110 protein-coding genes (2 of these 110 running past the window's edge) are annotated in these 114354 nt (G+C 57.6%); 62 read left to right on the top strand and 48 right to left on the bottom strand.

All coding sequences use genetic code 11. The features are described 5' to 3' along the window. Together FHW16_RS10980 and FHW16_RS10975 are read right to left on the bottom strand one after the other, a co-directional pair. Positions 1-981: the 5' portion of an ABC transporter substrate-binding protein gene (locus FHW16_RS10980; protein ID WP_182549234.1), read on the bottom strand. It extends 504 nt beyond the left edge of the window; only the first 981 of its 1485 coding nucleotides appear in the window; its start codon is at positions 979-981; its stop codon lies off the left edge, out of view. 58 nt (positions 982-1039) lie between these two features. Then, a complete protein-coding gene (locus FHW16_RS10975; protein ID WP_182549233.1) occupies positions 1040-2311 on the bottom strand; it encodes an acetylornithine deacetylase/succinyl-diaminopimelate desuccinylase family protein in 1272 nt (423 codons plus the stop codon). A 162-nt stretch (positions 2312-2473) separates the two neighbouring features. Here FHW16_RS10975 and FHW16_RS10970 point away from each other — a divergent pair, with 162 nt between their 5' ends. The 3 genes from FHW16_RS10970 to FHW16_RS10960 are packed head-to-tail and all read left to right on the top strand — an operon-like array spanning position 2474 to position 7031. After that, on the top strand, positions 2474-5323 hold the full coding sequence (locus FHW16_RS10970; protein ID WP_182549232.1) for a molybdopterin oxidoreductase family protein: 2850 nt from the start codon (positions 2474-2476) through the stop codon (positions 5321-5323). Then, the gene (locus tag FHW16_RS10965; RefSeq protein WP_182549231.1) at positions 5320-6087 is read left to right on the top strand and encodes a 4Fe-4S dicluster domain-containing protein; all 768 of its coding nucleotides are present in this window, start codon (positions 5320-5322) and stop codon (positions 6085-6087) included. The genes FHW16_RS10970 and FHW16_RS10965 overlap by 4 nt, the downstream gene beginning before the upstream one ends. Positions 6088-6125: 38 nt before the next feature. Beyond that, positions 6126-7031, top strand: a complete 906-nt coding sequence (locus FHW16_RS10960) for a dimethyl sulfoxide reductase anchor subunit family protein (RefSeq protein WP_182549230.1) — start codon at positions 6126-6128, stop codon at positions 7029-7031. Positions 7032-7058: 27 nt separating this feature from the next. On the opposite strand, the gene FHW16_RS10955 is transcribed toward FHW16_RS10960, so the two are convergent. The 6 genes from FHW16_RS10955 to FHW16_RS10930 all read right to left on the bottom strand — a co-directional run bounded on the left by FHW16_RS10955 (position 7059) and on the right by FHW16_RS10930 (position 12596). After that, entirely contained in the window at positions 7059-7991 is a 933-nt protein-coding gene (locus tag FHW16_RS10955) for a lipid A biosynthesis lauroyl acyltransferase (RefSeq protein ID WP_182549229.1), read from the bottom strand. Positions 7992-7994: 3 nt separating this feature from the next. Next, complete coding sequence (locus FHW16_RS10950; RefSeq protein WP_182549228.1) at positions 7995-9023, bottom strand: zinc-binding dehydrogenase; 1029 nt, start codon at positions 9021-9023, stop codon at positions 7995-7997. A gap of 28 nt (positions 9024-9051) precedes the next feature. After that, entirely contained in the window at positions 9052-10329 is a 1278-nt protein-coding gene (locus FHW16_RS10945) for a beta-ketoacyl-ACP synthase (protein ID WP_182549227.1), read from the bottom strand. A gap of 11 nt (positions 10330-10340) precedes the next feature. Then, positions 10341-11525 carry a beta-ketoacyl-ACP synthase gene (locus tag FHW16_RS10940; RefSeq protein WP_182549226.1) on the bottom strand — a complete coding sequence of 395 codons (1185 nt, stop codon included), beginning with the start codon at positions 11523-11525 and terminating at the stop codon, positions 10341-10343. 72 nt (positions 11526-11597) lie between these two features. After that, positions 11598-11879, bottom strand: a complete 282-nt coding sequence (locus tag FHW16_RS10935; RefSeq protein WP_182549225.1) for an acyl carrier protein — start codon at positions 11877-11879, stop codon at positions 11598-11600. A gap of 129 nt (positions 11880-12008) precedes the next feature. Beyond that, the gene (locus FHW16_RS10930) at positions 12009-12596 is read right to left on the bottom strand and encodes a histidine phosphatase family protein (protein WP_182549224.1); all 588 of its coding nucleotides are present in this window, start codon (positions 12594-12596) and stop codon (positions 12009-12011) included. Between the two features lie 103 nt (positions 12597-12699). Here FHW16_RS10930 and FHW16_RS10925 point away from each other — a divergent pair, with 103 nt between their 5' ends. The 3 genes from FHW16_RS10925 to FHW16_RS10915 all read left to right on the top strand — a co-directional run bounded on the left by FHW16_RS10925 (position 12700) and on the right by FHW16_RS10915 (position 16275). Continuing rightward, the gene (locus FHW16_RS10925; protein WP_182549223.1) at positions 12700-13656 is read left to right on the top strand and encodes an AEC family transporter; all 957 of its coding nucleotides are present in this window, start codon (positions 12700-12702) and stop codon (positions 13654-13656) included. Between the two features lie 130 nt (positions 13657-13786). Beyond that, positions 13787-15244: an NAD-dependent succinate-semialdehyde dehydrogenase gene (locus FHW16_RS10920; RefSeq protein ID WP_182549222.1), complete on the top strand. Its 1458-nt coding sequence runs from the start codon at positions 13787-13789 to the stop codon at positions 15242-15244. A gap of 5 nt (positions 15245-15249) precedes the next feature. Continuing rightward, positions 15250-16275 carry an aldose epimerase family protein gene (locus FHW16_RS10915; RefSeq protein WP_182549221.1) on the top strand — a complete coding sequence of 342 codons (1026 nt, stop codon included), beginning with the start codon at positions 15250-15252 and terminating at the stop codon, positions 16273-16275. Between the two features lie 180 nt (positions 16276-16455). On the opposite strand, the gene FHW16_RS10910 is transcribed toward FHW16_RS10915, so the two are convergent. After that, positions 16456-17373: a sugar kinase gene (locus FHW16_RS10910; RefSeq protein WP_182549220.1), complete on the bottom strand. Its 918-nt coding sequence runs from the start codon at positions 17371-17373 to the stop codon at positions 16456-16458. 145 nt (positions 17374-17518) lie between these two features. Between FHW16_RS10910 and FHW16_RS10905 the strand changes: the two genes are divergently transcribed. The 3 genes from FHW16_RS10905 to FHW16_RS10895 are packed head-to-tail and all read left to right on the top strand — an operon-like array spanning position 17519 to position 20508. Beyond that, complete coding sequence (locus tag FHW16_RS10905; protein WP_182549219.1) at positions 17519-18136, top strand: pyridoxamine 5'-phosphate oxidase family protein; 618 nt, start codon at positions 17519-17521, stop codon at positions 18134-18136. 27 nt (positions 18137-18163) lie between these two features. Continuing rightward, positions 18164-19876: a SulP family inorganic anion transporter gene (locus FHW16_RS10900; RefSeq protein ID WP_182549218.1), complete on the top strand. Its 1713-nt coding sequence runs from the start codon at positions 18164-18166 to the stop codon at positions 19874-19876. A gap of 5 nt (positions 19877-19881) precedes the next feature. Continuing rightward, positions 19882-20508 (top strand): ParB-like protein, encoded by a 627-nt coding sequence (locus FHW16_RS10895; protein ID WP_182549496.1) that lies wholly within the window; start codon positions 19882-19884, stop codon positions 20506-20508. Positions 20509-20694: 186 nt separating this feature from the next. On the opposite strand, the gene phnF is transcribed toward FHW16_RS10895, so the two are convergent. Next, positions 20695-21441 (bottom strand): phosphonate metabolism transcriptional regulator PhnF, encoded by a 747-nt coding sequence (gene phnF / locus FHW16_RS10890; protein ID WP_182549217.1) that lies wholly within the window; start codon positions 21439-21441, stop codon positions 20695-20697. Between the two features lie 84 nt (positions 21442-21525). Here phnF and phnG point away from each other — a divergent pair, with 84 nt between their 5' ends. From phnG to phnN, 14 genes are all read left to right on the top strand, one after another. Beyond that, entirely contained in the window at positions 21526-22014 is a 489-nt protein-coding gene (gene phnG / locus FHW16_RS10885) for a phosphonate C-P lyase system protein PhnG (RefSeq protein WP_182549216.1), read from the top strand. Further along, a complete protein-coding gene (gene phnH, locus FHW16_RS10880) occupies positions 22014-22625 on the top strand; it encodes a phosphonate C-P lyase system protein PhnH (RefSeq protein ID WP_182549215.1) in 612 nt (203 codons plus the stop codon). The genes phnG and phnH overlap by 1 nt, the downstream gene beginning before the upstream one ends. A gap of 3 nt (positions 22626-22628) precedes the next feature. After that, complete coding sequence (locus FHW16_RS10875) at positions 22629-23735, top strand: carbon-phosphorus lyase complex subunit PhnI (RefSeq protein ID WP_182549214.1); 1107 nt, start codon at positions 22629-22631, stop codon at positions 23733-23735. Next, positions 23732-24613, top strand: coding sequence for an alpha-D-ribose 1-methylphosphonate 5-phosphate C-P-lyase PhnJ (locus tag FHW16_RS10870; RefSeq protein ID WP_182549213.1), 882 nt, complete (start codon positions 23732-23734; stop codon positions 24611-24613). Before FHW16_RS10875 ends, FHW16_RS10870 begins: the two co-directional genes overlap by 4 nt. Before the next feature lie 2 nt (positions 24614-24615). After that, positions 24616-25392, top strand: a complete 777-nt coding sequence (gene phnK / locus FHW16_RS10865; RefSeq protein WP_091877674.1) for a phosphonate C-P lyase system protein PhnK — start codon at positions 24616-24618, stop codon at positions 25390-25392. Positions 25393-25396: 4 nt separating this feature from the next. Continuing rightward, the gene (gene phnL / locus FHW16_RS10860) at positions 25397-26104 is read left to right on the top strand and encodes a phosphonate C-P lyase system protein PhnL (protein WP_182549212.1); all 708 of its coding nucleotides are present in this window, start codon (positions 25397-25399) and stop codon (positions 26102-26104) included. Then, on the top strand, positions 26101-26715 hold the full coding sequence (locus tag FHW16_RS10855; protein WP_182549211.1) for a DapH/DapD/GlmU-related protein: 615 nt from the start codon (positions 26101-26103) through the stop codon (positions 26713-26715). The genes phnL and FHW16_RS10855 overlap by 4 nt, the downstream gene beginning before the upstream one ends. A gap of 98 nt (positions 26716-26813) precedes the next feature. After that, entirely contained in the window at positions 26814-27647 is an 834-nt protein-coding gene (gene phnC, locus FHW16_RS10850; protein ID WP_182549210.1) for a phosphonate ABC transporter ATP-binding protein, read from the top strand. A gap of 84 nt (positions 27648-27731) precedes the next feature. Continuing rightward, on the top strand, positions 27732-28643 hold the full coding sequence (phnD, locus tag FHW16_RS10845) for a phosphonate ABC transporter substrate-binding protein (protein WP_182549495.1): 912 nt from the start codon (positions 27732-27734) through the stop codon (positions 28641-28643). A gap of 76 nt (positions 28644-28719) precedes the next feature. Next, complete coding sequence (gene phnE, locus FHW16_RS10840) at positions 28720-29679, top strand: phosphonate ABC transporter, permease protein PhnE (protein WP_182549209.1); 960 nt, start codon at positions 28720-28722, stop codon at positions 29677-29679. Positions 29680-29688: 9 nt separating this feature from the next. Beyond that, entirely contained in the window at positions 29689-31023 is a 1335-nt protein-coding gene (gene phnE, locus FHW16_RS10835; RefSeq protein ID WP_182549208.1) for a phosphonate ABC transporter, permease protein PhnE, read from the top strand. 119 nt (positions 31024-31142) lie between these two features. Next, positions 31143-31850 carry a DUF1045 domain-containing protein gene (locus FHW16_RS10830; protein ID WP_182549207.1) on the top strand — a complete coding sequence of 236 codons (708 nt, stop codon included), beginning with the start codon at positions 31143-31145 and terminating at the stop codon, positions 31848-31850. A 2-nt stretch (positions 31851-31852) separates the two neighbouring features. Continuing rightward, on the top strand, positions 31853-32992 hold the full coding sequence (locus FHW16_RS10825; protein WP_182549206.1) for an alpha-D-ribose 1-methylphosphonate 5-triphosphate diphosphatase: 1140 nt from the start codon (positions 31853-31855) through the stop codon (positions 32990-32992). After that, positions 32992-33618 carry a phosphonate metabolism protein/1,5-bisphosphokinase (PRPP-forming) PhnN gene (gene phnN / locus FHW16_RS10820; protein WP_348643875.1) on the top strand — a complete coding sequence of 209 codons (627 nt, stop codon included), beginning with the start codon at positions 32992-32994 and terminating at the stop codon, positions 33616-33618. The genes FHW16_RS10825 and phnN overlap by 1 nt, the downstream gene beginning before the upstream one ends. Before the next feature lie 76 nt (positions 33619-33694). On the opposite strand, the gene FHW16_RS10815 is transcribed toward phnN, so the two are convergent. Further along, positions 33695-34762, bottom strand: a complete 1068-nt coding sequence (locus FHW16_RS10815; RefSeq protein WP_182549205.1) for a porin — start codon at positions 34760-34762, stop codon at positions 33695-33697. 317 nt (positions 34763-35079) lie between these two features. Between FHW16_RS10815 and dusA the strand changes: the two genes are divergently transcribed. Next, positions 35080-36090, top strand: a complete 1011-nt coding sequence (gene dusA / locus FHW16_RS10810; RefSeq protein WP_182549204.1) for a tRNA dihydrouridine(20/20a) synthase DusA — start codon at positions 35080-35082, stop codon at positions 36088-36090. A 7-nt stretch (positions 36091-36097) separates the two neighbouring features. Here the strand turns inward: dusA and FHW16_RS10805 are convergent, their stop codons facing one another. Genes FHW16_RS10805 through FHW16_RS10795 form a run of 3 tightly spaced genes read right to left on the bottom strand, consistent with a single transcriptional unit; the run spans position 36098 to position 37827 of the window. Further along, positions 36098-36802: a retropepsin-like aspartic protease family protein gene (locus FHW16_RS10805; protein ID WP_182549203.1), complete on the bottom strand. Its 705-nt coding sequence runs from the start codon at positions 36800-36802 to the stop codon at positions 36098-36100. Then, the gene (locus FHW16_RS10800; protein WP_182549202.1) at positions 36802-37035 is read right to left on the bottom strand and encodes a DUF1289 domain-containing protein; all 234 of its coding nucleotides are present in this window, start codon (positions 37033-37035) and stop codon (positions 36802-36804) included. The genes FHW16_RS10805 and FHW16_RS10800 overlap by 1 nt, the downstream gene beginning before the upstream one ends. Before the next feature lie 18 nt (positions 37036-37053). Then, positions 37054-37827, bottom strand: a complete 774-nt coding sequence (locus tag FHW16_RS10795; protein WP_182549201.1) for an adenosylcobinamide-GDP ribazoletransferase — start codon at positions 37825-37827, stop codon at positions 37054-37056. A gap of 153 nt (positions 37828-37980) precedes the next feature. Here FHW16_RS10795 and cobT point away from each other — a divergent pair, with 153 nt between their 5' ends. Further along, complete coding sequence (gene cobT / locus FHW16_RS10790; RefSeq protein WP_182549493.1) at positions 37981-39000, top strand: nicotinate-nucleotide--dimethylbenzimidazole phosphoribosyltransferase; 1020 nt, start codon at positions 37981-37983, stop codon at positions 38998-39000. Positions 39001-39056: 56 nt separating this feature from the next. Here cobT and FHW16_RS10785 read toward each other — a convergent pair whose 3' ends face one another. Continuing rightward, the gene (locus FHW16_RS10785; RefSeq protein WP_182549200.1) at positions 39057-39506 is read right to left on the bottom strand and encodes a MarR family winged helix-turn-helix transcriptional regulator; all 450 of its coding nucleotides are present in this window, start codon (positions 39504-39506) and stop codon (positions 39057-39059) included. A gap of 99 nt (positions 39507-39605) precedes the next feature. On the opposite strand from FHW16_RS10785, the gene FHW16_RS10780 reads away from it, so the two are divergent. Then, a complete protein-coding gene (locus FHW16_RS10780) occupies positions 39606-39959 on the top strand; it encodes a hypothetical protein (RefSeq protein WP_182549199.1) in 354 nt (117 codons plus the stop codon). Positions 39960-40012: 53 nt separating this feature from the next. Here the strand turns inward: FHW16_RS10780 and FHW16_RS10775 are convergent, their stop codons facing one another. Next, positions 40013-40459, bottom strand: a complete 447-nt coding sequence (locus FHW16_RS10775; RefSeq protein ID WP_182549198.1) for a DoxX family protein — start codon at positions 40457-40459, stop codon at positions 40013-40015. Positions 40460-40548: 89 nt separating this feature from the next. Further along, a complete protein-coding gene (locus FHW16_RS10770) occupies positions 40549-42072 on the bottom strand; it encodes a sensor histidine kinase (protein WP_182549197.1) in 1524 nt (507 codons plus the stop codon). Positions 42073-42197: 125 nt separating this feature from the next. Here FHW16_RS10770 and FHW16_RS10765 point away from each other — a divergent pair, with 125 nt between their 5' ends. From FHW16_RS10765 to FHW16_RS10750, 4 genes are all read left to right on the top strand, one after another. Beyond that, complete coding sequence (locus FHW16_RS10765; protein ID WP_182549196.1) at positions 42198-42839, top strand: thermonuclease family protein; 642 nt, start codon at positions 42198-42200, stop codon at positions 42837-42839. Next, entirely contained in the window at positions 42836-43447 is a 612-nt protein-coding gene (locus FHW16_RS10760; RefSeq protein ID WP_182549195.1) for a glutathione S-transferase N-terminal domain-containing protein, read from the top strand. Before FHW16_RS10765 ends, FHW16_RS10760 begins: the two co-directional genes overlap by 4 nt. Positions 43448-43460: 13 nt before the next feature. Beyond that, positions 43461-44078 (top strand): uracil-DNA glycosylase family protein, encoded by a 618-nt coding sequence (locus FHW16_RS10755; RefSeq protein ID WP_182549492.1) that lies wholly within the window; start codon positions 43461-43463, stop codon positions 44076-44078. Between the two features lie 110 nt (positions 44079-44188). After that, positions 44189-44668: an Lrp/AsnC family transcriptional regulator gene (locus FHW16_RS10750; protein ID WP_091877656.1), complete on the top strand. Its 480-nt coding sequence runs from the start codon at positions 44189-44191 to the stop codon at positions 44666-44668. 43 nt (positions 44669-44711) lie between these two features. Here the strand turns inward: FHW16_RS10750 and FHW16_RS10745 are convergent, their stop codons facing one another. After that, a complete protein-coding gene (locus FHW16_RS10745; protein ID WP_182549194.1) occupies positions 44712-45581 on the bottom strand; it encodes an NAD(P)-dependent oxidoreductase in 870 nt (289 codons plus the stop codon). A gap of 61 nt (positions 45582-45642) precedes the next feature. Between FHW16_RS10745 and FHW16_RS10740 the strand changes: the two genes are divergently transcribed. Further along, positions 45643-48099, top strand: a complete 2457-nt coding sequence (locus FHW16_RS10740) for a penicillin acylase family protein (RefSeq protein ID WP_182549193.1) — start codon at positions 45643-45645, stop codon at positions 48097-48099. Positions 48100-48103: 4 nt separating this feature from the next. Here the strand turns inward: FHW16_RS10740 and FHW16_RS10735 are convergent, their stop codons facing one another. The 7 genes from FHW16_RS10735 to moaA form a co-directional block, all read right to left on the bottom strand. After that, positions 48104-48724 carry a glutathione S-transferase family protein gene (locus FHW16_RS10735; protein WP_182549192.1) on the bottom strand — a complete coding sequence of 207 codons (621 nt, stop codon included), beginning with the start codon at positions 48722-48724 and terminating at the stop codon, positions 48104-48106. 25 nt (positions 48725-48749) lie between these two features. Beyond that, a complete protein-coding gene (locus tag FHW16_RS10730; RefSeq protein WP_182549191.1) occupies positions 48750-49586 on the bottom strand; it encodes an ABC transporter permease in 837 nt (278 codons plus the stop codon). Then, on the bottom strand, positions 49583-50293 hold the full coding sequence (locus tag FHW16_RS10725; protein ID WP_182549190.1) for an ABC transporter permease: 711 nt from the start codon (positions 50291-50293) through the stop codon (positions 49583-49585). Before FHW16_RS10725 ends, FHW16_RS10730 begins: the two co-directional genes overlap by 4 nt. Before the next feature lie 143 nt (positions 50294-50436). Continuing rightward, positions 50437-51225 carry an ABC transporter substrate-binding protein gene (locus FHW16_RS10720; RefSeq protein ID WP_182549189.1) on the bottom strand — a complete coding sequence of 263 codons (789 nt, stop codon included), beginning with the start codon at positions 51223-51225 and terminating at the stop codon, positions 50437-50439. A 233-nt stretch (positions 51226-51458) separates the two neighbouring features. Then, positions 51459-51968 carry a molybdopterin-guanine dinucleotide biosynthesis protein B gene (gene mobB / locus FHW16_RS10715; RefSeq protein WP_182549188.1) on the bottom strand — a complete coding sequence of 170 codons (510 nt, stop codon included), beginning with the start codon at positions 51966-51968 and terminating at the stop codon, positions 51459-51461. After that, entirely contained in the window at positions 51965-52612 is a 648-nt protein-coding gene (gene mobA / locus FHW16_RS10710) for a molybdenum cofactor guanylyltransferase MobA (RefSeq protein ID WP_348643874.1), read from the bottom strand. The genes mobB and mobA overlap by 4 nt, the downstream gene beginning before the upstream one ends. A 2-nt stretch (positions 52613-52614) precedes the next feature. Further along, entirely contained in the window at positions 52615-53604 is a 990-nt protein-coding gene (gene moaA, locus FHW16_RS10705; protein ID WP_246711731.1) for a GTP 3',8-cyclase MoaA, read from the bottom strand. Between the two features lie 182 nt (positions 53605-53786). Here moaA and FHW16_RS10700 point away from each other — a divergent pair, with 182 nt between their 5' ends. Then, positions 53787-54167: a gamma-butyrobetaine hydroxylase-like domain-containing protein gene (locus tag FHW16_RS10700; RefSeq protein ID WP_182549186.1), complete on the top strand. Its 381-nt coding sequence runs from the start codon at positions 53787-53789 to the stop codon at positions 54165-54167. Between the two features lie 3 nt (positions 54168-54170). Here the strand turns inward: FHW16_RS10700 and FHW16_RS10695 are convergent, their stop codons facing one another. After that, entirely contained in the window at positions 54171-54779 is a 609-nt protein-coding gene (locus FHW16_RS10695; protein WP_182549185.1) for a L,D-transpeptidase, read from the bottom strand. 294 nt (positions 54780-55073) lie between these two features. Here FHW16_RS10695 and FHW16_RS10690 point away from each other — a divergent pair, with 294 nt between their 5' ends. Continuing rightward, positions 55074-56990, top strand: a complete 1917-nt coding sequence (locus tag FHW16_RS10690; protein ID WP_182549184.1) for a L,D-transpeptidase family protein — start codon at positions 55074-55076, stop codon at positions 56988-56990. 115 nt (positions 56991-57105) lie between these two features. On the opposite strand, the gene FHW16_RS10685 is transcribed toward FHW16_RS10690, so the two are convergent. The 7 genes from FHW16_RS10685 to FHW16_RS10655 all read right to left on the bottom strand — a co-directional run bounded on the left by FHW16_RS10685 (position 57106) and on the right by FHW16_RS10655 (position 63536). Further along, complete coding sequence (locus FHW16_RS10685) at positions 57106-57432, bottom strand: hypothetical protein (protein ID WP_182549183.1); 327 nt, start codon at positions 57430-57432, stop codon at positions 57106-57108. Between the two features lie 483 nt (positions 57433-57915). After that, on the bottom strand, positions 57916-58647 hold the full coding sequence (locus FHW16_RS10680; protein ID WP_182549182.1) for a proteasome-type protease: 732 nt from the start codon (positions 58645-58647) through the stop codon (positions 57916-57918). A 32-nt stretch (positions 58648-58679) separates the two neighbouring features. Next, the gene (locus FHW16_RS10675; protein ID WP_182549181.1) at positions 58680-59477 is read right to left on the bottom strand and encodes a transglutaminase family protein; all 798 of its coding nucleotides are present in this window, start codon (positions 59475-59477) and stop codon (positions 58680-58682) included. 5 nt (positions 59478-59482) lie between these two features. Beyond that, positions 59483-60424, bottom strand: a complete 942-nt coding sequence (locus FHW16_RS10670; RefSeq protein WP_182549180.1) for an alpha-E domain-containing protein — start codon at positions 60422-60424, stop codon at positions 59483-59485. Positions 60425-60496: 72 nt separating this feature from the next. Beyond that, positions 60497-61909, bottom strand: coding sequence for a circularly permuted type 2 ATP-grasp protein (locus tag FHW16_RS10665; RefSeq protein WP_182549179.1), 1413 nt, complete (start codon positions 61907-61909; stop codon positions 60497-60499). Positions 61910-62149: 240 nt separating this feature from the next. After that, positions 62150-62668, bottom strand: coding sequence for a BA14K family protein (locus FHW16_RS10660; RefSeq protein WP_246711712.1), 519 nt, complete (start codon positions 62666-62668; stop codon positions 62150-62152). Positions 62669-62852: 184 nt separating this feature from the next. Further along, the gene (locus FHW16_RS10655; RefSeq protein WP_182549178.1) at positions 62853-63536 is read right to left on the bottom strand and encodes an HAD family hydrolase; all 684 of its coding nucleotides are present in this window, start codon (positions 63534-63536) and stop codon (positions 62853-62855) included. A 189-nt stretch (positions 63537-63725) separates the two neighbouring features. On the opposite strand from FHW16_RS10655, the gene rpiA reads away from it, so the two are divergent. The 4 genes from rpiA to FHW16_RS10635 all read left to right on the top strand — a co-directional run bounded on the left by rpiA (position 63726) and on the right by FHW16_RS10635 (position 67209). Then, positions 63726-64421, top strand: a complete 696-nt coding sequence (gene rpiA / locus FHW16_RS10650; protein ID WP_182549177.1) for a ribose-5-phosphate isomerase RpiA — start codon at positions 63726-63728, stop codon at positions 64419-64421. A 36-nt stretch (positions 64422-64457) separates the two neighbouring features. Further along, positions 64458-65060, top strand: coding sequence for a DUF2059 domain-containing protein (locus tag FHW16_RS10645; RefSeq protein WP_182549176.1), 603 nt, complete (start codon positions 64458-64460; stop codon positions 65058-65060). Positions 65061-65180: 120 nt separating this feature from the next. Continuing rightward, positions 65181-66572, top strand: a complete 1392-nt coding sequence (gene gor / locus FHW16_RS10640; RefSeq protein WP_182549175.1) for a glutathione-disulfide reductase — start codon at positions 65181-65183, stop codon at positions 66570-66572. Next, positions 66553-67209, top strand: a complete 657-nt coding sequence (locus tag FHW16_RS10635; protein ID WP_182549174.1) for a gamma-glutamylcyclotransferase family protein — start codon at positions 66553-66555, stop codon at positions 67207-67209. Before gor ends, FHW16_RS10635 begins: the two co-directional genes overlap by 20 nt. Here FHW16_RS10635 and FHW16_RS10630 read toward each other — a convergent pair. Further along, entirely contained in the window at positions 67206-68153 is a 948-nt protein-coding gene (locus tag FHW16_RS10630) for an alpha/beta hydrolase family protein (protein WP_246711711.1), read from the bottom strand. The two genes, FHW16_RS10635 and FHW16_RS10630, sit on opposite strands and share 4 nt — an antisense overlap. Before the next feature lie 132 nt (positions 68154-68285). On the opposite strand from FHW16_RS10630, the gene FHW16_RS10625 reads away from it, so the two are divergent. From FHW16_RS10625 to gltX, 7 genes are all read left to right on the top strand, one after another. Then, positions 68286-69665, top strand: a complete 1380-nt coding sequence (locus FHW16_RS10625; protein ID WP_182549173.1) for a class II 3-deoxy-7-phosphoheptulonate synthase — start codon at positions 68286-68288, stop codon at positions 69663-69665. 159 nt (positions 69666-69824) lie between these two features. Next, positions 69825-71012, top strand: a complete 1188-nt coding sequence (nhaA, locus tag FHW16_RS10620) for a Na+/H+ antiporter NhaA (RefSeq protein WP_182549172.1) — start codon at positions 69825-69827, stop codon at positions 71010-71012. 64 nt (positions 71013-71076) lie between these two features. After that, on the top strand, positions 71077-71496 hold the full coding sequence (locus tag FHW16_RS10615) for a GFA family protein (protein ID WP_182549171.1): 420 nt from the start codon (positions 71077-71079) through the stop codon (positions 71494-71496). 88 nt (positions 71497-71584) lie between these two features. Beyond that, positions 71585-71947, top strand: a complete 363-nt coding sequence (locus FHW16_RS10610) for a diacylglycerol kinase (protein WP_182549170.1) — start codon at positions 71585-71587, stop codon at positions 71945-71947. A gap of 41 nt (positions 71948-71988) precedes the next feature. Next, complete coding sequence (locus FHW16_RS10605) at positions 71989-73662, top strand: NAD+ synthase (RefSeq protein WP_182549169.1); 1674 nt, start codon at positions 71989-71991, stop codon at positions 73660-73662. A 562-nt stretch (positions 73663-74224) separates the two neighbouring features. Further along, positions 74225-76039, top strand: a complete 1815-nt coding sequence (locus FHW16_RS10600; RefSeq protein WP_182549168.1) for an ABC transporter ATP-binding protein — start codon at positions 74225-74227, stop codon at positions 76037-76039. A gap of 66 nt (positions 76040-76105) precedes the next feature. Then, the gene (gltX, locus tag FHW16_RS10595; protein ID WP_182549167.1) at positions 76106-77479 is read left to right on the top strand and encodes a glutamate--tRNA ligase; all 1374 of its coding nucleotides are present in this window, start codon (positions 76106-76108) and stop codon (positions 77477-77479) included. Here the strand turns inward: gltX and FHW16_RS29075 are convergent. Both FHW16_RS29075 and FHW16_RS10585 read right to left on the bottom strand, forming a co-directional pair. After that, positions 77397-78506, bottom strand: coding sequence for a DUF2865 domain-containing protein (locus FHW16_RS29075; protein ID WP_182549166.1), 1110 nt, complete (start codon positions 78504-78506; stop codon positions 77397-77399). The two genes, gltX and FHW16_RS29075, sit on opposite strands and share 83 nt — an antisense overlap. A gap of 89 nt (positions 78507-78595) precedes the next feature. Then, a complete protein-coding gene (locus FHW16_RS10585; protein ID WP_182549165.1) occupies positions 78596-80893 on the bottom strand; it encodes an NADP-dependent malic enzyme in 2298 nt (765 codons plus the stop codon). Between the two features lie 227 nt (positions 80894-81120). Here FHW16_RS10585 and FHW16_RS10580 point away from each other — a divergent pair, with 227 nt between their 5' ends. The 3 genes from FHW16_RS10580 (at position 81121) to FHW16_RS10570 (ending at position 84369) form a co-directional block, all read left to right on the top strand. Further along, positions 81121-81942 carry a UDP-2,3-diacylglucosamine diphosphatase gene (locus FHW16_RS10580; protein WP_182549164.1) on the top strand — a complete coding sequence of 274 codons (822 nt, stop codon included), beginning with the start codon at positions 81121-81123 and terminating at the stop codon, positions 81940-81942. A 27-nt stretch (positions 81943-81969) separates the two neighbouring features. Next, positions 81970-83028, top strand: coding sequence for a glycosyltransferase family 4 protein (locus tag FHW16_RS10575; RefSeq protein ID WP_182549163.1), 1059 nt, complete (start codon positions 81970-81972; stop codon positions 83026-83028). 138 nt (positions 83029-83166) lie between these two features. Beyond that, positions 83167-84369 carry an MFS transporter gene (locus FHW16_RS10570; protein ID WP_182549162.1) on the top strand — a complete coding sequence of 401 codons (1203 nt, stop codon included), beginning with the start codon at positions 83167-83169 and terminating at the stop codon, positions 84367-84369. Positions 84370-84375: 6 nt separating this feature from the next. Here FHW16_RS10570 and dgcA read toward each other — a convergent pair whose 3' ends face one another. Further along, positions 84376-85359 (bottom strand): N-acetyl-D-Glu racemase DgcA, encoded by a 984-nt coding sequence (dgcA, locus tag FHW16_RS10565; protein WP_182549161.1) that lies wholly within the window; start codon positions 85357-85359, stop codon positions 84376-84378. 188 nt (positions 85360-85547) lie between these two features. Here dgcA and FHW16_RS10560 point away from each other — a divergent pair, with 188 nt between their 5' ends. The 3 genes from FHW16_RS10560 to FHW16_RS10550 are packed head-to-tail and all read left to right on the top strand — an operon-like array spanning position 85548 to position 88074. Continuing rightward, a complete protein-coding gene (locus tag FHW16_RS10560; protein ID WP_182549160.1) occupies positions 85548-86420 on the top strand; it encodes an ABC transporter ATP-binding protein in 873 nt (290 codons plus the stop codon). Positions 86421-86423: 3 nt separating this feature from the next. Next, a complete protein-coding gene (locus FHW16_RS10555) occupies positions 86424-87416 on the top strand; it encodes an MlaD family protein (protein ID WP_182549159.1) in 993 nt (330 codons plus the stop codon). A gap of 58 nt (positions 87417-87474) precedes the next feature. Beyond that, entirely contained in the window at positions 87475-88074 is a 600-nt protein-coding gene (locus FHW16_RS10550; RefSeq protein WP_182549488.1) for an ABC-type transport auxiliary lipoprotein family protein, read from the top strand. A 9-nt stretch (positions 88075-88083) separates the two neighbouring features. On the opposite strand, the gene FHW16_RS10545 is transcribed toward FHW16_RS10550, so the two are convergent. Then, positions 88084-88509: a rhodanese-like domain-containing protein gene (locus FHW16_RS10545; protein WP_182549158.1), complete on the bottom strand. Its 426-nt coding sequence runs from the start codon at positions 88507-88509 to the stop codon at positions 88084-88086. Between the two features lie 86 nt (positions 88510-88595). Between FHW16_RS10545 and ftrA the strand changes: the two genes are divergently transcribed. Continuing rightward, positions 88596-89597 carry a transcriptional regulator FtrA gene (gene ftrA, locus FHW16_RS10540; protein WP_182549487.1) on the top strand — a complete coding sequence of 334 codons (1002 nt, stop codon included), beginning with the start codon at positions 88596-88598 and terminating at the stop codon, positions 89595-89597. 286 nt (positions 89598-89883) lie between these two features. Here ftrA and FHW16_RS10535 read toward each other — a convergent pair whose 3' ends face one another. After that, a complete protein-coding gene (locus tag FHW16_RS10535) occupies positions 89884-95121 on the bottom strand; it encodes a kinesin (protein WP_182549157.1) in 5238 nt (1745 codons plus the stop codon). Positions 95122-95423: 302 nt separating this feature from the next. On the opposite strand from FHW16_RS10535, the gene FHW16_RS10530 reads away from it, so the two are divergent. From FHW16_RS10530 to FHW16_RS10520, 3 genes are all read left to right on the top strand, one after another. Further along, entirely contained in the window at positions 95424-95798 is a 375-nt protein-coding gene (locus FHW16_RS10530; protein ID WP_246711710.1) for an Hpt domain-containing protein, read from the top strand. An 89-nt stretch (positions 95799-95887) separates the two neighbouring features. Beyond that, the gene (locus FHW16_RS10525) at positions 95888-96208 is read left to right on the top strand and encodes a 2Fe-2S iron-sulfur cluster-binding protein (protein ID WP_182549156.1); all 321 of its coding nucleotides are present in this window, start codon (positions 95888-95890) and stop codon (positions 96206-96208) included. A 109-nt stretch (positions 96209-96317) separates the two neighbouring features. Then, positions 96318-97343 (top strand): NAD(P)/FAD-dependent oxidoreductase, encoded by a 1026-nt coding sequence (locus tag FHW16_RS10520; RefSeq protein ID WP_182549155.1) that lies wholly within the window; start codon positions 96318-96320, stop codon positions 97341-97343. Between the two features lie 40 nt (positions 97344-97383). Here the strand turns inward: FHW16_RS10520 and FHW16_RS10515 are convergent, their stop codons facing one another. Further along, positions 97384-98004, bottom strand: a complete 621-nt coding sequence (locus FHW16_RS10515) for a DUF922 domain-containing Zn-dependent protease (RefSeq protein ID WP_182549154.1) — start codon at positions 98002-98004, stop codon at positions 97384-97386. Positions 98005-98160: 156 nt separating this feature from the next. On the opposite strand from FHW16_RS10515, the gene folP reads away from it, so the two are divergent. Both folP and folK read left to right on the top strand, forming a co-directional pair. Beyond that, the gene (folP, locus tag FHW16_RS10510) at positions 98161-99000 is read left to right on the top strand and encodes a dihydropteroate synthase (protein ID WP_182549153.1); all 840 of its coding nucleotides are present in this window, start codon (positions 98161-98163) and stop codon (positions 98998-99000) included. Continuing rightward, positions 98997-99527 (top strand): 2-amino-4-hydroxy-6-hydroxymethyldihydropteridine diphosphokinase, encoded by a 531-nt coding sequence (folK, locus tag FHW16_RS10505; RefSeq protein WP_182549152.1) that lies wholly within the window; start codon positions 98997-98999, stop codon positions 99525-99527. The genes folP and folK overlap by 4 nt, the downstream gene beginning before the upstream one ends. On the opposite strand, the gene FHW16_RS10500 is transcribed toward folK, so the two are convergent. The 4 genes from FHW16_RS10500 to FHW16_RS10485 all read right to left on the bottom strand — a co-directional run bounded on the left by FHW16_RS10500 (position 99524) and on the right by FHW16_RS10485 (position 103327). Next, positions 99524-100060 carry a hypothetical protein gene (locus tag FHW16_RS10500; protein WP_182549151.1) on the bottom strand — a complete coding sequence of 179 codons (537 nt, stop codon included), beginning with the start codon at positions 100058-100060 and terminating at the stop codon, positions 99524-99526. The genes folK and FHW16_RS10500 overlap by 4 nt on opposite strands. A gap of 106 nt (positions 100061-100166) precedes the next feature. Further along, the gene (locus FHW16_RS10495; protein WP_182549150.1) at positions 100167-101264 is read right to left on the bottom strand and encodes a YcjF family protein; all 1098 of its coding nucleotides are present in this window, start codon (positions 101262-101264) and stop codon (positions 100167-100169) included. After that, positions 101261-102724 carry a YcjX family protein gene (locus FHW16_RS10490; protein WP_182549149.1) on the bottom strand — a complete coding sequence of 488 codons (1464 nt, stop codon included), beginning with the start codon at positions 102722-102724 and terminating at the stop codon, positions 101261-101263. Before FHW16_RS10490 ends, FHW16_RS10495 begins: the two co-directional genes overlap by 4 nt. A gap of 87 nt (positions 102725-102811) precedes the next feature. Continuing rightward, positions 102812-103327: a SixA phosphatase family protein gene (locus FHW16_RS10485; RefSeq protein ID WP_182549148.1), complete on the bottom strand. Its 516-nt coding sequence runs from the start codon at positions 103325-103327 to the stop codon at positions 102812-102814. A 395-nt stretch (positions 103328-103722) separates the two neighbouring features. Between FHW16_RS10485 and dksA the strand changes: the two genes are divergently transcribed. Then, positions 103723-104139, top strand: coding sequence for an RNA polymerase-binding protein DksA (dksA, locus tag FHW16_RS10480; RefSeq protein WP_091877580.1), 417 nt, complete (start codon positions 103723-103725; stop codon positions 104137-104139). A gap of 73 nt (positions 104140-104212) precedes the next feature. On the opposite strand, the gene FHW16_RS10475 is transcribed toward dksA, so the two are convergent. Then, positions 104213-105304, bottom strand: a complete 1092-nt coding sequence (locus FHW16_RS10475) for a flagellar biosynthetic protein FliO (protein WP_182549147.1) — start codon at positions 105302-105304, stop codon at positions 104213-104215. 337 nt (positions 105305-105641) lie between these two features. On the opposite strand from FHW16_RS10475, the gene cckA reads away from it, so the two are divergent. Then, positions 105642-108230 carry a cell cycle histidine kinase CckA gene (cckA, locus tag FHW16_RS10470; RefSeq protein ID WP_182549146.1) on the top strand — a complete coding sequence of 863 codons (2589 nt, stop codon included), beginning with the start codon at positions 105642-105644 and terminating at the stop codon, positions 108228-108230. A gap of 87 nt (positions 108231-108317) precedes the next feature. Beyond that, positions 108318-109013, top strand: coding sequence for an ArsR/SmtB family transcription factor (locus FHW16_RS10465; RefSeq protein WP_182549145.1), 696 nt, complete (start codon positions 108318-108320; stop codon positions 109011-109013). A 674-nt stretch (positions 109014-109687) separates the two neighbouring features. On the opposite strand, the gene FHW16_RS10460 is transcribed toward FHW16_RS10465, so the two are convergent. Beyond that, positions 109688-110401, bottom strand: a complete 714-nt coding sequence (locus FHW16_RS10460) for an SDR family oxidoreductase (RefSeq protein ID WP_182549144.1) — start codon at positions 110399-110401, stop codon at positions 109688-109690. A 323-nt stretch (positions 110402-110724) separates the two neighbouring features. Between FHW16_RS10460 and FHW16_RS10455 the strand changes: the two genes are divergently transcribed. Then, a complete protein-coding gene (locus FHW16_RS10455) occupies positions 110725-111249 on the top strand; it encodes a GNAT family N-acetyltransferase (RefSeq protein ID WP_182549143.1) in 525 nt (174 codons plus the stop codon). Positions 111250-111319: 70 nt separating this feature from the next. Next, a complete protein-coding gene (locus FHW16_RS10450; protein ID WP_182549142.1) occupies positions 111320-111979 on the top strand; it encodes an OmpA family protein in 660 nt (219 codons plus the stop codon). Here the strand turns inward: FHW16_RS10450 and FHW16_RS10445 are convergent. Both FHW16_RS10445 and FHW16_RS10440 read right to left on the bottom strand, forming a co-directional pair. Beyond that, positions 111972-112898 (bottom strand): pseudouridine-5'-phosphate glycosidase, encoded by a 927-nt coding sequence (locus FHW16_RS10445; protein ID WP_182549141.1) that lies wholly within the window; start codon positions 112896-112898, stop codon positions 111972-111974. The two genes, FHW16_RS10450 and FHW16_RS10445, sit on opposite strands and share 8 nt — an antisense overlap. A gap of 32 nt (positions 112899-112930) precedes the next feature. Beyond that, positions 112931-113881 carry a carbohydrate kinase family protein gene (locus tag FHW16_RS10440; protein ID WP_182549140.1) on the bottom strand — a complete coding sequence of 317 codons (951 nt, stop codon included), beginning with the start codon at positions 113879-113881 and terminating at the stop codon, positions 112931-112933. Between the two features lie 318 nt (positions 113882-114199). Between FHW16_RS10440 and recA the strand changes: the two genes are divergently transcribed. After that, positions 114200-114354 carry the 5' portion of a recombinase RecA gene (recA, locus tag FHW16_RS10435; protein WP_182549139.1) on the top strand. The gene runs 940 nt beyond the window's last position, so 155 of the gene's 1095 nt are visible here — the first part of the coding sequence; the start codon lies at positions 114200-114202; its stop codon lies off the right edge, out of view.

Genomic DNA, 114354 nt, shown 5'->3' with positions numbered 1-114354 from the left:
GTCGTAGGCGGACTCGCCTGTCAGGTCGATATAGGCCGGGTGGTGCGGCGGGAAAAATGAGCCAATGGGTGTTCCGAGGCCGAACAGGGCGCCGTCAATCAGGGTTTTGCGGTCGATGGCGTGGGCAATCGCCTGTCTGACCTTGAGATTGTCGAAGGGCGGCTTCTTGTTGTTCATGCCAAGGACGGTTTCACCTTCCGTCGTGCCGATGACCACCTTGAAGCGCGGATCAGCCTGAAACTGCGGCACGGCCTCATAGCTCGGAAACACCGGAAATGCCTGCACATCGCCCGCTAACAGTGCCGCTGTCGCAGCGGCCGGATCGGGGATGATGCGGAATGTCGCCTTATCAAGGGCAACAGGTGTGCCCCAGTAGGCGGGGTTTTTGGAAATGACGATCTGCGAGCCCTTGGCCCAGTTGTCGACCTTGAAAGGGCCAGTACCGACGGGCTTTTCCTTGTTGGTGTCAGCGCTCTCCGGCGCGACGATGACAGCGGCCGCCCAACCCATATTGTAGAGGAAATCGCCATTGGGCTGTTTGAGCGTGACCTTGACGGTCAGGGGATCAACGATCTCTACGGTATCGATGGACGCGAACAGCGGTTTTTGCGGATTGGTGGATTTCTCATCGCGGGCCCGGTCGAGCGAGAATTTGACATCCTGCGCATCAAAGGCCGTGCCATCGTGGAATTTCACGTCCTTGTGCAGCTTGAAGGTGTAGAGCTTGCCATCCTCGGAGATCGTCCAGCTCTCGGCAAGCGCGGGCAGAACTTCCCCCTTGGCGTTGATCCGCGTCAATCCTTCGAAAACATTGGCATAAACGATTTCACCGATTGCGGTGGCCGCACCGGCGGTTGGATCGAGGTGCGGCGGTTCCAGTACGACGCCCAGCACGAGATCGGTTTTGGCGGCAAAGGATGCGGTGGCGGAAAGAAGCACAAGCGCGCTGGCCGCAAGGGCCGACTTCCAGACTCTGTTCATTCAACGTCTCCCCAAGACTTTGCATAACCCCTGTGCAGATCAGCACATTTTTGTTGGTCTAGATAGAACCGGATAGAAGAACTTTCAGGCCGAGTGCCATGACCTTCGCCGACTCGACCATATCCTCGATGCCCACATACTCGTCCGGCCGGTGGGCGAGGTCGAGAATTCCAGGCCCATAGGCGATGCAGTCATGCAGCAAACCGATGCGGGCAATGTGTTTCTGATCGTAGGTGCCAGGCGAAATCACATATTCCGGCTCCTTGCCGAAAACTTCGCGGATGCCTTGCGCAACGGCGGTGACCACAGGTGCATCACGCTCGGTCATCAGCGGCTGCACCTCCATGATGTCGCGGATATTGTAGTGGAATTTCGGCCGTTCCCATTGCAGCCGGTCGAGGATCGACGTCACCTCGCGCTTGACCTCGGTGATGTCTTCTTCGAGCAGAAAACGCCGGTCGATGACGAGGCGGCAGGAATCCGGCACATTGGGCGAGGGCAGGCCGGAATAGTCATCGGTCTGGCCGCCATGGATCGAATTGATGTTCATGGTGGAGCGTTTTGCGCCTTCCGGTACCACGGGCATGCGGGTCTGCTTCTGGTCGAGTGCCGGAAACAGCTCCTTTTCGAAGGCATCCAGCACCGCGCCCATGTGGCGAACGGCGCAATCGCCCAAAAACGGCATGGAGCCATGAGCAATCTCGCCCTTGGTCTCGATCTCGGCCCACCAGACGCCGCGATGGCCGAGGCAGATGCGATCCTTGTTCAGTGGTTCGGGAATGATAACATGATCGACGCGCGGTTTTGAGAAAAAGCCCTTGCTGGCGAGATAGGCGACACCGCCGAAACCACCGGATTCCTCGTCCACCGTGCCCGAAATCTCGATGGAACCGGCAAAATCCGGATAGACTTCAAGAAAGGCTTCGGCGGCGATGATCGACGCGGCGAGCCCGCCTTTCATGTCGCAGGCACCGCGCCCGTAGACTTTCCCGTCTTTCACAACGCCCTCGAACGGGTCGACCGTCCAGCCATCGCCCGCATCGACCACATCGATATGCGAATTGAAATGCACGGTCTGGCCATGCGTCCGGCCATCGAAGCGCGCGATAATGTTGGTGCGCGGATAGCGGTCGGTGTCGCCGGGTGTACCTTCACCGCGAATCAGCTGGGTCTCGAAACCACTCTTCTTCAACCGTTGCGCGATAAATTCGGCACAGGGTGCGTAAGCTTCACCGGGCGGATTGACCGTGGGAAAGCGTATGAGATCACGGGTCAGCGCAACAAGGTCGTCACGCCGCTTTTCGATTGCACGGGAGAGCTTTTCATCCATTGGTATATCAAATCAGCCTTGGCGACGATTTGGCAAGAGGCAACTTCTTGGCAAATTATATGATGCCGTTTTCCTGGTGAGATGTCGTTAGAGTGTTTGGTAGATTGGAATTGTTCTTATAAAACAGGGATTCTGCGACGTGACCAGCGAGGCAATCACCCCATGACCGAACCGTACATCGCCCTGTCGGAGCCGGTTGGTGACACAATCGCCAAGACCACCTGCTACATGTGTGCCTGCCGCTGCGGTATCAACGTGCATCTGAAGGACGGCAAGGTCCGCTACATCGAAGGCAATCGCGATCACCCGATCAACAAGGGTGTGCTGTGCGCCAAAGGTTCGGCCGGAATCATGCAGCATTATTCGCCGGCGCGGTTGCGTGCGCCGTTGTTGCGGACCGGGCCGCGCGGATCGGGCGAGTTCAAGGAAATCAGCTGGAAAGAGGCGCTGTCGCTTGCCGTCGACTGGCTGCAGCCGGTGCGCGAGACCGCGCCGCAGAAACTGGCGTTCTTCACCGGCCGCGACCAGTCGCAGGCCCTGACCAGTTTCTGGGCGCAGAATTTCGGCACGCCCAATTACGCCGCTCATGGCGGTTTCTGTTCGGTCAACATGGCGGCGGCGGGTATCTATACGATCGGTGGTGCCTTCTGGGAATTCGGCGCGCCGGACTGGGACAAGACCAAACTGTTCGTGCTGTTCGGTGTGGCCGAGGATCATGATTCCAACCCGATCAAGATGGGCATTTCCAAGCTGAAGCAGAACGGCGCGCGGTTCGTCTCGGTCAATCCTGTGCGCACGGGCTATTCAGCGGTGGCAGACAACTGGATCGGAATCAGGCCCGGTACCGATGGGCTGCTGATCCTTGCGATCATCCATGAACTGTTCCGCAACGGCCAGATCGATCTCGATTATCTCCAGCGCTACACCAATGCGCCGTGGCTGGTGATCGACGACGAGGGCAAGGAGGATCACGGCCTGTTCCTGCGGGACGATCTCGGCAAGGCGCTGGTGCGCGATCGCAAAACCGGTGCGCTGGTGCGTTTTGACGAGCCGGGTCACGTCGCCGATCTGAACGCCGATTTCACCACGGATGCCGGCCGCAAGGTGCGAAGTGTCCTGCGGCTGATGGCGGAAAAATATCTCGACCCGCAATATGCGCCCGATGCCGTCTCTGCTGAAACCGGTGTATCGGCAGCGACCATCAAAGGTCTGGCTGCGGAAATCGCACGGGTGGCGTTTGAAGAGGAGATTATCCTCAAACAGCCATGGACCGACATGAAGGGCGAGCAGCACGACGTGATGATCGGCCGCCCTGTCACCTTCCATGCCATGCGCGGCATCTCGGCCCACTCCAACGGCTTTCAGTCGGCGCGGGCACTGCACGTGCTGCAGACCATAATCGGCTCCATCGATTGCCCCGGCGGCTATCGCTACAAGCCACCCTATCCGAAACCGGCCACGGCTCATCCGCGTCCGCATGGCCGGGCCGAGCATGTGACGCCGGGCAAGCCGCTCGCCGGGCCGCATCTCGGCTATCCCCTCGGGCCGGAAGATCTGCTTGTCGATGCGGATGGCAAGCCGCAGCGCATCGACAAGGCCTTTTCGTGGGAAGCGCCGCTGTCCGCTCATGGCATGATGCATATGGTGATCGCCAATGCCCATGCGGGCGACCCCTATCCGGTGGATGTGCTGTTCCTCTACATGGCGAACATGGCGTGGAATTCGTCGATGAATACGCGCGGCACCATCAAAATGCTGGAAGCGCGCGACGAGGCGACCGGCGAGTACAAAATTCCAAAGATCATCTATTCCGACGCCTATTCCTCGGAGATGGTCGCCTATGCCGATCTTGTGCTGCCCGATACGACCTATCTTGAGCGGCATGATTGCATCTCGCTGCTCGACCGGCCCATTTCCGAGCCGGAAGCCGCCTGCGATGCCATTCGCTGGCCGGTGCTGGAGCCTGACCGCAATGTGCGCGGTTTCCAGTCGGTTCTGATCGATCTTGGTGCGCGGCTCAAGCTGCCGGGTTTCGTCAATGAACAGGGCGGGGCGCTCTACAAGGATTATGCGGACTACATCGTCAATCACCAGCGCAAGCCGGGCATCGGTCCGCTGTCGGGCTGGCGCGATGCTGATGGTGCGGGCGAGGGGCGCGGAACACCGAACCCGGATCAGCTGAAAAACTATATCGATAACGGCGCGTTCTGGATGAAGCATATCCCGGAAGAGGCGCTCTATTTCAAGCATCACAATGCCGCCTACCAGCAGTTCGCCATCGATACCGGCTTCTTCGATACGCCGCAGCCGGTGACGATCCAGCTCTATGTGGAGACTTTGCAAAAATTCCGCCTTTCGGCGCTGGGCACCCGCAAGCCGGTCGCGCCGGAACAATACCGGCAGAGGCTGCTGGAATGCTTCGATCCGCTGCCGCTGTGGTACCGGCCCTTCGAGGAACAGGGCGTCGATACAAAGGCTTTTCCCTACCATGCGATCACGCAACGCCCCATGGCGATGTATCACTCCTGGGGATCGCAGAATGCGTGGCTGCGGCAGATCCACACCAAGAACCCGCTCTATGTGCCGGGCGGTATTTGTGATGAGCTTGACCTGAAGGATGGTGACTGGGTGTGGGTGACGTCGCATCACGGCCGTATCAAATGCGAGATCGCGCGCACCGATGCGGTGAACGGCAGGACCATGTGGACCTGGAATGCCATCGGCAAGCGCAGCGGCGCCTGGGCGCTCGACAAGAACGCGCCGGAGGCCACCAAGGGTTTCCTGCTCAATCATCTCATCCATGAATTGCTGCCGCCGAAAGCCGACGGCATGCGCTGGTCGAATTCTGATCCGATTACCGGGCAAGCGGCCTGGTACGATTTGCGCGTGCAGATCGAGAAGGCGGAGGCCGGCGAAGCGCTGAGCGAGCCGCATTTCAGCACGCTGCACCGACCTGGCAGCCAGCCAGAGCCGGCGGATCAATTGCGCTACGGACAGGAGTGGGCCAAATGACCAGCCTGCCGCAAACCCGCAGTGCCAAGAAGCTCGGCCTTGTCATAGACCTCGACGTCTGTGTCGGCTGCCACGCCTGCGTCATCAGTTGCAAGGAGTGGAATACGGGTGCCTATGGCAATGCGCTGTCGGACCAGCACCCCTATGGCGATGATGTCTCAGGCACCTTTCTCAACCGCATTCATAGTTTTGAGGTGGTGCCGGACGGCGGACAGGTGATCGGCGAAGCGGGCGATGCGCGGGTGGTGCATTTTCCGAAATCCTGCCTGCATTGCGAGGACGCGCCTTGTGTCACGGTCTGTCCGACGGGTGCCTCCTACAAGCGTGCTGAAGATGGCATCGTGCTTGTCGACGAGGATAAGTGCATCGGCTGCGGCCTCTGTGCATGGTCCTGCGCCTATGGCGCACGGGAAATGGATCTGGCTGCGGGCGTGATGAAGAAGTGCACGCTGTGCGTCGATCGCATCTACAACGAGACCCTGCAGCAGGAAGACCGGGTGCCGTCCTGCGTGCGCACCTGCCCGGCCAACGCCCGCCATTACGGCGATCTTGGCGATCCTGCGTCTGAGGTGTCGGTCATGGTGGCGGAACGGGGTGGTTTCGACTTGATGCCGGAGCAGGAGACACGGCCGACGAACAAATATCTTCCGCCGCGTGCCCGCACATCATTGGCCAGCGCCGCGCCGATGATTCCGCTCGCTGAAAACACCGAAGGCGCACGCGGGTTCTTTGCGTGGCTCGACAAAACACTGGACCGGATTTGAGCATGAGTTTGCGTTTGTACACCCCAAGGATGCACTGAATGCATCCGGCCTATTCGATCATCATTTTCACCACACTGTCGGGTCTCGGTTATGGCCTCGCCGTCATGCTGGGGCTCGGGTTTCTCGATCCATCAGCATTGCCGACCAAAATCGCTTATGTGACAGCGCTGGCGTTGATCAGCATTGGCCTCCTGTCATCGCTCCTGCATCTTGGCAACCCGCAGCGGGCATGGCGGGCACTGAGTCAATGGCGGTCAAGCTGGCTGTCGCGTGAAGGCGTCATGGCGATTGCCACTTTCGTTCCGCTGACGTCGAATGCCGCACTGTGTCTCTTCATAAACCGGCAGGACGGCATGCTTGGCCTGATCACCGTGCTTGGAGCGCTGATCACCGTCTATTGCACCTCGATGATCTATGCCTCGCTGAAAACCGTGGACTCCTGGCATACACGGCTGACACCGCTCTGCTTCATCCTGTTTTCCCTTTCGGGGGGGACGTTGCTGGCGGCTTGTTTTGCCGGGCAGAACGGATTGCCGCTGCAGGTTCTCGCCATGCTGCTTCTGTTGCTGGCACTTGTGGCAAAAATGGTCTGGCGCAAGCGGGCACGAACGCTGGTTCCATTGTCGACCCCGGAAAGCGCCACCGGGTTGGGCGGTATCGGCACAGTGCGGCTGCTGGAGCGGCCGCATGCGCTGGACAACTATCTCACGCGGGAAATGGGATTTCGCGTTGCCCGAAAACACGCTGAAAAGCTTTGGGTCATCGCCTTTGTCAGCGGCATTTTGCTGCCGGTTCTGGCGCTGCTGACGGCAATGGCCGTTGGCAGCGGTGCGTTCAGCGTCTGTCTCATGGTCTTCGCAATTCTCACGCACCTCGTCGGGCTGTTCGTCGAGCGCTGGCTGTTCTTCGCGGAAGCCAAGCATGCGGTGATGAACTATTATTGAGCGAAGCGAGCGGCATCAGCCGCTCGTTCAGGCGTTCCAGCGTTTGTGGAACCACATCCATTGGCCGGGATATTCGCGAACCCAGGCCTCGACCTTGTCATTGACCAGCTGAACCGTGCGGGCAATGTCGACGGCGCCGGTGTCATCCCGGGGCAGTTCCATCTTTTCTTCGAGTTCCAGCCGGAACCGGCCGCCGGGCAGGCGGACGCATCTTGCCGGATAGACGTCACAATCATACTGCCGCGCCAGCTTGGCCAGAAGCGGATTGGTCTTGCACGGACGATCAAAGAACTGGGATGGCAGACCGCGATGGAATTTCTGGTCGACCAGCATGCCCACATTGCCGTTGGTGTTGAGGACGCTGGCCAGCGACCATGCGGCCCCGGCCTTGGATGGCACGAGGTGACCCATATTGGTGCGGCGGGCGCTGAGGATTTTCTTGGCAACGTACGGGTTGTTCGGCGGGCGAAACAGCGCCGTAACATTGAGATCAAAGGTCGCCGCGCAGATCGGCAGCAGTTCGAAATTGCCGGTGTGGGCGGTGAAGAAGATATGCGGGCGGTCACTCTCGTCGCGGATGCGCTCAAAGATTTCACGACCCTGAACTTCAATCAGCCCAGGCGTGTCGCTGTTCGGGTCATAGTCGAAGATTGCGTCGAGAAAGACATATTCCGCGGTGAGGCGGGCCATGCTGCCCCACATGTCGCGGGCGATCAGCTGCAGTTCTTCCTCGGATTTTTCCGGATAGGCCTTGCGCAGATTGGTCATGGCCACGCGGTGACGGCCCATCAAAGGCCCGATCCTGCGGGCGGACCAGTCAATAAAATTTGTGGCCGCTTCCGCTGGCAGCAATCGCAGGATGCGCAAAATGCCGAAAATCACATGTGCCGACAGCCAGTAGTTGAATGCCTTCAACTTCTGGCTCCAGCGGAACAGGGCAAGTTTGAATTTGAGGTTCATGCCTTAATTGACGCGCAGGATAATCTTGCCGAAAACGTCCCGGCCTTCCATCCGCTTCAATGCCGTATCGATATCGTCGAAACCGACTTCCGTGTCGATAACAGGACGAACCAGACCGCGCGCCATCTTCTGCATGGCATCAGCCATGTTTTCCATACGGCAGCCAAAGGAGCCGAGCAGTTTCAACTGCTGCTGGAACAGCATCATCAGGTTGAGGTTGGTCGAGACACCCGAGGTCGAGCCACAGGTCACGAGCCTTCCACCGCGACGCAGCGACAGCATGGAGCCGGCCCATGTATCAGCGCCGACATGCTCGAAGACGACATCAACGCCCTTTTTCTTGGTCAGCTTGCGCACAACGCCTTCAAAACGGTCGACGCGGTAATTGATGACATGATCCGCACCAAGCGCCTTGGCCTTTTCGATCTTTTCGTCGGAGCCGACAGTGGTGATGACTGTGCAACCCATCTTCTTGGCAAGCTGGATTGCCGCCGAACCGATGCCCGAACCGCCCGCATGCACGAGGATGGTCTCGCCCGCTTCCAGCTTGGCATTGTCGAACAGCATGTGCTCTACCGTGCCGAACGTGACAGGGGCAACAGCCGCCCCGATCTCATCCACACCGGGAGGCGCGGGTACGAGCAGGCGGGCCTTGAGATTCACCTTCTCCTGCGCAAAGCCATCGAGATGGAAGCCGTGTACACCGGAGACATGCTCGCAGAGATTGTCGCGGCCTTCGCGGCAGGGGCGGCAAAGGCCGCACGTCTGTGCGCCATAGATCGATACAAGCTGGCCGGGCAGGAGGTTGCCAACGCCCGGACCGATGGCATCGACCACGCCGGATGCTTCGGCCCCGATGGTCAGCGGCATCTTGCGCTTGGCGAAAGCCATGCCGCGCCATCCCCAGACGTCGATATGGTTCAGAGCGACAGCCTTGATGTTGACCGTTACTTCAGCGGGGCCGGGAGGAGGCGGGGGAGCAATATCGACAATCTCGAGCTTGCGGTCTTCAATCAGCTGTAATGCGCGCATATTATCCGTTTTCCTTTTCGGAGAGGGATTAGTGCGGTTCTGCCGTCATGACAAGACACGTATTTTGTCCACCGAAGCCAAAAGAGCTGGAAAGCACGGCGGAGACGCTGGCTTCGCGCTTCACATTGGGCACGACATCGAGAATGATTGCCGGATCGGGATTGTCATAGTTGATCGTTGGCGGGATCGTTCCCGTCTCGATGGTGAGCATCGAGAACACGGCTTCAATGGCACCGGCGGCGGTCAAGGTGTGACCGATCATGGACTTGTTCGACGAGGTTGGCAGCGAGGAAATGCGCTCGCCAAAGACGGTCGAGAGTGCAAGATATTCCATCTTGTCGTTCTCGGGTGTCGAGGTGCCATGCGCGTTGATATAATCAATCGCGTCTTCCTTGATGCCTGCATCGTCAAGTGCGGCACGAACCGCGCCGATGGCGGGCGAGCCGTCGGGCTTCGACCGGGTGCGGTGGAAATCATCGGCCTTTTCGCCGCAACCGCGCATGATCCCAAGAATCTTGGCGCCGCGTGCGACGGCCGATTCCAGTGATTCCATGACAAGCGCGCCGGAACCTTCGGCCATGACGAAGCCGTCTCGATCCTTGGAGAAGGGCTTTGCCGCCTTGTGGGCAGGATTGTTCTGGGTGGAAAGGGCCGACAGCAGAGAGAAGCGCACCAGAGCTTCGGCCGAAACGGAGCCGTCTGTACCGATGGACAGGACGCGGTCGCTTTCGCCGCGCCGGATGGCTTCGACGCCCAGCTGAATGGCCGTCGCGCCCGATGCACAGGCAGTCGACAGGGTTATCGGCAAACCGCGCGTGCCGAATGTATCGGCGAGGCGCTCGGCGATGTAGCCGAATTCGGTGGTGTGGAACATGGCTTCCTGCGATCCGCGGCGGCAAGCAGCGAGAAGCAGGTCATAGCCTGGTTCGCCCTCGCTCTTCACCAGAGCATCAAGGGCAAAGCGGTTACGCCATTCAAGTTCAACCGGCGGTGCGGCAAGGAACAGCGGCCCGCCGAAATTTTCCGTGTCGAAACCGGCCTGCGCAATGGCTTCCTCGGCGGCAAGCGATGCCAGTTTTTCCGACAGGGCTGACGCGCCTTCATGGCTCTCTTTGAGAAAATCAACCGTACCGGCAATCTGCGTGCGCAGATTGTCGAGGGCAAAGCGGGTGATCGTGTGGATGCCCGAGGTACCTGATGTCAGTGCGGCCCAGTTGTCCTTTTTGCCCTGTCCGAGCGAGGAAACAACGCCAAGGCCGGTGACGGCAACGAGCGGGCGGCCAAGATGGTCAGTGTATTTCGACATGTGCCAGTCCCTTAAACTTTGACGAGGCGAGCGACGCCTTCGCCCCGGGTTGCGCCGATCGAGGTCGCCAGTGCCGTATCGAGACCGCCGGAAGCGACCTTTTCATTTGTTGCATCGATGGGCGGGAACGCCGCTCCATGAAACAGGCTGAGTGCAGCCAGCCCTACAGCCAGCGGGAACTGTGCTTCGCGCAGATGGCCGACCCTGCCTGCAACACCGCGAACAGCGGCAGAGGCAAACACATCAAGCGCTGCTTTTTCCGTTGCCGTGATGCCGTGCGCACCGGTTGCGCCGGATACAATGAGACCAGCAGCCCTGTCGGCGGTTGCCGCACCTACCAGCTTGGCAATGGTTTCCTTCAGGTCCTCGCGCTTGCGGCGGATCTGGGCGCTGTAGATGCCGTCGATTGCCGCATAGACGCGGGCGCCGCGCTTGGCCGCATGGTCAGCGCTTTCCAGAACGAGGAATGCGCCGCCGGAACCCGTGATAACGCCGCCGCCAGCCGTGCCTTCGCGCTGCCAGAGTGGCGCCCAGCCATCGGATTTCAGCATGCCGTTGAGCTCGTAGCCGAGCAGCATGTCGGGGTGTTCGGAATTGTACGAGCCGCCGACGAGCGCATGCGTGCTCTGACCGGAGCGAATACGGGCGGTTGCTGTATCAAGAGCGGAAATGCCAGCGCCTTCTTCGCCCATGAATGTACGCGACGAGCCGGTCACTTTGTGGACGATTGAAATATTGCCGGCGAGCAGGTTGGACAGCTGCGCCAGAAACAGCGTCGGACGCAGTTCGGTCGTCAGCTTTTCGTTGAGCATGGTGCCGAGATCATTGCGCACGCGCGCTTCAGCGAGAATCTGCGTGTCGACGGTCACATCGCGTTCACCGCCACCGGCGGCAACGACCATGTCCATGGTCGAACAGAGCGCTTCATCGTCCTTGATACCGGCATCCTGCAGCGCGAGACCGGCAGCGTAGGTTCCCAGGCGCTGCCAGGTTTCCATCTGCCGCTGATCGCCGCGTTTCGGGATCTGGTTGTTCCAGTCGACTTCACCGAGCGGGTGAACCGTGTAGGGTTTGAACGTCTCGCTATCGATGCGGGGATCGGCTTGACTGTTCAGGGCTTGCCAATGGGCGTCGGCGCCTTCACCCAGGGATGAGATCAGTCCGATACCAGTGATAACGACGGTGTTGTTCTGCATTGTCTCGCAGCACCGCTGATACGGTGCACCCGGTTAGGTGAATATGGCCAGTCTGGAATGGATATCCAGAAATCAGGCGTTCTTGGCAGCGACCAGTTCGTCGATCTTGGCGCACAGGTTCTTCAGAACGAAGTATTCTTCGGTCGGAACCTTGCCGTCATTGACTTCCTGCGTCCACTGCTCGAGCGGGATCTTGATACCGAAGGCCTTGTCGATCGCAAAAACGATGTCGAGGAAGTCAAGGCTATCGATGCCGAGATCGTCAATCGTGTGGCTTTCCGGCGTGATGGAATCGCGGTCGATTTCGCTGGTTTCAGCGATAATATCGGCGACCTTGTCAAATGTTGAGGTCAATTCAGTTTCCTTTTGCTTCCGGTGCCCGGTTAAAGGCACTGATGTCTGATGAGGCGGTATCTAGCGTTTTTCATGGCCAAGGGAAAGACCGAATTACCCTGTCCATTGTTACTCCAGCATATTCCGCTGTCAGTCGAAAATAATCCTGCCTGCAATATGAACCGTTTCCCCCGCTTCGGGAGGCGAGACCACTACCGCTTCCGTCGGACGCGGGACGATGCCGGTCAGTGCTGTTATATTGGCACGGTCAGTCATCATTACCAGATTGCCGGAGCTTTTGAATTCAGCAATCACCGTGCGAATCTGATCAATCTGCGATTGTTTCTGCGTTTCGTCCTCGGGTAGCGGACCGAGAGCGGCAAGAATCTCCATAGGAACGCCGCTGAACGCCAGCCGCGCGGTTTCCTGGGCATTGCAGGTCGGGCTCGTCAGTATCTTGTCGATTCGCACTGCTTTTGCAGCAAAGCGCGCGCCGAGCTTTTGTGCCAGCTGATGGCCCCGGTCCGAAAGGGTGCGGATTTGCGTGCAGTCGACGGAATTGTCCGTGGAGGGGCTTAATGTCCCTGATACATCGGCGCCTTGTAACAGGACCGTATAGCCGCCACGCCCCAATCTAGCCCAGGCTGCATCGGTTGCTAATGCTGGCGGAATGCACAGGAGGACGCCCGATATCAGCGTCAGCATCGAAAAGGCAGAAAATCGCAATGGCTTCAACATGCATACTCCTTAGCAGTGGAGATGGGGTTTTGGCGAAGAAAAATAAAGTGAAAAGCCGTGATTGCCTTGCACCGCCGATGCAGCGGGCTTATTGCGGAAGACAATGGGTCTCGTTCAAACAATCATTGTAGTTTTTGGAGTGATTGCCGTCGCTTACGCAGCGGCGCACTTCAGGCTGCTCGACGAACGGGTGGGCGACGGGCTTTCCGAATTCGTTTTCATGATAGCCGCGCCGTTGCTGCTGTTCAGGACGATGGTCACGGCGGATTTTCATGGCTCGGCCCCGTGGGGGCTGTGGACAGCCTATTTTACCGGGCTTGCTGTTGCCTGGGCGCTGTCTGATCTGGCAATCAAGGTGATTTTTCGCAGGGATAACCGGGCAGGCGTGGTCGCCGGGGTTTCCGGTGCTTTTTCCAATCTTGTGTTTCTGGGCATGCCGTTGATGCTCGGAGTGTATGGTCAGGACGGTTTTGCGATCCTGTCGCTGATTGTTGCCGTTCATATGCCAAGCGTGATGGCTGCCTCGATCACCCTGCATGAGATCGCCTTGCGCCGTGACGGCGTGTTTCAGGGGGAAGGCAGTCTTCGCACCGTGGTTGTCTCGTTTTTCAAGAGCCTCCTGCGCAATCCCTTTGTTCTGGGAATTCTCGCCGGATGGCTTTGGCGTTTGACGGGACTGCAATTGCCTTCCATGGTCGATTCTCTGGTCCAGCTGCTGGGGAGCGTTGCCGGACCGGTGGCGCTGTTCGCTATGGGAATGGGTCTGAAGAAATTCGGCATATCGGGACACTTGGCCGCTTCGCTGGTCATAGCGATGATCAAACTCTTTGTCATGCCTGCGATCGTGCTGGCAATGGCACTGGCCATTGGTCTCACACCGTTCACCGCCAAGATCGCGGTGGTGGCTGCGGCCCTGCCGGCGGGCGTGAACTCCTATCTCATTGCGACCAAATTCAGGACCGCCGAGGCTCTGGCCTCCAATTCAATGGTCATCGCGACGGCGCTTTCTGCTGTGACAATGGTATTCTGGGTGACGATCGCGACGCACTTTTTCGGATAGGGAAGGCTGTTGCAGCTTTTGCCAAAAAGGAGCAGGGTGGCGGTCAAAGGCGCCATACAAGGCGGCCTCTCACGGAACTCACAAAATCAGTGGACCAAACGCTCCGCCTTCAATTTCAGGGAGAATTATGATGTTGCAGAAATCCAGCCAGTTCATGAAACAGGCCAATCTGATCAATGGCGAATGGGTGGCCGCAGATTCCGGCAAGACGATTGACGTCATCAATCCGGCAACCGGCCTGAAGATCGGCACTGTCCCCAATTCCGGCAAGGCTGAAACACAGCGCGCGATCGATGCGGCGGCTGAGGCGTTCAAAACCTGGCGCAAGACATCCGTGCTTGAGCGCTCCAAACTGATGCGCAAGCTGCATGACGCCATCCTCGATAATCAGGACGCACTGGCCGAACTTCTGACACTGGAACAGGGCAAGTCACTGACCGAAGCCAAGGGCGAGATCGGCATGTCGGCCGCCTACATTCTCTGGTACGCGGAAGAGGCACGCCGCACCTATGGCGACGTGGTTCCATCCCCATGGGCTGACCGCCGTATTCTCGTGACAAAGGAACCTCTCGGGGTAATCGGCGCGATCACTCCGTGGAATTTCCCGTCCTCGATGCTTGCGCGCAAGATCGGCCCGGCGCTGGCTTCCGGTTGCACAGCTGTGGTCAAGCCTGCAACGCAGACACCCTATTCCGGTCTGGTCTGGGGTGCGCTCTGTGAAGAAGTCGGTATTCCGAAGGGTGTTGTGAACATTCTCACCGGTTCGGCTTCGGAAATCGGCGGCGAGATCACCAGCAACCCGCTGGTTCGCAAGATCACATTCACCGGTTCGACTGAGATCGGCAAGATTCTGATCAAGCAGGCCGCGGATACGGTGAAGAAGGTTTCGATGGAACTGGGCGGTAACGCACCGTTCATCGTGTTCAACGATGCGGATCTGGACCGTGCCGTCGACGGCGCCATTGCAGCGAAATTCCGCAATTCCGGCCAGACATGCGTTTGTACCAACCGTTTCCTCGTGCAGTCCGGCATCTATGATGCGTTTGTCGAGAAATTTGCTGCTGCAACGGACAAATTGAAGATTGGCAATGGTCTTGATGCCGGAACACAGCAGGGGCCGCTGATCGATGACAAGGCCGTCGCGAAGGTGGAGGAATTTATTGCCGACGCCAAGCAGAAGGGCGGCAAGATTATCACCGGCGGCAAGCGCCATGCACTTGGCGGCAGCTTCTTCGAGCCGACGGTCATCGGTGATGCGACGCCTGATATGCTGTTCACCACGGAAGAAATTTTCGGACCTGTTGCACCCATCTACAAATTCGAAACCGAGCAGGAAGCCATTGATCTGGCCAACAATACGCAGTTTGGCCTCGCCTCATACTTCTACACGCAGGACCTTGGACGGGTGTTCCGTGTCTCCGAAGGTCTGAAATACGGCATGGTCGGTGTCAATGAAGGGATGATCACAACGGTGGAAGCCCCGTTCGGCGGCCTGAAGGAATCCGGTCTTGGCAAGGAAGGTGGACATCAGGGCATCGAAGACTATCTCGACACCAAATATGTCTGCATTGGCGGTCTGGGGCTGTAATACTGATGAACACGGAAATTTTTGGCCATACGGCCGATGGCGAGGCAGTTCACCGCATTACGATATCAGGCGGTGGACTGACCGCCAAAGTGCTTACCTGGGGCGCAGTCATTCAGGATTTGCGCCTCAAGGGGCACGAAGCTCCTTTGGTGCTCGGCTATCAGGATTTTGCCGATTACCCCCTGCATTCACCTTATTTGGGCGCGACCGTGGGCCGGTCAATCAATCGCATCCGTGATGGCGAGCTTGTCATTGATGGCAAGACTTTCGAGCTTGAGCGCAATTTCCATGGCCGCCACAATATCCATGGCGGCAGCAAAGGTGCGGGCAAACGCAACTGGAATGTTGTGGCTGTTGGACCTGATTACGTTACGCTGACAATTCTGCTCGCGGACGGCGAGAGCGGCTTTCCCGGCAATCTGACGATCACCTGCACCTATATGCTGGAGTCGAAGGGAACGCTGGTGGTCCGCCTCGATGCTGTGACGGATAAGCCGACCATGTGCAATCTGGCGCATCACAGCTATTTCAATCTCGATGATGGCGGCAAGACGGACGCGCTTGATCATCAGGTCAAGATTGGTGCCGATGCCTATCTTTCGGTGAACGATGATCTGTTGCCGGACGGGCGGGTTCTGCCGGTTGCGGGAACGACGCATGATTTCCGCGAGTTCCGAACCATTCGCCGCGAGGAGAACGGCAAACAGGTTGTCTATGATAATAATTTCTGTGTTTCCAGCCAGCGTCGCCCGTTGCATTGGGTGGCATCGGCCAAGGGTGCGGATAGCGGAATACAACTGGACGTTCTGACGACAGAACCCGGCGTGCAGCTCTATGCCGCCAATACGCTGGGTGGCCGTCCGCCTATCGGGCTTACCGGACAGACCTACGAGAATTTTGCAGGTTTCTGCTTTGAAACACAGAACTGGCCGGATTCCACGCATTTTCCGTATTTTCCGCAGGCGATCCTGCGTCCGGGCCAGTCTTACAGCCAGTTGACGCAATATGCTTTCAAGAAGGCCAAGGTTTAGGATCTGCAAATCCCGTGGCGCGTGGTTCGTGGTTTGACAAGCTCGGCATGAGGGAGATGGTAGCTGCAGTGCCAATCGCAAAGATTGCAGAATACGGCTCCCTGCAATCCTCACTCTCCCTCATGGTGAGCTTGTCGAACCACGCACTCCGGCACTGCTTCAGGCGGATAATGACCCCGCTTAGGTGTTGAATGCCTTGCGGGCTTCGTCCATCGGGGCGAGAGCGCCGTGAAATTCGACCACCCGCGCGGCAACTTTGTGCGCACGGCGTGCGGCTGCCACCGGTTCGAGACCGGCCAGGCGCGAGGCGATGTAACCGCCATTGAAACTGTCACCGGCACCGGTGGTGTCGACCGCATTGGCGCGAATGGCCGGGACCTGTTCATGCCTGCCATCAGCAATGACGAGTGCCGGCTCCGTCCCGTCCTTCACCACGATTTCCCGTACGCCATAGCTGGTGATGCGCACGGCAGTGTCCTCGGGCGTGGCGTCGCCAAAAAGCGCGTTCTCATCCGGGAATGTCGGCAGAGCGATGTCAGCGACGTGGTAGGCGTCAATGAGCGCCTGCTTTGCAGTGTCGGCATTTTCCCAAAGGCGCGGGCGATAATTCGCGTCAAAAGCGACAAGCGTGCCCTGCCTGCGGGCATTGCTGACGGCGTTCAGCACATTCTGGCGGCCTTTGGGACTGAGAATTCCCATGGTGATGCCGGAAAAATAGATGATCTTCCGCCCCTCGAGACTGAGAGCGAGAGCGTGCGGATCATCGCCGAGATGACGCGCAGCCGAATCGTTGCGCCAATAGGTGAATGACCGCTCGACACCGGTCAGTGTGATCGCATAAAGGCCCGGGCGCGCACCCACGATAACAGGGCTGTGCGCCGTGTTGATGCCATTGTCCTTCAGAAAGGCGCGTTGCTTGACGGAGAACGGATCATCACCGAAAGCGGTTACATAATCGACAGCGAAATCGGCATCGGTGAGGGCACGCACATACCAGCTGGTGTTGAGCGTATCGCCAGCAAAGCCCATGCGCCACTGGTCACCATTGGCTCCGGACAATTCAATCATACACTCGCCGATGGCTGCAAACCCGACCATGAAATCCTCCACAACATGCGTTCGGTGCGAACTGATATACGAGTGCGGTGGCTCTGTCATTTGCTAAAAATGCGGGCTGTCATCGAAGCTTAATCGTGCGATGTTAGACGGCAAACGCATTTGAAGGATCCAGAAGGAGGTTTCGTTGTCCCGCGTTACGACAATTGAAGAACTTGAGGCGATTTACGGCAATGGTGCGATTGCAGAAGCATCCACCGCCAAGGTCACGGATCGCATCATTCCCGAGTACCGGAAACTCATCGAAGGCTCGCCGTTTGTAGCGCTGGCAACGAGCGGCCCGGAAGGGCTGGATTGTTCGCCGCGCGGCGATCTTGCCGGATTCATCCGCATTCATGACGAGCGGACGCTGATGATGCCCGACAGGCGCGGCAACAATCGCGTTGATTCCCTGCGTAATATCATCCGCGATCCGCGCATCGCGCTGCTCTTTCTGATACCGGGTCTGAACACGACGTTCCGCGTCAACGGAAGGGCGTTCATCGATACGGATCAGGCATTGCTCGACAGTTTCATCATGGATGGCAAGGCGCCGCGCTCGGTCATCGTGATGGAGGTTGAAGAAGCCTATTTTCAGTGCGCCCGGGCGCTTATTCGCTCCGAACTCTGGAATCCCGCAAAACACCGCTCGCCCAAGGAATTTCCGACACCGGGACAGATGCTGGCGGCGCTCAGCGAAAACCGTGTGGGCGGCGACACCTATGACAGTGAATGGGCTGCACGCGCTGCCAAGACCATGTGGTAGGCCGCGTTCAACGCATGGAGGCATTCAATGAAACCGGCGGGTGCTTCCAGAACAGTTACCAGCGGTAGAAACTGGCTGCCGTTCCGCTCGCTTGCCGGATGGAGACTGTCAGACCTCAATGGCGATGTCATTGCAGGCCTGACGCTGGCAGCCATCGCCATCCCCGAGCAAATGGCAACGGCGCGTCTCGGCGGTTTCGCACCGGAGATCGGCTTTTTCGCCTTCATCGCCGGTTCGCTGGCTTTTGCCATCTTCGGCACCAGCCGTCATCTCTCCGCCGGTGCGGATTCAACCATCACGCCGATTTTTGCGGGCAGCCTCGCGTTGCTTGCCACAACAGGGTCGCCGGAGTTCGGCCTTCTGGCTGCTGCTCTCGGTTTGATCGTTGGGCTGATCGTCGTGGCGAGCGGCCTTTTGCGGCTCGGCTGGATTGCCGATCTCCTGTCTGTTCCCGTCACAACGGGCTTTCTCGCGGGTATTTCAATCCACATCATCATCTCGCAACTGCCGGGTTTGTTGGGCATAGCCGCACAATCGGGTGATGTTTTTCAGCGCGTGTCGGCAACCATCGCCAGTTTCGCGCAGATCAATCCGTACAGCCTTGCCATCGGTGCCGGTGTCTTTCTCATCGTGTTTCTGTCCGAGCGGATCAATGCGCGGATACCGGGGGCGCTGCTGGGGCTTGTCGCCTCCACCCTCGTGGTGGTGTTTCTGGGTCTTCAAAGCCGCGGCGTTTCGGTTCTTGGGCCGCTTCCCAACAGTCTTCCGCATGTTTCTGTGCCGAAAATCGGCTTTGAGGAACTGCGCAGCATGCTTCCCCTTGCACTGCTCGTCGCCGTGGTGGTGATGGTACAAACGGCGGCGACGACACGGTCCTTCGTTGCAAAAAACGGGGATGCGCCTGACGTCAACCATGACTTCATCGGTGTTGGCGCGGGCAGCATTCTTTCTGGCTTGTTCGGTGCGTTTCCGGTCAATGCCAGCCCGCCGCGCACTGCTATTGTTGCAGAGACTGGCGGCCGGTCGCAGGTTAGCGGCCTGATCGCTGCCGCAATCGTCCTTGCCCTTGTGATGTATGGTGGTCAGATGCTGGCAGAGGTTCCGCATGCGGCGCTGGCGGGTATCCTGTTGTTCGTGGCCCAAAGGATTATCCGCTGGCAGACAATTGCCGCCGTCTATCGGGAAGCGCGGGGCGAATTCGGTCTCATCCTGATCACCATGGCGGCGATTGTCACGCTGCCCATCGAAGCGGGTGTTACCATCGGTATCGGCCTGTCGCTGCTGCATGGTCTTTGGGCTGTGATGCGTGCCCGCCCGATCGAGTTTGAAAAGGTGCCGGGCAGTTCGATCTGGTGGCCTCCCAGCGCGGCAAAGGGCGGCGAGAAGATACCCGGTGTTCTGGTGGTGGCTTTTCAGGCGCCACTGTCTTTCGTCAATGCCGATGATTTCAAGCGTGGTCTGTGCAGCACCATTGGTGCGGGCGGCTCATCACTCAATCTTGTTGTCCTTGAAGCGAGCAGTATCATCGAAATTGATTATACCGCATCGCAGGCTCTGGCCGACGTGATAAATTTCTGCCGGACCTCGGGTGTGAAATTTGCCATCGCGCGACTGGAATCCGTGCGCGCGCAGGACGCCTTGTCCCGTTTCGGGCTTATTGCTTTGCTCGGACCGGAAAACATCTTTCACAGTGTCGATGATGCCATCAGAAAACTGGCGCCCAGCGTGGAGAAGCAATGATGCAGATATCCGGAGCACGGGAACCCATTGTAACACCGGTTGCGATCAAGGACCTGCGACCGACGCAGATCACGGTCGGGATGCGGGAAGTCGACGAAAAGCGCAAGAAATGGCGCCAGCAGAAGGGTGAAAAAGGCGGCAAGTTTCTGGGCGAGCACATGATCCCTGTTGTGCTTGGACCCAACCGGCGCCATTATGTCATTGACCATCATCATCTTGCCCGGGCGCTGCACGAGGAGGGGGTGAAACATATCCTCGTGACCGTTGTGAGCGACCTGTCCGGACTTGAAAAGGACGCGTTCATGGTCGTTCTCGACAATCGCGGCTGGATGCATCCTTTCGACGATGAGGGCAAACGGCGCGACTACGGGGCTATTCCAAAATCGATCAAGGATCTGGCGGATGATCCGTTCCGCAGCCTTGCGGGGGAATTGCGCCGCGCTGGTGGTTTTGCCAAGGATACGACACCTTTCAGCGAGTTTCTGTGGGCGGATTTCCTGCGGCGCAGAATAGGCCGCAAGACGGTTGAAACAGACTTCGATACGGCTCTCAATCGCGCCCTCAAGGAAGCCAAGGGCGATGCAGCCGGATATCTGCCGGGCTGGTGCGGGTCTGTAATGGATTACGAGTGAATTGACGCTTGGCATTCCCATTGTGCGTGGTTCGACAAGCTCACCATGAGGGAGAGTGGTGCTGTAAGGCTAACCGGAAATATTGCAGCATCAGCAATGTTGCAGAATATACCCCCTGCAATCCTCGTTCTTCCTCATGGTGAGCTTGTCGAACCACGAACCACGGGAATGCAACTTCCATAATTATTAGATCATGGACCTTCCATCGATCGCAATCTCCATCCGGTCGGCGGCAAAGCGGCTTTTGGCGTACTCAATCGGTTTGCCTTCCATGTCGACATTGATAGCCGTGGATACCAGAACGATGGCGCCGGGGGAGAGGCGCAGATGCCGCAAATCCTCCGCGTCTGCATGGCGGGCCGCGATAATGGTCGATTTGCGCAGATAGTCGTCGATGCCCGCAGCCCGCAGGGCAGCAGTGATCGAGCCTGACTCCCGGTAATCCTCGACGATATTGGGAACGCGCGCGATATCGAACCATACGGTTGCGCAGGAGATCGGATTGCCGTCCGCCGTGTGCATGGAATCGATCCGTATCACTTGGCCACCTGTCATGCCGAGGGCCGAAGCCACTTCTTCGCTCGGATCTTCGATGCTGTGCCCCAGCACTATACCTTTTGTCTCGCGCACCTGTGTCGACATGATTTCGGAAAACCGCGTCCGTTCACCGATGCGATAAGTGAGCTTCTTGCTGTTGGCAACGAACGTGCCACGGCCCTGCTCGGCGCGCAGAACGCCTTCCTTGGTCAGGGCGGCAATGGCGCTGCGAATGGTGTGGCGGTTGACCGCGAACCGTTCGGCCAGCGTGACCTCCGGCGGCAGCCTGGCACCGCTCGGCATTTTCCCCACCGTGATATCGCCACGAATCTGGTCGGCAATCTGCCGCCAGACGGCAACACCACTGTTGCGGGTGATGAATCGCGCGGATTTCACGTTTTGTCATGCTCCTGTCATTGACGGGATTTATAGGTAAGTTTATTGTCTAGTTGTATAGATGAATAGACAAATCTGAGCGAGATGTCAATGATCAAAGAAGATACGCAGTCCACGAAAACCGGTAGCGGGCCGGATCTGCAGCGGAAGGCCGCGATGGCCTTGCTGGCGCAGGCGACCGCGCCTGAAATAGCGGCCTTCTGGGCCGGATGGGGCGACAAGCCCGAGGTCGAAACCCTGCGCGGTCCGGAAACCGGCCTCGTCATGCTGCGCGGCCGTATCGGTGGCGCGGGTGCTCCCTTCAACCTGGGGGAGGCGACCGTGACCCGTGCGACGGTACGGCTCGGCAATGGTGCGGTCGGGCATGCCTATGCACTCGGTCGTCACCGGGAAAAGGTGCGGCTCGCCGCCGTCTTCGACGCGCTCTGGCAGCAGCCGGAATGCCGCGAAGCGGTGGAAGAGGTGGTGCTTGCGCCGATCGCCGATCGTCTTGAACGCAATCGCACGTTGAAGCACGCCGAGACGGCAGCCACCAAGGTCGACTTTTTCACAATGGTACGGGGTGACGACTGATGCGTTCCGATACACAAATTTTCGAGGGTGGTTTCAGCGACAGCGTGCTGAACGCACAAACCGTTTTCCGGGCACTGATGGATGCCATGGCCAACCCCGGCAGGATCGTCGAGGTGAGTGATCTTGCCACGCCGCCTGCGCCGCTGACCCCCTTGGCCGCGTCGATAGCTGCGACCCTGTTCGATCACGATGCAACGGTGTGGTGTGACCGGGCGATTTCCGGCTCGACCGCGTCCACCGGATGGTTGAAGTTCCATACCGGCCTCGAATTGACTGGCGAAACGGCCGATGCCGATTTTGCCCTGATCAGCGATGTGGCAACGATGCCCTCGCTTGAATCCTTCTGCCGCGGCACGTCGGAATATCCTGACCGGTCGACGACACTGATCCTGCAGATCGACGGTTTCGATGGTGCGGAAACGCTTGTTCTCGAAGGGCCGGGGATCAAGGATTCCATGGCGTTTTCCCCCAGCCAGCTGCCGAGAATGTTCATTGATCAATGGGCCGGCAATCGCGCTGCTTTTCCGCGCGGTGTCGACCTGATCTTTGCCGGCAAGGGTGTGCTTGCCGCACTGCCCCGCACCACGCGCATCAAGAAGACGGAGGCCTGAACCATGTATGTTGCAGTCAAGGGCGGTGAAGCCGCAATCCGCAATGCACACAAGCTTCTGGCCGACCGGCGCCGCGGCGACCGGGATGTTGCGCCGATCCAGCTTGATCAGATTGTCGAGCAGATGTCGCTCGCCGTTGACCGGGTCATGGCCGAGGGTTCGCTCTACGATCCTGAACTTGCGGCTCTTGCCATCAAGCAGGCGCGCGGTGATCTGATCGAGGCGATTTTTCTCGTGCGTGCCTACCGGACGACATTGCCCCGTTTCGGCTACACCAAGGCGCTGGAAACGGCACAGATGCAGATCGAACGGCGGATTTCGGCCACGTTCAAGGATCTCCCCGGCGGGCAGCTGCTGGGTCCGACATTTGATTATACGCACCGTCTGCTCGATCCTGAATTGGCGGAAGACGCACCGATTGAAGCGCCTGATCAGCGCGAAGAGCCGGAGGTTTTCACACCCCGGGTGACCGACATCCTCGGTCATGACGGCATGATAGAAGAGGACGGCGAACTGCCGGAAGGCGCAGTCGCCGGCGACCTGACCCGCGAACCGCTGACCTTCCCGCTGGAGCGCGATCTGCGCCTGCAGGCACTGGCGCGCGGTGATGAAGGCTTTCTGCTTGGGCTCGCCTATTCGACCCAGCGCGGTTATGCCCGCAGCCATCCCTTTGTCGGTGAAATCCGCATCGGCGAAGTCGAGATCGAGCTTGATGTTGCCGAGTTGGACTTCCCGCTGACACTCGGGACGATCCGCGTCACGGAATGCCAGATGGTCAACCAGTTCAAGGGGTCGGCAAAGCAACCGCCGCAGTTCACCCGCGGCTATGGTCTGGTTTTTGGCCAGAGCGAACGCAAGGCCATGTCGATGTCGCTGTGCGACCGTGCCTTGCGGGCAAGGGAGCTCGGGGAAGATATCACCGCTACCGCGCAGGACGAGGAATTCGTCATTTCCCACAGCGACAATGTGCAGTCGACGGGTTTCGTCGAGCATCTGAAATTGCCGCATTACGTGGATTTCCAGGCTGAACTCGATCTCATCCGGCGCATGCGCGCCGAACATGAGCACAACCGGTTGGCAGGCGTTGAAACCAAAGAGGCAGCAGAATGACCGATCTAGCGACCTATAATTTCGCCTATCTGGATGAACAGACCAAGCGGATGATCCGCCGCGCCATCCTGAAGGCCATTGCCATTCCGGGTTATCAGGTGCCGTTCGCCTCGCGCGAAATGCCGATGCCCTACGGCTGGGGCACCGGCGGCGTTCAGGTGACTGCTGCCGTTCTCGGTCCAGACGATACCTTGAAAGTGATCGACCAGGGTGCCGATGACACGACGAATGCCGTGTCGATCCGGGCTTTTTTCCAGAAAGTAGCCAATGTCCGGGTGACCACGAAAACAGCGGATGCCACGATCATCCAGACGCGCCATAGGATTCCCGAGGCGCAGCTGCAGGCCGGACAAATCCTCGTCTATCAGGTGCCGATCCCGGAGCCGTTGCGGTTTCTCGAGCCACGCGAGACCGAAACGCGCAAGATGCATGCGCTCGAAGAATACGGACTGATGCACGTGAAGCTCTACGAAGACATTGCCCGCCACGGCCATATCGCCACGACCTATGCCTATCCGGTGAAAGTCGAGGGGCGTTATGTGATGGATCCATCGCCGACACCGAAGTTCGACAATCCGAAGATGCATATGTCACCGGCATTGCAGCTTTTCGGGGCAGGGCGTGAAAAGCGCATCTATGCGGTTCCGCCCTATACGGAAGTGGTCAGTCTCGATTTCGAAGACCATCCCTTTGAAATCCAGACATTTTCCCAGCCATGCGCCCTGTGCGGAGCAAAGGGCAGCTATCTGGACGAGGTCATTCTCGATGACAAGGGCGGCAGCATGTTTGTCTGTTCGGATACGGATTTTTGTGAAGACCGGCAGGCCAAGGGGCATCGCGGTGCGCTGGCGGCAGATACTGCGGAGGCAGCGGAATAAACATGAGCGATACACCTCTTTTGAAGGTCAAAGACCTTTCCAAGTTCTACGGCAGCCGCATTGGCTGCCAGAATGTCTCATTCGAGCTGTGGCCGGGCGAAGTGCTGGCGATTGTCGGTGAATCCGGGTCGGGCAAGACCACATTGCTCAACTGTCTGGCAACGCGTCTTGCCCCGTCGGCTGGCTCGGTGGAATACCGCATGCGCGATGGCCAGTTCCGCGATCTCTACCGCTTGAGCGAGGCGGAACGCCGGTTCCTCATGCGCACGGACTGGGGTTTCGTCCACCAGAATCCGGCCGATGGCTTGCGGATGACCGTATCCGCCGGTGCCAATGTCGGCGAGCGGCTGATGGCCATCGGCGACAGGCATTATGGCAATATCCGTGCGACGGCCACCGACTGGCTAGGCCGGGTGGAAATTGCCTCCGATCGTATCGACGACCAGCCGCGCGCCTTCTCGGGCGGCATGCGCCAACGTCTGCAGATTGCACGTAATCTCGTCACAAATCCCCGGCTTGTCTTCATGGATGAGCCGACCGGCGGTCTCGATGTGTCGGTACAGGCCCGTCTGCTCGATCTTTTGCGCGGGCTGGTGAGTGATCTCGGACTGGCCGCTATTGTCGTCACCCATGATCTGGCGGTCGCCCGGCTGCTCTCACACCGGATGATGGTGATGAAGGATGGCCATATCGTTGAAACCGGTTTGACCGACCGCGTGCTTGACGATCCGCAGGCGCCTTACACCCAGCTTCTCGTTTCCTCCATCCTGCAGGTTTAGCATCATGCCAACACCTCTCGTTGTTTCCGATGTCGCCAAGAGTTTCACCATGCATCTGCGCGACGGTATCCGCCTGCCCGTGGTGGCGAATGTTTCGTTTTCCATCAAAGCGGGCGAATGTGCCGTTCTCGGCGGTCCGTCCGGTGCGGGCAAAAGCTCGATCCTCAAAATGGTCTATGGCAATTATGCCGTCGATCAGGGCCAGATCATTGTGGCCTATGGCGACCGGCTGGTGAACCTGGCGACCGCCGATCCGCGCACCATTCTTGGTGTGCGCCGTGACATGATCGGTTATGTCAGCCAGTTTCTCCGCACCGTACCGCGTGTGTCGGCGCTGGATGTGGTCGCCGAACCGCTGGTGGCGCGCGGTATCGACCGCACCGAAGCGCGTGACAAGGCTGCGGCCCTGCTAGCCGGGCTCAACCTGCCCGAACGGCTCTGGTCCTTGCCGCCAGCCACGTTCTCCGGCGGCGAGCAGCAGCGCGTCAATATTGCGCGCGGTTTCATCACCGATCATCCGATCCTGCTTCTGGACGAGCCGACGGCTTCGCTCGACGCCAAAAATCGTGTGGTGGTTGTTTCCATGATCCGCAGCAAGAAGGCGGCGGGGATCGCCATGCTCGGCATTTTCCACGATGAAGATGTGCGCGAGGCCGTGGCCGACCGTATCATCGACGTCACCGCATTTGCGGTACAAAGCGAGGCAGCATGACCCGGCTTTCCCCAACACCGCTCATTCACGCAACCGCCAGCGTCGAGGACTGCGAACTCGGCCGCTATACGGAGATTTCCGAGCGCTGCCGCATCAGCGAGACAAAGCTCGATGATTATTCCTACATCATGCAGGACGGTTCGGTCTGGTGCGCCACAATCGGCAAGTTCGCCAATATCGCTGCCAGCGTGCGCATTAACGCGACCAATCATCCGACGTGGCGTGCGACATTGCATCACTTCACCTATCGTGCCGGCGATTACTGGGACGATGCGGGTCCGGAAGAGGCCTTTTTCGAATGGCGCCGGACCAATCAGGTCCGCATCGGCCATGATGTCTGGATCGGTCATGGAGCGACCGTTTTGCCGGGTGTTACCGTCGGCGATGGTGCTGTGATCGGAGCGGGCGCGGTGGTCTCACGCGATGTTGATCCCTATACGATTGTCGGCGGTGTTCCTGCCCGCAAAATCCGTGACCGTTTCGACCGAAAGACCGCAGAACGCCTGCAAACGCTGGCGTGGTGGAACTGGGATCATACACGTCTGCGTGGTGCTCTGGACGATTTTCGCGCGCTGGATATAGACGCATTTCTTGAAAAACATTCGGCCTGAGTACGGCTGTCCCCAGTTGTCACGTAAGTGCAATAAAAGTGCCATCGCACCTTCACACTAGGGCTTTAGGACAGGGCAATACCAACAAGGATTGGCCTATGCTGAAGATTGAAAACGTGACGCGTCGCTTTGGCAGCAATATTGCCATCGACAATGTCAATGTTGAAATTCCGCAGGGGCAGATGGTCGGAGTCATCGGTCGCTCGGGTGCAGGCAAGTCGACATTGCTGCGCATGATCAACCGCCTGATCGATCCTTCCGAAGGGTCGATCATCTTCGAAGGCAAGGATGTGGCGAAGCTGAACGGCTCCGCGCTGCGAAACTGGCAACGCGATTGCGCGATGATCTTTCAGCAGTTCAACCTTGTTCCCCGCCTCGATGTCCTGACCAATGTCCTCCTCGGACGCCTGAACCACCGATCCACTATCAAAAGTCTTCTGGGCATTTTCTCACGGGAAGAACGTGCCATGGCAATCGCCGCACTCGAGCGGCTCGATATTGCCAAAACCGCCCTGCAGCGGGCCGGAACACTCTCCGGCGGACAACAGCAGCGCGTCGCCATCGCCCGGGCGCTCATGCAGAACCCCAAAGTCATTCTTGCCGACGAACCCATCGCCTCCCTCGATCCGCGCAACGCGCAGGTGGTGATGGAGTCCCTGCGGGATATCAATGAGAAAGAGGGGCTCACCGTCATCACCAATCTGCATACACTGGATACAGCGCGGCATTTTTGCGAGCGCATTATCGGCATGCAGGGCGGCAAGGTGGTTTTCGACGGAACGCCGGATGATCTGACCGAGGCCGCCGCCCGCCGCATCTATGGCGCTGATGGCTTGAAGGATGCCTTTTCGGAAGCCATCACGTCGACAAGCATTGCGCGCCATGCGCCGACACCAATCCCCGAATTAGAGGCCATTCTGGCCGCGCGTTGAGCGCAAAACGGATCGGCTTGCCCACGTAACGGGCTCAAGTCCACATAAAAAACCTTGGAAGCTTTGACAGGAGAGATAGTCATGTTGCTTAAGAAAGCCCTTATGGGTGCGATCGCAATCAGCGCCGTGTTTGCCGGCTCGATGGCTCGTGCAGAAAACCTTGAAACGTTTCGCGTCGGTATCATTGGCGGCGAAAACGAAGCAGACCGTCTGCGTAACTATCAGTGCATCGTCGACAAGCTGCCGAAAGTTCTCGGCGTCAAGGACGTCAAGCTGTTCCCGGCGACGGATTATGATGGCGTCATCCAGGGCCTGCTCGGCGGCACCCTCGACTATGCGGAATTGGGCGCTTCTGGCTTTGCCAAGATTTACCTGACCAATCCAAAGGCTGTTGAGCCAATCCTGACGACCGTCCAGACCGACGGTGCGACCGGTTACTACTCGATCATGGTTGCCCGCAAGGACAGCGGTATCAAGACGCTGGCCGACATGAAGGGCAAGAAGCTCGGCTTTGCCGATCCTGATTCCACGTCCGGTTACCTGATCCCGGTTACGTCCCTGCCGAAAGACATCAAGACTTCAGTCAAGGAATACTTCTCCGAAACCGGCTTTGGCGGTGGTCATGAAAACCTCGTTCTGGCTGTCAAGGACGGCAAGTTCGATGCTGGCACGACATTCGGCTCCGGCGTTGGTTCGTTCGATGAAGGCTATACTTCGGGCAACCTGCGCAAGATGGTCGACAAGGGCCTGATCGACATGAAGGATTTCGTCGAACTCTGGAAGTCACCTCTGATCCCGAACGGCCCGATCGTCATCCGCACCTCGCTGGATGCCGACCTGAAGAACAAGTTCAAGGCCTTCATGCTCGATCTGCCGAAGAGCGATCCTGCTTGCTTCGCAGCCACAATGGGCGGCGATTTCAAGAGCTATACTGAGGTCAACACCCAGTTCTATCAGCCCATCATCGACGCCCGCAAAGCGCAGATCGGCGGATAAGCCAGACCACATCATCACGGCCAGTTCTGCGGAACTGGCCGTGATTTTGTATGCGGCACCTTGAAGGATGTTTGCAATGAGCAGAACCGCTTCCACTGAGTTGTCGTCCGACGGCATCCAGATCGAACGGCACTGGCAGGAACTTGCCGGACGCCGCCGGGCCTATAGCTGGATCATCGCCATAGGGCTGCTGGTGACGATTGCCGGGTCGCTGTGGTTTGCCAATGAATCCAATGCGGGCAAGTTCTTCGACCGTTTGCCGCATCTCTTCGATTTTGCCGGGGACCTGATCCCGCGCGACGGATGGGAAGTCTGGCGCGCCATGTTCGATTTGCCGTCGCCCTATTTCGACGGAAGTCTGAAATATGACTATCCGGAAGGGCGGGTCTACCTTTTCGGCGGGTTTTACATGCCCGAATATTTCTACAAGATGCTGGAGACGCTCAATATTGCGATTCTGGCGACGCTTGCCGGTTTCATCTTCGGTTTCATGGTCTGCTTTCTCGCGGCCAAGAACCTCGTAAAAAACCGGTTCATCCGGTTTGCAGCACGGCGTTACATGGAAATCCTGCGCGCCTTTCCGGAAATCGTCATTGCCGGGTTCTTTGCGGCCATCCTGTCGCTCGGGCCTATCCCGGCCATGTTCGCCGTCGGTATTCACACGATTGGTGCCCTCGGCAAGCTGTTCTTCGAAGTGGTCGAGAATGCCGACATGAAGGCGGACGAGGGGCTGCGTGCCGTCGGTGCCAACTGGTTCGAGCGGGTGGGCTTCGGCATCGTGCCGCAGGTCATGCCGAATTTCATGTCCTATGCGCTCCTGCGGCTTGAGATCAATGTGCGTGCATCGACCATTATCGGCGCCGTTGGCGGCGGCGGGATCGGTGAGGAACTGCGTTTATCGATCGGGCGCGGGCATCAGGCCAAGACGCTGGCAATCATCCTGCTCCTGTTCGTGACCATCATTGCCGTGGATCAGTTTTCCGCATGGCTGCGCCGGCGCCTCGTTGGCGAGCAGGCTTTCACTGTCGGTGGTTAGGATAATATCATGAGCGCTATCACAGTTGACGCCATTGCCGATTTCGAGGCCCGGTATCCTGCCGTTTTCAATCCACCATTCTGGCGCCGCTTCATGCCCGTGCTGATTGCAGCGGGCATCGTGGCCTATGTGTTTTATTGCTGGTGGTTCTTTTCCATCGGCACCGTGCTTGCCAGTGGGCAGTGGCAGCGCGCCGAACTTTACGCCCGTGACTGGGTGTCCTATGCCATCAAGACAACCGTGCGGCCGGGGCCGACGGGCGCGACTGTCAGCTATCCCCGGTTTTCCGAGCTGGGTGACAATCCGAACCCGAGCTGGGTCGTCAAGGACGGCAACAATGTCACCATCCTGTTCGGTCCGGACAAGAAGCTGGATATCAACGACCAACGCGTGATCGTCACGCGGGGCGGGGAGAACCTGACGGTTCTGCTCGCGACGGACGGTGCCAAGCCGCAGGGGTCGCTGCCAAGCTGGGCAACCCTCAAAGAGGATCAGGTGTCGGTGAGTTTCGGGTTCGCCGGGCAGGCGGATATCATTCCGCAGCGGGTCGTCGTGAGCCGCCGTTTTCTGGGCTGGGCAAATTTTGTCTTCGATACGAACTCGCCGTTCTGGGGCAAATCCTTTGGCGAGGTGGCATCGCTGATCATCAGCGGTGAACGCATCAAGCCTGAGATGTCGAATGCATCGCTTGCTTTCGACAATATCTGGTTCAACTCATCATGGCAGCACGGCGATGTCTGGACAAAACTGCTGCAGACCATCGTCATGGCCTTCATGGGCACGCTCATGGCATCGTTGCTGTCGTTTCCGCTGGCCTTCATTGCAGCGCGCAACATCACGCCGAACTTTTTTGCCAACCAGATCACCAAGCGCTTTTTCGACTTCCTGCGCTCGGTGGATATGCTGATCTGGGCGCTGTTCTTCACCCGTGCGTTTGGCCCCGGACCGCTCGCCGGTATTTCGGCGATTTTCTTCACCGATACCGGCACGCTCGGCAAGGTCTATTCGGAAACGCTCGAGAATATTGATGACAAGCAGCGAGAGGGTGTCAAATCCGTCGGTGCATCTCCGGCCAATGTGCAGCGTTATGGTGTTTTGCCGCAGGTCCTGCCCGTTTTCGCCAGCCAGGCGCTGTATTTCTGGGAATCCAATACGCGCTCGGCCACCATAATCGGTGCCATGGGTGCGGGTGGTATCGGCCTCAAATTGTGGGAAGCCATGCGGACCAATACCAATTGGCACAATGTCGCCTATATGGTCGTCCTCATCCTTGTTGTGATATTCATTTTTGACGGCATTTCGAATGCACTGCGATCCCGTTTGACCGGAAAGAGCCAACATTAGAGCAAGTTTTATTCACCCGGCAGAATGACTCCGAATAAATAAAACTTGCTCTAAATCTCGACGTTCAAAGGCTTGTCATAATCGGAGCGTAACGCGAGACTATTCCAGAGGAATCATCCATGCGCTATGCAATCTACTTCACGCCGCCATCGGCCGACCCGCTATTGAAAGTGGCAGCGAACTGGCTTGGCCGCAACGCGTTCACCGGCCAGCCGGTCCGGCCGCCGCAAATTCGTGATCTGGCGCATGAGGATTTCGCCCAACTGACCGAATCGGCGCGCCGCTATGGGTTTCACGCGACGCTGAAGGCGCCGTTCCATCTGGCTGAAGGCATTGAAGAGCGGGAATTGCTGTCTGCCCTCATGCATTTTGCATCTTCGATCGATCCGGTTGAAATTCCCAAGCTGACGATCGCCAATCTTGAGGGGTTTTTTGCCCTCGTGCCGGAAGAGCCGGTGGACCGGCTGAACCAGCTGGCCAATGACGTGACCGTTGCCTTCGACCGGTTCCGCGCGCCGCCGAGCGAAGCGGAGATCAAACGCCGCAATCCGGAAAAACTCTCGCTGGCCCAGCGCCGCAATCTGGAACAATGGGGCTACCCCTATGTTTTCGAGGAATTCCGTTTCCATATGACGCTGACGGGACCGGTTCCCGAGCGGGACCGGCCAAAAATCGAACGCATTTTGAGTGAATTCTTGGAGCCTGTCCTCGAAGAGCCGGTCGAAATCAACAATCTCGCTTTGTTTACGGAAGCCGAGCCTGGCTTTCCCTTTGAAATTCACTCGCTGCATCCGCTGGCCGGAACCAACCGTAGAAAGACTGCCTGATCATGTCCGCCGAATTGATCCTGAACAACGCGCAAATCGTTCTCGAAGATGACGTCATCAAGGGATCCGTCCTGATCCGTGACGGCAAGATCGCCGATATTTCGACCGGAACGGCAACGGGCGGGGAAGACTTTGCCGGTGACTACCTCATTCCGGGGCTTATAGAGTTGCACACGGATCATCTGGAGGGACACTACTCGCCGCGTCCGCGCGTGCGCTGGAACCCGATTGCCGCGGTGCTCGCGCACGACGCGCAAATCGCCAGCTCCGGTATCACCACGGTCCTCGATGCGCTGCGTATCGGCCTTGACCGGGATGCAGACATGTCCGCCGGGGAAATCCGCAAGCTGGCCGATGCGATTGAAGACAGCGTGCAGCAGGATCGCCTGCGTGCGGATCACTATTTCCATCTGCGCTGCGAAGTGTCGGTGGCCGACTGCCTCGACGGCTTCCACTACTTCGACAATGACAGCCGCGTCCGGTTGGCATCCCTCATGGATCACGCCCCGGGCCAGCGCCAGTTTGTCGATCTGGAAACCTACTCTTATTACTATCAGCGCAAACTGAAGCTTTCTGATCTCGAGTTCAATGTGTTCTGCGAAGAGCGCATGGAGGAATCCGCCCGCCACTCCGCACCGCACCGGAAAGCCATTTCGGAGCTATGCCGCGAGCGTGGTATCGTGCTCGCCAGCCATGACGACGCAACGACCGCGCATGTTGACGAAGCGGTGGAGCAGGGTATTCGCGTGGCTGAGTTCCCGACAACGCTGGAGGCCGCCGCTGCCTCGAAAAACGCGGGCCTTGCCGTCTTGATGGGCGCTCCCAACGTTGTGCGTGGCGGTTCGCATTCCGGCAACGTTTCGGCACGCGAACTGGTTGAACACGGCCATCTCGACATTCTGTCTTCCGACTACATTCCATTCAGTCTGATCCAGTCGACGTTCTTCCTGAGTGATGTGGTCGAGGGTATCAGCCTGCCGGACGCCGTTCGGCTGGTAACCAAGAACCCGGCCGAGGCGGTTGGTTTCGATGACCGCGGCGTGATCGAGGTCGGCAAGCGTGCCGATCTGGTGCGCGTTCGTGTCGACGAGCATATTCCGGTTGTTCGTACTGTCTGGCGTGAAGGTCGCCGGGTGGTCTGATGGCGGCAGCAATGATCGAACGAGCACTCAATCCCGCATCTGCACCGCTGCGCAACGGCGTATTCATCGCCGTTGTTGGCCCGAGCGGTGCGGGCAAGGACACTATTCTGGATTTCGCCCGCGAGGCCCTGCAAGGGCAGCCGGATTTCCATTTTGTGCGCCGTGTGGTGACACGGCCGTCAACGGTTGACGCGGAAGACCATGACAGTCTGAGTGAAGAAGAATTTCTGACTGCGCAGCGGGCAGGAGCATTCTGTCATTGCTGGGAGGCACACGGCCTGCGTTATGGCTTGCCTGTCTCGGTGGACCAGTACGTGGAGCAGGGTGTTGTAGCCGTTGCCAATGTTTCCCGTGGCATTCTGCCGGCGTTGCGGGATTCCTATGCCAACTTCATCGTGGTGCATATCACCGCATCGCATGACGTTCTGGCGCAACGTCTGGCTTCGCGCGGTCGGGAAGATGCAGAGGAAATCAAACGCCGTCTGATGCGGGCAGTGCCAAATCCCTGCGATCCAGCCGATGCCGTCATGATCGACAATTCAGGTGCTGTGTCCGATGCGGGCAATGCGTTTGTTGCCGTTTTGAAGAAGTCTGCAGCGTTTGCCGCTGTCTCAGAGCAAATCTGAAACAAAACTCCAAAACCGGGCCCGACATACAAAAACCGGGGGCAAGCCCCCGGTTTTATCTGGCTTTTCAGCCTTCTTAGAAGTTGCGCTGGAAACGCACTGTGCCGCCGAATGCATCGTCACTACCACCATTGGCAAGGGAGTCAGCCTTACGGTCGCCGTCAAACTTGGTGTAGTTGAGTTCCGGCGTGATCACGAAGCCCGGAACGATTTCATAGGCAACGTTGAGTGCAGCGGCAACAGTGCCTTCTGACTCATAACCGACGAGACCATTGACTGTCGCCTTGTCGGAAACCTTGGCCGCAAGACCACCCCAGGCAGCCCAGTCACCATGCCATGGCGCAAGGAAATTGCGGTTGACGCGGGTATCATCATAGCCGGACTGATAGCCGCCCATGACAAAGGCGGAGAATGTATCGGTGAACTTGACGTCGAAGCGCAGTTTACCGGCGAACTCTTCGACGTTGGAGTCATAACCGCCGATCGCGCTAACACCGCCCCAACCCTGTTCGAACTTCACACCGGCCATCAGATGCGGCAGATAATCGTCAATCACATAGTCGGAATAGCCTTCATTGACCGACCCCTGTTCAGCGGCGATGATTGCCGACAAACCATTGCCTGCGGCATAGGTATAGCTGACCTGGTTGGTTGCCCAGCTGTTGTAGTTGATCACGTCATCATTGATGATATCGCCGGCATAGTTGGTCCATGAGCCGAAGATTTCGTCGGCGACACCGATGCGGAAACCACCGAGCTCAATGAACGCCTGGGGTATGGTGCCTCCACTGTTCTCGCCATTCGTATATTCGAAACGGGTCTGGATGTAGGAACGCAAGGTGCCGAGTTCGGTTTCCGACCGGGCATCAAAGCGAATTTCCGTCCGCAGATGCTTGTTCCAGGTGCCATACTCGCCACCGTTGTAAACATCGTCACCAACACCAACATCATAGCGCAGATAGCCGCCGATTTTCAGGCAGGTTTCGGTACCGGGAATGTAAAAGAAACCTTTACCGTAAGCATCGCAGACGCGAACGTATTCGACGGGTTCGGGCTCTGCAACGACGACAGCATCAGCTGCGCGCGCACCAGTTACTGCAACCAACGCTGCAGCCGAGCCGAAGAGAAAAGCTTTGATGTTCATGGGAGAGCCTCCATCCAAATCAGTGAATCACTTTTAGGCCGAATATTATGATGGTGTAAGACTGAAATAATGTCGAACTTCCAGTTCGGTAAAGCTTGTTGCGGTTTTATCACGCTACTTCGTATGTGCGCCGGTCCTCGCGCAGCAATGCCGCCATGATCTCAGTTCGGTGGACAAAATCGGCTTTGCGCTTTATGACGGGCGGCGTGACGCATGGAATGTAGGCCGTTTTGGTTTGACCATTATGCCCGTTCTGCGAAACTGGGAATTGCGCCATGGGGCGCCCGGTAATCAATCGAAAGCATCTGGACGTGGCAATGATGGCTGAACCTTGCAATGGCTATAAGCACAATCGCTTTGCGGTTGCGCCGATGATCGATTGGACCGATCGCCATTGCCGGACGTTGCACCGGCAGTTTTCACGCCATGCATTGCTCTACACGGAAATGATCGTTGCCGATGCGGCCATCCACGGCAATCGCGATCGTCTTTTGGGATTTTCCAGCGATGAGCATCCCGTTGCCCTGCAGCTGGGCGGCTCCGACCCGACCAAGCTTGCCGAGGCTGCGCGGGTAGGGGAAGCGTTCGGTTATCGCGAGATCAACCTGAATGTCGGCTGCCCGTCCGACCGTGTACAATCGGGCACGTTCGGTGCCTGCCTGATGAAAACACCTGATCTGGTGGCTGCATGTGTCCGCGCCATGAAACAGTCGGTGTCCATTCCCGTAACAGTGAAATGCCGTATCGGTGTTGATGACCAGGATGTGGAGCAGGCGCTCGATGATCTTGCCGGTGGCGTGTTTGCGGCCGGTGCCGATGCCCTGTGGGTGCATGCCCGCAAGGCCTGGCTCAAAGGGCTTTCACCGAAGGAAAATCGGGATATTCCCCCGCTGGATTATGATCGTGTTTACAGGCTCAAACGGCAAAACCCGAGTCAATTCATTGGGATCAATGGTGGTATTCAGACGCTTGATGAAGCATTTCATCATTTGAATCATGTGGACGGGGTGATGGTCGGCCGCGCGGCTTACAATAACCCGACGATGCTCCTCGACGTGGACGCGGCGATATACGGCGACGCGCATCCCGCAGCATCGGTTGATGCGATCATCGACCATATGTGTGCCTACGCGGATGAGCATATCCGTCAGGGAGGGCGCGTGTCGCATGTGGCACGCCATATGGTCGGTATGTTCCATGGCGCCGCCGGTGCCCGTCGCTGGCGTCAGATACTCTCGACCGAGGCCAATAAACCCGATGCGGACAGCGGCGTTATCCGCCGCGCTTATGAAGCCGTGCAGACTGCTTTGGCCGATCAGGCCGCCTGAACTTTTTCTAATCCGACAGAATCAGGCGGTCGCCGCGCACAGAAAATCCGCTCAGGGTATTGAGAAAATTCATGCCGAGCAGGCTGCCGTCCATGCGTCCGTCCTGCGCCACCATGGCACGGATGTTGCGGCGCTCTATGGCGCCGATCCTGATATCATCCAACGTCACGATGGCGGCGGTGGCGGCGCCGTTTGCCGTCATGATCGGCGTCCTGTAGGAAAGCTTGTCCGGATCAAGCCCGGCGCGCCGCGCATCGTCATGAGAGAGCACAATGGACGATGCGCCCGTATCGACCATGAAGCTGACCGACGCGTTGTTGACCGATCCATTGACCTCGAAATGGCCGCTTTCGGCCTTGGCCAGCGTCACGGTCACAGCGCCATCACCATCCCTGCTTGAAATCGGGCTGCCTGGGATCAGGCCTGCAGTGATGCGGTGGCCGATGTCCTGCAATTCGTAGCGATATTGATAGCCCGCGACCAGCGCGAGCAAAATGATCAGCCACATTGCCATGTTGCGCAGGAAATGGCCGAGAGGGATGCCGGAGCCGAGCAGGCCCGCCGCAAGGGCAATACCCCAGATGCTCATATAGGCGAGGCGGGCAAACTGATCATTGGCCAGACCCAGTGTCGTGCCGCTGTCGTTGTTGGCCATCAGGAGCAACAAAGCCGCGGCCATAAGGGCAATGATAATCCAGAACAGGCGGGGCATCAGATACCCTGTTCCTTTTCGCGCGCCATACGGCCGCGGCGCGTTTCGCGGCGGGGGCGGCGTTCGATGGTTTCCATGCGGGCGGGGAGATCTGCCATGATGGTTCGCCGATTATCCGGTGACATCACTGACCACGCGCCGATTTCCTCGCGCGTGCGCCCGCAGCCGAAGCAATAACCGGTCTTCATATCGATGGCGCAAACGAGGATGCAGGGTGACTCGATAATGCTCATATCCCAGATTTGGTACGGTTAGAGTACAATGACAAGCCCGAGCAAAAGGGAAATCGTTGCCAATTGCTGCATGGCGCCCAACGTATCGCCGGTCTGCCCGCCGATTTTATCGCGGCAGAGGGCTGAAAAGCCATAAAAGACTAATGCGGTCAGGCATGCGGGAACAATCACGGCAAATGGTCCTCCGGCTGCGCCATAACCGATGACAAAGACAATGCCGCCAATAACAAGGGCAAAATTGGCAGCGTCTGCCGTCGGTATTCCGGCGCGGTCGGCAACGCCGCCGGACCGCGCGGAAGGTAGTGTCTGCCAGAATTTGCTGAGAACCGCGCGGCTTGCTGCTTCGGTTGCCACCAGAACGGCAATGGACGCAGCCGGGCTGAGTTCGCTGAGGATATCCATGTAGAATGCGATACGCAGGAGAACGGAGATAATGAGCGCGAGCGTTCCATAGGAACCTATTGCCGAATCCTTCATGATTTCAAGGCGCCGCTCGCTGGTCTTGCCGCCGTAGAAACCATCGGCGACGTCGGCAAGCCCATCTTCGTGCAGCGCACCGGTGACAATGATCGATGCCGTGACCAGCAGCAATGCAGTGACGAATTCGGGCAGATCAAGCGCCGCGCCTGCGGCGATCACCACAGCCGGCGGCAGGGCGATCAGGATGCCGGCCAGCGGAAAGCCGCGGACAGTATCGTGCAGCGAGCCCTCGTAACCCTCGAACCACTGTGGCGAGACCGGCCAGCGCGACAGAAAGGCCAGTGCGCGCATCGTTTCCTTCACCAGATCCATGACATGTTCCTGTTGACCAAGGGGTCTGTTGACAAAGGAGCAATGGACCGCGGGCGCGACATTCAATGCCGTGCGATGGCCTTTGCGTTTTCTGTTCCAAAGCTTATAGGACGTGCATTGATAATTTGCCATGAAGACTTGGTTGCAAGGAATATCATGACCACTGGCCTGCCATTTGACGATTTTCGCACTCTCATCGAAACCCTGCCTGGACCTGACGAGGCTGCCGTTGCTGCTGTTCGCAAGCGTGATTCGACCTTGACCAAGCCGCCGGGCGCGCTGGGCCGCATGGAAGAGATCGTGGAGTGGCTTGCCGCATGGACAGGCCGCCCGCGCCCGCAGGTAACCCGCCCGCTGGTTGCGGTTTTTGCCGGCAACCATGGCGTTACGGCCAAGGGCGTTTCGCCCTATCCATCGTCAGTCACCGCGCAGATGGTGGAAAATTTCGCGGCTGGCGGTGCGGCGATCAACCAGATCTGCATCGCTAACGATCTCGGCCTGAAAATCTTCGATCTCGCGCTGGAATATCCGACCGCCGATATCACTGAAGAAGCGGCGATGGACGAAAAGACCTGTGCGGCCACGATGGCGTTCGGCATGGAATCCATTGCAGGCGGCACGGATCTTCTGTGCATCGGCGAGATGGGCATCGGCAATACGACCATTGCGGCGGCGATTTTCCACGCCCTCTATGGCGGCACGGCGGAAGAGTGGGTCGGACCCGGCACGGGCGCGACCAGCGACGGGATGAAGCGTAAGGCGGATGCCGTGCGCACGGCTGTGGCGCTGCATGGCTCGCATTTGAAGGACCCGCTCGAAGTGTTGCGCCGTCTCGGCGGGCGCGAGATCGCGGCGATGGTCGGTGCCATTCTGGCGACGCGCGTCGAAAAAATTCCCGTCATTATCGATGGCTATGTCGCGACATCGGCCGCTGCAATTCTGCATGCCGCCAACCCCGAGGCCATCGATCATTGCCTGTTCGGGCACGTATCGGCAGAACCGGGCCATCGCAAGGTTCTGGAAAAGCTCGGCAAGAAGCCGTTGCTGGATCTTGGCATGCGGTTGGGCGAGGGCACCGGCGCAGCGCTGGCGGCCGGTATCGTCAAGGCTGCCGCACTCTGCCACAGCGGTATGGCGACATTCGATCAGGCGGGTGTCAGCAACCGGGATTGACGATTGTCGAATGGCCGACCCCGGATAATTTGCCGGGGTCGGCCGGCTGACCCGATCTAATCTGCTTTTTTCTGCACGTCCTGTCGAACAGCATTGACTGCCAACCGTTCCAATAGACTGCGCAGCACGTTCATTTCATCTTCGGTAACATCTGCACGCAATCGTGCGTCGTAGGCTAAGGCGACGTTCCGCAGGCGATGAAACATCGTGCGCCCGGTCTCGGTCAATTCGACGAGATGAATACGTCGATTGTCCGGTGCCCGTTTTCGCACCAGCAGCCCTGCGTCCTCCATGCCATTCAAATGATGCGTCAGGGTGGGCCCCTGAATGCCAACCTCGTCGGCCAATTCCGACTGCATTCGGTGGCCACCGCGTACAAGCGCCAGCAGGACAAGCCAGACGGATATCGAACCGCCCTCCGCAGCCAGAGCGTCGTCGAAGGTACGGGCGACGGTTTTGGCGGTGCGCGTCACCAGCAATCCGATTGGCGTATGTGCAATTCCCATTTTAATCCTTTGACATCGAATTGTTAGATATCTATGTATTATTCGTTCGTATCAATCAAGGTGCCAACGCGCGTAGATGCGCGGACAGGGAGGTTCGTAATGCCAGTCTTTCTGATGATATTGCTCGCCATTCACATATTGTCATCGATTTTTTGGGCGGGGTCGACGTTTACGCTCGCCCGCATGGGTGGAGCGGGAAGCCAGCAATTCTTTCGGCCGCAAATGGGGGCCGCCGCGGTAGCATTTCTGAGTGGCGCTGCGTTGATGGGGCTTTATCACGGCAGTTGGCTATCAGGCTCCGAGACGGTTCTCGGGATCGGCGTATTCGCCGCCATTGCTGCTGCTGGCGTACAGGGTGCCCTGCGTAGAAAACCTGATGTGTCGCATCGTATTGCAGCCGGTCTGCTGGCGATCACTGCTGTCTGCATGGTGATCGCGCGATTCTTTGCCTGAACGCTGAAGGCAATGCTGGCACGTCGAGTGCGTGCCAGCATAACGGCGTTGCTTCAGAATTCCTTGCCGATTTTGGCGTCAACCGAATAATTGCTGGCGCCGCGGACGACAAAGAAAAACAGGATCGCGGTCCAGAGAATGGATTTCTCCGAGCCTGACCATCCCTGTCCCTGCACGATCCAGTGGAAGTAGACCGTCACCAACAGCACGATTGTCGTGGCAAGGGCGGCGGGCCGGGTCAGCAAGCCGAGTGTCAGCAGGATTCCGCCAAAAAACTCCGTTGCCGCCAGCAGCGGTGACCAGAACACCCCCGGATAAAAACCGAGCCCCTCGACCATTTCGACGGCACCGAACGGATTTGCGATCTTGCCGGACCCGTGTACGACAAGCGCCCCACCGGCGATGACCCGCAGAAGTGTTTCAGAGAGTTGCGCCAGACCATTGTAGACGCCGCCTAGGGCGGGAATGATCAGCGGGCGGTTATTTCCATTTGCGTTCATGAAGCTTCCCCATGTGAACCTGTTGCACGGACAAGCAATGGAGAGGCGCTAAGTAACGAGCAAATAACAATAAATTGAAGTTGAGTTTTCTAGGCAACTTTTCGCGGTTTTGTGGCTTTCCCGCTCAAACCGGTATTGTGCAGGACCCGCGCACGGGGAAAGGTGGCGAGGGCTTCTGTTCCTTCGCGCAGCTTGGAGAACAGGTGGAATTCGCCGTCATGCATGTGGACGAGGGCCTGAACGATAGGCAGGCCGAGGCCTGTTCCCTGTTCGGCATTCTTGATGGCGATGGAACCCTGGCCAAAGGTCGACAGGACAACGGGGATTTCCTCCGGCGGAATGCCGGGGCCGTTGTCACGCACCGAGACGTACTGGCCACCACCTGCCGTCCAGCCAACCTTGATGTCAATGCGGCCATTCTGCGGGGTGAATTTTACCGCATTCGCGAGGAGGTTCAGGATGATCTGGCGAATCGACCGCTCGTCCGCCCGCAAGTTCCACAGACCTGTCTCGAACTGGGGAACCAGCCGGATGGCCTTGTTGCGCGCTTTCAGATCCATCATGTGGATGCATTCGTCGGCAATATCGCTCAGAAGCAGCGGTTCCTCGTTGATGGAGTAACGGCCGGCTTCGATCCGGCTCAGGTCGAGAATTTCATTGATCAGATTGAGCAGATGTTCACCCGAGGTATGGATATCGCTGGCGTAATCACGATAGGTCGGGTTCTGCATGGGGCCGAGAACTTCCTTGGCCATCACCTCGGAAAAGCCAAGGATAGCGTTGAGCGGCGTGCGCAGTTCGTGGCTCATGGACGCGAGAAAACGCGACTTGGCAAGATTGGCTTCCTCGGCGCGGCGGCGGCCTTCGTCGGACATGGCATTGGCTGTTTCCAGCTCGGCAATCAGCGCGTCTTTCTCCGCCTGCAGGGCGAGCGACACGGAAACGGAACGGTTGAGGCGTGTGGCGACGAGATAGAAGAACGCAAGCCCGGCAAAGAGCATGATGACCATTGTCGCCTGTATCGGGCTCTGAAGATGGCTCGTGGCGAGGATCGTATAGGTGATGACAGGCACCGTGAAGGCCGCGAGAATGGCTGCCCGCAAGGCCGAACAGATGATGGCGGTGATGGCCATGGCCAGGATCAGGACAACGGCCTGTATGACCGGAAACAGGCTGATGCCGCAGGTGGTGCAGCTCAGAAAGGAAAAATAGGCCCAGCCCATGCTGGTGAGGAAATGGCCGCCGAGATAGATGACCTGCCAGTTCTTGACCTGCTCGTCCGTGATGCCGATCTTTTCCAGACGGCGCGCCAGAAGGCCGAGGATCACATAAAGGCCGATGGTGATGCCGGCCCAGACGACCATGTCCCGGCCAAAACCGGCGAGCACACCAGCGACAGCGATCATGGTGATGAAAAGCGGAAGCGTGGCAGCGTTGACGATCAGTGCGCGGGTATGCATGAACAGCAATTCGCGCTCGAAATGCTTGACGCCGGCATGTTCCATCAAGCGGTCACGGGCGCGCCGGACGACGACAGACAAATCCTTGTTGCGCGGCAGTTTACGCCGGTCAACAATGTTTTTGTCTGCACTTGCCGCGTCGAGTAATGCCATGCGCCTCGTTCCAGATCGCCGTTTGTCTGCTCATTCGGCAGCATTGCATCGCAAGCGTATTCATAAATGATTAAAAGACTTCAAATTTGCGCAGGAGAATCAACCGATATGGAAGTCAATGTGCGATGAATGGCCGATATCGCCCGCGCTGGCAGCGCCCGGCTCAGCCGCCGCGATCATTCGGCCGGAAGCTGATCGATTACACCCTGATGCTGGTTTTCTTTGCTCTCGTCGCCCTTCTGGCAGCGCGGCTGTCGATCCCCCGCGATGAGCCGGAGATATCAGGCAAAGCCTATGTCATCGATGGCGACACCATTGTCCTGACGGGCAAGCATGTGCGCCTGAAGGGCATAGATGCGCCGGAGCTTGCCCAGCGCTGCGGCGAAGGACAGGATGATTACCCTTGCGGCCAGGTTGCGCGGCGCGCGTTGGACAAGTTGATCGGCGGCAGAGCGGTACGGTGCACGATAAGCGGTAAAGACAAGTACAAGCGCGACCTCGGGACCTGCTTTGCCAGTGAAACCAACCTGAACCGGGCGATGGTTGAAGCCGGTCAGGCAACGGGCTATGGAGATTATCAAACGGAAGAAATGCGGGCTCGTGGGGAACGAAAAGGCCTTTGGGCGGGTTCCTTTGACAGGCCGCAGGACTGGCGGAAAGTGCATGAGGGAAACATGGAAACGCCACCTTCATTCATCGACTGGCTGGTCGACGGGATCAATGGCGTCTATGACTGGATTGATCAGAAATTGGGAGAGCTCTGGTGAAACTGTATGATGGAGGACGCGCGCCAAACCCGCGGCGCGCCCGGATATTTCTGGCGGAAAAGGGTATCGATGTGCCGCTTGTGCCCATCGATATGGGCGCAATGGGACATCGGTCGGCTGAAGTCACGGAACGCAACCCAATACAACGTCTGCCTGTTCTCGAACTGGATGACGGAACTGTCATCACCGAGTCCGTGGCGATCTGCCGGTATTTCGAGGAACTGTATCCCGAACCTGCCCTGTTCGGGCGGGGTGCGCTCGGCAAGGCGCTGGTGGAGATGTGGCAGCGGCGGGTCGAACTGCATCTGCTTGCGTGTGTTGCCGCAGCGTTCAGGCACATTCATCCCGCCATGATCGAATGGGAAGTGCCGCAAATCCCCGAATGGGGCGAGGCAAACAAACCGAAGGCTCTGGCATTTCTGGATATTCTCGACAAACACCTTGAAAACAACGCATTCATCGCGGGCGGTGACTACTCCATTGCCGATATTACTGGCCTTGTCGCCATCGATTTCTTCAAACCCGCCCGCATCCAGATGCCCGATCACGTCACCCATGTAAAACGCTGGCACGAAGCTGTTTCAAGCCGTCCCAGCGCCAAGGCGTGACAGATTGAACGCGTTGAGCCCGGTTCTGGATAGGCTGTCATCGCAGATCAAGGCATGCCGCCTCTGCCGGGACGCGCCGCGCTATCTGCCGCCGTTGCCGAATGAGCCCAATCCGGTCTGCGTGCTGTCGCAGACCGCACGCATCGTCATTTGCGGGCAGGCACCGGGCATCCGGGTTCACAACAGCGGCGTGCCGTTCAATGACCCCTCCGGTGACCGTTTGCGTGAGTGGCTCGGGGTGGATCGCGATGCATTCTACGACAGGGACAAGTTCGCCATTGTACCGATGGGCTTCTGCTTCCCCGGTTATGATGCGCATGGCGGGGATTTGCCGCCGCGCAGGGAGTGCCGCGAGACCTGGCATGACAGTGTGTTTGCGTCCATGCCGCAGATCGAGCTCATCCTCACGATCGGCCAGTATGCGCAAGCCTATCATCTGGGAAGCCGCCGCCGTGCCAGCATGACGGATACGGTGTTTCACTGGCAGGATTATTTCAATGTAGTGTCCGGACCTTCCATTTTACCCCTGCCGCATCCGTCGTGGCGCAACAGCGGGTGGCTGCGCAGGAATCCCTGGTTCGGAGAGAACGTTCTTCCTGTGCTGCGAGAGAAGGTCAAGATTCTAATTTGACTGCTTTCCGGATGAAATTTTTTTGAAGTTTACAAAGTTTAGAATAATTTTCTTGTACGGTAGTGGAATTACGGACCATAAAGTATCCCATTCCAACGGGACAAGAGATCATGGACAGACTCGACCGAAAAATTCTTCGCCTGCTGCAGGAGGATGCAACACTTGCGGTGGCTGACGTCGCCAAGAAGGTAGGGTTGTCGACGACGCCGTGCTGGCGCCGTATCCAGAAACTGGAAGAAGATGGCGTGATCCAACGCCGTGTTGCGATCCTCGATCCGGTTCGTGTCAATACGCGTGTCACGGTGTTCGTGTCGATCCGCACCGGCGCTCACAACAACGAGTGGCTGAAGCGTTTTTCCGAGGTGGTTCAGGAATTCCCTGAAGTGGTCGAGTTCTACCGCATGAGCGGTGACGTCGACTATCTCCTGCGGGTGGTTGTGCCCGATATTGCCGCCTATGATGCCGTCTACAAGCGCCTGATCGCCAAGATCGACATTCGCGATGTGTCCTCGGCATTTGCCATGGAGCAGATCAAATACACGACAGAACTGCCGCTCGATTACATGAGCATCGAAAAGGAATCGGGCTGATTTCTCAGCCCGATACTTTGGCGATCCAATTCTGACAGCCGGATTATTTCTCCAGCCGTGCCAACAGGGATGATGTATCCCAGCGCTTGCCGCCCATATTCTGCACCTGTTTGTAAAACTGATCGACCAGCGCGGTGACAGGCAATTGTGCACCGTTGCGATCGGCCTCGTCGAGACAGATGCCCAGATCCTTGCGCATCCAGTCGACGGCAAAGCCGAAATCGTATTTCCCTGCATTCATGGTCTTGTGGCGGTTTTCCATCTGCCACGAGCCTGCCGCTCCCTTGGAAATGACTTCGATCACCTTCTCGATATCGAGTCCGGCCTTCTTGCCGAAGTGAATGCCCTCGGCCAGACCTTGGACCAGACCGGCAATGCAGATCTGGTTGATCATCTTGGTCAACTGGCCTGCGCCGACAGAACCCATCAGACCAACCATCTTGGCAAAGGATTCGATGACCGGCTTTGCCTTGTCGAAAGCATCTGATTCGCCACCGACCATGACTGTCAGGACGCCATTTTCCGCGCCGGCCTGGCCGCCGGAGACCGGGGCATCAAGAAAATGGAAGCCGCGTTTGCGTGCTTCTTCATCCAGTTCGCGCGCCACTTCAGCCGATGCGGTGGTGTGATCGACGAAGATCGCGCCCTTTTTCATTGTATGGAAAGCGCCGTTCTCACCAATGGTCACGGCCCGCAGATCGTCATCATTTCCCACGCAACAGAAGACAAAATCCTTGTCCGCAGCTGCTTCTCCCGGAGTTGGTGCATGGTGGCCATTGAACTCGGCTGCCCACTTCTTTGCCTTCTCGCCATTGCGATTGAAGACGGTGACGTCATGGCCCCCACGAGTCTTCAGGTGACCCGCCATCGGGTAACCCATAACACCAAGACCAATAAATGTGACTGTTGCCATTCCGTAATTTCCTCTGTCAGATAGGCTATGCGTTCGAAGAATTGCGGGAGAGGTTAGGACAATGCGGCGGATCATCAAAGGCCTATTGTGGATTGTTTTTTCTCTCATCCCCCTCGCTCTTCTGGCCGGCGGCATCGGTTATGTCTGGCTGGCACGTTCCGTAGCTCCGGCCACGGGCGAGATGGTGCTGGCAGACCTCTCCGCGCCCGTCACGGTCACGCGGGACAAGAACGCGGTGCCGCATATTGTCGGCAGCAATGTCGATGATGTCCTGACGGCTCTCGGCTTTGTCCACGCACAGGAGCGCCTGTGGCAAATGGAAGTGACCCGCATGGCCGGGCAGGGGCGCCTCTCGGAGATGTTCGGAGACAAAACGGTTTCGACAGACCGGTTTCTGCGGTCACTCGGCGTTTATGAATCCGCCGTCGCCTCGGCTGCGGCACTTGATCCGGCCGATCGCAAGCGCGTCGACGCCTATGTCAAGGGAATCAACGCTTTCATCAACAGCAAGGGGCGTTCGTTCGCATCCAAATATTCGCCGGAGTTTGTCATCCTTGGCTACAAACCGGATGAATGGACTGCAGCCGATGTCATTGTGACATTGAAGATGATGTCAGTAACGCTTGCGGCCAATATCGATCAGGAAGTGTTCCGGCTGAAATTTGCCCGGCTCGGAATGACGGATGCCGAAATAACCGATCTGCTGCCGCCGGTGGAAGGCGATACGCCGCCACCCATGCCGGATCTCAAGCAACTGCTTGGTCTGCCGAGCGGAACGATCAAGACCGGCGCCCTCGAAGCCGAGCAGCAATTTGCCTCGCTCAACGCCATCATGTCGACCGGGGCGTCGAACAACTGGGTTGTCGGTGGGGCCAGAACCGAAACCGGAAAGCCTATACTGGCGAATGATCCGCATCTTGGCCTGATGGCGCCTGCTGTCTGGTATCTCGCCCATCTTGAGGTGCGAGGTGCCGATGGCGGCAGCAGAAATCTCGTCGGCGTCACACTTCCCGGTGCGCCACTGGTGCTGCTCGGGCGCAATGACCGTCTGGCATGGGGCTTTACCAATACCGGCTCCGACGTGCAGGACATCTTTGTCGAGCGCATCAATCCGGCCAACGCAAATGAATATCAGACACCGGAGGGATTTGCGCCGTTCCAGAAACAGCCTGTCACGATCAAGGTCAAAGGCGCCAGCGACGTGACGTTTGACCGATTGGTGACGCGGCACGGTCCTGTGCTGCCGGCTGATTACCGCGGGCTTGATCATTACCTGCCTGAGAATACGGTTGCGGCCTTATCATGGACTGCGCTTGCATCGGATGACAAGACCATATCGGCTGGCCTGAAGCTGTGGGATTTTGCCAACGTCACCGACTTCCAGAATGGGATGCGCGATTTCGTGACGCCCATGCAATCGATGGTCATTGCCGATGTCGACGGCAATATCGGTCTGATCGCACCGGGCCGGGTGCCCGTGCGCGATCCGGCCAACCGGATCATGGGGCGTGCGCCGTCTCCGGGCTGGGACGCGACCTATGACTGGAAGGGCACCATTCCCTATGAGGAACTGCCGCGCAGCTACAATCCTGCCGAGAATGTCATCGGCACCGCCAATACCAAGATGGTCGATGCAGCTTATCCGCATTTCCTGACGTTCGACTGGGACGAAGCCTGGCGCTTCGAGCGGATCAAGTCGTTGCTCTACGGTGCAAACCAGCAATCGATGGAGACCAACCGCAAGGCGCAGGGCGATGCCTATTCCAATGCCTATGCGGTGCTGGGGCCTGTCATGCTGAAGCTCATTGAAGGGCGCAAGGATGTCGATCAGGCCGCTTTCAAGCAGTTGAGTCAGTGGGATTATGTCGAGGACCGCAATCGCATCGAGCCGCTGCTCTTCAATGCATGGCTGCGCATGGCAACCAAACGTATCGTCGAGGATGATCTGGGTGAGGCGTTCCCGACCTACTGGCAGGGCCGCGTGTCGGCCATGCTGCGCTGGCTTGGACCCAATCCGGCGCGTGACTGGTGTGATGACGGGCGCACTCCGGAAAAGGAAAGCTGCGGTGACGTGCTTGCCCTTGCGCTTGGCGATGCCCTGAAGGATCTGGACGGGCGTCTTGGTCCGGACCGTTCGAAATGGAACTGGGGCGCCGTGCACTATGCCTATGGCGCGCATCGCCCTTTTGCACAGGTCAGTCCGCTCGACCGCATCTTCAATGTGGACGTGCCAGCCTCGGGTGGCGCTTTCACGCTGGACCGGGCAAAATCCCTGTTCACGGATGAAAGCAATCCGTACCGCGCCGTGCACGGCACCAGCTATCGCGGACTGTTTGATCTGGCTGATCTCAATCGCTCGACTTATATCCAGACAACCGGCCAATCCGGAAACGTGTTTTCAGCCAATTATCGCGATTTTGCACAGAAATGGGCTGATACGCAGGCGATCACCATTCCGACGGACGAAAAGGCCTATCAGGATGGTTTGCTCGGGATCTGGCGGCTGAAGCCGCAATAGGGTGTCAGGTGAGAGGCGTCATGACCGCTTTCTGGTAGGCGGGACGGGCCTTGAGACGCTCATACCACGCAAGCAGATGCGGGTGATCAGGACGCTTGATCGGCATTTCGAACCAGGCATAGGCAAAGCAGCCGAGCGGTATGTCACCGACGCCGAAATCTGAACCGGACAGATAGGGCTCGGCGGCAAGGGCCGCATCGGCGATGGCAAACATCTCGCCGCAGGCCTCAAGGCCTTTTGCCTTGGCGGCATGGTCCTGCTGGTCAGGTGCGAGACGCACGGTGTTCCAGAACACGTCGCGAAACGGACCGGCAATGCTGGACGTTGTCCAGTCCATCCATTTTTCCGCGCTGGCGCGTTTCGTGGCATCTTCGATATGCAAGGTAGACTTGCCGTATTTTGCCGCGAGATAGCGGACGATCGTGTTGCTTTCCCAGAGGGCGAAGCCATCATCTTCAATGGCGGGTACGCGGCTGTTGGGGTTGATGGCGCGATATTCCGGGCTGTCAACAATGCCATGGGCGCCGCCAGCGGGAATGTTTTCATAGGGAATGGACAGTTCTTCGGCGGCCCAAAGAGCCTTCTTGACGTTGGACGAGTTGGCTCGTCCCCAGATTTTCAGCATGATTGTTTCTTTTCGGTAAATTGAATCAGCGTATCAGATGTCGGGTGATACGACGCTCCATCCAGTCCCAGATGTGACGCAGTACTTCCACCAGCAGGAGATAAATGATAGCCGCCCAGAGGTATGCCTGGAAGTCAAAAGTTCTGGAGTAGGCGAGCTTCGTATAACCCATGATATCGTAAACGGTGATCAGGGCGACAATAGCCGAACCCTTGATCATCAGGATGACCTCGTTGCCGTAGGGACGCAGGGCAACGATCAGCGCCTGTGGCAGGATCACCTTGCGGAATGTCACGAACTTGGAAACGCCCAGGGAGGCGGCGCCTTCCCATTGTCCGAGCGGTACACTCTGAATGGCACCCCGCAATATTTCCGCCTGATAGGCGGCCGTATTGAGTGCGAATGCCAGAAAGCCGCAGTACCAGGCTTCACGGAAAAACCACCACAGGCCGATCGTTTCGAGGAAGCTGCGAAACTCGCTGACGCCGTAATACATCAGGAAAACCTGGGCAATAAGCGGTGTGCCACGGAAGAAATAGACGTAGGCATAAGCGACTGCAGAGGCGATCTTGTTCTTGGTCATTCTGCCGTAGGCAACGGGAATCGACAGGATTGCCCCGAAAATGATGGAACTGAATACCAGCGTCAGGGTGGTGACGAGGCCCTGCCAGTATTTTGGACCATAGGTCTGGATCAGAACGATGTCCCAAGCACTGTAAAGGTCGAGCAGAAGACCGATGATCAGCGCCGCCCAGAAGGCGACGAGCACATGGCCGATGATCCGTGTCTTGGTCCAGCGTTTCACCGGTGCAGGCGGGCGGGTCACCGCCGTTGTCCGGGCGTTGAGGAAGCTTTCGGTCATCGCCTCACTCCGCTGGCTGTCGTGCGCCGTTCAATGGCATTGATCACGAAGGATGAGAGAATGGCCAGCACCAGATAGATCAGGCAAGCCGTGCCGTAGAACAAGAAAGCATGCTTGGTCACGCGCGCCGCAACGCCAGTCTGGCGCAGGATGTCGGCCAGTCCGATTGCGGATACCAGCGCCGTATCCTTGAGCAATATCATCCAGAGATTGGAGAGGCCGGGCAGGGCGACGCGTATCAATTGCGGCAGAACGACTTTCCACATGGTCTGGCCATAGGAAAGGCCGATGGCGTATCCGCCTTCATACTGGCCGCGTGGAATGGCGCGAAATGCGGAGAGGAAAACTTCGCTGGCATAGGATGAAAAGACCGCACCCATGGCGAACATTCCGGCCAGAAAGGAGTTGATTTCGATGGTGCCGGAAAAACCCAGCAATGCACCGAGCTTCTGGATGCCGATCTGAGCACCGAAATAGACGAGAAACAAGGTAAGCAGTTCAGGCAGGCCACGGAAAATCGTGGTGTACATATTGGCCGCAAGTCGGATGGAAGGTTCTTCAGCCTGTTTGCCAAGGGCCACGAAAAATCCGATGAGCAGTCCGATGGGCAATGTTGCAAGCGCAAGAGTGACAGTCACAAGAATGCCGCTTGCAATACTCAGGCCCCAGCCGCCTTCACCAAATCCCAATAACGCAATTGAGCCCATAGGCTTCTTTCATTCTTTTGCAGACCATTCCCCAGTGCCCGATTTTTCGAGCCGGCCTGTCATTTTTGAATTCAGAGATCAGGAAATGGTTGGCGGAATAGCTCCGCCAACCATCATTGGCCGTTTTCGAAGCCTAGTCTTAGTTATTCGGCACCATAAACGTCAAGTTTGAAGTACTTGTCGTTGATTTCCTTGTACTTGCCGTTCTTGCGGATCGCGAGAATCGCGTCGGAGAACTTGTCGGCGAGGGCGGTGTTGCCCTTTTTGACTGTCACACCGGCGCCGGGGCCATGGATGACCGGATCAGGTGTAATCGTGCCGAGAAGCTTGCAGCATTTGCCGGCATCGCTGTCGAGCCACTGTCCAAGCACGACGGAGTCGTCCATGGCTGCATCGATACGGCCATTGGCAAGGTCGAGCTTATATTCGTCGGCGGTCGGGTACATCTTGATGTCCGAACCGCTATACTTGGCTTCGGCAAAATTGGAGTGGCTGGTCGAAGCCTGTACGCCCAGTGACTTGCCCTTCAGGGATTCCGGTGTGACATCCTTCAGTGCGGAATCCTTCGGTACGGCAATGCCGGGCGGCGTGTTGTAGTACTTCTTGGAGAAATCGACCTTCTTCAGGCGTTCATCCGTGATGGACATGGACGCAATGATCGCGTCGAACTTGCCAGCCTGCAGAGCAGGAATCATGCCGTCCCAATCCTGGGTGACGAAAGTACACTGTGCCTTCATCTCCTCGCAAAGCGCCTTGCCGATATCGATGTCGAAGCCTTCCAGCTTGCCGTCCGGCGTCAGGTTGTTGAAGGGCGGGTAGGCTCCCTCTGAAGCAATGGTCAGCTTCAGGGCGTCCTCTGCATGGGCCGCTCCCATGGACAATGCAAAGGCAACGGCAGCAACGCCGAGTGCGAGACGCTTGGTGATACGCATTATTCAACCTCTCTTTTGTGGCCCGGCTGTTCCCCTGTTCTTTTGGACAGCCTTCCGGGCAAGGTCGCAGTTTTTTCACTGCTCCTGACCGGCGATATTCCCACTAGTTTTCTCATAAAAGCAACCGGGAATCTTCTGCTACCTTGCGATTCAAGACGGCAAAACCACATAATTGTTGCAGGATTATATTTTTGTTGCGCAGCCTCCGCGCGAAACGTCATTTCCTGACACGCCTAGCGGGCAAGACCCATCTCGTGCTCGATAAAATCAGCCAATCCTTGCGTGTTATCAAGATCGAAAACGGGAATCTGTTCACCTTCTATGGGGAAATCGCTGGCGATGGCGACAATGCTGGGATCGTTCTGTGCGAGGCTTTCACCGGAGCGGCCCTCGCGCCGCCGCGTCTCGATCTTCCTATGTCCTTCGCGCTTGTAGCCCTCGACAAGAACAAGATCGCACGGGGCAAAACGCGCAACAATTTCCTGCAATGCCGGTTCGTTTTCGTCATTCAGTTCGTGCATGAGTGCCCAGCGGCGGTCTGAAACGATTGCCACTTCGCCAGCACCGGCCTTGCGGTGGCGGAAGGAATCCGTGCCTTCCTTGTCAATATCGAAATCATGGTGGGCGTGTTTGATGGTGGAGATCTTCCAGCCGCGCCGCGTCAGTTCCGTGACGAGCTTCACCGTCAGCGTCGTCTTGCCAGAATTCTTCCAGCCGGTAATGCCAAAGATGCGGTGGGTCATGGACTTGGCTCCCGGTTCTGCAGTTTTGTGATCATGGATCGGGCAAGAGCAAGATCGTCGGGTCGATTGATATTGAAGAACGGATCAAACGCAGCGCCTGCCTGCGTCTCAATAAGGGGGAAGTCCACCGCATGATGCGGGTGACTTTCAATCCATGTGCGAACGCGGCGGTTCTGCGGATCGTGCATCCACTGTTGCAGATCGTGTCTCATCGCAACCGGCCAGAGCCCGAAAACGGGGTGCCATATCGCGTCAGAAACAGCGACGGCGATGTGATCCGGGGCACCCGTGATTGCCCCACCAAGTCTGGTGACGAGATCGCGGGGAAAGAAGGGGGTGTCTGTCGCAACTGTCAATATGTGCGTGAACGGAACAGCTGCATCGGCGGCCCATTGCATGCCGGCAATGATGCCCGCGAGCGGCCCCGCGAAACCGCTTACACTGTCTGCAATGACAGGACGTTCGAGATTGGCAAAGGCAGCCGTGTCGCCATTGCTGTTGATGGCCATAGTTTCGAGTTGGGATGACAGGCGCTCGACGATGAAATCGATCAGCCGGGCCTTGCCAAAAGGTAGAAGTGCCTTGTCATGCCCGTCCATGCGGCTTGAACGGCCACCGGCCAGAATGATTCCCGCAATGCGCACGACTAGCCGCCGGTTACGCTCATGTGGCGTGAAACGGCCGGGCGATTGTGATGGCGGTCGATGATGAAGTCATGTCCCTTGGGCTTGCGGCCAATCGCTTCGTCAATGGCATCGTTCAAAAGTTCATTGCCTTCCGAAGCGCGCAATGGTGCGCGCAGATCGGCGGCATCTTCCTGTCCGAGGCACATATAGAGCGTGCCGGTGCAGGTCAGGCGAACGCGATTGCAGCTTTCGCAGAAATTGTGGGTCATCGGCGTGATGAAGCCGATGCGCCCGCCAGTTTCGCGAATCTGTGAATACCGTGCCGGGCCGCCCGTCTTGTAGGGAATGTCTTCCAGCGTGAATTGCCGGGCAAGGTCAGCCCTGACCATGGACAGCGGCAGATACTGATCGGTGCGGTCCAGATCGATCTCGCCCATCGGCATTGTCTCGATCAGGGTCAGATCCATGTCGCGGCCATGGGCCCAGCGGATCATTTCCGGAATCTCGTGGTCGTTGAAACCCTTGAGGGCGACGGCATTCAGCTTGACCCGGATACCAGCAGCCTGCGCGGCATCAATGCCTTCCATGACCCTGTTCAAATCCCCCCAACGGGTAATCGTGTGGAATTTTTCCGGATCGAGCGTATCGAGCGATACATTGATGCGGCGCACGCCGTGGTCAGCCAGCTCAGCCGCGTAACGGGCAAGCTGCGAACCATTCGTGGTCAGCGTCAATTCTTCGAGAGCGCCGCTGCGCAGATGACGGGACAATTCACCGATCAGATGCATGATGTTCTTGCGCACCAGCGGTTCACCACCGGTCAGGCGCAACTTCCTCACACCTTTTTCAATGAAGGCGGTGCAAAGACGGTCCAGCTCTTCCAGTGTCAAAAGGTCTTTCTTGGGCAGGAAGGTCATGTGCTCGGACATGCAATAGGTGCAGCGGAAATCGCAGCGGTCGGTGACAGACACGCGAAGATAGCTGATTGTCCTGCCAAAAGGATCAATCATCGGTGTTTGTACAGCGGTTCTATCAAGCAATGCGATGTGGTCCAAGCAAACCTCCTCCAGAAGAGATAGGGTGGCGACCTGATATTGTCTAGTCACTATAGGGTTATAGCAGGTGGGGATTGTTCACTTGCGACCCTATGACCATGCGGATAGACAAGACGTCACACAAAGGAGCATCTGCCATGACCACCGCCTGGCCCAAGGAATTGCGCGTAAGCAAGGACCGCCGTTCGCTGACGATCGCATTCGATACGGGTGAAACCTATACTTTGAGCGCGGAATTGCTGCGTGTGGCGTCACCATCGGCGGAAGTGCAGGGGCATTCGCCCGAACAGCGTGTAACGGTTCCGGGCAAGATGAACGTCGAAATTGCCAAGATGGAACCCATCGGCAACTATGCAGTGCGCATCACCTTCGATGACATGCACGATACCGGCTTGTTCAGCTGGGATTACCTGATCGATCTTGGCCGCAACCGGGACGAGCGCTGGCAGGCCTATCTCGATGAACTGGCGGCCAAGGGTTTAGGCCGCGAGCCCGTCTTGACCCGCCACCGTCACTGAACCTCATCTGAGAACCACCACCCTGGTGCCGATGCCGACTTGGTCGTAGAGATTTTTCACATCGTCATTGGCCATCCGAATGCACCCGGACGACATGGCCTGCCCGATGGTCCACGGCTGGTTGGTACCGTGAATACGGTACATGCTTGAACCGAGATACATTGCCCGAGCGCCGAGCGGATTGCCCGGTCCACCAGCCATGTAGGCGGGGAGAATGCGGCCTTTCCTGGCTTCACGCGCTCGCATGATGTTTGGCGGCGTCCATCCCGGCCATTCTGCCTTGCGCGAAATCCGGTTCGTGCCGCTCCAGGTAAAACCATCGCGGCCTACACCGATGCCATAGGCCATGGCCCGTCCGGGTTCTGTCACGTGGTAGAGCCTGCGCTCCCGCGTGTTGATGACGATGGTTCCGGGTGTATAGCTTTCGGAAAAAGAGACATATTGGCGCGGTATGGGTGAGCGGTCTGAGGGAAACTTTCCCTGCGCGCGCTCCGGTTTCCCCGCGAGAAATATTTTCTTCAGAAGACTATCACCTGCACTTGCAGGTGTGCTCAAAGTACTTATCCATGCTATGGTGAACAACAGTAAAGTTACTTTGAAATATTTGTGCATCGAATCCCCCAATTCAATGTTTCGAGTCACTTGATCTGTGACATTATTGCATGGTTTGCAAAAGAATTGATTTGGTCAAGGCTTTGATGTTCGAATCGCCATGAAAGTTGTGGTGAATCGCGTTAAATGAGCCAAAAGCCGTCGTCGTGGTGCTCAAGCGGTGTGTGCGAATATAAATCGAGGGGGCGGGTTATTGTTAAAAGATTGTAAATAGGATGAGACGAAACTGGCTGTGAATCACCATTCGTGGCCTGCATTCATTGCGGGCGTGACTGTACCATCTGGGCGAGCATCATGAATTCCTATTCGAAAAAACATGCGATTTTTGTGGCTGCGATGTTGTCAGCAACAGCCATTTCCATGTCTCCGGCATTGGCCGCCGACAATCTGATGGATTTCCTGTTTGGAAGCCGCCGCGTACAGTCACAGCCAGTCTATCCGCCGAAGCCTGATCTTCCCAGGCAGCAACCCGTGGCCCGCGCGGCACCGATCAAGCGCGTGACGGTAACTGCGCCGAAGAATTATGACTACAAGCCTGATGGATTGGTTCAGGTCGATTTTTCCAAGATTGATCCTCAACTCACTGCTTCGGCAAATCATCCCGCCGATTCTGCAACGCAGATTCCGCTTGAGCAGTTTGGCTTGAAGATCGAGCAGATCAAGGAAGCGCACATTCTTGCTGAGAAGGACATAGCGGATGCCATCGTTGCCTACTACGCAACGAAGCAGCAGCCAATCTGGACTGCATCCTATGACGTCTCTGCCAAGGCCAAAGCGGTTGCGGCAGTGTTGAACGCGGCGGGTGAGGATGGCCTCGATCCAAAGGATTACGCCGTCAAGCTGCCAAGCGACGACTATGACCGAGCTGATATCCCGGCGCGCCTCAAGGAATTGGCTGATTTTGAACTCACCATGTCGGCTCGGGCGCTGCGCTATGCGATGGATCAGGGCGACGGACGTATCAACCCTAACCGGCTCAGCGGTTTTCATGATTTTGCCGTTGACCGGGTCAAGCCGCGTGCGGTTATCGAGCAGTTTGCATCGACCAGTGATGCCGCTGCGCTGCTGAAGAGCTTCGAGCCGCAGAACAAATGGTATGCGGAGCTGAAACAGAATTTGCATGCACTTGGCGGAGACAGCTCCGAGCCGAGCGTGCGCGTTGCATCCGGCACCATGATCCGTCCGGGCGAAGAAAACCCTGAGATTCGTAATGTCGTTGCGCTGATCAAGGCAAAGGCGCCGCAGGATTTTCTTGGCAAACACGAAGCCGTTTTGCAGGCTCATGAAACCGCGACGGTTTATGACGAAAGTCTTGTTGAAGCGATCAAGGATTTTCAGACCAGTCAGGGCAAAAGGCCGGATGGTGTGATTGGCCGGGACACCATCAGTTCCCTTCAGGGGGAGACGAACAGCTCCAAGCGTGACCGTATTCTCTATTCCATGGAGCGCCTGCGCTGGCTGCCGCACGATTTCGGCAAGCGTTATGTATTCATCAACCAGCCAGCCTATCGCGCGCAATATTTTGACGACAACACGGAAAAGCTGGCGATGAACATCGTGGTTGGTTCGCCGACCAACCAAACCTATTTCTTCGACAATACGATCCAGACCGTCGTGTTCAATCCATCCTGGGGCGTCCCACGGTCAATCATCCTCAACGAGATGATGCCGAAAATTCTGGCCAATCCGTCCTATCTCGAGAACAGCGGTTACGAGGTCTATGACAAGTCCGGCCGCGTTATTCCGTCAAGTTCGGTCGACTGGGCACAGGTTGCTTCCAGTGGCGGCGGTGTTGGTCTTCGCCAGAAGCCAAGCCTCGACAATGCATTGGGCGAGCTGAAAATCCTGTTCCCGAACAGCCATGATATCTACATGCATGACACGCCGGCGAAATCCTATTTCAAACGGGATATGCGTGCGTTGAGCCATGGTTGTATCCGCCTGGAGCGTCCGCGTGACATGGCTGCTGCCGTGCTTGGTGTACCGGTCGAGGATCTGAACCAGTATTTCGGCAAGAATGAACGCAGCGTCCGGGTCAAGGACCAGCTGCCGGTTTATGTCTCGTATTTCACCGCATGGCCGGATGCCAAGACGGGCGCCATTCAGTACTTCGATGACGTCTATCAGCGCGATCTCTACATGGAAAAGGCCATCGTCAAGACGACGGCCGTGCGCCAGGCCGCCGTTACGCAGACAACTGCAAAGCTCTGAGTTATTGGTTTGGTGGGTGGTGGGTATTCATTGACTGCAAAACCCTGTCGAACCACGGACTCATGGTGAGATTCCTGAGCTTACAGGATCGCACCGCAGATAAGGCACTCCAGAGCTACCGGTTTATAGGTGGCGGTTCGATCTGCTGGTGTTCAAAGGAGTGCCTGTCGCCCTGATCGAGAAAAAGCAGCGATGGGTTATGCCCCACACGCCCGACATGGCTGACAATGTGAATCCGGTTATGCGCATCGCGGTGGAGCGAATAGACCAACTCCCCATCCAACCTTTTTTCCGCTCGCTTACTCTCGATGCGAAACCGCATGGTCAATGCTACCAGCCCTAGCACGAAGGCGAGCGGAACGATCAGCCATAGAATTTTGAGCCAGTCCGACAATGACTGGTATGTATCGAAAAAATCCTGCCAGAAATTGTAGTCGTTCATGCCGCACTCCCTTTCTTGCCTTGAGGAAAGTGGTCACCCGAGGTTTAGCCTCTGGTGACCGGGGAGTTGATAACTCTCGAGGGAGAGCGCCTTCGCCTTTAGGGTTGCCCCCTGAACATACGCGAAGGCCTCCCCGACCATAAGACCGGGAAGTGCATTTGTACGGCAGCACAACGCCGCCCTCGAGGGGTTATCAAGCCCCAAGACCGATCCGTCTCGACCAGTCTCATCATGGACCATAGTGGGAAAGCGAAGTGGGTGAAAGGGGTTAGGGGCATCAGTTTGTGCATTGATGGCTGCAAAACCTCGGGTGCGTGGTTCGACAGGCTCACCATGAGGGAGAGAGATGCTGCAATGCCAATCACAGAGGTTGCAGAACCTGACTCCCTGCAATCCTCATTCTCCCTCATGGTGAGCTTGTCGAACCACGCACGCTATACCTGCAACGGAACTTCCCAGAACGCTGACGAGTGCGGTCTGCAACTAATCCATCTTGAATGTCGGCAGGCTTTGGAATGCGAGTTTCAGTGCCTGCGACCAGCCTTCTGAGATGGCTTCATAGTAGGGGTCGTTGCGTTCGATGCGCTTTTGAAACCCCAGCTTGAGAGTATCCACTTCGTAAAACTGCATATCCAGCGGCAATCCGACCGACAGGTTGGATTTCAGCGTGGAATCGAACGAGACGAACAACAGCTTTGTGGCTTCTTCAAACGTCATGGCCGGATCGTAGGAGCGCACGATAATCGGCTTGCCATATTTGTGCTCGCCGATCTGGAAGAACGGTGTATCCGGGGATGATTCAATGAAATTACCCTCGGGATAGATGAGGAACAGGCGCGGCTCACCGCCCTTGATCTGGCCGCCGAGAATGATGGATGCACCGAATGAATCGGCACGCTGCCCATCGGAATCCACGTCATGAATAACGCTCTTGATCGTGTCTCCAATCAGCCGCGCCGTCTGGAACATCGACGGCATATCGAAGATGGATGGCGCTCGCTCGGATGGGATTTTTGTGCGCTCATTGAGAATGCTGATCACGGTCTGCGTCGTGGCAAGGTTGCCTGCAGATAAAAGCGTGATCACGCGATCACCGGGCTTCGACCACGTATACATCTTCTTGAAGGTGGAGATGTTGTCGACGCCGGCATTTGTTCTGGTGTCCGACATGAACACAAGACCACGATCCAATTTAAGCCCGACACAATAGGTCATAGCGAATCCCGAATTCTAAAAAATCTCGGCGATTACTGCTCTACATTGAGGTCTACGGCAAGTGATTCCATGCCCGGACCAAAGCGCATACCGGAAATTGGCGCTGCTTCATTGTAGTCGAGACCACAGGCGATGCGGACATAATGCTCGTTCGGGCATATGTCATTGGCGGCGTCGAACCCGACCCAACCCAGCCCGTCAATGTGGGCTTCCGCCCAGGCATGGGTGGCAGTCTGTTCGATGCTGTCGAGCAGCATCAGGTAGCCCGAGACATAGCGGGCAGGGATTTTGAGAGTGCGGGCCACTGCGAGGAATACATGCGTGTGGTCCTGACAGACGCCAGCACCAAGGGTGAGCGCTTCTTCGGCAGTCGTTGTGATATTGGTGGTTCCCGGCGTGTAAGCGACAACCTGGTGCAGCGTGCTCATAAGCTCGTGCATCACTGCCAGCTTGTCATCGGTCACCTTGAGGCTTGCTGCCAGTTGCCTCACAGCATCTCCCGGCTTCGTCAGCTCCGTTTCGCGCTCGTACAGCCATGTTGGCATGAAATTATAGACCTTGCCGAGAACACCCGAACGGTCTTCGGTTTCCACCTGGCCGGTCGCCTCGATGACGAGCTCTTTCGCGTCGCGATCAAGCCGAACAAGTTGGGTCCTGTTGCCGTAACCATCGCGGTAACTGGCTTCCTGTTCAGCGCCTTCGACCGCCACAGTCCAGTCGATGACCTTCTGCCCGGGGGAACTTGACGGTTGCAGACGCAGACGCTGGACGGCGTACTGCACCGGATAGTCATACTGATAACGGGATGTGTGCTTGATGGTCAGAAGCATGATTTTCAATCAAAATTGTACGCTTCGGCGATTTTACTGCCTAGGCCGTTTGTCTGATAGATCAGGTCACTCAGAAATTCGTGCAGGCCGTTGTCGAAAATGGTTCGAATTTCATTATTTTCGAGCCTTGTCATGATGCTTTCCGACATGTCGTGGCACTCATGCCGCTTGCCGTAATCATTGGCGAGAAATCTGAGATTGTCGACGATATTCGAATAGCAGAAGTTCAGGGATCGCGGCATGCGCGAGTTGAGGATCAGATAATCCGCAATATTCACCGGATTATATTCGACGTCATAGACCCAGCGGTAGGAGCGATGGGCCGAGACCGAACGCAGGATCGACTCCCACTGAAAATTATCGAGCGTCGTCCCGACATAGGAAATCGAGGGCAACAGCACATAATATTTCACGTCGAGAATGCGTGCCGTATTGTCTGCCCGTTCGATGAACGTACCGATGCGGGCAAAATTGAAAATCTCGTTGCGCAGCATCGTCCCGTGGAAGGCGCCGCGAATAATGGCTGTCTCACGCTTGATCTGGTCGAGAACCCGCGGAAGATCCGTCTCGGGAGTGGCTGTTGCAAGCGTGGATTTCAGGATCATCCAGGTTTCATTGACGCTTTCCCACGCTTCGCGCGTCAGAGCGGTGCGCACCATGCGGGCATTAAACCGGGCAGTCTCGATGCAAGACATTACGCTCGACGGGTTACCGAGATCGCGCAACAGAAAATCGGAGACAAGGCTGGCATTGTATTCGCTGTATTTTGCGTCATAGCCGATCTTGACACCGGCACTCATCAACACCGATGACCATTCCTCCGGCGCATCGGAGGTTTTCGTCAGAGCCATCCGCAAACCGGCATCAATCAGGCGTGCCATATTCTCTGCCCGCTCGATATAGCGGAACATCCAGTAGAGACCATTCGCGGTGCGACCAAGAAGCATGTTTTGGTTGTATCCCTCTTTTATTTATTGATGGGGCCGTCTCTGGCAGCCCTCATGACCCATTCGGCTTTTTCAGTCGTCCAGAACCCAGGTATCCTTTGTCCCGCCTCCCTGACTGGAATTGACAACAAGTGAACCCTCTTTCAATGCCACCCGTGTCAGCCCGCCCGGCGTGATGCGGATGCGATCGGACACGAGGACGAAGGGACGCAGATCAACGTGGCGCGGCGCCAGGCCCTTTTCCGTCATGATCGGTGTGGTCGACAGGGCGAGTGTCGGCTGGGCGATGTAGTTCTTCGGATTGGCCTTCAGCTTCAGCGCGAAATCTTCCCGCTCTTTCTTTGTGGCCGCCGGTCCGACGAGCATGCCGTAGCCGCCCGAACCGTGAACCTCCTTGACGACAAGATCGGCAAGGTTTTCCAGCACGTATTTCAACGTGTCCGGTTCGGAACAGCGATGGGTCGGGACGTTTTCCAGGATTGCCTTGCGCCCCGTATAGAACTCGACAATCTCGGGCATATAGGAATAGAGCGCCTTGTCGTCGGCAATGCCCGTTCCGGGTGCATTGGCAATGGTGATATTGCCCGAGCGGTAGACGTCCATGATCCCGGCCACACCGAGCGTTGAATCGCGCCGGAAGGTGAGGGGATCGAGATAAGAATCATCGACACGTCTGTAGAGCACATCGATGGCGCGATTACCTTCCGTGGTGCGCATGACCACCTTGCCATTTTCGATCTTGAGGTCGCTGCCCTCGACGAGTTCAACACCCATCTGGTCCGCCAGAAATGCGTGTTCGAAATAGGCGGAATTGTAGATGCCGGGTGTCAGGACCGCGATGGTCGGCGTGCCGTTGCAACCGGGTGGGGCAACGGCGGCCAGCGATTGCCGCAACAGTTTGGGGTAGGTTTCGACGGGACGCACCTTGATCTGCTGGAACAGCTCGGGAAACAGCTGCATCATCGTTTCGCGGTTTTCCAGCATGTAGGAAACACCGGATGGCGTGCGCGCATTGTCTTCGAGAACGTAGAACTGGTTTTCTTCTGTTCTGACGATGTCGACACCGATGATGTGGGTATAGACATTGCCGGGCGGCCGGAAGCCGACCATCTCGGGCAGATACGCATCGTTGTGGGTGAACAATTCCCTCGGGATGCGGCCAGCGCGGATAATTTCCTGACGGTGGTAGATGTCGTCCAGAAATGCGTTGAGGGCCATGACGCGCTGTTCGATACCCTGCGACAGGCGTCGCCATTCATTTCCGGTGATAATGCGCGGGATGATATCAAATGGGATCAGGCGTTCTGCCGCTTCTTCATCGCCATAGACGGCAAAGGTAATCCCGGTCTTGCGAAAGACATTTTCTGCATCGCGCGCCTTCTGCGCAAACCTTTCCGGGTTCTGGGTATCAAGCCAGCATTGCAGTTGTTCATAAGGCGGGCGTACCTGACCGCCGGTTTTGATCATCTCATCAAATGGCTTCACTCATAATCCCCTTCAGACAAAGTCATTCAAGCGCGTTGGGAAAAAAATGCAAGCACATTCCGCTATTTACGCTGCAACGTCGAAAATCGCCCAAAAAATGGGCAGGCATATTAAGTTTGAGGCAAGTTGAATGGCTGAGCGGCTAAAGCGTAGGCGGCATACAGCGTTGAAATGAATGGTAAAAAGAAACCCGGCCGCGTCGGCAGCCAGGTTCAGGAATCGTTCGCAGTCAATTATCCCTTAGCGGGCGACGCATTGACGACGCGGGCCATTGTTGGGCTGATAAGTGTTGTCATAGGCCCTATAAGACCGGTACCGGTTGTAGCACCACCGGGTGTGATAGCTTGATCCACGCCTGACAACTCGATCATTGTTGACGGCATTCCCGATAATCAGGCCACCGGCAAATGCAGCAAGCGGGAACCAGGCGCCATCGTAGTAACGGTAGCCCGGACGATGATAGCGATAACCCCGATGACCACCGTACCAGCGATCACCACGCCATCCCCGGTCGCCACGCCAACCCCGGTCGCCGTGCCAGCCCCTGTTACCACGCCAACCTCGGTCGCCGCGCCAATGACCACCACCCCGCCAGCCATGGCGCATCCGCCAGTTACCGTGATCTCTGACTTGCAGAACCTGCGAATTGCCCTCAATCGACTGTGGCACGATTGGAGCGGAGTAGCTGGCCACCGAACTTGCAGAAACCATGCCAATAGACATGACCGCCGCAGTCAATAACGAAACAAGCTTTCTCATATTTCCTCCTGAATCGAAGATTGAAATCTTCGTTTCCATGTAAGAGTAAAGAAATACCGGATACTATACCAGCTGGCATAGTATCTATCAAAAACTGCAACGCATGATTGCAGTAATTGTTCCGCCGCCCTTTCCGGTAGCTGCAAGCGGGAGAAAGGGTTAAATCCTTACAACTTCAGTGAAATCAGGCATTCACGGCACTGATGAGCCGTTCAGCAAGATCGGTACTCAATTCACGATAGTGTGAAATGACCTGGCTGGGTTCGTAGCTCGATACCGGCAGGTCCGAGTAACCGAAATCGACGGCGATAACAGGAATACCAGCGGCTTTTGCCGTATCGATATCTGTTCGGCTATCGCCAATCATCAAGGCACGGTCTCTGTCTCCACCCGCTTTCGCGATTGTCTCGAAGAGGTGACGAGGGTCGGGCTTGCGAAATGCAAATGTGTCCGATCCGCAAATGGCGGCAAAACGTGATGCTTGGCCAAGTGCAGTCAACAAACTCACCGACAGGCCCTCGAACTTGTTGGTGCAGACAGCAAGCAGATAGCCGGCCTTTGACAGCTCGTCCATGACGGTTTCGACGCCCTCATAAAGGGCGGAATGGCCGGGCATGTTCTTGCTGTAATCTTCCAGGAACAGTCCGACCAGCCAGTCGAGCTGTTCGGGGCTGAGGAGTTTCTGCTGTGCTTCGAAAGCGCGTTCAATCATCACACGCCCGCCTTGTCCGACATAACGGCGCAGTGCGACCGGGTCGACTTTTTGCAATCCGGCCGCGTCGAGGCAGTGATTCAAGCTGTCGAGCAAGTCAGGTGCGGTATCGACCAGAGTGCCATCAAGATCGAAAACAACTATGGGTTTGGACATGGTAAGGACCTGTGTATCTAACGTTAGGATTGAGATTTGGACCGATTTACACGTTTTTGGCGTGGCACTCTCCGCCTGCACCCGACACTCGCGCACAAGTATCGGTCGAAATCAAGTATCGAGCCTTGACCCGATTGTGTGACGTGTTAGGGAGCCAACTGTTAATTCAACGCGAGGAGGGGCGGCCGGATGGATCCCAGAACATTGAAGATCAAGGCTGCTGCCGAAGCGCTGACCTATGTCAAGGATGGTATGCGTCTGGGAATAGGCACCGGTTCCACGGCCGAAGAGTTTGTAAGGCTGCTGGCAGAAAAAGTCGCCGCGGGACTTGATGTCATTGGTGTACCGACATCCGAACGCACGGCGGCTCTTTGCCAAGAGCTTGGTGTAAAGCTGACGACGCTGGAAGAAACGCCTGTCCTCGATCTGACCATTGATGGCGCAGACGAGATCGGTCCGGAGCTTGCCCTGATCAAGGGCGGTGGAGGGGCATTGCTGCGCGAAAAGATTGTTGCGGCGGCGTCGGCGCAGATGGTGGTAATTGCGGACGAGTCAAAGAATGTCGATACGCTGGGCAGGTTCCCGCTGCCGATCGAAGTCAACCGATTTGGTCTGGCTGCGACGACGATTGCGATTGAAAAGGCAGCTTCTGACCTTGATCTTTCCGGTTCCATTACATTGAGGATGACGGGAGGCGAAGCATTTGTTACAGACGGCGGGCATTTGATCCTGGATGCATCTTTTGGCCGCATTCCGGATACAAGAGCGTTATCAAGCGCTCTGCACGCCATACCGGGCGTTGTGGAGCATGGACTATTTCTGGGGCTGGCGCGCGTGGCTATTTTGGCTGGCGCAGACGGTATACGAACACGAACACAGCCCTAACGGGCAAAGTCTTGAGAAAAACGGAGCAATAAATCCATGAACCGAGCAACTGGCTTTCGCCGTTTGATTGCACCTCTGTCCGTCGCAATCATGCTGGGCGGTCTCTATTCCGCACAGGCGCAGGAAATTACCCCATCCCATCTTGCTGCGGCACGCGCTGCGATAACGGCAATCAAGGCAACGGATGTGTTTGACGGAATTTTGCCGGATGCCGCGCAGAATCTGAAAGCAGAACTGATCCAGAAGGATCCCAATCTTGAAGCGATCATCAGCACCGCTGTTGACGAGCAGGCCTTAGCCCTGGCTTCGCGCCGTGTCGATCTCGAAAACGAAGCTGCTCGCGCCTATGCTGTTTCGTTCACCGAAGAAGAGCTGAATGCCATCACCGGCTTTTACAATTCAGCCGCAGGCAAGAAGCTCCTTTCAGAGGGCCCGATTGCTACCCGTGAAGTCATGAAGGCAGCCGGCATCTGGCGCAACGGCATTGCCCGCGATCTCGCCCAGGCCGTGGCGGAAAAGGTCGTCGCTGCTGCTGCCGCAACCGCTCCTGTCACGCCTGCTCCGGCGGCGCCTGAGGCACCTGCAGCTCCAGCCAAAGCACCGGCAAAGCCGGCAGCTCCTGCCAAGCCAAAACCTTGATCGATTCCGTCTGCTGATTGTTTGCAAAGCCCGGCTCCATCGCCGGGCTTTGTTCTTTTAAAGCGGCGATATAAAACCCATATAGGGTGTCGGCAATTGAACAGATTCGGAGTGCTTTGAATGGCGACCTATGATTATGACCTCTTTGTCATCGGCGGCGGCTCCGGCGGTGTGCGTGCCGGACGTCTGGCGGGCGCCATGGGCAAGCGGGTCGGGCTTGCCGAAGAGTACCGTATGGGCGGAACATGCGTGATCCGCGGTTGTGTGCCCAAAAAGCTCTTTGTCTATGCGTCGCAGTTTCAGGAACATTTCGACGCAGCGGCCGGCTATGGCTGGACGGTTGGCGAAACAACGTTTGACTGGCCGACACTGATCGCCAACAAGGACCGTGAAATCACCCGGTTGGAAGGTCTCTATCGCAAGGGGCTGGACAACTCCGAAGTGGAGATTTTTGAAAGCCGCGCCGTGTTGATTGACGACCATACGATCGAAATTCTCAAGACTGGCAAACGGGTTACGGCTGACCAGATCCTGATTGCCGTGGGCGGCCATCCAAGCCCGCATCCCTCATTGCCGGGCAACGAATTCTGCATCAGTTCCAACGAAGCATTTCATCTCGATGCACTGCCGAAAGCCATCGTCATCGAGGGCGGCGGTTATATCGCGGTTGAGTTTGCCAATATTTTCCATGGTCTTGGCGTCGATACGACACTTGTCTATCGGGGCAAGGAGATACTCTCACGCTTCGATCAGGATCTGCGTCATATGCTGCACGCAGCCATGGCGGAGAAGGGCATCCATATCCGCTGCACAGAGATCATCACCAAGGTCGAGCGCCAGGAGGGTGGCCGGAAACTGGTACATCTGTCCAGTGGCGATCAGATTATCGCCGATCAGGTCATGCTGGCCATCGGACGTGTGCCGAACACGAAATCGCTCGGGCTTGAGGCCGTCGGGGTCGATGTCGATGATCTTGGCGCCATCAAGGTGGATGACTATTCGCGGACAAGCAGGGAAAACATCTGGGCCGTTGGCGATGTGACCAACCGCGTGCAGTTGACCCCGGTAGCCATCCACGAAGCCATGTGTTTCCTTGAAACTGTGTTCAAGAATAATCCGACAAAGCCTGACCACGAACTGATCGCGACGGCTGTTTTCTCGCAGCCGGAGATCGGGACGGTCGGTCTGACCGAACAGGACGCGGCGCAAAAGTTCAAGGGGATCGACGTTTATCGTGCTGTGTTCCGCCCGATGCGCAATACGCTATCCGGCAGCACCGAGAAGATGCTGATCAAGCTGATTGTTGATGCGGCCAGCCGGAAAGTCGTCGGCGCGCATATTCTTGGACCAGACGCGGGCGAAATGGCACAGCTTCTGGCCATTCCCATGAAGGCCGGATGCACGAAGGAAGACTTTGACCGCACCATGGCCGTTCATCCGACGGCGGCAGAAGAACTGGTGACGATGTACAAGCCCAGCTACCGGATTGTCGATGGCGAGCGCATTGATTGATATCGAAACGCTGGCCGAGCGGCGCGATATTGTCGCCTATTTCGGCTACGGCTCGCTCGTGAACCGCAACACGCTGCGCACCAATATCATTGCCGCCATCCCGGCGCGGTTGCAGGGCTGGCGCCGGTTGTGGCGTCCGCGTCCAGATATGCCCGGTTTTCCTGCCGCGCTGCTCTCCGTTTCCCGCGAGGAGGGCGCCAGCGTCGATGGACTACTGGTGTTTGACCATGGCGATAATCTCGATGCAGTCGATCTGCGCGAGGTTCACTATGATCGCCGTACCATCAGGCTTGAGCATATCAACACCAGTATGCCGTTGCGCCTGACCTGCCCGATCTATGTCTATGAAGCGCAGCACGACATTCCAAGTCATCCGAAGCCGCCAATGATCCTGCAGTCCTATCTCGATGCGGTGATGCAGGGCTTTCTGATCGAGCACGGAGAGGCGGGTCTACGCCGGTTCGTTGCTGAGACGGGCAATTTTGACACGCCTGTCTGGAAAGATCGGACAGTCCCTTCCTATCCGCGTGCGGTCAGTCTGAGCACCGACGAAGCGCAGCTCTTTGATCAACTGCTTGCCGACAGGGAAGTGACTTTTCTGGATATCGCTGAAAGCGGCCCCGAGGCAATCGCTTAGGCGACACGCTGCTCTGTCTGCTGCGTCGCGTCCTTCGGAATTGTCCCGTGCAGAAGCCAGTCAATGACCGGCGGCCAAAGGGTTGCCACATGATGTTTGCGGAAGAAGCCGAGATGGCCCACCGCTCCGCCCGTCGATTGCTTTGGCGACAGCCAGAGTTTGACGATTGGAGCATTTCCGTAGTGAGCCATCAGATGATCGATTGCCTTGGGTGTTCCCCAGGGATCATCAGTCACGCCGACCGCGAGCAGGGGGGTGCGGACCGACTGAAAGCGCCCCGACTCCGGTGTTTTCGCATCCCCGAAGAGGAAATTGGGATTGCGGCACCAGCGCGCCCAGTCCTGAAAGACGCTGCCGGGAAGTTCCTCGCCGATGCCGCTCCATTTCGGCAGACGTCCGAGAGAAATGGCCAACGGCAGCGCAACGAAATTCATCTTGGCAAAGACGGAAAAGGGCACGGCCGTATTGCGATAATAACCGGAAAGCGAAGCAAGCGAAGTATACCGTTCGAAATCAGATGATCGATTGCTCAGACCAAGAGCAAGGCCGCCATAGGAATGGCCTATACCGACGAGCGGTTTGTTACCGGCGGCGCGCTTCAGGACGTCGAGCGCTGCCGGAAAGTCGAGAACGCCCCAGTCTTTCATGTTCAGACGCGGAACCCACCCTTTCGGCGTGCCGGATTTTGTCACACCGCGATAATCATAGGTGAGTACGCGGGACGCTCCGGACGCGAGAAGCTGATGGGCAAAATGACGATAAAACGTACTGGGAACCGCGGCAGCGGATGAAATCAGAACCGCGGGCCCATCGCCTTTTCCTTCAAACATGGTCCCATGCAAGGGAAAACCATCAGAGGCTTCAAAAGCGATGTCGCGCATGGTCGCTCCAACTTTGACTTTAACGTTAACGTAAATCAAAATGACGCTAGCGACAATATCCATTTCGTGTTCCCGCCACAAACCTTAACAGGACTGGTATATTGGGGATATTTCCACTATATGAGCGCCTTCCGGAGCAACCGGAAAACGCCAACCACCGCTACCCAGTGCGGACAATCGAAAACAGGTGCAATAATGACGAAGAACTGGACACCGACTTCCTGGAGAGGCAAGCCGATCAAGCAGGCTCCTTTTTATCCGGACGCTCAGGCTGTGAGCGATGTCGAGGGCCGTCTTCGTACGTATCCACCGCTCGTTTTTGCAGGTGAAGCGCGAAAGCTGAAGCGCCAGCTTGCAGCAGTCTCCAAGGGGCAGGGTTTCCTGTTGCAGGGCGGCGATTGCGCAGAAAGCTTTGCTGAGCATGGCGCGGACAATATTCGCGACTTTTTCCGTGTGTTCCTGCAGATGGCCGTCGTGCTGACTTTCGGTGCTTCGCAGCCGGTAGTGAAGATTGGCCGTATCGCCGGCCAGTTCGCCAAGCCACGCTCTGCCGATACTGAAACCAAGAATGGCATCGAGCTGCCGGTTTACCGCGGTGACATCATCAATGGCATGGAATTCACCGAGGCTGCCCGTATCCCTGATCCGGCCCGGCAGGAAATGGTCTATCGCCAGTCCGCCGCGACGCTGAACCTGTTGCGTGCTTTCGCGCAGGGTGGTTATGCCAACCTCGAGAACGTGCATCAGTGGATGCTTGGCTTCGTTTCCGACAGTCCGCAGGGTGAGCGTTATGAATCTCTGGCCCGCACGATTTCCGATACGATGGACTTCATGCGTGCCGTTGGCATCACGTCGGAAACCAACCATACGCTGCGTGAGACAGATTTCTACACCAGCCATGAAGCTCTGCTGCTTGGCTACGAAGAAGCGTTGACCCGCGTGGATTCGACCTCCGGCGACTGGTACGGCACGTCAGGCCACATGATCTGGATTGGCGATCGCACACGTCAGCCGGACCATGCCCATGTGGAATACTGCCGTGGCATCAAGAACCCGCTTGGTCTCAAATGCGGTCCTTCGCTGGAGCCCGATGGTCTGATCAAGCTGATCGATCTCCTCAATCCTGAGAACGAACCCGGCCGTCTGACCCTCATTGCCCGTTTCGGCCATGACAAGGTGGGCGACCATCTGCCCAAGCTGATCCGTGCCGTGCAGAAGGAAGGCCGCGATGTCGTCTGGTCCTGTGATCCGATGCATGGCAACACCATCACGGCGAATGGCTACAAGACACGGCCCTTTGACCGTATCCTGAAAGAAGTTGAAGGCTTCTTCGCCGTTCATCATGCGGAAGGCACCTATCCCGGTGGCATCCACATCGAAATGACCGGCAAGAATGTCACGGAATGCACGGGTGGTGCTCGCGCCATTTCGGCGGAAGATCTGTCCGACCGTTACCACACCCATTGCGATCCGCGCCTCAACGCCGATCAGGCATTGGAGCTGGCATTCCTGGTTGCAGAACTTCTCAAGAAGGAACGCAATGCTCATCCGCAGAAGATCGCCGTCAACGGCTGATCGCACTGCACAATACTCACTGAATAAAAGGGCGGTCTTTTGGGGCCGCCCTTTGTTTTGGAGGGCCAGTGGCCAACAACTCTGAACAGATCACGTATCTGTCAGAACATCGGTCCGTTTTGGCTGGAATTTTGTGTGTTTGGATTCTATCAAGGTTGTATGACCACAAAACCTTCGCGCCGAATCCGTCTGACATCGTCTTTCCGTTCCTTCATCGAGAGTGAAGCCTCTGGTGGTATCATTCTGATGGTGGTCGCGGCACTGGCGCTCATCATTGCCAATTCCCCGCTGAGTAATGGCTATTTCGGCCTTCTGAAGACCTATATCGGTGGTCTGAGCGTCCTTCATTGGGTGAATGACGCGCTGATGGCCGTGTTCTTTCTGCTGGTCGGGCTGGAAATCAAGCGTGAAATGATCAGCGGTCAGCTATCCAGCTGGTCGCGACGCGCGCTTCCGGGATTTGCGGCCGTCGGCGGTATGGTCATCCCCGCGGCAATCTTCCTGGCTTTCAATGCGGGTACTGAAACGGCGCGCGGCTGGGCGATTCCATCAGCAACGGATATCGCCTTTTCGCTGGGCGTTCTGTCCTTGCTGGGTTCACGTGTGCCCTTGTCCCTCAAGGTTTTCCTGACGGCACTTGCCATCATCGATGATCTGGGCGCCGTCATCATTATTGCCTTGTTCTACTCGGAAGGCCTCAATATTCCCGCCGTTGGCGGTGCCGCGGCAGTGTTCATTATCCTGATGCTGATGAACCGCCTTGGCATGGTCCGCCTCTGGGCTTATCTCGTCCTTGGGGTCATCCTCTGGATTCTGGTGTTCAAGTCGGGGATTCACGCCACGATTGCAGGCGTCCTGCTCGCACTGACCATCCCGATGCGGGGTACCAAAGACGAGAGCGGGGCGGTCGAATCACCGCTCCTCAAGCTGGAACATGCTATCCAGCCATGGGTCGGCTTTGCCATCGTGCCGATCTTCGGTTTTGCCAATGCGGGTGTTTCCTTTAGCGGCGTGTCGCTGTCTAATCTGGCCGATCCCGTACCGCTCGGCGTGGCCGCAGGTCTGTTCATCGGCAAGCAGATCGGTGTCTTTGCCTTTGCATTCCTTGCCATCAAATTGCGGCTCGCGGAGCGCCCGGCGGGAGCGAGCTGGTTCCAGATTTATGGCGTTTCGATGCTGTGCGGTATCGGTTTCACCATGAGCCTGTTCATTGGTCTTCTGGCATACGCAAATTCGCCATTGTTGCAGGATGAAACAAAACTCGGCGTTCTGCTCGGGTCGGTGCTTTCGGCCGTCATTGGCGCAGCACTTTTGCGCGTGTCGCTGACACGGTCGACAAAGGCGTGATCGCGCAAGGAAGGACGCTGGCGCAAGCCTAATCTTTCGCTGTTTTAAACAGGAGGCCGTCCCGATGTCGGAGTTGCATAGTGGCTCGTGCCTGTGCGGTAGCATTCGCTTCAAGGCCCATGGAAAGCTGCGCGGGATTGTCTATTGTCACTGCTCGCAGTGCCGCAAACAATCCGGCCATTTCTATGCCGCTACGAATGTCCAGAACGATGCCATCACCATTACCGGTGAGGAGAACATCAAATGGTATGCGGCCAGTGAATATGCCGCGCGCGGCTTTTGCCGGAACTGCGGCTCGGTGATGTTCTGGAAACACCACGATCTGGATTATATCTCCGTAATGGCCGGATCGTTCGACAAGCCGACCAATCTGCAGGGCGAAGTTCATATTTTTGTTGGCGACAAGGGTGATTACTACGAGATCAGAGACGATTTGCCGAAATATGTGGCGGGCGGCGGCGGCATCGTGGTGGCGGGCGACTGATTGCGGGTTGATTGCCAAATGCCTGTTATGGATTGACGCCGTTCGATCTGGCTTTATAGCTGCCGTTGAGGACGGACGGGAGCAAATCATGCAGCGGCTAATACTGGCATTCGTCAATTCCATGCGCGCGCTCAGACATCTGGCGGTGCATGAAAAAGCTGTTCAGCAGGAACTCATCCTTTTCATCCTGTCGATCCCAATCGCGGCAGCTATTGCGCCATCGGTCCTGGTTTTCCTGATTTTGACTGGCTCCGTACTTATCCTGATCATGATCGAGGTACTGAACACCGGCATTGAAGCCGCCTGCAATGCGGTTTCGCGGGATTTTCAGCGTGACATCCAGATCGCCAAGGATTGCGGGTCACTGGCAGTACTGATCTCGGTTGTTCTCGTCGCAATCGTCTGGTTCTATACGCTTTGGCACGTGTTTTTTTCTGGAAGCGGCGTGTGAGTGGCATTGTTAAACCTCCAACGAAATGATATATGTTCAATATGAGCAAAAATACTGACATCCTCCGCATCGCCATTGCCCAGCTCAATCCAGTCCTGGGTGACATCAGGGGAAATCTGGCCAAAGCGCGCGAGGCGCGGGCCGATGCCGCGCGGCAGAGCGCCGACCTTGTCCTGTTCACCGAACTGTTTATCTCCGGCTATCCGCCGGAAGATCTTGTGCTGAAGGCCGCATTCATCGAAGCCTGTGAGAAGGCCGTCAGGGAGTTTGCGGCCGATACATCTGACGGCGGACCTGGTGTTATCATCGGCACGCCGCTGCGGCGGGAGAGCGGCCTGCACAATTCCGTCATGGTGCTGGATGGCGGCAAGGTGATTGCCGAACGCTTCAAGGTTGATTTGCCCAATTATGGCGAGTTTGACGAAAAGCGCGTGTTCCAGCAGGGGCCAATGCCCGGGCCTGTGAATTTTCGCGGCATTCGCATCGGTATTCCGATCTGCGAGGATATCTGGGGCGATCTTGGTGTTTGCGAGACGCTGGCCGAGAGCGGCGCTGAGATACTCTGCGTGCCCAATGGCTCGCCCTATTACAACAGCAAGGTTGATGTGCGGCATCAGGTGGTGCTGCGTCAGGTCATCGAAACGGGTCTGCCGCTGATTTTCGCCAATCAGTTGGGCGGTCAGGACGATCTGATTTTTGACGGTGCGTCATTCGCATTCAACGCGGACAAGACCATTGCTTTCCAGATGTCCCAATTCGAGGAACAGCTTGTTGTCACCACGTGGCGGCGCGGCGAGGGGGGATGGTCCTGTTCGGAAGGTCCCATGTCGAAAATCCCGGAGGGCGAGGAGGCGCAATATCGTGCCTGCATGCTGGGTCTGCGTGATTACGTCAACAAGAACGGCTTCAAGGATGTGGTCCTCGGCCTTTCCGGCGGCATCGACTCGGCGATCTGCGCTGCTCTGGCCGTCGATGCGCTGGGCGAGGAGCGTTTGCGCGCCGTGATGATGCCTTATACCTATACCTCAAAGGATTCGCTGAAAGACGCGGAAGACTGTGCCAAGGCGCTGGGCTGCCGCTACGACATCGTGCCGATCTTCGAGCCGGTGGAAGGCTTTCTGAAAGCGCTCGGACCAACGTTCGAGGGTACCAAGGAGGGTATCACCGAAGAAAATCTGCAAAGCCGGGCTCGTGGCACGATCCTGATGGCGATCTCCAACAAGTTCGGCTCGATGGTGGTCACGACGGGCAACAAGTCGGAAATGTCGGTCGGCTACGCCACGCTCTATGGCGACATGAACGGCGGCTACAACCCGATCAAGGACATCTACAAGATGCAGGTCTACGCCATGTCGGAATGGCGCAATAGCAACGTGCCTGCGGGCGGCCTTGGTCCATCGGGCATCGTTATCCCGGAAAACATCATCAAGAAGGCGCCTTCCGCCGAATTGCGGGAAAACCAGACCGATCAGGATTCGTTGCCGCCTTATCCGGTGCTCGATGACATTCTTGAATGCCTTGTCGAGAACGAGATGGGCGTCGATGAAATCGTCAAGCGGGGACACGAGCGCAAGACGGTCGAGCGGATCGAACACCTGCTCTATCTCGCCGAATATAAACGCCGGCAGTCGGCGCCGGGTGTGAAGGTGACACGAAAGAATTTCGGCCGCGACCGGCGCTATCCGATCACCAACCGGTTTCGCGATCGGAGTTAAGGCTGATTGCATAACCAATGTGCGTGGTTCGACAAGCTCGCCATGAGGGAGATGGAGGGTTGCAGGGAGTCAAATCCTCCAAGATTGCTCATACCGCGGGTTTTTCGATCACCTTGCAGCCCATCCATATCTCTCATGGTGAGCTTGTCGAACGACGCACTGATCGTCTTGCAAGCATGTTTTGACCACTCCCAAGGCCTGGTGTTGCAATCGTGCCGCACTCCATTTTGAAAAGCGGATGCACAAAAAATAGGCGCTTGGCGCCGGATCGCGATTCACCTATAAGCCATCTTTCCGGCAATCAAGCCCGGGAGGTTTAGAATGGCAGCTTTTTCAATGTCCCCTCGGGGCGGCGTCCGTTCCTGACACGTGATGATGAAAAGCCTCAGGGCTTTTCAATTGACTTCACCGGTCAAGAACACTCATCGCCGACCTTGGCCTTTCCTGTACTCAGGCAAGTCGCCAAACCAATTGTGCCGTATTGATTCCCTAGTTTTGTACCGCGGCATTTCCATCTGAAATACATATTGAGGCCGGTGCGTTTTAGCACCGGACGATTGTCATGGCATTTTTACGTATCGCCTTGCGCGGCGGAGCTTTCCGCAGCGTTCTCGGATTCACCTGGCTACACTGGCAAAAACAGCCGGTGCGTCTGACTGTTATACTTGGTGCAGTGTTGCTCTCGACGCTGGCCGACGTGTTGACGCCGCTCTATTCAGGGCGGCTGGTTGACGCAGTGGTCAACGGTGCGGCAACGGACGCCATTGCCTGGGATGCGGCGATGGCTGCGTTCTGGACGCTTATTGCCCTGTCACTGGGTGCTATCATCCTGCGGCATATCACCTTCATGACGATCGTCAATCTGACGTTGAAAATGATGTCGGATATCGCCTCCGGAGCATTCTTCCGCGTTCAGCGGTTCTCGACAGACTGGCACGCCAACAGCTTTGCCGGTTCGACGGTGCGCAAGATCACGCGCGGCATGTGGGCGCTTGATCTCCTGAACGATACCCTGCTGGTGGCCCTGTTTCCGTCAATTGTGATGCTTGTCGGTTCGACTGTGCTGATGGCGTGGTACTGGCCGATGATGGGCGTCATTATCGGTCTGGGATCCCTCATGTTCGTCAGCGTCACTGTGATGATGTCGCTCGGCTATGTCGCGCCGATGGCAAGCCTTGCCAATCGCTGGGACACCAAGCTTGGCGGTTCGCTGGCCGATGCGGTCAGCTGCAACATGGTGGTGAAAGGCTTCGGTGCGGAAAAGCGTGAGGACGCGCGGCTGTTGAAGGTTCTTGCCAAGTGGCGGGACCGGACGCGCCGCACGTGGGTTCGCGGCAACCGCAACGGTACGACGCAGGGCTCGCTGCTGCTTGTCCTACGGGCATCGGTCATCGGCTTTGCCCTGTGGTTGTGGTCCAAGGGGCAGGCAAGTGCGGGTGACATCACCTTCGTGCTGACATCATTCTTTATCCTGCAGGGCTATCTGCGTGAAGTTGGCATGCACATCCGCAATTTGCAGCGCTCGATCAATGATATGGAAGAGCTTGTTGACATTGAGAGTCAGCCGCTTGGCATTGATGACCGGCCCGGTGCAAAGCCGATCCAGATTACCAATGGCAAGATCGTGTTTGATAATGTGACGTTCCATTATGGGGCGCACCTTACACCGCTCTATGACCGCTTTTCTGTGACCATCCGCGCGGGAGAGCGTGTGGGTCTTGTCGGTCACTCCGGTTCGGGCAAGACCACGTTCGTCAAGCTGATCCAGCGTCTGCACGATGTGAAGGCGGGGCAGATACTCATCGACGGCCAGGATATTTCCGGTGTCACGCAGGCATCCCTGCGCCAGCAGATTGCCATCGTGCAGCAGGAGCCGATCCTGTTCCACCGGACTCTGGCCGAGAACATCGCCTATGCGAGGCCGACCGCCACGCAAAGCGAGATCGAGGAGGCAGCACGGCAGGCCAGTGCGCATGACTTCATCACGGGTCTGCCGAAGGGGTATGGCACACTGGTGGGTGAACGTGGTGTGAAGCTCTCGGGTGGTGAGCGCCAGCGTGTGGCCATTGCCCGGGCTTTCCTGGCGGATGCTCCGGTTCTGATTTTGGACGAGGCAACGTCAAGCCTTGATTCGGAATCGGAGGCGCTGATCCAGCAGGCCATGGAACGGCTGATGCTGGGCCGGACGACGCTGGTCATTGCACACCGGCTGTCCACTGTGCGGGCGCTTGACCGGTTGCTGGTCTTCGACCATGGCCGGATCGCCGAGGAGGGCAACCATGAGGCCCTGATCCGGTTGAGCGGCGGTATCTACCGCAGCCTGTTCGAACGGCAGGCGCTGGAACTGACCAAGGGTCTCGTTCTGGCTGATGACTGATCCTATGGGCCGCGTGAAAGCGCGGCCCATATTGATATTCGCGCGTCGTTCCGATATGCCCGAGGCATGACCATTACCGTCCGTTTTGCACCATCTCCGACCGGCTACATCCACATTGGCAATACACGCACAGCCCTGTTCAACTGGCTGTTTGCGCTCAAGCACAATGGCCAATTGATCCTGCGTTTTGACGATACCGACGTGGAGCGCTCGAAGACCGAATATGCCGAGGCGACAGCCGCTGATATCGAATGGCTTGGGATCAAACCGGTGCGGGTTGAACACCAGTCCAAGCGCTTTGCCTTTTACGATGCAGCCGTCGAGAAGCTGAAAGCCGCTGGCGTGCTTTATCCCTGCTACGAAACGTCGGAAGAACTCGAACGCAAGCGCAAGCTGCGCCTCGCACGCCGCCTGCCGCCGGTCTATGGCCGCGATGCGCTGAAACTGACGGCGGAGGATCGCGCGAAGCTGGAAGCAGAGGGCCATCGTCCGCACTGGCGTTTCCTGCTGCCGAACTTCAAGGATGATCCGTTCGCCCCGGCGCGTACGATTGTCCATTGGGATGATATCGTGCGCGGCGAAGAGACCGTTGATCTGGCATCGCTGTCCGATCCGGTGCTGGTGCGGGAAGACGGCACCTATCTCTACACGCTGACCTCCGTGGTCGATGATATCGACATGGGCATCACGCATATCATTCGCGGCGACGATCATGTCACCAACAGCGGCGTGCAGATTTCCATCTTCGAAGCGCTGGGGGCAAAGGCTCCGGAGCTTGGCCACCACAATCTGCTGACGACTGTTTCGGGTGAAGGACTGTCCAAGCGGACGGGCGCCCTGTCTGTCGGCAGCCTGCGTCGCGATGGTTACGAACCCATGGCGGTGGTCAGTCTCGCCGTGCTGACCGGCACGTCGGAGAATGTGGTTGCCATGCCTGACATGGCGACGCTCGCCGAAATTTTCGATCCAAAGGCAACATCGAAATCATCGTCGAAATTTGATCCGTCGGAACTCGATACGCTGAACCGCACGCTGATCCATGCCATGCCGTTTGATGTGGCAGAGGATCGCCTGCGTGAGATGGGCATTGCGGGTGACAAGGCCGAAGCCTTCTGGCTTGCAGTGCGCGGCAATCTTACACGCGTTGCCGATGCGGCGCTCTGGTGGACAATCATTCAGGACGGCCCCGTCAGTGACGAGGTGCTGGTCGACGAGGACCGTTCCTTCGTGTCTGCCGCCTTCGATGTTCTGCCGCCGGAGCCGTGGAGCCGCGAGACATGGAAGCAGTGGACCGAAGCCGTAAAGGTACAAAGTGGCCGCAAGGGTAAGCCGCTGTTCATGCCGTTACGCATTGCGCTTACTGGGCTGGTTTCTGGCCCGGAACTCGCAGATTTATTGCCCCTTCTTGGTCGGGAAGGAACGTTGGCCCGACGACCCTGACCTTGCGGTTGGGATCGATCGGTTTGTCCGGCGACAGCGGTTTGGGCTGTTCCGCTTCGACTTTCGGTATGGCGGGTGTGCCCAGCTGAATGATCGATGACGGCTTTTTCTCGGGTTCCACAACAGGTGGTGCCGGGGGCGGCACCGGTTCGGCCTTGGTCTCAGTTGGCTTGACCGGTTGCGCGGGCTCGACCTTCGTCTCGACCGGAGATGCAGGTTTGGTTGTTGCTGCAGGCTCCACGGGCTTCAACGGTTCTGCCGTAACGGGGGCAACCGGCTTGATCGGCTCGGCAGGAGCGAGCGTTGCCGCTGGTTGCGTGGGTTCGGCGGATTGCCCAGGGGCTGCCGGTTGGACGGTTGGCGGTGCCAGTACGCGGGGAACCGGTTTGGCAATTTCCTTCTGATTTCCCAAGGTGGTATAGTTTCCGGCCGTCCGCTGGCAGGTGCATTGCGGCGTGCCATTGGCGCCAACCTTCCTGAATTTGAAAGCATAGGGCATATCCGTATAGGCCTGACCGCGCAGGGAAATCATCTGGTCGACGGTTTCTCCTGTGGTGGAATGGTAAAACAGTTTCGCGCCCGGACATTGCGCTTGGCACTGGGCTTCATCGCGGCCAAAGTTTTCCGCGCCGGTCGCATAGGAAATGGGATAGTAGTATCCGTCGCAGGTACGTACGCAGAGCGTCTGATACTGTCCGCCATAAACCGGCGCTGTACTTTCCACAGGTTCACTGTCGTCCGGCTGCTCATTACCGAGAATTTCGTAAGGCCGTCGTCGCGGTTCCGCCTCGCGGGGCAGCACTTCACGATCCGGCTCGTAGGATGCGGAACAATTATTGGCGTCGAGCGCTGCCTCCACCCGGTCACGGCGCAGGTTGAGTTCATACTCGTCGGTCACAAAATCATTATCGAGTTCGCGCAGCCGTTGTTCCATCCGCACGCACACGTCCGATTGGGCCGCCGCAAACTGCGTTGACAGCAGAAGCGTGCCTATGGCGAGTGCCGCAAAATGTATGAACCGTTTCATTGGTAGCCCTGCACGATCACGCACAGCCAGATTGGCTGACTGCGCATGAACCATCCATGAACGTACGGCAGCAATAAGACAGCAGCGCGCTATTCCACGCGCTGCGAGGCTTCAACCACTGCCAGGGCGGTCATATTGACGATGCCGCGCGACGTGACTGATGGTGTCAGAATATGCGCAGGCTTGTTGGCGCCGAGCAGAATTGGTCCGACATGCAGCGCGTCCGTGACAGTTTTCACGACGTTGAGCGTGATGTTGGCGGCATCCAGATTGGGGAAAACCAGAAGGTTGGCTTCGCCGCTCAGGCGCGAGTGCGGCAGAACACGCTCGCGCAGGATTTCCGACAGGGCGGAGTCGCCATGCATTTCGCCGTCCTGTTCCAGATCCGGTGCCTTGGAGCGCAGGATTTCCGAAGCGGCCCGCATTTTTGCGGCACTGTCGGAATCACGCGAGCCAAAATTGGAATGCGAGAGCAGGGCGGCCTTGGGCTCAATACCGAAACGGCGGATTTCATTGGCGGCGAGAACCGTCTTTTCGGCAATTTCTTCCGCCGTTGGATCGATGCTGACATAGGTGTCGGTCAGGAACAGGACGCCGCGCTGCGAGATCAGCAGGCTGAGCGCCGAGAAATTGCGTATGCCTTCCAGCTTGCCGATGATCTGGTCAACATTGCGCAAATGGCGTTCGAAACGGCCTTCCAGACCGCAAATCATCGCATCGGCTTCGCCGCGAACGAGGGCAAGTGCCGCGATGACAGTACCACTGGCACGCACCATGGTGCGCGCGACTTCCGGGGTCGTGCCGCGACGGCCGGTGAGATTGACCAGCAGATCCACATAGTCGCGGTAGCGCGGATCGTCTTCCGGATTGATGATGTCGAAATCAGTGCCGACCTTGATTTTTAGGCCATAACGCTTCAGGCGCGTCTCGATGACCTGCGGTCGGCCGATCAATGTTGGAATGGCTGTGCCTTCTTCAAGCACCACCTGAGCCGCACGCAGAACACGCTCGTCTTCGCCGTCCGCATAGATGACCCGCTTCTTTTCGGCGGTGCGCGCCGCAGTGAAGATCGGCTTCATGATGAGGCCGGAGCGGAAGACAAAGCGGTTCAGCTTGTCGAGATAGGCGTCGAAATCCTCAATGGGACGGTCGGCAACGCCTGTTTCCATGGCGGCCCTGGCCACAGCTGGCGCGATACGCAGGATCAGACGTGGATCGAAGGGCGAGGGGATGAGATAGTTGGGGCCGAAAGTCGGCGTTTCACCCGAATAGGCCCGTGCGGCCACATCGGATGGTTCCTCGCGGGCCAGTGCTGCGATTGCCTTGACGGCGGCCATTTTCATTTCTTCGTTGATTGCCCGTGCACCGCAATCAAGCGCACCGCGGAAAATATAGGGGAAGCAGAGGACGTTGTTGACCTGGTTCGGGAAGTCGGACCGTCCGGTGCAGATCATGGCGTCGGCGCGCGCGGCGCGCGCCTCTTCCGGCATAATCTCGGGGTTGGGATTGGCCAGTGCCATGATCAGCGGATTGGGCGCCATCTGTTTGAGAAGTTCCGGCTTCAGGACACCTGCTGCGGAAAGGCCGAGGAAAACGTCGGCGCCACCGATGACATCAGCCAGCACGCGCGCATCTGTCTTCTGGGCGTAAACCGACTTCCAGCGGTCCATCAGCGTGTTGCGGCCGTCATAAACCACGCCGTCGAGATCGCAGACCCAGATATTCTTGCGGTTCGCGCCGAGCTTGACCAGAAGGTTGAGACAGGCGAGCGCCGCAGCACCCGCGCCGGAAGCGACGATCTTGATCTTGGAAAGGTCTTTGCCCGCCAGCTCCATGCCGTTGAGGATGGCGGCGGCGACGATGATCGCCGTGCCGTGCTGGTCGTCGTGAAAGACGGGAATATTCATCTTGGCGCGGAGAATCTCCTCTACGTCAAAACATTCCGGTGCCTTGATATCTTCGAGGTTGATGCCGCCAAAGGTGGGTTCAAGCGCGGCAACGACATCAACGATCTTGTTGATCTCCTGCGCGTCGATCTCGATATCGAACACGTCGATATCGGCGAATTTCTTGAAGAGAACCGCCTTGCCTTCCATGACAGGCTTGGACGCGAGCGGGCCGATATTGCCAAGGCCGAGAACGGCGGTACCGTTCGATATGACGGCTACAAGATTGGCGCGGCTGGTATAGTCGGCGGCCGTTGCCGGGTTTGCATGAATGGCAAGGCAGGGCGCCGCCACACCTGGGGAATAGGCAAGGGCAAGGTCCCGCTGATTTCCAAGCGGCTTCGTCGCCTGGATCTCCAACTTACCTGGTTGAGGAAAGCGATGGTAAAAGAGAGCGCTTTCTTCAAGATCAGACTGGTTGGGCGTGTTGTCCTTGGCCATGGATTAGATCCTCCGAATATTGGCTGGTCGCATCTTGGGATTTGCGATTCAATCTTTTTAGCATGCATAAATGACATGAAGAGCCATAAATGAAGTCCATTTTGTTACAAGTGTTTATCGCAGGAAACCATAGACTTTTTAGCGGCGTCATAAGACTGTGACATGAATCAGGTTTCTGTCAGACCAAAGGTACCCGTGTGTACCAGCGCTGAACGGAGATCAGCCTCATGGTTGAGCCAGAGACACGTAATTTTCGCACGCTCTTTTTATCCGATGTGCATCTTGGTTCCAAAGGCGCCAAAGCGACATTCCTGCTGGACTTTTTGAAGTACCACGATGCGGATACGATCTATCTGGTCGGCGATATCGTTGATGGATGGCGTCTTCGCCGCAGCTGGCACTGGCCGCAGGAACACAACGACATCGTGCAGAAGCTTCTGCGCAAAAGCCGCAAGGGTGCGCGTATCCTCTACATTGCCGGCAATCATGATGAATTCCTGCGTGACTTTCAGGGCACGCATTTCGGCGGCATCGAAGTCATGGATCGCACGATGCATGAAACTGCCGATGGACGTAAATTTCTCGTGATCCATGGCGACCAGTTCGATGTCGTCGTGCGCAATGCCCGCCACATCGCCTATCTCGGCGACTGGGCCTATGACGCGGCGCTGGCCATCAACACGGTCATGAACAAGGTTCGGCGCATGCTCGGCCTGCGTTACTGGTCGTTTTCCGCCTGGGCGAAATTCCGGGTGAAGAAGGCGGTCAACTTCATCGGCTCGTTCCAGACAGTCGTTTCCGACGAAGCCCGGCGCATTGGCGCGGATGGTGTTATCTGCGGCCATATCCACCACGCAACGATCGAACAGATCGACGGTATTGAATACATCAATACGGGCGACTGGGTGGAAAGCTGCACGGCCATCGCCGAACATCACGACGGCAAGATGGAACTCATCTCGTGGACCCATCTGATCGGCGAGAAGGCGGGCTTTGCACCAGTCGTCAAACTTGAGGACAAGCGTCCCAAGGCGGCGAATGCGGCATAAGCGGTGGCTCCCGCAGGGAATGATCCGATGAAACGGCTGGTTATCGTCTCGGATGCCTGGCATCCGCAGGTCAATGGTGTTGTGCGCACCCTGACCAAACTGCGCGAGGAGATGGAGGCGCGGGGTGTCGAAGTCACCATTATCTCACCTGCGGATTATCGCTCGGCGCCGTGTCCGACATATCCTGAGATTCGACTGGCTCTGACGCATCCAGCCGCAGTGAAGGCCCGTATCGAGGCTCTGCAACCGGCCTTTGTCCATATTGCGACCGAGGGCCCGCTCGGCATCATGGCGCGCCGGGCCTGCCTGAAGAACAAATGGCGTTTCACCACAAGTTTCCACACGCGCTTTCCCGAATATCTGCGGGAGCGCCTGCCCATTCCGCTCGCCTGGACTTATGGGTTCCTGCGCCGGTTTCACAATGCAGCCGAGACCTGTCTTGTTCCGACGCAATCGATCTATGATGAACTCACCGGGTGGGGCTTTGATACGTTGCGGGTTTGGACGCGCGGCGTTGATCGTGACCTGTTCCGGCCCCAACCCGATGTCGATCTCGGTCTGGCGCATCCGGTGTTTCTGTGTGTCGGTCGCGTTGCCCCGGAAAAAAATCTTGAAGCATTTCTTTCACTCGATCTGCCGGGCACCAAACTCGTTGTCGGCGACGGGCCGGACATGGAAGAGCTGAAACGAAAATTCCCCAGCGCTGTTTTTGCGGGCAAGAAAGAGGGTGAAGAGCTGGCGCGCCATTACGCGGGTGCCGATGTTTTCGTCTTTCCCAGCCGTACCGATACTTTTGGCCTGGTGCTGCTGGAAGCGATTGCCTGCGGACTTCCGGTTGCCGCCTATCCGGTGGCCGGTCCGAAGGATGTCATTGGCGCGACGGGCGCAGGCGTTTTGTCGACCGATCTGCACGAGGCTGCGCTCGGCGCCCTTGCCATGGGGCGTGTCGATCCTGACACCAGACTGACGGGCTTCAGCTGGAAGGCCTGCGCCGACATATTCGAGGATATTCTCACGGCGATTGTTGGTACGAAGCAGCCCGTCAGCCGCCGGACGAAGACGGCACGGGCGGTATCTGCGCGCTAGGCTGTATTTCCTGCTTTTACGATAATTGTGCAGGAAAACCTCCTGTGTTTCTAGGCAGTTGGTGCAAATCATGGTAATTCGGAATACGGCTAGTTGATATATTAGTGCGCCGTTCCTCGATCTTCCGAAAGTCCCTCCATGACAGCCGCTGCAGCGGACACTTTTCAGGACAAACCGTCTCGTTTCGAGTTGCGGCTTGCACTGGCCTATTTCGCGATTTTTATCTCAAGCGGTCTGCATCTGCCATACTTTCCCCTGTGGCTGGAATTTCGCTCGCTGTCGCCGACGGAAATATCGATCGTGCTCTCCATGCCGCTGTTTGTCCGCGTGATTGCGGCGCCGCTCGTCTCCATTCTCGCCGACCAGTCGAATGACCGGGCGCATATCCTGACCATTGCCACCATTCTGGCGGTCATTGTTGCAGCATTCTATTTTCTGCCGTTCAATTTCTTCGGTATTCTGATGGTGTCGCTGCTGCTTGCGGCGCCATGGACTTCGCAGGTGCCGCTGGCGGACACGATCGCGCTGTCAGGCGTGCGCCGTTATGGCGCCGATTTTGCCCGGATGCGGGTGTGGGGGTCAATTGCCTTCCTCCTGGCTTCCTTTGCCGGCGGCGTCCTGATCCAGCACACGGGCGAATGGATCATTCCAACGGTTCTTCTGTGTGCGCTGGTTGCCGCATGCGGCATGAGTTTTGTTGTGCCGCGGATCGGCAAGCCGCGCCGTCTGTCGCCGCTGTCGGATATCGATATGGCCAATGCGGGCAGGGCGCTGCGCCGTCCCGCTTTTGTGACTTTTCTCATCGCCACCGGGATCACGCAGGCGAGCCACGCCTATGGCTACAGTTTTTCGGCTATCTACTGGAAATCCATTGGTATCGAGGAGACTGTCATCGGCGCCCTGTGGTCCATCGCCGTTGTGGCGGAAGTGATCATGTTCACCTGTTTTCGCCGGTTTTTCGGGCGATTGCACCCGGCACGGGTGCTGATGATCGGTTCCGCCGTAGCCATATTCCGCTGGACCGTCTTTCCGCTGATCATACCCGCTGGCTTTGGTGTGGCAGGTTTCTTCGTTGTGCAGAGTCTGCATTCCTTTTCATTCGCGCTGTCGTTCCTCGGCATGCAGAAAATGATCGCCATGACCATCCCCGAGGAACGGGGCGGTACGGCGCAGGGCATATCGACATTCTTTATCGGCACTTCGCTGGCAATTGTAACGATGGTATCAGGCCCGCTTTACAGTGCCACCGGCATTTATGGATTCTACGCCATGGTCGCACTGGCGGCTGTCGGGTTTTTCCTCGCGAACGTTTCGCTGAAGCTGGAGCAGCGCGAGCATTAAGGGGCGCTAGCCCCAAAGCTCCTGATGTGGTGGCGATACGCGGCTGCCTTCAAAGACGAGGCCGGGGCTGCGATCTTCCTTCAGGATCAGGGGGCCGTCGAGATCAACGAAGTCTGCATCCTGCGCAACGAGCACAGCAGGTGCCATGGCAAGCGACGTGCCTACCATACAGCCGACCATGATGCCGAAGCCGAGCTCACGCGCACGCTTCTGCATGCGCAAAGCCTCGGTCAGGCCACCGGTCTTGTCGAGCTTGATGTTGATGCTGTCATAGCGGCCAAGCAGAGTGTGCAGATCGTCTGTGCCGTGAGCGCTCTCGTCGGCGCACAGGGGTACGGGGTGGGGGATTGTCGAAAGGATGTCATCTTTACCCGCTGGAAGCGGTTGCTCGATGAGCACGACACCGGCCCTTGCAGCAATCAGCATATGCCTAATGATATTGGCGTCGGTCCAGCCCTCATTGGCGTCGAGAATGATACGGCTGTTTGGCGCCGCTTCTGCGACAGCCAATATGCGTTCCTCATCATCCTCGCCGCCGACCTTGACCTTGATCACAGGCCTGTCTGCCATGGCGCGGGCTGAGGTTGCCATGGTCTGTGCGTCGCCAAAGGAAACGGTGACAGCGGTCGTCAGGGTTTTGAGCGGGGGAAGGCTGACGAGATCGGCAACGCGCTTGCCGCTGCGTTTGGCTTCGAGATCCCACAAAGCGCAATCAATTGCATTGCGGGCGGCTCCTGCACCAATGAGGCCGGGTAGATCGGCGCGCGTTGCCCCTGCGGCGATGGCATCGCGCAATTTTTCGATTTCAGCGCAGACGGATTCGAGGCTCTCGCCATAACGTGCATAGGGAACACATTCACCGCGTCCGGTGTGAATCCCGTCGCGCAGGGTACAAACCACCACGGCTGCTTCGGTCTTGGAACCTCGAGAGATGGTGAACGTTCCAGCGATGGGCCAGCGTTCAACGTTAATCTCCACATTAATAGTCATTATGTGCGCCCTAATTGCTACAGTGACATCAAGTCTGAGACTCGATATGTGTGTGGGATGTTGACTGATAGAGCAAACAATTCAAGTGCTTCTGCAGCGACGGGGCGCCATGCCGATCACGTGTGGATGGCAACCGCGCTCATGACGCCTTATGTATTGATTTTCAGACCCAGGGACGCCCAAGGCGAATGAATTCAACAAATAACGGCCAGAGCAGCGAGCAGCAAACCGGAGACGTGATCCTTTCCGTCAAGGACGTCAGTGTGTCATTCGGCCGTTCCTCGGTTCTTGAAGACCTGTCGCTGGATGTCTATCGCGGCGAGATATTGGGGTTTGTGGGTGCCTCGGGCACCGGTAAATCCGTGCTCATGCGGACCATCCTTGGTCTCAACCAGAAGCAGCATGGCAATATCAGTATTTTCGGCCATGATATCGACCACGCGACTGACGAGGAAAAGCTCGGCGTGGACATGCGCATGGGCGTGCTGTTCCAGCATGGTGCGCTGTTCTCGTCGCTGACCGTCCTGGAAAACATTCAGGTTCCGATGCGCGAATATCTCGATATTCCACACAGCCTGATGGATGAACTGGCGCGTCTCAAGATTGATCTGGTGGGGCTGAAACCCGATACGGCGGAGAAATTTCCCTCGGAGTTGTCCGGCGGCATGATCAAGCGCGCTGCACTGGCGCGTGCGCTGTCGCTTGATCCGGAGATCGTTTTTCTCGACGAGCCGACGTCTGGCCTTGATCCCATCGGCGCTGCGGATTTCGACGAACTCATTGCAAATTTGCGCGATACGATGGGTTTGACGGTGTATATGGTCACCCATGATCTCGACAGCCTGTTCGCGGTTTGCGACCGAATCGCAGTATTGGGTAAGAAAAGGGTTCTGGTGGAAGGAACCATTGACGATATGCTGGCGTTTGATGATCCGTGGGTTCAGGAATATTTTCATGGCAAACGGGCACGCCAGATTGTGCCGAATGGCAGCAACAGGCGGAAGCCTGATCATGAGCAAATTGCCCGCCAGTCCGGGCAGATGCTGAAGGGACAGAGTTAATCGATGGAGACCAAAGCCAACTACGTTCTGGTCGGGATTTTTACCCTTGCGGTCTGCTTTGCTGCGTTCATTTTCGTTTACTGGATTGCCCGTTACGGCGACAGGCAGGAAATGACAACGCTGGAAATCCGCATTGCGGGTTCTGTGACCGGTCTCGCCGAGGGCAGCCAGATTCTGTTCAATGGTATCAAGGTCGGCACGATTCGCCGCCTGAATATCGACAAGACCAATCCCGATGCGGTTATAGCCACGGCTGAAATTGACAGCACGACGCCGATTACGCGGTCCACCCAGGCGACCCTGGGCTTTACCGGCCTGACGGGGCAGGCCTTTGTCGAGCTTAAGGGCGGCAAGGTCTATGAGCCAAATCTGCTTGAAGAAGCCGACAAGGATGGGGCTGTCGCGCGCATCGACGCCGATCCGTCCGTGGTCAACAACCTTCTGCAGAAAGCGCAGGACATTCTGGAGCGCGTCAACACCGCGATGAGCTCGATTGAAAGTTTCATTACGGAAGTGAAGGGTCCGCTGGTCGATACGGTCAACAATACAAAGAAGTTCACCGATGCGCTGGCCAAGAATTCCGACGTGATCGACAAGTTCAGCCAGAGCGCCGAAGACGTGCAGTCGGTGGTGCGGGAGGCGCGCGAAATGATGACGCGTCTCAATGCTGCGTCGGTTCGCGTTGATGGGGTGCTGGCGAAGGTCGACAATCTGGTTTCCGACAAGGATGGCAGCGTTGTTGCCGAGGCCAAGAGCACGCTCAAATCCTATCGCGAGGTCGCCGACAATCTGAACACGCGACTGGGGCCTATCACGGACAATCTCAACCGCTTCTCCGGTCAGGGGCTGCGGGACGTGCAGGCGCTGGTAACGGAGAGTCGTCAGTCGGTGCAGCGCATCGAGCGCGCTATCACCGATCTCGAAAAGAATCCGCAGCGGGTGATTTTCGGCGGCAGTGGCAATGTGCCGGAGTATGACGGCCGCACACGCCGTTGACTTTAGCAATGCTGCATCGCATGAAGGTTAATGAATCGTGAAGCTTTGCGTGACAGGGATGAGACCATTGGTGAATTCAAGAACGACAATTGCCGCTCTGCTGATGGCTTTGTCCGTTTCCGCCTGCGCTGGAACCAAGAAGCTTGATACATTTGATCTTTCCAGCCCGTCTCTGTCGGACAGCACGGCCAGAAAGCATGGTAGTCGCCAGATTTTGATAGCGGCGCCGTCGGCGCTCAAAGCACTTGATAGCGAGAATGTCGTCGTGCGTTCCGGACCCAACGCGATTTCCTTCCTGAAGGGTGCGCAATGGTCTGACCGTCTGCCGAACATTGTGCAGACGCGGCTCGTGCAGGCCTACGAAAGCTCCGGACGCTTTGGCGGTGTTGGCCGTCCCGGTGAAGGCCTTGCCATCGACTATCAGGTCATCAGCAATATCCGCACGTTCGATATCGATGCGTCGGGCAAGGAGACTGCTGTTGTCGAGATCGCCATCAAGATCCTCAACGACAAGAATGGCACGGTACGTGCGACACGCGTGTTCCGCTCGACATCGCCGGTCAGCGGGCAGGGCAATGCGGCCTATGTCACAGCGCTCGATCGCGCTTTCGACAGCGCCGCAAATGATATTGTCACCTGGACGCTGTCGGTTATCTAGAATTGAGACCTAGGCGACCCTTTTGAGTTCGCCCGCTGCCGGACCCGTTGCGAAGGGCAGCTCCTCGTCGGCCCAGCCGGTAATTCCACCGATCATGATCTTAACCGGCCGACCGAGCTTCGCGAGTTTCAGCGCGGCCTGATCCGCGCCGTTGCAGTGCGGTCCGGCGCAGTAGGCGACAAACAATGTGCCGTCCGGCCACTGGGCCATGCGTTCGACGGAGATTTCCCGGTGCGGGAGATGGATCGCGCCAGGCACATGGCGGCGTTCATAGGCAGCAGGTGTTCCCACCACATGCAGCAGGACAAAATCCTGATCGCCTGCCTTCAAGGATGCAGCCACATCAGCGCAGTCGGTCTCTAACGACAGGCGCTTTGAAAAATGTTCGATGACAGTCTGGGAAGAGGCAGCGGGCGTTTCGGTGACATAGCTCATGGGGCTTCTCCTGTGTTGATGTCCCATGCATACGGCAGGCAGCAAGACTCTGGTAGTTGGCAAGATTGCCATATATCGTCAATATCATGTCAAACTCATCCATTGCTTCTCGCCTTGATAATCCGCTCGTGGTCGCCGTTGCCTATGACGGGCTCTGCACGTTTGAATTTGGTCTGGTCGTGGAAATGTTCGGCTTGCCGCGACCTGAGATGGGTGATGGCTGGTACAAGTTTGCTGTGGCCAGCATTGAACCGGGCGAACTGCGTGCGACTGGTGGTGTACGCATCCTTGCCGATGGCGGCCTCGACCTCTTCGAACAGGCCGGAACCATCATCATGCCGGGCTGGCGGGGTGTTGAGCATACTGTCCCCGAGGCACTGTCTGAGGCGTTGCGGCGGGCCCATGCCAATGGTGCGCGCATTCTGTCCATTTGTTCCGGTGTGTTTGTTCTGGCCGCCGCCGGTCTGTTGTCCGGCCGCCGGGCAACAACGCATTGGCGCTATGCCGATCTTCTGGCAGAGCGCTATCCCGATATCGCGGTTGAGCCGAATGTGCTCTATATAGACGAGGGCAGCGTCCTGACATCGGCCGGAAGTGCGGCGGGGATTGATCTCTGTCTGCATCTGATCCGCCGGGATTTCGGCACAGAAGCCGCCAACAAAGTCGCGCGCAGGCTTGTGGTTGCGCCGCATCGCGAAGGCGGCCAGGCGCAGTTTGTTGAAAGAGCCGTACCACCACCGCATGAAGGCATACGTCTGTCACCGCTGCTCGAGCGGATGCGTAACGAGATTCAGAACGATTTTTCGATTGCCGCACTCGCCAAAGCAGCCGGGATGAGTCCGCGCACGTTTCTACGCCGCTTCGAGGCCGCTACCGGCACGACGCCGGCAAAATGGCTTCTGTCAGAACGCCTCGCCAAGGCGAGGGAACTGCTTGAGCGATCTGGGCTATCCATTGAACTGATTGCGGAGGCTACCGGGTTCGGTACGGCTGCAACCCTGCGTCATCATTTTCGTCAGCAACTGGCAACGACACCTACGGCATATCGGGAGATGTTTGGTGAAGAGAAGAGGGTGAAGATTGCATGAGGAATATCTCCGCTTATCTCCCCCCTTGCGGGGGAGAAAGAATTTTCTTGGATTTAGCGCTGGCTAAATCCTTAGAAAATTCAAGAGAGGGGATTTGCTAGGCCGGAGAATATCCCCTCTCTTGCGATTTCAGGCACTTGAGCTTCGCTACGCTCGCTAAGATGCCAAAATCGCTTTCTCTCCCGCAAGGGGGAGAGATACCCGGCATCATCTATTGATCCCAAACAAACGGGCAATAAAAAACGCGGCTCAAGGCCGCGTTTTTCAGTTCTGAGAAATCTCTGTCTTAGCGCAGGCGGTTACTCGCGTGGGCCAGCATGGTGTAGACCTTGCCCGTGTCCGATGTGAGGTAATTCTGCGTGACGACATTGTCGCGATCGTTGCGGGCAACGTCCTCCAGCAGGCGTTCGAAGTCCTCCATGTAGCGATCGACGGCACGACGGAATTCGCTGTCTGCCTGGTACTTGCGCTTGATCTCGTCAAACGTCTGCTGACCCTTCAGCGTGTAGAGGCGGCGGGTGAACACATTGCGTTCACCGGCGCGGTAACGCTGCCACAGTTCAACAGAAGCCTCGTGGTCGATCGCACGGGTAATGTCGACCGAAAGCGAGTTCAACGATTCAACCACCTGACCGGGAGAGCGAGGCTCTGGAGCCTTCGCCTTCGGTTCGGCGGGTGCTTCGTCGCTTGAGGCGCGGCGGAGCAGGTCGGAAACCCAGCCATTGCCCTGCTTTGGCTGTTCAGCATTGCCGCGCGTGTCGAGGGTGCCACGCATGGCTGGTGCGGTCGCGACAGCTGCCGGAGCTGGCGCTGCTGCCCGAGGGGCGGCAACTGGTTCGCTGCGCTGCGGCTGTGGGGCCGGTGCAGCAGCTGTTGCCACGCGGGCTGGAGCCGGCGCACGGGCTGCACGTGCCTCACCGACGTCTGTCAGACGTCCGGACTTCTGCACGATGTCAGACAGTTCCTTCAGCGCATTGATCTGCTCGGAGACAGCCTTGCGCATCTGCGCCGTCGACTGCTTGGCTTCTTCCGGCATGTCCATGACACCGCGCTGCAGTTCCGAACGGGTCTCTTCGAGTTCCGCACGGATGGCAGCCGAGGAACGGCGGATTTCGTCCGTCGCATTGGCGAACTTCTGTGATGCCTGTTCGACAACTTCCGAGATCGAATTGCGGATCTGTTCGGTTGTCTGCGTGGCGCGTCCTTCTGCCCGGTCGAAAGCGGAGGAGACGAGGGATTCGAACGACCGCATGGTCTTTTCGATATTCTCGGATTTCTCCACCAGACCCGTTGCGAGATTCTGCAGGGCAGCCTGACGTTCGTCGAAGGTCGAAGCAAGGTTCGACTGAGACGAATTGATCAGGTCGGATGCAGAGCTCAGCATCTTGCCATGCTCGTCGAAACGCTTGGCGATGGAAGCAATGTCGACGAGTGTCGTGTTCGACAGCTGTGAGAGCTTGCCGATATTGCCATCGATGAGAAGTGTCGAGGACTGGAAAGACTCGGCAGCACGTGTTGCGTTTTCGGCAAAGGTGGTTGTCGTGTCCAGAAGACGTCCGTCGATGTCACCAAGGTTCTTGGTGGCCATGTCGATCAGCTCGCCCAGCTTCGCATTGGAAGAGGAGAGGCGGTCGATCAGGTTGCTGACATCATCGGTGAGACCTGCCTTGGCTTCCTGAACAGCGGTGATGGTTTCCGCTGTCCGGCTGGCGATGGCATTGATCAGGGCTGCATTTTCAACACGCAGACGTTCCGTGGCTGCCGTCGTGGCTTCGACAAGCTGCGACGCGAGTGTGCGGCCATTGTCAGCAAGGCTTTCGACGAGCGGCTGGGCCGTGTTGTCGAGAATGCTGATGATTTCCTGCGAGCGGGCTGCGAGCACTTCATTGAGTTCACGGGTGCTTTCGGCCAGCTTGGATGCCGTCGAATCCGTGGCTGCCGTGAAGCGGGCTTCCAGAGCTTCCAGATTGGCAGCCGCTTCTGTAGCACGCTGGCCAAGACGCTTTTCGGTTTCTGCAAGACTCTCATTCATGCGCAGGCTGAATGCCTCCCCATGACCATCGAGCGCTTCACCAGCCTTCTGCGCCTCACCTGTAAGGGTGGAAGCGGCTTCGGTGATCTTGTCGCGCAGGGTGCGGGCAACGACCGAGGCGCTCTGTTCAAGCGACTTGCGGACATTGTCAACGCCCATGGCGAGCGCGCTCTGCATGGTTGTCGTGCGTTCGTCGATCGTACCACCATGGTTTTCAAACGCCTTGGCGAGCACATCGGCGCTATCCTGCAGAACTGCCTGCAAGGCAACAGTGCGGTCGCTGATCGCGCCAGCCTGACCATCGAGGGTCTGGCTGAGGATGGCATTGCCCTGTTCCATGGCCGCCCGGATGCTGCTGATGCGCTCATCCAGCACGCTGGCATGGCTGTTCAGCGTGTCACCGATGCGAGAATCGGTGTCGGCGAGCGTTGCCGCGATGGCCGCAGCACGTTCGTCGATCGTGTTGACATGGGCAGCGAGCGTGTCGCTGATACCGGCGTTGCTGTCGGCAAGTGTTGCCTGGATTGCCGCCGCACGCTCGTCGAGCGTGTTGACATGCGAGGCAAGTGTATTGCCGATCTTGGCGTTGCTGTTGGCGAGCGTCGCTGTGATTGTCGCTGCCCGCTCATCAATTGCGCCAACATGCGAGGCGAGTGTGTCACCGATTTGCGCATTGCTGTTCGAAAGCGCTGAGGTAATTGCCGCCGCCCGTTCATCAATCGCATTGACGTGTGAGGCAAGCGTATCACCGATTTGAGTGTTGCTATCGTTGAGCGTGGCCCGAATTCCTGCGGCCCGTTCGTCGATGGCTGTGACGTGTGAAGTGAGCACATTGCCAATCTGGGCATTGCTGCTGTCGAGAACAGAGCGGATTCCGGCGGTGCGCTCATCGATAACCGATGCGTGACCGGCAAGGGTCTGGCCAATCTGCGCATGGGTGTTTTCAAGCGCAGCCTGGATGGCCGCCGTACGCTCATCCAACGCCGAGGCATGGGATGAAAGCGTATTGCCGATGCGCGTATCGCTGTTGGCAAGCGCCTGTTCGATACCGGCCGTGCGATCCTCAATGGCGCTGGCGTGGGATGCCAGCACATTGCTGATGCGCTCGTCACTGCTCGTCAGGGCACTTTCGATGCGGCTTGTACGGCCATCAACGGATTCAATGAAGCCGCTGAGCGTACCGTCGATGCGGGCGCCGCTGTTGAGCAGGGTGGACTGGATTTCCGCGTTGCGGGCGTCGATAGCCTGCGTATGGGCAGCCAATGTGTCACCGAGCTTGGCATCGCTGCCAGCCAGAGCCAGCTGGATGTCCTGATTGCGCTCGTCAAGGCTCTTGGCATGGTGGTCAAGAGTCTGGGCAATCTTGGCATGGGTGTCGACAAAGGCGGCGCGCATACCGGATGTGCGGTCGTCCATGATCTTGCCATGGGCCTCGAGTGTCTGGCCGATGCGGGCATCGCCGGCCAGGATCGCTGCCTCAACGCCGGCACTGCGGGCATCGATGCTGCGAACGTGTTCATCCAGAGTCTGGCGAATCTTTTCATCCGTATCGGAGAATGCAGCGTGCATGCCCGACGTGCGGTCTTCGATTGCCTTGGCATGCGAATCGAGCGTTGCTCCGATGCGGGCGTCATTGTCCGCAAGCGCTGCACGCAGACCAGCCGCGCGATCGTCGATCGATGCGGTATGACCGTCAATGATCTGGCCAATGGCAGCCGTGCTGGTTTCGAGAACGGAGCGGAGGCTCGATGTATGTTCGCCAAGCTGTCCGGCCTGATCGCGAATGATCGAGGCTGCACGCTCTGTCTCACCCGACAGAGTCGTCGCAAGCGCTTCGCGGCTTTCTGCAAGCTTGTCAGCAAAGAGGGTCGTATTGGCCGACAGCAGGCTTCCGACCGATTCCGACAGGCTCGACAGATCATTGCCGATCTTGGCCTTTGTTTCGTCGACAATACCGTCGATCGAGGCACGGCCGTCGGTGAAGGTCTTGGCGATGTCACGGGTACGTTCGATCAGCTGTTCGTTGATCTGGCGTGCGCGGGCTTCAAGTGCCGAATTCAGGCGCTCGGTGCTGGCATCCAGTGACTGGGCGCGGGTTTCGAACTCGGCAAGCAGGGAGCGGCCGCGTTCGTTGATCGTGGTGTCCAATCCGGCGAGGCGCGTGTCAAATTCACCCACCAGCGTCTGGGTAGCGTTCCCCAGCAGCGAAAGCATGCTGTTGGTGCGGCCGTCCAGCGTATCCGCCAGCTTCATGGTAACCGAATCTGTCTGTTCGGAGAGCGCCGCGATCCGCATTTCCAGAAGATTTGCAAAGGCTTCGCCTGATGTGGTGATCTTGGCCGAGATATCATCGGAGCGGGAGCCGATCGATTCGGCGATCGTCTGGCCGCTCTGGGTCAGGCGATCAATGAGCGTCTCGCCCGATTGGCTGATCGACATGGTCAGGTTGGTCGAAGCGTTGAGCAGATTGTCACGCAGCGAATCGCCGGCCAGGGACAATTCATCCTTAAGCTGCTCATGGGCGCTCGAGATCGAAGCGCGAACCCGTTCGGCATGGCCGATGACCGATTCGCGTTCACCGCCGAGGCGATCCACAAGTGTGCGGATACGATGTTCATTGTCCGTATAGACGCGTTCGAGCTGGTTGACCTCGGTCTGCACCAGTGTTTCCAGTTCGACGGCACGGGCGAGGGTGCGTTCCACGCCTTCGCTCATGGCTGCAACTTCACGGCGAACAGCCTGACCCAATGACGTTACACGGTCGGAAGAGAGCATTTCCGGCTCGGAAAGACGCATTGCGGCTTCGGCCATGGAGCGGGCAGCGTACTGCATTTCCTGTGCGCGGCGGACCATCAGGGCAAAAGCCCAGAACAACATGATCGGCACGATAATCGCAACGGCGAGAGCAATGGCGTGAGGGGCGGCAGCAAAGTCAGAGAAAGAACGAACTGACCATAGGGATGGTCCATAGAGTGCCTGCCCTAGCACGATGACAGCGGCAGCCCAGAGAACACTGACGACGGCTGTGACGAGACCATAGGAGCGCGGTGCCTGGATCGGACTCGTCGAGCGAACAGCGGATTGGGTGTTTTGCAGCAAATCATCATTTGCCGGCTTGAAAGTCTGTGGCGGCACGGCGGGCGCTTTGGGGGGCGCGGGCGGAGCGGCGGGAATCGGGTTGGCAGCCATGATCTGCGGCTTGGGCGCAGGAAGCGGAATCGTGTTGTCCGCTGCAAGGCTTTCCCTGATTTCCACGGGTTTCACAGGTTCAGGCATCACCGGCGGCGTGTGCTTTTCCGCTGCCAGTTCCTGTGCGGCCTGAGAAATCTGGGCTTCAAGATCATTAAAAGAGATCAGATCGTCGTCGATCGGCGAAAGATCCATATCCATGCCGAGTGTCGACTCATCGAAATCAATTTCTAGAGCCTTTTCAAGAGCTTCGCCAAGTTCATCTTCGGCTTTCGCTGCTTTGTTCTTCGGGGCTGTGGCCATGTTTACCTCGCAATATTGGGCAGCGACCACATGTGGAGCCGACTGCGCCATACTCTTTACGCCTTAAGTGTATCGTACTGGCACATGGATTGGAAAGAAACAATGGATTCGGGAAATGCTTAAAAGTTTAAACACAAGGTTAATTTTTTTTGGGCTGATCCAAATTTTGCCCGAGTGCCTTAATTAACTGTTCGTTCACCACGTCGGGCCAATTCCGGGGGTAGCCGCCATGCTTTAACCCAGAATACCCGGCAATTGATTAAACTTGTGCATTCATTCGAGTCTGTGTTCAGGAGAGTACAATGGCACTGCCACAACAAGCGTCAATGGCATTTGCGTTGCCGGGCGGCGAAACGTCCATACCATCACGCAAACGACCTATCGATCTCGTGCACCTTACCCGCGAGACATTTGGCAACAGAGCCCTTGAGACAGAAATCCTCAGCCTCTTTTCCCGGCAGATTTGCACAATCGTTGATCGGTTGAGCCAGGCGAATGCAGATGAGCGGGTTCGTCTTGCCAGATCACTCAAGGGTTCGGCCCGCGCCGTCGGTGCCTTCCGGGTTGCCGATATGGCCGAATCGATCGAACAGTCCCCCAGCAATGCAAAGTTGGTGAACGAGCTTCGTCCTGAAATCGATGATGTGCGTGACTATATAGCGGCGATCACGCGCTAGGCCTGCTTCCGGGCTGCGTCAGGGAGTGCAATTGACTTCCCTGCTCAAATCCCTATTTCAGCGGTAACTTTTCTGCTTGGGGCTTTTACATGGCAAAAATTACGTTTGTCACTTTCGATGGCGTCCGGATTGAGGCGGATGCTGAAAACGGCTCGACCGTGATGGAAAGTGCCATCCGCAATGCTGTTCCCGGTATCGACGCAGAGTGCGGCGGTGCCTGTGCGTGCGCCACCTGCCACGTCTATGTGGATGACGCTTGGCAAGAAGTGACGGGCGAGCCGGAAGCAATGGAAGAGGACATGCTGGACTTTGCCTATGATGTGCGTCCAAGTTCGCGGCTGTCCTGCCAGATCCGCGTATCCGATGAACTCGATGGCCTCGTGGTTCACGTTCCGGAACGTCAGGCTTAATATTTCGCATATTTAGCCTGATATTTTCTCACCGACCGATTAGAAATGCTCCATTCCAGACCACATGGGGGTATGGGATAATGCATTGGTTTGTCATGAGGAAATATCGATGAGTGAAATAACCAAAACAGACGTTGTGATCATCGGCGCCGGACCTGTCGGGCTTTTTGCCGTGTTTGAACTTGGCCTTTATGATCTCAAATGCCATCTCATTGATATTCTGGACCGTCCCGGTGGCCAATGCGCAGAGCTCTATCCGGAAAAACCCATCTACGACATTCCTGCCTGGCCTGAAATCAGCGGACAGGGTCTGACTGACAAGCTGATGGAGCAGATCAAGCCGTTTGCCCCGCAGTTTCATTTCAATCGCATGGTAACCCGGCTGGAGCGCCAGCCGGACGGGCAGTTCCACGTGGAAACGGATGAGGGCGAGGTTTTTGAAACCAAGGTGGTGGTGATCGCCGCCGGTGGCGGGTCATTCCAGCCGAAGCGGCCTCCGGTCCCCGGTATCGAAGCCTTTGAGGGCAAGAGCGTTTTTTACTCGGTGCGGCGCATGGAGGAATTCCGTGACGAAGACGTGCTGATCGTCGGCGGCGGCGATTCTGCACTCGACTGGGCGCTCAATCTGCAGCCCATCGCCCGCAGTCTGACGGTGGTGCATCGCCGCGCTGAATTCCGCGCAGCGCCCGACAGCGTCAAGAAAATGTTCGAACTGGTCGAACGTGGCAGCGTGCGCTTCGAGCTTGGACAGGTTTCCGGTCTGACGGGCGAGGGTGGGCAGCTTTCCAGCGCTACGATCAAGGCCGCAGAGGGGGAGACCGAGATTCCGGTCACGCGCCTGCTGCCGTTCTTCGGTTTGACCATGAAACTTGGCCCTGTCGCCGATTGGGGGCTCAACCTGCATGAAAATCTCGTACAGGTGAATGTCGAGACGTTTGAAACCTCAGAGCCCGGGATTTTCGCCATTGGCGACATCAACTGGTATCCCGGCAAGCTCAAGCTGATCCTGTCCGGTTTCCACGAGGCTGCGCTGATGACCCAGGCTGCCAAGCGCATTGTCAGCCCCGGTGAGAAAGTGGTGTTCCAGTACACGACCTCATCCACCAGCCTGCAGAAAAAGTTGGGCGTCGCTTGAGAAAATGAACCTTTGAACCGGCGCGTGAGCGCCGGTGGGGCTATTCCTTTTTCTTTTCCATCTCGCGCTGGATCCGGAATATGAGCAGCCGCTCGAAGCGACGTTCAAAATTCTTTCCCTCTACGCGGTCAAATTGAACCTGTGCTGCATCCTGCTCCGTCATCAGTTTGGTCATGAGCGCTGCAGCATCCGTTTTCATTTCATCGCAATTGCTGCGCCAGGGCAGGGCCTTCAGGGACCGCTCCATATCGAATGCAGCCGTACGGGCGATAATGATATGGCTCTCTTCGTGGCGTTTGATATCGGCCGAAAGCGTATCCCAGATGAGGGCAAGATCGGGCTTTGCCGATGGGCGCTGCTTCCAGCGTGGCAGATGCACGCGCGCACGAATGGTGATGTCCGCTGCAACGATACGGCAACTTTTGCTGTCCGATCCGTATTTGACTTTCGTGTTGAAGCGCATCTGCGTTGCCCCGGGGTGGCGCTGCCCGGTCTTGTGTATCTGCGGACCGCGCCGGCTCAGTTCGCGATCAAGATCGGCAGCGGTTCTGCCCGACAAGGTGAAATATTCGTATGTGCGCAGGACAACCGCCGCATTGGCGCTTTCACCCGCGAGCAGGCATGCGAGTGCGAAAGCCGCCGTTCTGACAATATTCTTCATGGGGATTCGTCCTTCGTTTTCTGCCGGAGCCTGCCTGATCCAGCTTATAAGTCTATCGCGTAACACTGTAGGGGCAAAAACGTTGCGGATGAATTGACGTGACGGCCGTTCTGTTCAAAAACAACTGGAGCAGAACGGTCTTGAAAGGAGTATCCCATGCAAAGAGAGTGGCGTCTGGCGCATGGACGATCCCTGACGCTCGGACCGGTGTCTGTCATCATGGGTGTTCTGAATGTCACGCCGGATTCGTTCTCCGATGGCGGTGTGCATCTCGCTCTGGACAAGGCGATTGAGGGAGCAAGGGCGATGATCGCCGAAGGCGCAACCATCATCGACGTCGGTGGTGAGTCGACCCGTCCTGGCGCAACCCGTGTTGATCCCAAAACCGAACAGTCGCGGGTGCTTCCAGTCATCGATGCTCTCGCACGGGAGACCGACGTACTGATTTCCGTCGATACCTATCGCGAGGAGACCGCACGGCTTGCTGTTGCTGCCGGCGCGCATATCGTCAATGACGTTTGGGGTGTGCAACGTGAACCGGCGATCGCGGACCTTGCCGCGGAAACCGGCGCGGGACTTGTGATCATGCATACGGGCCGGGAGAGAGAACGCGATCCCGACGTCATTGTTGACCAATTCGCTTTCCTTAACCGCTCATTGGAAATCGCCAGCCTTGCGGGGGTGGCGCATGATCAGATTGTTCTTGATCCGGGATTTGGTTTTGCCAAGGAGACTGAGGAGAATCTGGCGCTGATCGACCGTTTTGGCGAGTTGCAGGCTTTCGGGTATCCGTTTCTGGCCGGCACCTCGCGCAAACGCTTTCTTGGCGCGGTGACGGGGCGCGATGCGGACCAGCGCGATGCGGTGACGGCCGCGACCTCGGCGATTCTGCGGCTGGCCGGGGCGGATATTTTCCGCGTGCATGATGTGAGAACCAACAGGGATGCCTTGGCCGTGGTTGATGTCATCCTCCAGCAGCGGAGCGCGAAGACATGACTATCAGGTACAGGACATGGCTGGGTCTCGGCGGCAATATCGGCGATCCGACTCAATCGATGGCGGACGCCTTGCAGGCGCTGCACCGGCGCGATGATACGCGCGTCGCCACTGTTTCGCCGGTTTATCGGACCCCGCCATGGGGCAAGACCGATCAGGCCTGGTTCCACAATGCCTGCGCACAGGTGGAAACATCGATGTTGCCGGAGGAACTGCTGGCCGCGTGTCTGGATATCGAGAAAGAGATGAAACGGGAGCGAATCGAGCGCTGGGGCCCGCGCATCATTGATATCGATGTTCTCACATATGAAGGCATGGAAAGCTTCGATAGCCAGTCATTGACCCTGCCTCATCCACGTATGACAGAGCGGGCATTTGTGCTGGTTCCACTCAACGATATTGCGCCTGATCTTGTGGTCAACGGCAAAAGCATCGCGGATTGGGCGGCGCTGTGCGACCGCTCCGGCATAGAAAAAGCCCGCGATGACGCGGGCTGGTGGCTCGAAACGGGATCCGGAAAAAGTTAATTCTTGGCGATGCTGCTGACGGCGGTTGGATCCACACGCTTCAACGTCATTCCGACCACCGGAATCAGTGTGTCTTCGAGCCGTACGGAAATGGTGACATTCAGCATATTATCGCCGGTGAATTTGGCCAGCATTGCGCCTGTCAGCTGCTTGCGGGTGATATTCAGGACAACACGGTCGCCCGCAACGCTGCCGCCCGTTATATCAAGGCCCTTGCCAGCCGCACCGTCGAGGAATGTGCCTTTGTAGGTGCCGCCGCTGCGCGCAATAGTTGCTTTCATGGGCTGATTGAAAATGCCGACGCGGCAATTGCCGTCAAGCGTCATGCCCGCTGTCTCATCGGGTGTCGAACCATCGAGGGTGCAGGTGAATTTTGTGCCCTTGTATTTGCCCGCAACAATCTCGCCGGGGCCGACCCATTGGCCTTCCACGGTCTGAAAGAATTCGGCGTCTTTATCCTTGGCTTGTGCTGAAAACGCGAAGAGCGCGCAGGCGAACAAAGACAGGGTAGCGGCAGCTGCGCGTGTTTTCATTAGGGATACTCAGCACAAATCATTGAAATGACGATGACCGATCATCGGTTGGAATGGTTAACGGATGGTTGCCATTCCTGCCGAAATTGCAACCCCGTCCACAGGTTTATTCTTTTTTGGTGCCGCCGATGCGGGCGAGATCCCCGATAAAATCGCCAATTCCCGGCCGCTTTTCCGCGTTGAACGGAAAAGGGCGGACCAGATCCATTGCTGAAATACCGATACGGGCGGTCATCATGCCATTGATGACGCCTTCGCCCAGACGAGCGGACAGTTTGGCCGCAAGGCCATGGCCGACGAGTTGCTGTATGATGCTGTCGCCCATGGCAACAGTGCCGGTCACAGCGAGATGGGCGATCACATTGCGCGTAAGCTTGAGGAAGCCGAGAGTGCCGGGCCGCCCGCCATAGAGCTCCGACAGGCGGCGGATCAGTCGCGCCGACTCGAAGACGACATAGCCAATATCGACCAAAGCGCGCGGGCTGACCGCGGTAACAACCGATACGCGTTTCGATGCGGCGAGGATAAGTTCGCGCGCCTGCCGGTCCAGCGGGCGGAGCAATTCGGTTTCCGTCAGGCGGATGAGATCACGTCCGTCGATCACATCGTCGCGCAAATCGTGCAGGAGGGCCCGGCCCTTGGCCGTTGCCGGCATGGTTTCGGCAATGGTCACAAGCCGTGCCACAGCTGCCTTGGCCTGCCGTGCATCATTGTCAGCGGCAGCCTTGGCGGCTTCATCGCGCAGGGATTGCACGGACGAAAGACGGCGCAGGGCAAGCGCTTCACGGATGACAATGGCGAGAAGTGAAAATGCGGCAACAACGCCAACGGCAAGTGCAACCCAGCCGAGCCAGGGTGCGCGGTCAAACAGGGTGCGGATGAGATTGTCAGCCCAAAGGCCGACGGCCAGTGATACGAGCACACCCAACGCGCCGGTGAGCACGGAAGCAAAGGAAAGACGCTTCTTGCGCGGCAAGGCGGGGGGCGGGGTGAGCGCGTCGAGTTCATTTGCGGCAGCCGGATCAAGATCAAACACGTCAACGGCTGCCGGTGTAATGACGGCAACATCCCTGATCGCCTTCGGCCTTCGGCTCTCGGGTTGCACCGAAACGGTCTTTTGGGGCGTCTCAGTTTTTGCGCGCTGGTCTGGCTCGGGCGGATCAATGCGAAAGGCTGCGGGTCTGCGTGGGTTGCTGCCGGTCATGCGAGACGATCTCCGATCAGGAACTGAAGCGCGCGGTCAAGCCGGATGTGCGGCAGCGACAATGTAAACCCTTCTGCGGTCTTTTCGAGGCTTGGCGGCCGGAACCTGACAAAGCGAATGGCCGGGTCTTCAGAAACTGATTCCGGTTCCTCGAAAATTGAATCCGGTTTTAGCGGTAAGTCACCGGGAAATATGGCTGTTTCCGTCTTCCCGTCAAAGCGTTCTCCGTCGATCGTTTCGCCTTTGAGCGGCGTTCCGACGATGACGGGCAGGATTTCCTTGCCTTGAGTCACCGTTGCTTCACGGGTGGTGCGAACGGCTGCCATAGCAAGCACATCGACATTCGCACCGGAAAAATCGGCGCGGCTGACGGCGCGATCGACCAGGCGGCGGACGATGGCCTGCAGTCTGTCATGACTCTCATGGTGCAGATGATCGGCTTTCGTTGCCGCAATGAGGATACGGCTGATGCGTCTCTGAACGAGGCCGGTGAGAAAATTCGTACTGCCGGGCCGGAAGCATGACAAGATTTCAGTCAAGGCACGTTCGAGATCGGCAATGGCTGATGTTCCGGCATTCATCGCCTGCATGGCATCGACAAGCACGATTTGGCGGTCAAGCCGGGCGATGTGTTCGCGGAAGAAGGGTTTGACCACGTGGGTTTTGTAGGCCTCGTAGCGGCGCTCCATCATGGCTGCCAAGGAGCCCGCGCGGTGTTTGCCCGTGCCGAGGTTAGGCAGAGGCGCAAAAGTGAGGGCAGGCGAACCATCGAGATCACCGGGCATCAGAAAGCGGCCGGGGGGCAGTGTTGACAGTGCGCGCTCGTCAGCCTTTCCTGCTTTGAGATAGCCGGTGAAACTACGGGCAAGCCGCTGCGCCGTGATCTCGTCCGCCTGTGCGTCGGGACTGACACTGTCCGCCTCAGCAAGCCATTCGCTTGCCAGTTCGTGACGGTTTTCAAGCCGGGCGAGTTCGAAGGAGTCCTTGGAGAATTCGGCAAAGGACTTGTTGAGCAGAGGCAGATCCAGCAGCCATTCCCCGGGATAATCGACAATATCAACGGAAAGTTTGCCGCCTGAGAACATACGGTTCCACATCGAGGCGGATTCGTACTCGATTGTGAGGCGCAGTTCTGAAATAGCCCGGGTGGAATCCGGCCAGATACGGTCTTCAATGAGGGCTTTCAGATGATCCTCATACTGGAACCGCGGCACTGCATCGTCGGGCTGCTCTTCCAGATAGGCCTTGGCGATGCGGCCGGACTTCTGCGCCTCGAACAAGGGCAGGCGGCCGCCATGGATGAGATTGTGCACCAGTGCGGTGATGAAAACGGTCTTTCCCGCCCTGGAAAGACCGGTCACGCCAAGCCGCAGCGATGGGGAAACCAACGCAGTGGTGCGATCTGCCAGGGTATCCAGCGCGATCTTCGCTTCGTCGGTCAGTGTTGTCAGTGTTCCCAAATCGTCCTGCGCTTTCGCCCTGTTGCCAATCCAGATTATGGCCCGGATATAGGGGCCACGCGTTTAATGACAAGAACCTGGCTTTTTTCAGAGATGTTCGGAAGGCGAAAGGAACGTCGACAACGTACCGGTTCCGGGACGAATCTCTGCCAATGGCCGGTCGAAATTGATCACGGCAAGACCAGCGGTCGGAAAACCGGCGGCAAAGACGGGATGGGCAGGCGGGTCTCCGCGCCCGGCAAGAGCCATGGCCACATCTTCCATCATAGGGTTGTGGCCGACAAGCATGACGGAGCTGGCATTTTCATGCTCAAGACCCGCCATGCGGATTGCCGTCAGATAATTGTCTGCCGTGCCCGAGTAGAGTTTTTCCAGCGTTTCCAGAATGAATGGCGGCTTTACGCCGATATGTTCCAGCGTCTGGCGGGCTCGCACGGCCGTCGAGCAGATGACGACGTCGGGCTGCAGCCCGGCCCGTTTCATTTCTTCGCCAAGCACAGTTGCCGATTCAATACCGGCAGAATCCAGCGCTCTGTCGAAGTCTTTCTGACCAGGTGATGGCCAGACTGCTTTGGCATGTCGGAGTAAATAGACCTGGCTCATCTCTAAACTCCAAGATTATGGCAATGCCAGATAAGGTGTCATTGTTTCTTTTAGGACACAAATAATGGATAAACCTCTGCGACAAATGACGCAATTCTCAAATAATTGTGCAAAACCGAGCTGTTCTAATTATGAGCGACCTGCATTTCTGTAAGGCAATAGCCAGATTGCGTCAGTCGGTTCGAAGCACCAAAACAGCGGATTAGGGGTGATTTTGGCTCAATTTCTGCATTTTTGCATTCAAAGGGGCTGTATTTGGCAAATTATTTGCCGGTTTTTTAAGCAAAATGACGTTATTCGAATCCGGCAACCGCTTGTCGTTTTGCAGTTGTGCGGCCTTGTGACACGACCTATATAGGCCTCCTCGCGTCTCATAGGTGCAGGGTGATTCAAAGATGAATAAACTTATCGATCTTGACTATAAGCCCACGGATGACGAGCCTTTCATGAGTGATCGGCAGAAATCCTACTTTCGTGAAAAACTAATCAACTGGAAGAATGACATTCTGCGGGAGGCGCGCGAAACGCTTGAGATCCTGCAGCAGGAAAATGCGAACCTGCCAGATATCGCTGATCGTGCATCGTCAGAAACTGACCGTGCGATCGAGTTGCGGGCGCGTGACCGGCAGCGCAAACTGATCTCAAAGATTGATGCAGCCTTGCAGCGCATCGATGACGGAACATACGGGTTTTGCGAGGAGACCGGTGATCCAATCAGTTTGAAGCGTCTGGATGCACGGCCGATTGCTACACTTTCCATTGAGGCGCAGGAACGTCACGAACGACGCGAGAAAGTCTACCGCGACGATTAATGTGATCTCAATGACCCTAATGAAAAAGCCCGGATATTCCGGGCTTTTTTGTTTTCAGCAGTTGGGCTGCCGATCAGCGTTTCTCGGGCTTGGAGAGATCACCAAGCAGGCGCTCCATTTCATCCTCGATGTTGCCGGACTCCTTGCGGACTTCCTCATCAGGCGTGACATGCAGTTCGCCTTTCAGATCGGATTCAAACGCATCGTCAAAGTCGATGTCAGCAAGATTAATCTCCGGCTCTTCCTGTTTGGCTGGTCCAAGCAAATCCAGCGATGACTCGTCTTGCGCGGGCTTCAGGTTCTGCACGGAGAATGGAAAAGCTGCAGCCGTCGTGGTTCTGGTTTCAACGGGCGGGGCCGGTTCCGGATGCGTTTCTTCGAAATGGGGAAGGGCATCTATGTGCGGTTCACTGCGCTGGGTCGAGCCAAACGAAGGTGCCGCCGTGCGCTGCCAGCCGTTGTCCCTCTGTGGTGCATCCAGATTGGAAGTCTCAACCTGTTGCTTTACCGCTGGTGCTGGTTGCGCCGTGAACTCGGTTGCTGCGGCGACGACGGGCGGGATAGGCTGCATGGGCGGAACCGGCGGCAGCGGGGCCGGCGCAGCAGCGGGGCGCTGAGATTCAGGCTGTGGTGTTTCCCGTGCGGGTGCCTGGGACTGGGCAGGAGCCGACGCTGGGCGAATGGGAATGTGCGGTGCTGCCTGTGCAGGCACGGTTGTGGGTCGGGCGACGGGAGCAACGGGTGGTGAAATACGGCTTGGAGCTGCTGGCGGCAAGCGGGGCGCCTCGACCGGCTTTGCCTCCGCTTTTGTCTCCGCATCAACAGGCACAACCGTGGCTGCAGGTTCGACCCGCGACTGCGGCTTGGCGAATTGCCGGATGTTCTGCTCGATGACCACATCGCTGGGGCCGCCGATCAGGATCAAATGTTCGACATCGTCGCGGCGCACCAGAACGAGGCGGCGACGATTATCGACAGCTGCGGCATCGGTGACGGACAGGCGTACCTGCCTGTTGCGTCCGCCTGACACGAAGGTACCGCCGGTTACCCGACGCAGAACCGCAAAGACCAGCAACAACAGGACAATGACCAACGCGAAAAGCAGGACGAACCCGACGATCGGGGCCGCAGTTTCGCCGACAATACCGGCCAGCCAATTATTCATGACGAACTCTCCTTTACAAACTCCGGTCCAAAACGCACGTCCCCCGACATGGAACCCGGAGTATTATTTCGTGCGACAGTAGTGCGAGCTTTTGCCTGCTGCAACCCTGATGCATACGCAGCCAGGCGCGAATGGTTCCCTTGGATCAATCGCGCGGCGCAATTGCTTCGCGAAATCGTGGAATAATAGTCACTTCTGCACGCTTGGGGTTTATACGGCATCAAAGATATGTTCCAAACGAATCGGAACCGGCATTGGTCATACGGATTTCAGCCGGTTCAGAATATTGTGGCCTGCCCGGGCAGCTTCCGCGATGAAAAGAAGGGGTTTGAGACGAATGTCTCAAGAGACGCACAACGATCTTTATCCAGAGCCGATCATCGCCAATACCAAGTCGACCAAAGCCGCTTTGCGTCTTGTCATCCTTGGTGTGCTGCTGGTCGGTGTTTCCATCCTTTATTTCATCTACCGCGACCAGCTGGGGCAGCAGTTCCTGCTGGGGCTTCTTGGCACACTGGCCATGACCGGCGTGTTCTATCTCTTCGGCTCCGCCATCAACGTCATACAGTTTACCCCGCGCGGGACGAGCGATGAGCTGACACGCGCTTTTGTCGATACATTTCCCGAGGGAACCGTCGTTACGGACCAGAAGGGCCGCATCGTTTACGCCAACCGGGCCTATGCCCAGCTGACCGGCGTGACCAATTCCAACGACGTCCGGGCAATCGAGCATATATTGTCCAGCGAAAGCGCCGCGTCCGATCCCATTTACCGGCTGGCCAATGCGGTCAGGGATGGTATTTCCGGCCAGGAGGAGCTGCGCCTGTCACGGCCACTCGATCCGGCGCGTGAGCCTGTTCCCACTTGGTACCGTGTGAAAGCGCGTGCCGTTGCGGGTATTCCGGGTCAGACCGCGCCGGTTTTTGCCTGGCAGATTGCCGATATCTCCGCTGAACGCGCCGAACAGGAGCGTTATTTTCAGGATATTCAGGAAGCAATCGATCATCTCGACCACGCTCCGGCCGGTTTCTTCTCGGCTGATCCCGACGGGCGTATCATCTATATCAACGCGACACTGGCTGAATGGCTTGGAGTCGATCTGACCAAGTTCACGCCGGGCTCGATGACTGTACGTGACATCGTTGCCGGCAATGGCATGGCACTGATCAATGCTGTGAAGACAGAGCCGGGCACCAGCCGCAATACGGTGATCGATCTGGATCTGGCCAAGGCAAACGGCCAAAGCCTCGCTGTTCGCTTCTATCATCGCGTGCAGGCACAGCGCGATGGCAAGCATGGTCCGACCCGCACGATAGTCCTCAACCGCGCCGAGGGCGAAGACAATTCCGCAGCCTTGCGCGCCGCTGAAGTGCGGTTCACCCGCTTCTTCAATTCCGCATCCATGGCGATTGCAGCTGTCGATGCGTCCGGCAAAATCCTGCGCACCAATGCGCGGTTCCTGGGACTGTTCTCGCCTGTGGTGGATCGTGATGCCATCGACCGGAGGACACCGCTCGAAACCGTTGTGCACGAGCGCGACAGGGAGGCTTTCGACCGGGCGCTTGCCGCTGCCTTTGCAGGCAAGGCGGAAATATCGCCTGTCGATACGGTTATTCCGGGTCATGAGGAGCGTCACCTGCGATTCTATATCAGTCCGGTCTTCGATGCGGGATCAGAAGAAGGCGCCGAGGAAGCGGCCATTGTTTCCGTTGTGGAAACCACGGAGCAGAAAGCGCTCGAAGCCACCATGGCTCAAAGCCAGAAGATGCAGGCCGTTGGTCAGCTTGCAGGTGGTATAGCGCATGACTTCAACAACGTCCTGACCGCAATCATCATGTCGTCTGATCTTCTGTTGACCAATCACCGGGCTTCCGATCCGTCCTTTGCCGATATCATGAACATCAAGCAGAACGCCAACCGCGCGGCATCGCTGGTGCGGCAGCTTCTGGCGTTCTCGCGGCGCCAGACCCTGCGTCCGGAGGTGCTTGACCTGACCGACGTCATTGCCGATGTGCGCATGTTGCTGACACGGCTTGCGGGGACACAGGTCAACCTCAAGATCGAGCACGGCCGGGATTTGTGGCCCGTGCGCGCCGATCTTGGCCAATTCGAGCAGGTGGTGGTCAATCTGACCGTCAATGCGCGCGATGCCATGCCCGAGGGCGGCGATCTGATCATCCGCACCCGCAATATCGGCGAGAGCGAAAGCGCAGCGCTCAACTACCGTGATCTCATGCCGGGCGACTATGTGCTGGTCGAGGTGCAGGACAGCGGTACGGGCATGCCGCCCGAGGTCATCGAGAAGATTTTCGAGCCCTTCTTCACCACCAAGGAAGTCGGCAAGGGCACGGGCCTCGGCCTTTCCATGGTCTACGGTATCATCAAGCAGACCGGCGGTTCGATCCATTGCGAATCCGAACTCGGCAAGGGCACGACATTCCGTATCTTCCTGCCGCGCCATGTGGAAGCTCCTGTTCTCAACGAGGCTGGAGAAGTTGTTGCGGTCGAAGCCCCGAAGAAGGAAAAGAAGGCCGAGAAGGCTACTGATCTTTCAGGTTCCGCAACGGTTCTTCTCGTCGAGGATGAGGATGCGGTGCGCATGGGCGGCGTTCGGGCGCTGCAATCGCGCGGCTATACGGTGCATGAGGCTTCCAGCGGCGTCGAAGCGCTTGAGGTCATGAAGGAACTCGAGGGCAAGGTCGATATCATTGTTTCCGACGTGGTCATGCCAGAGATGGACGGTCCGACACTCCTGCGCGAACTGCGCAAGGAATACGGGGATATCAAGTTCATCTTCGTGTCCGGTTATGCGGAAGACGCCTTTGCACGCAACCTGCCGGAAGATGCCAAGTTCGGCTTCCTGCCAAAACCGTTCTCGCTGAAACAGCTGGCGACTTCGGTGAAGGAAATGCTGGAAAGCGAATAAGGGGCGCCTTGATACTTCGAGCGTTTTCGAAGCATCCTTGGCGTGGATGCGCCAGTATTGGCTCAGAAGCAGCCACGGAAGAATGTCATGTCGAACAACGCAAGATTTGCCGAAATCGCCGCGCTGGCTGGAGATCCCGGCCGCGCCAGCATGCTGACCGGCCTTATGGATGGCCGCGCTTTGACAGCGGGCGAGCTGGCGCACCTTGCCGGGATCACGGCGCAGACGGCCAGCAGCCATCTGATGCGTATGACGGAGGCCGGGCTTCTGCAGGTGGAGAAACAGGGCAGACACCGTTATCATCGCCTGGCATCACCTGCCGTGGCGCAGATGATCGAAAGCATCATGCAGATCGCAACACCCGTCACCGGCGGCAAGACGGTCCGCACGGGGCCGCGCGACGCGGCATTGCGGGCAGGGCGCACCTGTTATGATCATCTGGCGGGAAAGCTGGGTGTGTCGATTGCCGATGCCCTTGTCGGGGCCGGACATCTGGAGCTGGGACGCGATGCGGGCGAACTGACAGATACGGGCATGTCGCTCTTCGACAGGCTGGGAATAGATGTGGGCTCGATCAATCAGAAGAAAGGCCGCATTCTGTGCCGCCCCTGCCTCGACTGGAGCGAACGGCGCCCGCATCTGGCTGGCGCCATAGGTGCTGCATTGTGCAATCACTGTTTCGACAAGGGCTGGATCCGGCGCGTTGAAGGCACGCGCGCAGTGTCAGTGACGCCCAATGGCCAGAGGCATCTGCGTGAATCGCTCGGCGTTGATCTGATATAGATCGGCGATTGAGGTTCCGTGGTTCGCCCTTCGACAAGCTCATTGTGGAACGAGTTCTCCCCGTTGCCACGCCCGCTTTTGCGTCTGGCTGTTGAAAGAAGAGAATGACGGGCGGTCCTTGGAACGCGGGTCTTGGGTAGTCTGGTATGCGATGCTTGCGATCCAAGGACCACTCGCCCCGGCGATTTGTGTCTTCGCCTTGTTCTGCCCTTTCACCAGACCCTTTCGGGTCCCTATGAAGCTGTGGCAAAGGGGCGAAACCTCCCCAGTCTCACAGGTTCTCCCCGCGAGGCCGAAGCGCCGATCCTTTCCCGACTTTCGAAAGTTTCCGGAAGCATTCCCGCCGGAAAGGACACGATGAGAATACGCGAGGATGAGAAGTGTTGGATAAGTTGGTGTGGTTTTCTTACGAAGGGCAAAACTGAGGACCAATTCACCCCCCTCTGTCCTGTCGGACATCTCCCCCGCAAGGGGGGAGATCAGCCTTCACAACTGTTTCAGATAATCTTCAACAGCTGAAAGTTGAGCGAGATGGTTAATGACGATGTGATCTCCCCCCTTGCGGGGGAGATGCCCGACAGGGCAGAGGGGGGTGGATATCTATCCAATATTTGCACAATCACGAACCACGCACAGCAGCGGGGCAGCATTTCAGCATGCTGCCCGAAGCGCGTTCAGACGTGCTTGGTGATGCCGCCATCGACGCGGATGTTCTGGCCGGTTATATAGCCCGCATCATCCGAAAGCAGAAACGCTGCCGTCTTGGCGATCTCGTTCATGGTGCCGACGCGCTTCATCGGGATGCCGGTCTCGGTGCCCGGCTTGTGATCGAGGCTGTCGATAAAGCCGGGAAGTAAGGCATTCATGCGGATGTTGTCGGCGGCATAACGATCCGCATAAAGCTTCGTATAAGCGCCGACGGCGGCGCGATAGGCGCAGGAAACCGGGAAGACAAGGCTTGGTTCGAAGGCGGCAAAGGTGGTGATGTTTACCCAGGCACCTTTCCCCTGCTTGATCATGTACGGTGTGACGAGCCGCGCCATGCGCACGACGCTCAACACCATCAGATCATTGCCCAATGCCCATTTCTCGTCGGTGATGTCGATAAGATCACCCTTCGGCGGATGACCCGTGTGATTGACCACCGCATCGATCCGACCATAAGCTTCCGCCGTCTTGGCGACGAGCGTTTCCAGATCCTTGGCTTCTCCGGCAGATCCCTTGATGCCGATGGCACCCAGTTCGGCTGCCAGCTCGATCGCACTGCCGGAAGGCGACATCAGTCCCAGCTTGTAGCCTCTGCCGTGCAGTTCGCGGGCTATGCCGGCGCCCATGCCGCGTCCGCCACCGGTGATGATTGCTACTGGCGATTTTGGAGTATCAGTCATTGTCGTTCCTTGTCTGTGCAATTTGAGTGGGCGGAGCATCTTAGATCGGAACCGGCTTCGCAAACGAATTTCACCTGCCAGATCGGTCAAATTTTTTGAACTGCGCTCATGTTTTGAGTCCGAAGGCCCCTTGAAATCACTGATATTGTGGTGAAAGATGGCCGCATGATCAACCGTTCGACAATTATGATGCTTTGCACCGCACTCCTTTTCAGGGGTGGTGGAGAGCTGTTGCGCTGACGTCGACGCGATCTTTCACCAGACCCTGCCAATGAGGCGAGCAGGGTCTGACCACTGCTCTCCTTGAACAAACGGAGAGCAAGATGACAGACCAGAATTCACCATCATCTCAGGACAGCGGATTTTCCATCCGTGCCGCGCGTATCGACGATTGCGACCAGATCAATGCCTTGACGAACCTGCCCGGCTTTCGCGCCGGCACTTTGCGCCTGCCTTTCCAAGGGCCGGAACAAACCCGCAAATGGCTCGAGAACCCCGGTGCCGGGACGATCAGCATCGTTGCTGAAATCGATGAGAAGGTTGTTGGTCACGCCGGCTTGCATCCGTCGGGCGGGCGGCGCGCTCACGCGGCAAATCTGGGGCTTGGCGTCCATGACGACTTTACAGGACGAGGCATAGGCAAGGCCTTGCTGCTTGCCTTGATCGATACGGCGGACAACTGGCTGAACATCCGGCGTCTGGAGCTGACGGTCTATACGGACAATATCAGAGCCATCGATCTCTATGAAAAATGTGGCTTCGAGCGGGAAGGCCTGCACCGGGACTATGCCTTCAAGGGCGGGCAGTTTGTCGATGCTCTGGCGATGGCCCGGTTAAGAAAAATTTAGCCGGTTCCTCTCCATATTTTGCCGTAATCACTCGTATATTTTGCGACAATTCCAACGGGGACCTGATTCCATGATCAAGAAGTTTGCCATCGGCTGTCTTGCAGCGACGTTTTTAGCTGGTTGCACCACCACCGATCCCTATACGGGCGAGCAGAAAATATCGAACACAGCCGGTGGTGCTGCGATTGGCGCGGCAGTTGGCGCGCTGGGCGGTCTTGCCGTTGGCGGCGGTGGCAAATCTGGCCGCAATGCGGCTTTGATCGGTGCCGGTATCGGCGCACTCGCCGGCGGTGCCGTTGGCAATTACATGGATCGTCAGGAATCGGAGCTGCGCGCACAGCTGCAGGGCACTGGCGTATCGGTGACGCGTAACGGTGACAAGATCATTCTGAATATGCCATCGAACATCACGTTTGCCACGGACCAGGATGCGGTTAAGCCGCAATTCTTTGCAACGCTGAATTCGGTTGCAGTGGTGCTGCGCAAGTTCGACCGCAGTATCATCGATGTCTATGGTCATACGGACAATGTCGGCGGCCAGCAGTACAATCAGCTCCTGTCCGAGCGCCGCGCGCTTTCCGTATCGAACTACCTGACCCAGCAGGGCATCGACAACAGGCGCTTTGCAGTTCGAGGTTTCGGTATGGATGAGCCGGTTGCTTCCAACAACTCGGAAGCCGGCCGGTCCCAGAACCGTCGCGTCGAACTGCAGATTTCGCCGCTTACTTAGTCGTCAATGCAACCGCAATGCGCGCCGCGAGGCGTGCATTGTTTTCCACCAGGGCGATATTGGCCTTCAGGCTTTCACCCCCGGTGATGTCGAGAATTTCCGAGAGAAGATATGGCGTTACGGCCTTGCCCGTAATGCCATTTTTTGTGGCGCGCGACAGGGCCTCACGGATGTAACCGCCCATGATCTCCGCAGGAATTTCACTTTCGACCGGGATGGGATTGGCAATCAGCATGCCGCCAATGACGCCGATGGCGTTGCGCGCTGCCTGAAATTTGGCAATGGCATCAGGCGTGTCGAGACGCAGCGGCGCCTTGAGGTGTGACTGACGCGACCAGAAGGCAGGCAGAACATCCGCCCCATGCACCACAACGGGGACACCTTTGGTTTCAAGCACTTCCAATGTCTTTTCAATATCCAGAATCGCCTTGGCACCGGCCGAAACAACGATAACCGGCGTACGGCCCAGCTCTTCAAGATCGGCTGAGATGTCGAAGCTCGTTTCGGCGCCCTTGTGCGCGCCGCCGATGCCGCCCGTTGCAAACACGCGAATGCCGGCAAGATGCGCGGCCAGCATCGTGGCGGCCACGGTTGTGCCGCCGGTGCGGCCCTCGGACAGGGCAAAGGCGAGGTCGGCGCGTGACAGCTTCATGGCCCCCTTGACCTGCGCCAAAGCCTCCCGTTCTTCTGCGGAAATACCGATCTTCAACCGGCCGTCGATGATGGCGATGGTTGCGGGAACAGCACCGCCCTCGCGGATGATCGTCTCGACATCGGCGGCCATGCGGCTGTTGTCCGGGTAGGGCATACCGTGGGTGATGATCGTGCTTTCCAGTGCCACCACGGGTCGTCCGGCATCAAGCGCCGTCTGTACCTCAGGCGCAATGTCGGTGAACGGGTTGAGGGCTGCAGTGGTCATGGTTCTTTCCTTTGTCATGTGCGGCTCTTAGCTCACGCGAGCCGGGTGGCCGTCGGTATGGTCGCAAGCACCGCGTCAAAAATCTTCGACGTAAAGATCGGGGTTGCGGAATGGGTTTTCAGTGTCAGAGCCGATGCTGCGAAGCCCTCGCGAACGGCGTCCTGCAGTGCGGCGCCGCGCATCAGGGCGGCAATGGTGGCGCCCGCCAGCGCATCTCCTGCGCCGGTGACATCGGCAATGCCATCAATTTCGGGTGGAAGCAGGGAAAACGCCCCTTCATCGGAATAGGCAAGTGCAGCCTCGCCGCCATTGCTGACGATTGCCGCATGCAGGCCTTCTGCCCTCAGGGCTTTGTGAAGATCGCGCAGGCTGGCATCCGCGCCGAGTCCCGTGAGCGCAAAGGCTTCACGCCGGTTGAGAAACAAACAGCCGAGGTTTCCGAGGACCGGCCGCAGCCGCACGGCCTTTGCCGGAGAGATGGCCAGCGCGTAGAGCGGTTTGTCTCCGGCAAGCTCTGCCAGCCGTTGCAAGGCTTCGGACGGCAGATTGGCGTCGCCGAAAACGGCATCGGCTGCTTCAATGGAATCGCGCACCTTGCGGCGGCGCAACTGTCGGGGCAGGGCAAGTTCATACAGTGCCATATCGGCAATGGCTGCAACAACATCGCCATGCTCGTCGAGGATAGCGGTGTAACTTGGTGTCGCCCGATCAATGAAGACGGCAGAGCTGTCTTTGATCCCGGCGGCTTCGAAAGCCGCGCTGATGACGTCGCCGACCCGGTCACCACCGCGCACCGACAGCATCTCGGCTTGGACACCCCGCCGGACCGCCAGACGCAAGGCATTGAAAACGCCTCCGCCCGGTTCTTCCCGCATGATGCCGGGGTTGGAGGCGCCGGGAATAAACGGAACGCTGCTTTGGCCGCGCCGGTCCATATGGGCGCCGCCGACAGCGAACAGCAGCGGGTTTTTGTCCTGGGGCATGTCGATGGCTTTTGCTGAACAAATTGATGGGTTGAAAGACACTTGGTCGTTTCCCCTGTCTAGAGCGCTCCTTGCGTCGACGCAATCGCCTGAACGATTCGAATCTGTTTTCCGTTGTTGCCGTCCCGGCAGCCGGTGCTCAAGAGGAACATGTGGACAACCCAGCGGGGGTGCTAACGAGAACGTTAAAAGAACATTTTTGAGTTACTATTGTTTTTCAATGGGTTATTCGTATTGCAAAATGAGAACAAAACAGATACAAATATCTTCAAAGACCGGAGCGTCCGGACTTCATGGATAGCACAGGGGTAGTGTAACATGGCTCAAAATTCTTTGCGGTTAGTTGAGGGTAATTCGGTGGATAAAACGAAAGCGCTGGATGCGGCATTGTCCCAGATCGAGAGGGCCTTTGGTAAGGGTTCGATCATGCGGCTTGGACGCAATGAGCAGGTGGTGGAAATTGAGACGGTTTC

This window comes from Phyllobacterium myrsinacearum, from assembly GCF_014138285.1.
Classification (GTDB): domain Bacteria; phylum Pseudomonadota; class Alphaproteobacteria; order Rhizobiales; family Rhizobiaceae; genus Phyllobacterium; species Phyllobacterium myrsinacearum_A.
This window is presented reverse-complemented; position numbering and strand designations above follow the sequence as displayed.

Coding starts and splice junctions, on each gene's coding strand:
- FHW16_RS10500 (WP_182549151.1), bottom strand. CDS start 100,060: ATGAAAACACGCGCAGCTGCCGCTACCCTGTCTTTGTTCGCCTGCGCG.
- FHW16_RS10780 (WP_182549199.1), top strand. CDS start 39,606: ATGCCAGTCTTTCTGATGATATTGCTCGCCATTCACATATTGTCATCG.
- FHW16_RS10750 (WP_091877656.1), top strand. CDS start 44,189: ATGGACAGACTCGACCGAAAAATTCTTCGCCTGCTGCAGGAGGATGCA.
- FHW16_RS10800 (WP_182549202.1), bottom strand. CDS start 37,035: ATGAGCATTATCGAGTCACCCTGCATCCTCGTTTGCGCCATCGATATG.
- FHW16_RS10615 (WP_182549171.1), top strand. CDS start 71,077: ATGTCGGAGTTGCATAGTGGCTCGTGCCTGTGCGGTAGCATTCGCTTC.
- dgcA (WP_182549161.1), bottom strand. CDS start 85,359: ATGACTATTAATGTGGAGATTAACGTTGAACGCTGGCCCATCGCTGGA.
- FHW16_RS10655 (WP_182549178.1), bottom strand. CDS start 63,536: ATGTCCAAACCCATAGTTGTTTTCGATCTTGATGGCACTCTGGTCGAT.
- FHW16_RS10635 (WP_182549174.1), top strand. CDS start 66,553: ATGGCGAGCGCATTGATTGATATCGAAACGCTGGCCGAGCGGCGCGAT.
- phnN (WP_348643875.1), top strand. CDS start 32,992: ATGGCGGCAGCAATGATCGAACGAGCACTCAATCCCGCATCTGCACCG.
- phnG (WP_182549216.1), top strand. CDS start 21,526: ATGTCAATGATCAAAGAAGATACGCAGTCCACGAAAACCGGTAGCGGG.
- FHW16_RS10680 (WP_182549182.1), bottom strand. CDS start 58,647: ATGACCTATTGTGTCGGGCTTAAATTGGATCGTGGTCTTGTGTTCATG.
- FHW16_RS10940 (WP_182549226.1), bottom strand. CDS start 11,525: ATGCAGAACAACACCGTCGTTATCACTGGTATCGGACTGATCTCATCC.
- FHW16_RS10550 (WP_182549488.1), top strand. CDS start 87,475: ATGAGACCATTGGTGAATTCAAGAACGACAATTGCCGCTCTGCTGATG.
- FHW16_RS10925 (WP_182549223.1), top strand. CDS start 12,700: ATGGGTCTCGTTCAAACAATCATTGTAGTTTTTGGAGTGATTGCCGTC.
- ftrA (WP_182549487.1), top strand. CDS start 88,596: ATGTCAAACTCATCCATTGCTTCTCGCCTTGATAATCCGCTCGTGGTC.
- FHW16_RS10870 (WP_182549213.1), top strand. CDS start 23,732: ATGACCGATCTAGCGACCTATAATTTCGCCTATCTGGATGAACAGACC.
- FHW16_RS10485 (WP_182549148.1), bottom strand. CDS start 103,327: ATGAGCCAGGTCTATTTACTCCGACATGCCAAAGCAGTCTGGCCATCA.
- FHW16_RS10545 (WP_182549158.1), bottom strand. CDS start 88,509: ATGAGCTATGTCACCGAAACGCCCGCTGCCTCTTCCCAGACTGTCATC.
- mobB (WP_182549188.1), bottom strand. CDS start 51,968: ATGACCCACCGCATCTTTGGCATTACCGGCTGGAAGAATTCTGGCAAG.
- cckA (WP_182549146.1), top strand. CDS start 105,642: ATGTCTCAAGAGACGCACAACGATCTTTATCCAGAGCCGATCATCGCC.
- nhaA (WP_182549172.1), top strand. CDS start 69,825: ATGACCACAAAACCTTCGCGCCGAATCCGTCTGACATCGTCTTTCCGT.
- FHW16_RS10815 (WP_182549205.1), bottom strand. CDS start 34,762: ATGAACATCAAAGCTTTTCTCTTCGGCTCGGCTGCAGCGTTGGTTGCA.
- FHW16_RS10735 (WP_182549192.1), bottom strand. CDS start 48,724: ATGCTGAAAATCTGGGGACGAGCCAACTCGTCCAACGTCAAGAAGGCT.
- FHW16_RS10805 (WP_182549203.1), bottom strand. CDS start 36,802: ATGCCCCGCCTGTTCTGGATTATCATTGCCCTTATGGCCGCGGCTTTG.
- FHW16_RS10975 (WP_182549233.1), bottom strand. CDS start 2,311: ATGGATGAAAAGCTCTCCCGTGCAATCGAAAAGCGGCGTGACGACCTT.
- phnE (WP_182549208.1), top strand. CDS start 29,689: ATGAGCGCTATCACAGTTGACGCCATTGCCGATTTCGAGGCCCGGTAT.
- phnL (WP_182549212.1), top strand. CDS start 25,397: ATGCCAACACCTCTCGTTGTTTCCGATGTCGCCAAGAGTTTCACCATG.
- FHW16_RS10920 (WP_182549222.1), top strand. CDS start 13,787: ATGTTGCAGAAATCCAGCCAGTTCATGAAACAGGCCAATCTGATCAAT.
- FHW16_RS10455 (WP_182549143.1), top strand. CDS start 110,725: ATGACAGACCAGAATTCACCATCATCTCAGGACAGCGGATTTTCCATC.
- FHW16_RS10465 (WP_182549145.1), top strand. CDS start 108,318: ATGTCGAACAACGCAAGATTTGCCGAAATCGCCGCGCTGGCTGGAGAT.
- FHW16_RS10720 (WP_182549189.1), bottom strand. CDS start 51,225: ATGCGTATCACCAAGCGTCTCGCACTCGGCGTTGCTGCCGTTGCCTTT.
- FHW16_RS10945 (WP_182549227.1), bottom strand. CDS start 10,329: ATGTCGAAATACACTGACCATCTTGGCCGCCCGCTCGTTGCCGTCACC.
- FHW16_RS10660 (WP_246711712.1), bottom strand. CDS start 62,668: ATGAGAAAGCTTGTTTCGTTATTGACTGCGGCGGTCATGTCTATTGGC.
- FHW16_RS10695 (WP_182549185.1), bottom strand. CDS start 54,779: ATGCACAAATATTTCAAAGTAACTTTACTGTTGTTCACCATAGCATGG.
- rpiA (WP_182549177.1), top strand. CDS start 63,726: ATGGATCCCAGAACATTGAAGATCAAGGCTGCTGCCGAAGCGCTGACC.
- FHW16_RS10475 (WP_182549147.1), bottom strand. CDS start 105,304: ATGAATAATTGGCTGGCCGGTATTGTCGGCGAAACTGCGGCCCCGATC.
- FHW16_RS10965 (WP_182549231.1), top strand. CDS start 5,320: ATGACCAGCCTGCCGCAAACCCGCAGTGCCAAGAAGCTCGGCCTTGTC.
- FHW16_RS10930 (WP_182549224.1), bottom strand. CDS start 12,596: ATGTTGAAGCCATTGCGATTTTCTGCCTTTTCGATGCTGACGCTGATA.
- FHW16_RS10585 (WP_182549165.1), bottom strand. CDS start 80,893: ATGGCCAAGGACAACACGCCCAACCAGTCTGATCTTGAAGAAAGCGCT.
- FHW16_RS10515 (WP_182549154.1), bottom strand. CDS start 98,004: ATGAAGAATATTGTCAGAACGGCGGCTTTCGCACTCGCATGCCTGCTC.
- FHW16_RS10525 (WP_182549156.1), top strand. CDS start 95,888: ATGGCAAAAATTACGTTTGTCACTTTCGATGGCGTCCGGATTGAGGCG.
- FHW16_RS10765 (WP_182549196.1), top strand. CDS start 42,198: ATGAATGGCCGATATCGCCCGCGCTGGCAGCGCCCGGCTCAGCCGCCG.
- FHW16_RS10685 (WP_182549183.1), bottom strand. CDS start 57,432: ATGAACGACTACAATTTCTGGCAGGATTTTTTCGATACATACCAGTCA.
- FHW16_RS10725 (WP_182549190.1), bottom strand. CDS start 50,293: ATGGGCTCAATTGCGTTATTGGGATTTGGTGAAGGCGGCTGGGGCCTG.
- dusA (WP_182549204.1), top strand. CDS start 35,080: ATGATGGCTGAACCTTGCAATGGCTATAAGCACAATCGCTTTGCGGTT.
- FHW16_RS10915 (WP_182549221.1), top strand. CDS start 15,250: ATGAACACGGAAATTTTTGGCCATACGGCCGATGGCGAGGCAGTTCAC.
- phnE (WP_182549209.1), top strand. CDS start 28,720: ATGAGCAGAACCGCTTCCACTGAGTTGTCGTCCGACGGCATCCAGATC.
- FHW16_RS10645 (WP_182549176.1), top strand. CDS start 64,458: ATGAACCGAGCAACTGGCTTTCGCCGTTTGATTGCACCTCTGTCCGTC.
- FHW16_RS10950 (WP_182549228.1), bottom strand. CDS start 9,023: ATGCGCGCATTACAGCTGATTGAAGACCGCAAGCTCGAGATTGTCGAT.
- FHW16_RS10570 (WP_182549162.1), top strand. CDS start 83,167: ATGACAGCCGCTGCAGCGGACACTTTTCAGGACAAACCGTCTCGTTTC.
- FHW16_RS10900 (WP_182549218.1), top strand. CDS start 18,164: ATGAAACCGGCGGGTGCTTCCAGAACAGTTACCAGCGGTAGAAACTGG.
- FHW16_RS10670 (WP_182549180.1), bottom strand. CDS start 60,424: ATGCTTCTTGGTCGCACCGCGAATGGTCTCTACTGGATGTTCCGCTAT.
- FHW16_RS10875 (WP_182549214.1), top strand. CDS start 22,629: ATGTATGTTGCAGTCAAGGGCGGTGAAGCCGCAATCCGCAATGCACAC.
- FHW16_RS10830 (WP_182549207.1), top strand. CDS start 31,143: ATGCGCTATGCAATCTACTTCACGCCGCCATCGGCCGACCCGCTATTG.
- gor (WP_182549175.1), top strand. CDS start 65,181: ATGGCGACCTATGATTATGACCTCTTTGTCATCGGCGGCGGCTCCGGC.
- dksA (WP_091877580.1), top strand. CDS start 103,723: ATGAATAAACTTATCGATCTTGACTATAAGCCCACGGATGACGAGCCT.
- FHW16_RS10825 (WP_182549206.1), top strand. CDS start 31,853: ATGTCCGCCGAATTGATCCTGAACAACGCGCAAATCGTTCTCGAAGAT.
- FHW16_RS10450 (WP_182549142.1), top strand. CDS start 111,320: ATGATCAAGAAGTTTGCCATCGGCTGTCTTGCAGCGACGTTTTTAGCT.
- FHW16_RS10970 (WP_182549232.1), top strand. CDS start 2,474: ATGACCGAACCGTACATCGCCCTGTCGGAGCCGGTTGGTGACACAATC.
- folP (WP_182549153.1), top strand. CDS start 98,161: ATGCAAAGAGAGTGGCGTCTGGCGCATGGACGATCCCTGACGCTCGGA.
- FHW16_RS10535 (WP_182549157.1), bottom strand. CDS start 95,121: ATGGCCACAGCCCCGAAGAACAAAGCAGCGAAAGCCGAAGATGAACTT.
- FHW16_RS10530 (WP_246711710.1), top strand. CDS start 95,424: ATGGCACTGCCACAACAAGCGTCAATGGCATTTGCGTTGCCGGGCGGC.
- FHW16_RS10770 (WP_182549197.1), bottom strand. CDS start 42,072: ATGGCATTACTCGACGCGGCAAGTGCAGACAAAAACATTGTTGACCGG.
- FHW16_RS10775 (WP_182549198.1), bottom strand. CDS start 40,459: ATGAACGCAAATGGAAATAACCGCCCGCTGATCATTCCCGCCCTAGGC.
- FHW16_RS10580 (WP_182549164.1), top strand. CDS start 81,121: ATGGTTGAGCCAGAGACACGTAATTTTCGCACGCTCTTTTTATCCGAT.
- FHW16_RS10560 (WP_182549160.1), top strand. CDS start 85,548: ATGAATTCAACAAATAACGGCCAGAGCAGCGAGCAGCAAACCGGAGAC.
- phnH (WP_182549215.1), top strand. CDS start 22,014: ATGCGTTCCGATACACAAATTTTCGAGGGTGGTTTCAGCGACAGCGTG.
- FHW16_RS10690 (WP_182549184.1), top strand. CDS start 55,074: ATGAATTCCTATTCGAAAAAACATGCGATTTTTGTGGCTGCGATGTTG.
- FHW16_RS10600 (WP_182549168.1), top strand. CDS start 74,225: ATGGCATTTTTACGTATCGCCTTGCGCGGCGGAGCTTTCCGCAGCGTT.
- FHW16_RS10555 (WP_182549159.1), top strand. CDS start 86,424: ATGGAGACCAAAGCCAACTACGTTCTGGTCGGGATTTTTACCCTTGCG.
- FHW16_RS10955 (WP_182549229.1), bottom strand. CDS start 7,991: ATGAACCTCAAATTCAAACTTGCCCTGTTCCGCTGGAGCCAGAAGTTG.
- FHW16_RS10675 (WP_182549181.1), bottom strand. CDS start 59,477: ATGCTTCTGACCATCAAGCACACATCCCGTTATCAGTATGACTATCCG.
- FHW16_RS10795 (WP_182549201.1), bottom strand. CDS start 37,827: ATGGATCTGGTGAAGGAAACGATGCGCGCACTGGCCTTTCTGTCGCGC.
- FHW16_RS29075 (WP_182549166.1), bottom strand. CDS start 78,506: ATGAAACGGTTCATACATTTTGCGGCACTCGCCATAGGCACGCTTCTG.
- FHW16_RS10575 (WP_182549163.1), top strand. CDS start 81,970: ATGAAACGGCTGGTTATCGTCTCGGATGCCTGGCATCCGCAGGTCAAT.
- gltX (WP_182549167.1), top strand. CDS start 76,106: ATGACCATTACCGTCCGTTTTGCACCATCTCCGACCGGCTACATCCAC.
- FHW16_RS10960 (WP_182549230.1), top strand. CDS start 6,126: ATGCATCCGGCCTATTCGATCATCATTTTCACCACACTGTCGGGTCTC.
- phnC (WP_182549210.1), top strand. CDS start 26,814: ATGCTGAAGATTGAAAACGTGACGCGTCGCTTTGGCAGCAATATTGCC.
- phnK (WP_091877674.1), top strand. CDS start 24,616: ATGAGCGATACACCTCTTTTGAAGGTCAAAGACCTTTCCAAGTTCTAC.
- FHW16_RS10730 (WP_182549191.1), bottom strand. CDS start 49,586: ATGACCGAAAGCTTCCTCAACGCCCGGACAACGGCGGTGACCCGCCCG.
- FHW16_RS10745 (WP_182549194.1), bottom strand. CDS start 45,581: ATGGCAACAGTCACATTTATTGGTCTTGGTGTTATGGGTTACCCGATG.
- FHW16_RS10630 (WP_246711711.1), bottom strand. CDS start 68,153: ATGGATATTGTCGCTAGCGTCATTTTGATTTACGTTAACGTTAAAGTC.
- FHW16_RS10440 (WP_182549140.1), bottom strand. CDS start 113,881: ATGCCCCAGGACAAAAACCCGCTGCTGTTCGCTGTCGGCGGCGCCCAT.
- folK (WP_182549152.1), top strand. CDS start 98,997: ATGACTATCAGGTACAGGACATGGCTGGGTCTCGGCGGCAATATCGGC.
- FHW16_RS10740 (WP_182549193.1), top strand. CDS start 45,643: ATGCGGCGGATCATCAAAGGCCTATTGTGGATTGTTTTTTCTCTCATC.
- FHW16_RS10460 (WP_182549144.1), bottom strand. CDS start 110,401: ATGACTGATACTCCAAAATCGCCAGTAGCAATCATCACCGGTGGCGGA.
- moaA (WP_246711731.1), bottom strand. CDS start 53,604: ATGATTGATCCTTTTGGCAGGACAATCAGCTATCTTCGCGTGTCTGTC.
- FHW16_RS10445 (WP_182549141.1), bottom strand. CDS start 112,898: ATGACCACTGCAGCCCTCAACCCGTTCACCGACATTGCGCCTGAGGTA.
- FHW16_RS10610 (WP_182549170.1), top strand. CDS start 71,585: ATGCAGCGGCTAATACTGGCATTCGTCAATTCCATGCGCGCGCTCAGA.
- FHW16_RS10495 (WP_182549150.1), bottom strand. CDS start 101,264: ATGACCGGCAGCAACCCACGCAGACCCGCAGCCTTTCGCATTGATCCG.
- FHW16_RS10625 (WP_182549173.1), top strand. CDS start 68,286: ATGACGAAGAACTGGACACCGACTTCCTGGAGAGGCAAGCCGATCAAG.
- FHW16_RS10910 (WP_182549220.1), bottom strand. CDS start 17,373: ATGGTCGGGTTTGCAGCCATCGGCGAGTGTATGATTGAATTGTCCGGA.
- FHW16_RS10520 (WP_182549155.1), top strand. CDS start 96,318: ATGAGTGAAATAACCAAAACAGACGTTGTGATCATCGGCGCCGGACCT.
- FHW16_RS10785 (WP_182549200.1), bottom strand. CDS start 39,506: ATGGGAATTGCACATACGCCAATCGGATTGCTGGTGACGCGCACCGCC.
- FHW16_RS10855 (WP_182549211.1), top strand. CDS start 26,101: ATGACCCGGCTTTCCCCAACACCGCTCATTCACGCAACCGCCAGCGTC.
- FHW16_RS10700 (WP_182549186.1), top strand. CDS start 53,787: ATGACCACCGCCTGGCCCAAGGAATTGCGCGTAAGCAAGGACCGCCGT.
- FHW16_RS10605 (WP_182549169.1), top strand. CDS start 71,989: ATGAGCAAAAATACTGACATCCTCCGCATCGCCATTGCCCAGCTCAAT.